General features: G+C 35.6%; 99 protein-coding genes, 5 tRNA genes and 1 riboswitch. Of the genes, 101 read left to right on the top strand and 3 right to left on the bottom strand.

What is annotated here, in order from left to right:
* The first annotated feature begins 185 nt into the window (after positions 1–185).
* The 16 genes from polA (at position 186) to Q0E20_RS00915 (ending at position 16,397) form a co-directional block, all read left to right on the top strand.
* Positions 186–2,810, top strand: a complete 2,625-nt coding sequence (polA, locus tag Q0E20_RS00990; RefSeq protein ID WP_295994984.1) for a DNA polymerase I — start codon at positions 186–188, stop codon at positions 2,808–2,810.
* A gap of 46 nt (positions 2,811–2,856) precedes the next feature.
* Positions 2,857–3,465 carry a dephospho-CoA kinase gene (gene coaE / locus Q0E20_RS00985; RefSeq protein WP_295994981.1) on the top strand — a complete coding sequence of 203 codons (609 nt, stop codon included), beginning with the start codon at positions 2,857–2,859 and terminating at the stop codon, positions 3,463–3,465.
* 64 nt (positions 3,466–3,529) lie between these two features.
* Entirely contained in the window at positions 3,530–4,084 is a 555-nt protein-coding gene (locus Q0E20_RS00980) for a lytic transglycosylase domain-containing protein (RefSeq protein WP_295994979.1), read from the top strand.
* Positions 4,068–4,760: a hypothetical protein gene (locus tag Q0E20_RS00975; protein WP_295994976.1), complete on the top strand. Its 693-nt coding sequence runs from the start codon at positions 4,068–4,070 to the stop codon at positions 4,758–4,760. Before Q0E20_RS00980 ends, Q0E20_RS00975 begins: the two co-directional genes overlap by 17 nt.
* Positions 4,761–4,947: 187 nt before the next feature.
* Positions 4,948–5,406 carry a ribosome maturation factor RimP gene (gene rimP / locus Q0E20_RS00970; RefSeq protein WP_295994975.1) on the top strand — a complete coding sequence of 153 codons (459 nt, stop codon included), beginning with the start codon at positions 4,948–4,950 and terminating at the stop codon, positions 5,404–5,406.
* Positions 5,407–5,423: 17 nt separating this feature from the next.
* Positions 5,424–6,509: a transcription termination factor NusA gene (gene nusA / locus Q0E20_RS00965; RefSeq protein WP_295994971.1), complete on the top strand. Its 1,086-nt coding sequence runs from the start codon at positions 5,424–5,426 to the stop codon at positions 6,507–6,509.
* Entirely contained in the window at positions 6,509–6,778 is a 270-nt protein-coding gene (locus Q0E20_RS00960) for an RNase P modulator RnpM (protein ID WP_295994968.1), read from the top strand. The genes nusA and Q0E20_RS00960 overlap by 1 nt, the downstream gene beginning before the upstream one ends.
* 9 nt (positions 6,779–6,787) lie before the next feature.
* A complete protein-coding gene (locus Q0E20_RS00955) occupies positions 6,788–7,093 on the top strand; it encodes a ribosomal L7Ae/L30e/S12e/Gadd45 family protein (RefSeq protein ID WP_295994964.1) in 306 nt (101 codons plus the stop codon).
* A gap of 15 nt (positions 7,094–7,108) precedes the next feature.
* The gene (gene infB, locus Q0E20_RS00950; protein WP_295994961.1) at positions 7,109–9,547 is read left to right on the top strand and encodes a translation initiation factor IF-2; all 2,439 of its coding nucleotides are present in this window, start codon (positions 7,109–7,111) and stop codon (positions 9,545–9,547) included.
* A 9-nt stretch (positions 9,548–9,556) separates the two neighbouring features.
* A complete protein-coding gene (gene rbfA, locus Q0E20_RS00945) occupies positions 9,557–9,913 on the top strand; it encodes a 30S ribosome-binding factor RbfA (RefSeq protein ID WP_295994959.1) in 357 nt (118 codons plus the stop codon).
* 20 nt (positions 9,914–9,933) lie between these two features.
* On the top strand, positions 9,934–10,878 hold the full coding sequence (locus Q0E20_RS00940; RefSeq protein WP_295994956.1) for a bifunctional oligoribonuclease/PAP phosphatase NrnA: 945 nt from the start codon (positions 9,934–9,936) through the stop codon (positions 10,876–10,878).
* Positions 10,878–11,813, top strand: coding sequence for a tRNA pseudouridine(55) synthase TruB (locus Q0E20_RS00935; protein WP_295994951.1), 936 nt, complete (start codon positions 10,878–10,880; stop codon positions 11,811–11,813). Before Q0E20_RS00940 ends, Q0E20_RS00935 begins: the two co-directional genes overlap by 1 nt.
* A 2-nt stretch (positions 11,814–11,815) precedes the next feature.
* Positions 11,816–12,745, top strand: coding sequence for a bifunctional riboflavin kinase/FAD synthetase (locus Q0E20_RS00930; RefSeq protein WP_295994948.1), 930 nt, complete (start codon positions 11,816–11,818; stop codon positions 12,743–12,745).
* 9 nt (positions 12,746–12,754) lie between these two features.
* Positions 12,755–13,519 (top strand): shikimate kinase, encoded by a 765-nt coding sequence (locus Q0E20_RS00925; protein ID WP_295994944.1) that lies wholly within the window; start codon positions 12,755–12,757, stop codon positions 13,517–13,519.
* Positions 13,519–15,672 (top strand): ATP-dependent RecD-like DNA helicase, encoded by a 2,154-nt coding sequence (locus tag Q0E20_RS00920; protein ID WP_295994941.1) that lies wholly within the window; start codon positions 13,519–13,521, stop codon positions 15,670–15,672. Before Q0E20_RS00925 ends, Q0E20_RS00920 begins: the two co-directional genes overlap by 1 nt.
* Positions 15,672–16,397: a ComF family protein gene (locus Q0E20_RS00915; RefSeq protein WP_295994939.1), complete on the top strand. Its 726-nt coding sequence runs from the start codon at positions 15,672–15,674 to the stop codon at positions 16,395–16,397. The genes Q0E20_RS00920 and Q0E20_RS00915 overlap by 1 nt, the downstream gene beginning before the upstream one ends.
* Before the next feature lie 52 nt (positions 16,398–16,449).
* On the opposite strand, the gene Q0E20_RS00910 is transcribed toward Q0E20_RS00915, so the two are convergent.
* Positions 16,450–17,052, bottom strand: a complete 603-nt coding sequence (locus Q0E20_RS00910; protein ID WP_295994936.1) for an HD-GYP domain-containing protein — start codon at positions 17,050–17,052, stop codon at positions 16,450–16,452.
* An 858-nt stretch (positions 17,053–17,910) separates the two neighbouring features.
* Between Q0E20_RS00910 and Q0E20_RS00905 the strand changes: the two genes are divergently transcribed.
* The 33 genes from Q0E20_RS00905 (at position 17,911) to Q0E20_RS00745 (ending at position 46,639) form a co-directional block, all read left to right on the top strand.
* Positions 17,911–18,717, top strand: a complete 807-nt coding sequence (locus tag Q0E20_RS00905; RefSeq protein ID WP_295994991.1) for a basic amino acid ABC transporter substrate-binding protein — start codon at positions 17,911–17,913, stop codon at positions 18,715–18,717.
* A gap of 13 nt (positions 18,718–18,730) precedes the next feature.
* The gene (locus Q0E20_RS00900; protein ID WP_295994933.1) at positions 18,731–19,381 is read left to right on the top strand and encodes an amino acid ABC transporter permease; all 651 of its coding nucleotides are present in this window, start codon (positions 18,731–18,733) and stop codon (positions 19,379–19,381) included.
* A complete protein-coding gene (locus Q0E20_RS00895) occupies positions 19,378–20,097 on the top strand; it encodes an amino acid ABC transporter ATP-binding protein (protein WP_295994930.1) in 720 nt (239 codons plus the stop codon). Before Q0E20_RS00900 ends, Q0E20_RS00895 begins: the two co-directional genes overlap by 4 nt.
* A 446-nt stretch (positions 20,098–20,543) precedes the next feature.
* A complete protein-coding gene (locus tag Q0E20_RS00890; RefSeq protein ID WP_295994927.1) occupies positions 20,544–20,741 on the top strand; it encodes a cold shock domain-containing protein in 198 nt (65 codons plus the stop codon).
* Between the two features lie 226 nt (positions 20,742–20,967).
* Positions 20,968–21,501, top strand: coding sequence for a ribosome hibernation-promoting factor, HPF/YfiA family (raiA, locus tag Q0E20_RS00885; RefSeq protein ID WP_295994925.1), 534 nt, complete (start codon positions 20,968–20,970; stop codon positions 21,499–21,501).
* 204 nt (positions 21,502–21,705) lie between these two features.
* Positions 21,706–24,141, top strand: a complete 2,436-nt coding sequence (gene secA / locus Q0E20_RS00880) for a preprotein translocase subunit SecA (RefSeq protein ID WP_295994922.1) — start codon at positions 21,706–21,708, stop codon at positions 24,139–24,141.
* A 123-nt stretch (positions 24,142–24,264) separates the two neighbouring features.
* Positions 24,265–25,372, top strand: a protein-coding gene (prfB, locus tag Q0E20_RS00875; RefSeq protein WP_295994920.1) for a peptide chain release factor 2 whose coding sequence is annotated in 2 segments (ribosomal slippage) — positions 24,265–24,321 and positions 24,323–25,372 — 1,107 coding nt in all. Because the reading frame shifts where the segments join, the coding sequence is not laid out codon by codon here.
* 8 nt (positions 25,373–25,380) lie between these two features.
* Positions 25,381–26,073, top strand: coding sequence for an LmeA family phospholipid-binding protein (locus tag Q0E20_RS00870; RefSeq protein ID WP_295994917.1), 693 nt, complete (start codon positions 25,381–25,383; stop codon positions 26,071–26,073).
* Between the two features lie 12 nt (positions 26,074–26,085).
* The gene (locus Q0E20_RS00865) at positions 26,086–28,122 is read left to right on the top strand and encodes a DUF5693 family protein (protein WP_295994916.1); all 2,037 of its coding nucleotides are present in this window, start codon (positions 26,086–26,088) and stop codon (positions 28,120–28,122) included.
* On the top strand, positions 28,115–29,209 hold the full coding sequence (csaB, locus tag Q0E20_RS00860; protein ID WP_295994914.1) for a polysaccharide pyruvyl transferase CsaB: 1,095 nt from the start codon (positions 28,115–28,117) through the stop codon (positions 29,207–29,209). Before Q0E20_RS00865 ends, csaB begins: the two co-directional genes overlap by 8 nt.
* A gap of 36 nt (positions 29,210–29,245) precedes the next feature.
* Positions 29,246–30,082 (top strand): transketolase, encoded by an 837-nt coding sequence (locus Q0E20_RS00855; protein ID WP_295994912.1) that lies wholly within the window; start codon positions 29,246–29,248, stop codon positions 30,080–30,082.
* The gene (locus Q0E20_RS00850; RefSeq protein ID WP_295994907.1) at positions 30,082–31,014 is read left to right on the top strand and encodes a transketolase family protein; all 933 of its coding nucleotides are present in this window, start codon (positions 30,082–30,084) and stop codon (positions 31,012–31,014) included. Before Q0E20_RS00855 ends, Q0E20_RS00850 begins: the two co-directional genes overlap by 1 nt.
* A gap of 11 nt (positions 31,015–31,025) precedes the next feature.
* Positions 31,026–31,712: a cell division ATP-binding protein FtsE gene (gene ftsE / locus Q0E20_RS00845; RefSeq protein ID WP_295994905.1), complete on the top strand. Its 687-nt coding sequence runs from the start codon at positions 31,026–31,028 to the stop codon at positions 31,710–31,712.
* Entirely contained in the window at positions 31,702–32,589 is an 888-nt protein-coding gene (gene ftsX, locus Q0E20_RS00840; protein ID WP_295994902.1) for a permease-like cell division protein FtsX, read from the top strand. The genes ftsE and ftsX overlap by 11 nt, the downstream gene beginning before the upstream one ends.
* A 10-nt stretch (positions 32,590–32,599) precedes the next feature.
* Positions 32,600–33,802, top strand: coding sequence for a murein hydrolase activator EnvC (locus Q0E20_RS00835; protein WP_295994899.1), 1,203 nt, complete (start codon positions 32,600–32,602; stop codon positions 33,800–33,802).
* A 1-nt stretch (position 33,803) separates the two neighbouring features.
* Positions 33,804–34,940, top strand: a complete 1,137-nt coding sequence (locus tag Q0E20_RS00830) for a S41 family peptidase (protein WP_295994894.1) — start codon at positions 33,804–33,806, stop codon at positions 34,938–34,940.
* A gap of 22 nt (positions 34,941–34,962) precedes the next feature.
* A complete protein-coding gene (gene obgE / locus Q0E20_RS00825; protein ID WP_295994891.1) occupies positions 34,963–36,234 on the top strand; it encodes a GTPase ObgE in 1,272 nt (423 codons plus the stop codon).
* An 8-nt stretch (positions 36,235–36,242) separates the two neighbouring features.
* The gene (gene yhbY, locus Q0E20_RS00820) at positions 36,243–36,527 is read left to right on the top strand and encodes a ribosome assembly RNA-binding protein YhbY (protein ID WP_295994889.1); all 285 of its coding nucleotides are present in this window, start codon (positions 36,243–36,245) and stop codon (positions 36,525–36,527) included.
* Between the two features lie 36 nt (positions 36,528–36,563).
* Entirely contained in the window at positions 36,564–37,685 is a 1,122-nt protein-coding gene (gene proB / locus Q0E20_RS00815) for a glutamate 5-kinase (RefSeq protein ID WP_295994886.1), read from the top strand.
* An 11-nt stretch (positions 37,686–37,696) separates the two neighbouring features.
* The gene (locus Q0E20_RS00810; RefSeq protein WP_295994882.1) at positions 37,697–38,950 is read left to right on the top strand and encodes a glutamate-5-semialdehyde dehydrogenase; all 1,254 of its coding nucleotides are present in this window, start codon (positions 37,697–37,699) and stop codon (positions 38,948–38,950) included.
* Positions 38,951–39,089: 139 nt separating this feature from the next.
* Positions 39,090–39,704 carry a nicotinate-nucleotide adenylyltransferase gene (gene nadD, locus Q0E20_RS00805; protein WP_295994879.1) on the top strand — a complete coding sequence of 205 codons (615 nt, stop codon included), beginning with the start codon at positions 39,090–39,092 and terminating at the stop codon, positions 39,702–39,704.
* A gap of 5 nt (positions 39,705–39,709) precedes the next feature.
* On the top strand, positions 39,710–40,297 hold the full coding sequence (yqeK, locus tag Q0E20_RS00800; RefSeq protein ID WP_295994875.1) for a bis(5'-nucleosyl)-tetraphosphatase (symmetrical) YqeK: 588 nt from the start codon (positions 39,710–39,712) through the stop codon (positions 40,295–40,297).
* A complete protein-coding gene (locus Q0E20_RS00795) occupies positions 40,284–41,408 on the top strand; it encodes an LCP family protein (protein WP_295994871.1) in 1,125 nt (374 codons plus the stop codon). The genes yqeK and Q0E20_RS00795 overlap by 14 nt, the downstream gene beginning before the upstream one ends.
* Positions 41,409–41,419: 11 nt before the next feature.
* On the top strand, positions 41,420–41,782 hold the full coding sequence (rsfS, locus tag Q0E20_RS00790; RefSeq protein ID WP_295994868.1) for a ribosome silencing factor: 363 nt from the start codon (positions 41,420–41,422) through the stop codon (positions 41,780–41,782).
* Between the two features lie 3 nt (positions 41,783–41,785).
* Positions 41,786–42,679: a S1 RNA-binding domain-containing protein gene (locus Q0E20_RS00785; protein WP_295994864.1), complete on the top strand. Its 894-nt coding sequence runs from the start codon at positions 41,786–41,788 to the stop codon at positions 42,677–42,679.
* Positions 42,680–42,682: 3 nt separating this feature from the next.
* Complete coding sequence (gene trkA, locus Q0E20_RS00780; RefSeq protein WP_295994861.1) at positions 42,683–44,023, top strand: Trk system potassium transporter TrkA; 1,341 nt, start codon at positions 42,683–42,685, stop codon at positions 44,021–44,023.
* A 7-nt stretch (positions 44,024–44,030) separates the two neighbouring features.
* Positions 44,031–45,518 carry a TrkH family potassium uptake protein gene (locus Q0E20_RS00775; RefSeq protein ID WP_295994858.1) on the top strand — a complete coding sequence of 496 codons (1,488 nt, stop codon included), beginning with the start codon at positions 44,031–44,033 and terminating at the stop codon, positions 45,516–45,518.
* A gap of 46 nt (positions 45,519–45,564) precedes the next feature.
* Complete coding sequence (locus Q0E20_RS00770; RefSeq protein ID WP_295994855.1) at positions 45,565–46,161, top strand: MBL fold metallo-hydrolase; 597 nt, start codon at positions 45,565–45,567, stop codon at positions 46,159–46,161.
* Positions 46,162–46,211: 50 nt separating this feature from the next.
* Positions 46,212–46,287 (top strand) — tRNA-Asp (locus tag Q0E20_RS00765).
* 5 nt (positions 46,288–46,292) lie between these two features.
* Positions 46,293–46,368 (top strand) — tRNA-Phe (locus Q0E20_RS00760).
* Positions 46,369–46,375: 7 nt separating this feature from the next.
* Positions 46,376–46,450: transfer RNA gene (locus Q0E20_RS00755), tRNA-Gly, on the top strand.
* A 9-nt stretch (positions 46,451–46,459) separates the two neighbouring features.
* Positions 46,460–46,534 (top strand) — tRNA-Cys (locus Q0E20_RS00750).
* A 16-nt stretch (positions 46,535–46,550) separates the two neighbouring features.
* Positions 46,551–46,639: transfer RNA gene (locus Q0E20_RS00745), tRNA-Leu, on the top strand.
* Between the two features lie 291 nt (positions 46,640–46,930).
* On the opposite strand, the gene Q0E20_RS00740 is transcribed toward Q0E20_RS00745, so the two are convergent.
* Positions 46,931–48,763, bottom strand: a complete 1,833-nt coding sequence (locus Q0E20_RS00740; RefSeq protein WP_295994852.1) for a phosphoethanolamine transferase — start codon at positions 48,761–48,763, stop codon at positions 46,931–46,933.
* Between the two features lie 168 nt (positions 48,764–48,931).
* Between Q0E20_RS00740 and Q0E20_RS00735 the strand changes: the two genes are divergently transcribed.
* The 13 genes from Q0E20_RS00735 to Q0E20_RS00675 all read left to right on the top strand — a co-directional run bounded on the left by Q0E20_RS00735 (position 48,932) and on the right by Q0E20_RS00675 (position 60,187).
* Positions 48,932–49,681: a segregation/condensation protein A gene (locus Q0E20_RS00735; RefSeq protein ID WP_366509607.1), complete on the top strand. Its 750-nt coding sequence runs from the start codon at positions 48,932–48,934 to the stop codon at positions 49,679–49,681.
* Position 49,682: 1 nt separating this feature from the next.
* Positions 49,683–50,228 (top strand): SMC-Scp complex subunit ScpB, encoded by a 546-nt coding sequence (gene scpB / locus Q0E20_RS00730; protein ID WP_295994846.1) that lies wholly within the window; start codon positions 49,683–49,685, stop codon positions 50,226–50,228.
* 54 nt (positions 50,229–50,282) lie between these two features.
* Entirely contained in the window at positions 50,283–51,008 is a 726-nt protein-coding gene (locus tag Q0E20_RS00725) for a pseudouridine synthase (RefSeq protein ID WP_295994842.1), read from the top strand.
* Positions 51,005–52,255: an NAD(P)/FAD-dependent oxidoreductase gene (locus Q0E20_RS00720; RefSeq protein WP_295994837.1), complete on the top strand. Its 1,251-nt coding sequence runs from the start codon at positions 51,005–51,007 to the stop codon at positions 52,253–52,255. The genes Q0E20_RS00725 and Q0E20_RS00720 overlap by 4 nt, the downstream gene beginning before the upstream one ends.
* A gap of 70 nt (positions 52,256–52,325) precedes the next feature.
* Positions 52,326–53,000, top strand: a complete 675-nt coding sequence (gene cmk / locus Q0E20_RS00715; RefSeq protein WP_295994987.1) for a (d)CMP kinase — start codon at positions 52,326–52,328, stop codon at positions 52,998–53,000.
* A gap of 1 nt (position 53,001) precedes the next feature.
* On the top strand, positions 53,002–53,622 hold the full coding sequence (locus Q0E20_RS00710; protein WP_295994834.1) for a 1-acyl-sn-glycerol-3-phosphate acyltransferase: 621 nt from the start codon (positions 53,002–53,004) through the stop codon (positions 53,620–53,622).
* Entirely contained in the window at positions 53,613–55,511 is a 1,899-nt protein-coding gene (locus tag Q0E20_RS00705) for a bifunctional 4-hydroxy-3-methylbut-2-enyl diphosphate reductase/30S ribosomal protein S1 (protein WP_295994831.1), read from the top strand. Before Q0E20_RS00710 ends, Q0E20_RS00705 begins: the two co-directional genes overlap by 10 nt.
* A gap of 115 nt (positions 55,512–55,626) precedes the next feature.
* Entirely contained in the window at positions 55,627–56,961 is a 1,335-nt protein-coding gene (gene der / locus Q0E20_RS00700) for a ribosome biogenesis GTPase Der (protein ID WP_295994828.1), read from the top strand.
* Between the two features lie 27 nt (positions 56,962–56,988).
* Positions 56,989–57,594, top strand: a complete 606-nt coding sequence (plsY, locus tag Q0E20_RS00695) for a glycerol-3-phosphate 1-O-acyltransferase PlsY (protein WP_295994826.1) — start codon at positions 56,989–56,991, stop codon at positions 57,592–57,594.
* Position 57,595: 1 nt separating this feature from the next.
* On the top strand, positions 57,596–58,594 hold the full coding sequence (locus Q0E20_RS00690; RefSeq protein ID WP_295994822.1) for an NAD(P)H-dependent glycerol-3-phosphate dehydrogenase: 999 nt from the start codon (positions 57,596–57,598) through the stop codon (positions 58,592–58,594).
* Between the two features lie 69 nt (positions 58,595–58,663).
* Positions 58,664–59,215 carry a 16S rRNA (guanine(966)-N(2))-methyltransferase RsmD gene (gene rsmD, locus Q0E20_RS00685; RefSeq protein WP_295994820.1) on the top strand — a complete coding sequence of 184 codons (552 nt, stop codon included), beginning with the start codon at positions 58,664–58,666 and terminating at the stop codon, positions 59,213–59,215.
* Positions 59,216–59,219: 4 nt separating this feature from the next.
* Positions 59,220–59,711, top strand: coding sequence for a pantetheine-phosphate adenylyltransferase (gene coaD / locus Q0E20_RS00680; protein WP_295994816.1), 492 nt, complete (start codon positions 59,220–59,222; stop codon positions 59,709–59,711).
* A 14-nt stretch (positions 59,712–59,725) separates the two neighbouring features.
* Positions 59,726–60,187: an ATPase gene (locus tag Q0E20_RS00675; protein ID WP_295994813.1), complete on the top strand. Its 462-nt coding sequence runs from the start codon at positions 59,726–59,728 to the stop codon at positions 60,185–60,187.
* Positions 60,188–60,270: 83 nt separating this feature from the next.
* On the opposite strand, the gene Q0E20_RS00670 is transcribed toward Q0E20_RS00675, so the two are convergent.
* Entirely contained in the window at positions 60,271–61,989 is a 1,719-nt protein-coding gene (locus tag Q0E20_RS00670; protein WP_295994811.1) for an NFACT family protein, read from the bottom strand.
* Between the two features lie 106 nt (positions 61,990–62,095).
* On the opposite strand from Q0E20_RS00670, the gene Q0E20_RS00665 reads away from it, so the two are divergent.
* The 39 genes from Q0E20_RS00665 (at position 62,096) to Q0E20_RS00475 (ending at position 103,627) form a co-directional block, all read left to right on the top strand.
* The gene (locus Q0E20_RS00665; RefSeq protein WP_295994808.1) at positions 62,096–62,977 is read left to right on the top strand and encodes a YicC/YloC family endoribonuclease; all 882 of its coding nucleotides are present in this window, start codon (positions 62,096–62,098) and stop codon (positions 62,975–62,977) included.
* Between the two features lie 12 nt (positions 62,978–62,989).
* Positions 62,990–63,259 carry an extracellular matrix/biofilm regulator RemA gene (gene remA / locus Q0E20_RS00660; protein ID WP_295994805.1) on the top strand — a complete coding sequence of 90 codons (270 nt, stop codon included), beginning with the start codon at positions 62,990–62,992 and terminating at the stop codon, positions 63,257–63,259.
* 8 nt (positions 63,260–63,267) lie between these two features.
* Positions 63,268–63,897, top strand: a complete 630-nt coding sequence (gene gmk, locus Q0E20_RS00655; RefSeq protein WP_005378959.1) for a guanylate kinase — start codon at positions 63,268–63,270, stop codon at positions 63,895–63,897.
* A gap of 4 nt (positions 63,898–63,901) precedes the next feature.
* The gene (rpoZ, locus tag Q0E20_RS00650; protein ID WP_295994802.1) at positions 63,902–64,117 is read left to right on the top strand and encodes a DNA-directed RNA polymerase subunit omega; all 216 of its coding nucleotides are present in this window, start codon (positions 63,902–63,904) and stop codon (positions 64,115–64,117) included.
* 53 nt (positions 64,118–64,170) lie between these two features.
* Positions 64,171–65,373: a bifunctional phosphopantothenoylcysteine decarboxylase/phosphopantothenate--cysteine ligase CoaBC gene (gene coaBC, locus Q0E20_RS00645; RefSeq protein ID WP_295994799.1), complete on the top strand. Its 1,203-nt coding sequence runs from the start codon at positions 64,171–64,173 to the stop codon at positions 65,371–65,373.
* A gap of 81 nt (positions 65,374–65,454) precedes the next feature.
* Positions 65,455–65,554, top strand: a riboswitch (SAM riboswitch).
* Between the two features lie 47 nt (positions 65,555–65,601).
* Positions 65,602–66,792, top strand: a complete 1,191-nt coding sequence (metK, locus tag Q0E20_RS00640) for a methionine adenosyltransferase (RefSeq protein WP_295994796.1) — start codon at positions 65,602–65,604, stop codon at positions 66,790–66,792.
* 88 nt (positions 66,793–66,880) lie between these two features.
* The gene (gene priA, locus Q0E20_RS00635) at positions 66,881–69,064 is read left to right on the top strand and encodes a primosomal protein N' (RefSeq protein WP_295994793.1); all 2,184 of its coding nucleotides are present in this window, start codon (positions 66,881–66,883) and stop codon (positions 69,062–69,064) included.
* A gap of 12 nt (positions 69,065–69,076) precedes the next feature.
* Entirely contained in the window at positions 69,077–69,565 is a 489-nt protein-coding gene (gene def, locus Q0E20_RS00630) for a peptide deformylase (protein ID WP_295994790.1), read from the top strand.
* Positions 69,558–70,565: a methionyl-tRNA formyltransferase gene (gene fmt / locus Q0E20_RS00625; RefSeq protein WP_295994786.1), complete on the top strand. Its 1,008-nt coding sequence runs from the start codon at positions 69,558–69,560 to the stop codon at positions 70,563–70,565. The genes def and fmt overlap by 8 nt, the downstream gene beginning before the upstream one ends.
* On the top strand, positions 70,522–71,346 hold the full coding sequence (locus tag Q0E20_RS00620) for a DUF116 domain-containing protein (RefSeq protein WP_366509605.1): 825 nt from the start codon (positions 70,522–70,524) through the stop codon (positions 71,344–71,346). The genes fmt and Q0E20_RS00620 overlap by 44 nt, the downstream gene beginning before the upstream one ends.
* On the top strand, positions 71,330–72,688 hold the full coding sequence (rsmB, locus tag Q0E20_RS00615; protein WP_295994779.1) for a 16S rRNA (cytosine(967)-C(5))-methyltransferase RsmB: 1,359 nt from the start codon (positions 71,330–71,332) through the stop codon (positions 72,686–72,688). The genes Q0E20_RS00620 and rsmB overlap by 17 nt, the downstream gene beginning before the upstream one ends.
* Before the next feature lie 30 nt (positions 72,689–72,718).
* A complete protein-coding gene (gene rlmN / locus Q0E20_RS00610; RefSeq protein WP_295994776.1) occupies positions 72,719–73,765 on the top strand; it encodes a 23S rRNA (adenine(2503)-C(2))-methyltransferase RlmN in 1,047 nt (348 codons plus the stop codon).
* Positions 73,758–74,459, top strand: coding sequence for a Stp1/IreP family PP2C-type Ser/Thr phosphatase (locus Q0E20_RS00605; RefSeq protein WP_295994773.1), 702 nt, complete (start codon positions 73,758–73,760; stop codon positions 74,457–74,459). Before rlmN ends, Q0E20_RS00605 begins: the two co-directional genes overlap by 8 nt.
* A 26-nt stretch (positions 74,460–74,485) precedes the next feature.
* A complete protein-coding gene (gene pknB, locus Q0E20_RS00600) occupies positions 74,486–76,411 on the top strand; it encodes a Stk1 family PASTA domain-containing Ser/Thr kinase (RefSeq protein ID WP_295994770.1) in 1,926 nt (641 codons plus the stop codon).
* 7 nt (positions 76,412–76,418) lie between these two features.
* Positions 76,419–77,282 (top strand): ribosome small subunit-dependent GTPase A, encoded by an 864-nt coding sequence (gene rsgA / locus Q0E20_RS00595; RefSeq protein WP_295994765.1) that lies wholly within the window; start codon positions 76,419–76,421, stop codon positions 77,280–77,282.
* A gap of 2 nt (positions 77,283–77,284) precedes the next feature.
* A complete protein-coding gene (gene rpe, locus Q0E20_RS00590) occupies positions 77,285–77,935 on the top strand; it encodes a ribulose-phosphate 3-epimerase (RefSeq protein ID WP_295994760.1) in 651 nt (216 codons plus the stop codon).
* 245 nt (positions 77,936–78,180) lie between these two features.
* The gene (gene rpsB, locus Q0E20_RS00585) at positions 78,181–78,897 is read left to right on the top strand and encodes a 30S ribosomal protein S2 (protein ID WP_295994757.1); all 717 of its coding nucleotides are present in this window, start codon (positions 78,181–78,183) and stop codon (positions 78,895–78,897) included.
* Positions 78,898–79,011: 114 nt separating this feature from the next.
* Positions 79,012–79,692: a translation elongation factor Ts gene (gene tsf / locus Q0E20_RS00580; RefSeq protein WP_270524306.1), complete on the top strand. Its 681-nt coding sequence runs from the start codon at positions 79,012–79,014 to the stop codon at positions 79,690–79,692.
* Between the two features lie 62 nt (positions 79,693–79,754).
* Positions 79,755–80,480: a UMP kinase gene (pyrH, locus tag Q0E20_RS00575; protein WP_295994754.1), complete on the top strand. Its 726-nt coding sequence runs from the start codon at positions 79,755–79,757 to the stop codon at positions 80,478–80,480.
* 5 nt (positions 80,481–80,485) lie between these two features.
* The gene (frr, locus tag Q0E20_RS00570; protein WP_295994752.1) at positions 80,486–81,046 is read left to right on the top strand and encodes a ribosome recycling factor; all 561 of its coding nucleotides are present in this window, start codon (positions 80,486–80,488) and stop codon (positions 81,044–81,046) included.
* Positions 81,046–81,297 (top strand): hypothetical protein, encoded by a 252-nt coding sequence (locus Q0E20_RS00565; protein ID WP_296032679.1) that lies wholly within the window; start codon positions 81,046–81,048, stop codon positions 81,295–81,297. Before frr ends, Q0E20_RS00565 begins: the two co-directional genes overlap by 1 nt.
* Positions 81,278–82,039 (top strand): isoprenyl transferase, encoded by a 762-nt coding sequence (locus tag Q0E20_RS00560; RefSeq protein WP_295994746.1) that lies wholly within the window; start codon positions 81,278–81,280, stop codon positions 82,037–82,039. The genes Q0E20_RS00565 and Q0E20_RS00560 overlap by 20 nt, the downstream gene beginning before the upstream one ends.
* Before the next feature lie 3 nt (positions 82,040–82,042).
* On the top strand, positions 82,043–82,864 hold the full coding sequence (locus tag Q0E20_RS00555; protein WP_295994743.1) for a phosphatidate cytidylyltransferase: 822 nt from the start codon (positions 82,043–82,045) through the stop codon (positions 82,862–82,864).
* 27 nt (positions 82,865–82,891) lie between these two features.
* Positions 82,892–84,043, top strand: a complete 1,152-nt coding sequence (locus Q0E20_RS00550) for a 1-deoxy-D-xylulose-5-phosphate reductoisomerase (protein ID WP_295994741.1) — start codon at positions 82,892–82,894, stop codon at positions 84,041–84,043.
* Position 84,044: 1 nt separating this feature from the next.
* Positions 84,045–85,061 carry an RIP metalloprotease RseP gene (rseP, locus tag Q0E20_RS00545; protein WP_295994739.1) on the top strand — a complete coding sequence of 339 codons (1,017 nt, stop codon included), beginning with the start codon at positions 84,045–84,047 and terminating at the stop codon, positions 85,059–85,061.
* A gap of 24 nt (positions 85,062–85,085) precedes the next feature.
* Positions 85,086–86,162 (top strand): flavodoxin-dependent (E)-4-hydroxy-3-methylbut-2-enyl-diphosphate synthase, encoded by a 1,077-nt coding sequence (gene ispG / locus Q0E20_RS00540; protein ID WP_295994737.1) that lies wholly within the window; start codon positions 85,086–85,088, stop codon positions 86,160–86,162.
* 4 nt (positions 86,163–86,166) lie between these two features.
* Positions 86,167–87,885 (top strand): proline--tRNA ligase, encoded by a 1,719-nt coding sequence (locus Q0E20_RS00535; protein WP_295994734.1) that lies wholly within the window; start codon positions 86,167–86,169, stop codon positions 87,883–87,885.
* A 177-nt stretch (positions 87,886–88,062) separates the two neighbouring features.
* A complete protein-coding gene (locus Q0E20_RS00530) occupies positions 88,063–88,887 on the top strand; it encodes a PHP domain-containing protein (protein WP_295994731.1) in 825 nt (274 codons plus the stop codon).
* 20 nt (positions 88,888–88,907) lie between these two features.
* Positions 88,908–89,786, top strand: coding sequence for an Asp23/Gls24 family envelope stress response protein (locus Q0E20_RS00525; RefSeq protein WP_295994727.1), 879 nt, complete (start codon positions 88,908–88,910; stop codon positions 89,784–89,786).
* Between the two features lie 8 nt (positions 89,787–89,794).
* Positions 89,795–91,111 (top strand): tRNA (N6-isopentenyl adenosine(37)-C2)-methylthiotransferase MiaB, encoded by a 1,317-nt coding sequence (gene miaB, locus Q0E20_RS00520; protein WP_295994725.1) that lies wholly within the window; start codon positions 89,795–89,797, stop codon positions 91,109–91,111.
* 2 nt (positions 91,112–91,113) lie between these two features.
* On the top strand, positions 91,114–93,735 hold the full coding sequence (mutS, locus tag Q0E20_RS00515) for a DNA mismatch repair protein MutS (protein ID WP_295994722.1): 2,622 nt from the start codon (positions 91,114–91,116) through the stop codon (positions 93,733–93,735).
* On the top strand, positions 93,735–95,693 hold the full coding sequence (gene mutL, locus Q0E20_RS00510; RefSeq protein WP_295994719.1) for a DNA mismatch repair endonuclease MutL: 1,959 nt from the start codon (positions 93,735–93,737) through the stop codon (positions 95,691–95,693). Before mutS ends, mutL begins: the two co-directional genes overlap by 1 nt.
* Position 95,694: 1 nt before the next feature.
* Positions 95,695–96,489 (top strand): protein-L-IsoD(D-D) O-methyltransferase, encoded by a 795-nt coding sequence (locus tag Q0E20_RS00505; protein ID WP_295994715.1) that lies wholly within the window; start codon positions 95,695–95,697, stop codon positions 96,487–96,489.
* Positions 96,486–97,409, top strand: coding sequence for a tRNA (adenosine(37)-N6)-dimethylallyltransferase MiaA (gene miaA, locus Q0E20_RS00500; protein ID WP_295994712.1), 924 nt, complete (start codon positions 96,486–96,488; stop codon positions 97,407–97,409). The genes Q0E20_RS00505 and miaA overlap by 4 nt, the downstream gene beginning before the upstream one ends.
* Before the next feature lie 17 nt (positions 97,410–97,426).
* Positions 97,427–98,665, top strand: a complete 1,239-nt coding sequence (locus Q0E20_RS00495) for a methionine gamma-lyase family protein (RefSeq protein WP_295994710.1) — start codon at positions 97,427–97,429, stop codon at positions 98,663–98,665.
* A gap of 198 nt (positions 98,666–98,863) precedes the next feature.
* Entirely contained in the window at positions 98,864–99,925 is a 1,062-nt protein-coding gene (gene mnmA, locus Q0E20_RS00490) for a tRNA 2-thiouridine(34) synthase MnmA (protein WP_295994706.1), read from the top strand.
* A 38-nt stretch (positions 99,926–99,963) separates the two neighbouring features.
* Positions 99,964–101,763, top strand: a complete 1,800-nt coding sequence (gene lepA, locus Q0E20_RS00485) for a translation elongation factor 4 (protein WP_295994703.1) — start codon at positions 99,964–99,966, stop codon at positions 101,761–101,763.
* Between the two features lies 1 nt (position 101,764).
* Complete coding sequence (hemW, locus tag Q0E20_RS00480) at positions 101,765–102,943, top strand: radical SAM family heme chaperone HemW (RefSeq protein WP_295994700.1); 1,179 nt, start codon at positions 101,765–101,767, stop codon at positions 102,941–102,943.
* An 81-nt stretch (positions 102,944–103,024) separates the two neighbouring features.
* On the top strand, positions 103,025–103,627 hold the full coding sequence (locus Q0E20_RS00475) for a nitrite/sulfite reductase (RefSeq protein WP_295994697.1): 603 nt from the start codon (positions 103,025–103,027) through the stop codon (positions 103,625–103,627).
* Positions 103,628–103,651 lie beyond the last annotated feature (24 nt).

Below are 103,651 nucleotides of genomic sequence, written 5' to 3'. Positions count from 1 at the left end.
CCCTGCGAAGGCCGCAGGCCGTAGACAGACCCGGCCGGTGGAAGCTTTAGGCCACCCGTGTTCCCATTCTTCTTAAGCAAGAATGCGTAGTACATATATTTTTACCTTCGTATAAGCGATTAAAAATCAATTTTATTACGCCTCAATATGCTATAATGAAACATATGATTAAGCGAGGTGTACACATGAAAAAATTAATGATTATAGATGGCAGCAGCCTGTTATTCCGTGCCTTTTTCGCGCTTCCTCCGTTGAAGTCTGCTCTTGGCACGCCAACTAATGCGGTATATGGTTTTTTGACGATGCTCATTAAATTATATGAGGAAATAAAACCTGACTACATTGCTGTCGCATTTGATAAAGGCCGTCACACATTCCGTACTGAAATGTATAGTGAATATAAGGGCAATCGTCCTGATGCACCAGAGGATTTACGACCTCAGTTTAGCTTGATTCAGGATGTATTAAAGGCTCTTGGCATATGCGTTATCGAAGAGGAAGGATTTGAAGGGGACGATATTCTTGGTTCTTTATCAAAGACATTTGGCTCTTCTGATTTAGCGGTAAAGATCATTACTGGTGACCGAGATAATTTACAACTTGTTACCGATTACAGTCATGTATTCTTGACGAAAAAAGGTATCTCAGACATGCTAGAGGTTACCTTAGAGAATATGGCTGAATTATATGGTTATGGCCCTGATAAGGTTATCGAAATGAAGGCGCTTATGGGTGATTCTTCCGATAATATTCCTGGCGTTCCAGGGGTTGGTGAAAAAACAGCTCTTAAATTGATTAATGAATACGGTGATTTAGAGTCTGTATACGAAAATATCGATAACATTTCTGGCAAGAAATTGAAAGAACGTCTTGTTGAAAACAAGGATTTGGCCTTCTTATCTCGTCAATTGGCTACCATTAAAACGGATATGGATTTGTCCTATACGCTCGATCAATTTGTACAGAATTTCCACCTTGGCGAAGTGAAGCCCATGTTTGAAACACTTGGTTTTACTAAATTGACACCTCGCTTGGCTAGTGTGATGGGCACAGAAGGTAGCGATGCAGAGGATTTTGGTGGCCTCTTTAGTATGGCCGAAGAGATTAAAATCGAAGATTTGTTAGATTCATCTGCTCTTACTGAGGACTTTTACAAAAATAAAACCATTGGAGTTCATATCATTACAGACGGCAAGGCACCATTCCGTACGATTACGTCTGCTTTCATTAACAATGGTGAAAGCATTATCAAGCTAGATAGTTCTCATAATGATGTATTATTACATGCATTAAATGGTGCGAAAACGATTGTAACGACACAAAGCAAGGAATTGATGGAGGTTCTTTGCCATAATGAACCGGCTCAGATTCGTTTATATGATGATGGCGTTGCTCGTATTCACGATATATCCTTGATGGCTTATCTATTGGATCCAACGCGTACCAATTACGGATATCTTTATTTAACAGAGCGTTTTAGTGTGCCATCTATTGCCACAGGTAGCGTTGATGTAGAGTGCGTTTCTATGGTAAAAGCCTTACTCGCTATGGACGAGGCGGCTGTTAAGGCATTACAAGATGAATCCTTATGGGATTTATATAACAACATTGAATTGCCGTTGATTCATACATTACTTGTGATGGAGAAAAATGGTATTTATATTGATCCAGTAAAATTAGAAGAATCAACTGTTAAATTCAAGGCAGAACTCGAAGCTGTTCAGCAAGAAATTTATGAATTGGCGGGGGAAACATTTAATATTAATTCTCCAAAACAATTGGGTATTATCCTGTTTGAAAAGATGAATCTACCTGTCATTAAAAAGACGAAAACAGGGTACTCTACAGATGCAGAAGTATTGGATATGCTTCGTCATGAAAGCCCTATTGTAGAGAAGATTTTGGCTTATCGATCAGTGTCTAAATTAGTTTCTACTTATTGCGAAGGCTTAGCGGTCCTCATTAATCCTGAAACGCATCGCATTCATACCACATTTAATCAAATGGTGACAGCTACTGGACGATTGAGCTCCTCTGATCCGAACTTGCAAAATATTCCTGTCCGTACAGAAAAGGGTCGTGAAATTAGAGCGTTATTCTATCCTGGAGAAGGCTTTGATACATTAGTGAGTGCCGATTATTCACAAATCGAGCTTCGTATTTTGGCGCATTTGTCTGGTGATGAAGCATTAATTAAGGCTTTTAATGAAGGGAAGGATATTCATAGATTTACCGCTGCCGAAGTGCTTGGCAAGTCTCAAGATGAGGTAACCAGTGAAGAACGGTCTCATGCAAAGGCAGTCAACTTTGGCATTATCTATGGTATTTCTGACTTTGGTTTATCTAGAGATCTCAGCATTACACGCCAAGAGGCAAAAAACTATATTGAATTATATTTTAGCCGATATCCAAAGGTTAAAGAATATATGGACAACATGGTACAAGAAGCTCATGAGACTGGCAAGGTTCGTACTATGTTTGGTCGTATGCGTGAGCTACCAGATATTAATAGCCGCAATTTCAATCGTCGTTCCTTTGCAGAACGGACGGCTATGAATACACCGATACAGGGGACTGCTGCGGATATTATTAAGCTCGCTATGAACAAGGTGGAATCCATTTTAGAAGAGAAGAGCTTTAAGTCCCGTTTATTATTACAGGTGCATGATGAGCTTGTATTAGAAGTCATAAACGATGAATTGGATGCTATTCAAACGTTGCTTAAGGAAACTATGGAATCCATTGTAGAATTACATGTTCCACTTATTGTTGATGTACATAATGCGGAAAACTGGGCACTTGTAAAATAGATTTTTCATATGATGTTTGGATTGGCAGAATCAATAGGAGGCACATATGTTAAAAATAGGTTTAACAGGTGGTATTGCATCTGGTAAGAGTACGGTATTAGATTTTTTTAAAAAGAAAAACGTACCATATATTGATGCTGATGTAGTAGCACGTGAAGTTGTAGAAATTGGTACACCCGGTTTAGCGGCTATTCATCAATTGTTTGGTAATACAGTACTGCGGGATGATGGTAGTTTAAACCGAGAGGCACTTGGTGCCATTGTATTTCATAATGAAACTAAGCTTTTAGAATTAAATCATTGCTTGCATGGATTAATTCGAGACCGTATTGATGATCTGGCTAATACATTTGAAAGAGAACATGAACCTGTTGTTATCTATGATATTCCTCTTTTGATTGAAGGTAAGTGGTATGAGAGACTAGATACGGTTTGGCTTGTGTATGTATCGCCAGAGGTACAAATTCAACGATTAATGGCGCGTAATGGTTACTCAAAAGAGGATGCATTAGCGCGTATTCAAAGTCAAATGTTACTAGATGATAAACGGCCCTATGCAGATGTCATCATTAATAATGATGGTACACCTGATGAATTATATATTCAGTTAGAAAAATTGTGGCATGAGAAACTACTACCGTTGTATAATAAATAATTATCAATGAAATATATGTTTGAATTGATTCAAATATATACAGTTAAGAGTAAGGGGAGGATGTATGAAACGAACTACAGCAACAGCCTTGGCTATTGTAGTATTAGGATGGTTTTATTTTAACCATTTACAAGATCCTGTAGCACGCAATGTAGCATACCCCTTTGAGTATAGAGACGTAGTTATATCGGCTGCAGAAAAGGAAGAGGTATCACCAGCTTTGGTTGCCAGTGTTATTTTGGCTGAAAGTAAATATAAGAATACGGCGGAATCAGAAACGGGGGCCCTTGGATTGATGCAGCTCATGCCGGATACGGCTCGTTGGGTAGCACAACAAATGGGGCATAGTAACTATACAGATCGCCAATTAAAAGAACCGGAAATTAATATTCAATTAGGGACATGGTACTTAGGTTATTTATTAAAAGAGTTTAATGGTGATGAGGTACAAGCCTTAGCTGCGTATAATGCGGGGCGTGGGCATGTGGAATCATGGGTGAAGGAAAAAAATTGGAATGGTATGGTAGATACAATTCCATTTCCTGAAACTCGTATGTATGTTAAAACCGTTTTGATGTATCAAGAAAGGTATGAAGCATTATATGGAGAACATTATTGAAACATGTAAGTCTTTAGATTATTCTTGGTTACCACAGACGATTGGAAACTTTAGACTTGTTATAACGGGACCTGATGAAATAGTAAAAGCTCAAGAATCTTTGGCCGCTAATAAGGCGGTATTGACCTTACCTTTATTTCATTATGAAAATGACTTAGGTTGGAAATGGTGCGCTCTGTATGATAAAGAGGTAGAGGATTATACTGTGCATGTGGTTATGCCTTTGTTCACATTTGTAGATATATCTTTTGTGCGACAAGAGTTTGAACCGTATTGGCAGGGCTTGCAAAATCGTTGCGTACAGGGGCTTTCAAAATTACTCATCAACAGTGCAGAAAATTTTACTTATACCTATATGCGTAAGGATTTACAAAACTGGGATTTTGAAGCTGTTATGCCCGCTGAGTTAGAGGGATATGTACGAGATATTACCCCTAAAAATGCAGTGCGTATGATCAATGGTTCGTATATTATAGGTGAATATCGAAAGATGGATGAATGTACAGGATTGTTACTGTACTATAATGAGTATCGCGATGAATTTTTTGCAGAATTACGGTATAAAAATTACCCAGAAATTGATCATCATCTTGATGCTAAAACTTTAGATCAATTAGAAAATGTACTATCTGAACATTTAAAAAATATCCTAAGTGAACTAAATTCACGTAGTTAAATTGTACATTTTAGTTGAATTATGCTATACTATATATGACTTTTATATAAACTTTTTTAAGAGTGGGCTATTGTTGCTCACTCTTTCGTTTATGATTGGGTGAAATTAGTCGTATAATTTTATCAAATTTTATGTTAAAAACAGCGTATATGATCAATATGTAGTATGTTATAAGGAGGCGATGGCTATGAAAAGAGAGGCTGTCGAGGAATTTGTTTCCTCTGTAGTTGAAGGCATTATAGCTGGCACAAATCTGGAATTAGTCGATGTCGACTATGTTCGAGAACGCGATTGGTATTTACGTGTGTATCTCGATAAACCGGGTGGTGTTGATTTGGATGACTGTCAAATGGTCAGTGAAAAATTAAGTGCTGTCCTCGATGAGAAAGACCCGATTGCAGAAAATTATTTGCTTGAAGTGTCATCTCCTGGTCTTGATCGAGTCCTAAAAAAGGAGAAAGATTTTATTCGCTATAATGGCCGTGATGTAGATATCCAATTGTTTAAACCGATTAATGGTAGTAAACAATATACGGGTGTGCTACAAGGTTATTCAGATACTACGATAGAATTTTTAATCAATGGTGAAAGCGAAACATTTGAGCGTACTGCCATTGCACAAATTCGATTACATCTTGATTTTTAATATATGGAGGCGTACGAGTGAGTCAAGAATTAATTCAAGCAGTTATGGTGCTGACTAAACAAAAAGGTTTTGCACCTGAGGTTATTTTTGAATCCTTAGAAGCTGCGTTATTACAAGCATATCGTAAGGAACCACATTCTAATCCAGAGGCGTATGTGGAATTGAATCGTGAAACTGGTGCCTATAAGGTGATGGCAAAAAAACAAGTTGTAGAAACCGTAGAATTACCAGAAACTGAAATCAGCTTATTAGATGCTCGCAAAATTGATAAACGCTATGAAATTGGCGATATTGTTGAGGCAGATGTAACACCTGCTAACTTTGGTCGTAGTGCAGCCCATACTGCGAAACAAATGTTGATTCAACGTTTGAAAGAAGCTGAACGTAGTGTTGTATATGAAGAATACTATAGCCGTGAAGGCGATATTATTACTGGTGTGATTACCCGTGTTGAAGGTAAAAATGTATTTATCAATCTTGGTAAAACAGAAGCCATCTTACCTCCAACAGAGCAAATCGCTACAGAAACATATCATGAAGGGGATCGCATTAAATGCTATATCGTAGAGGTTAAGAAAACTACGAAAGGTCCTCAAATCATGATTTCTCGTACTCATCCGGGGCTATTAAAACGTTTATTTGAGCTTGAAGTTCCTGAAATTTATGAAGGTGTAGTAGAGCTTAAATCTGTAGCACGTGAACCGGGTATGCGCTCTAAAATTGCTGTATATAGCCGCGATGAATCAATCGATCCAGTTGGTGCTTGTGTAGGTCCAAAAGGTCAACGTGTTCAACATATTGTAGATGAATTACATGATGAAAAAATCGATATTGTAAAATGGGATGAGGATCCTGCTATATACATTGCGAACTCATTAAGTCCTGCAAAAGTAATCTCAGTAGATGTTAGTGAAGAAGAAAAATCTTCTTATGTTGTAGTACCTGACTATCAATTGTCCTTGGCTATCGGTAAAGCTGGTCAAAATGCTCGCTTAGCAGCTAAATTGACAAATTGGAAAATTGATATTAAAAGTGAAACACAAGCTGCAGAAAATCCTTTCACAGGTTTTGCAAGTACTGAAGCAGCGGAAAGTGAAGACTAATGAAAACCAAATCTCAACCTATGCGCACTTGTGTAGGCTGTGGTGAACCAAAGAGTAAGCGTGAATTAATGCGCATTGCTCTAAGTCCAGAAGGCGTAATTAGTATCGATAGAACTGGTAAAGCGCCTGGTCGTGGTGCTTATCTTTGTGCATCTATGGATTGTTTTGAGACTGCCTATAAAGGAAAAAAGTTAGAACGGTCTTTAAAGCATGCAGTGTCTAAAGATGTGTATGAAGCATTGAAACATGATTTGGAAAGTAATGAATAGTTTTGGCATATGAGTGAAGATAAAGTTTTAAATCTCTTAGGCTTGGCACAGCGAGCGGGAAAATTGAGTTCTGGAGATTTCATTGTAGAAAAAGCGATGAAAAACAAAATACCAAAACTTGTTTTGTTAGCCACTGATTGTGCAGCCAATAATGAAAAGAAGTACATACAATTAGCAGAAATACATCATATCCCATTGCGTAAAGTCGGTAGTAAAGAATCTTTAGGTACGGCTATAGGCAAGGAAATACGTGTGGTAGTGGCCGTAGAAGATGATGGATTTGCAAAAGCGTTACTAAAAGAGATTGATCAGTAAGAAGGGGGTATGTAGATGTCCAAAAAGCGCGTACATGAAATCGCTAAGGAGTTTGGCGTTGAAAGTAAACAGGTTATTTCTATTTTGCAACAACATAATTTTAATGTAACAAAAGCTGTTAACACAGTAGATGATGAAGGTTATACTGTAGTTAAAAATCAGTTAGGTGGTAAGGTTAATAGTTCTAATACGAAGGCAGAGTCCATTCCTGCTAATCCAAGCAAACATGAGAAAGCCAGCACAACTGAAAAATCTGTGAAAATAGATAAACCAGCAAAAGAGCATAACCATAAAAAAGAATCTAAACATGATAATAAGCATGAAGATAAGAAAGCTAATGTTCGTCATGTACAGATTAATGAGCCTACTAAAAAGCAAAATAATGGTGGTAATAAACAAGATGGCCATAATCATCAAAAACAAGATCGTCCTAATGGTCAACAACAAGGTCAAAAAAATGACAATCGCCACAATAATGGTAACGCAGAAAATCGAAATCGTAATGGTCGCGTAGATAATCGAAACAACAATAGTGGTAATCAACAAAATGGTAATGATCGCCGTAACAAGAAAAACAAAAAAGGCAATAATCGACCACAATCCCTATTGTCCACTTCTATGCAAAAGAAGAAAAATAAGGTAAAACATCGTAACGAGCAATACTTGCAACACAAGGCGGAAGAAGAGCGTAAAGCACAAGAAGCTATTGCTACAGAAATAGAATTAAGTGGTCCTTTAACCGTTAAAGAATTGGCTGAAAAAATGGGCCGTGAAGTTTCTGAAATCATCAAAAAATTGATGCTTTTAGGTGTTATGGCTAGTATTAACCAAGAGGTTGACGTTGATACAGCTACTATCGTAGCTGAAGAATTTGGTGTAGCTGTAACAGAAGTTGAACCGGAAGAAGATCCTACTGATATTATTGAAATTGAAGATGCACCAGAAACTTTGAAGCCTCGCCCTCCTGTTGTAACTATTATGGGTCATGTTGACCATGGTAAAACATCTTTATTGGATGTAATTCGTCAAACCAATGTAACTGCTGGCGAAGCGGGTGGTATTACACAACATATCGGTGCGTACCAAGTTCGTTATAATGATAATAAGATCACATTCCTTGATACACCAGGCCATGAAGCTTTCACAGCAATGCGTTTACGTGGTGCAAAATCTACAGATATTGCAGTTCTTGTAGTAGCTGCTGATGATGGTGTTATGCCACAAACTATCGAAGCTATTAATCACGCTAAATCTGCAGATGTTCCTATTATCGTTGCTATTAACAAAATGGATAAACCAGGTGCTAACCCTGATCATGTAAAACAACAATTGGTGGAACATGGTTTAGTACCAGAAGAGTGGGGCGGCGATGTTATTATGGTTCCCGTATCTGCTAAGAAAAAACAAGGTATTGACGATTTACTCGAAAATATTTTGCTTGTAGCAGAAGTTATGGAACTAAAAGCAAATCCTAATCGTAAAGCATACGGCGTAGTTATTGAAGCTCAACTTGATAAAGGCCGTGGTGTTGTATGTACCGTGTTAGTACAAAAAGGTTCTCTTCGTGTAGGTGATACCGTTCTTGCTGGTACTGCGTATGGTAAAGTTCGTGCTATGACAAATGAGCGTGGTGAAAAGGTTAAAGTCGCTCGTCCATCTATGCCAGTAGAAATTTTAGGCTTCTCTGAAGTTCCACAAGCTGGTGAAATTATCAATGGTATGGATGATAATGAAGCACGTACAATTGCTGAAAAACGCATTGCAAAACAACGTGTACAAGAGTTACAAGCAACGCATAAAGTTACATTGGATGATATTTTTAATCAAATTCAACAAGGTGAGTTAAAAGATCTTAACATTATCATTAAAGCTGATGTTCAAGGTTCTGTAGAAGCATTACGTCAATCCTTAGAAGGTATTAAAAATCCGGAAGTACGTATTGTTATCGTACATGCTGCTGTAGGTGCTATTAATGAATCCGATATTATGTTGGCATCTGCTTCTAATGCAATTGTTATGGGCTTTAACGTTCGTCCAGATGCCAATGTTCGTCGTGCTGCTGAACAAGAAAAGGTAGATTTACGTACATATCGTGTTATCTATGATGCTATTAATGACGTTGAGTCTGCTATGCGAGGTATGTTGGCACCTCAATTTAAAGAGGTTGTCGTTGGTCGTGCAGAGGTGCGTCAAGTTATCTCTACACCAAAAGCTATTGTTGCCGGTTCTTATGTAACTGAAGGTCGTATTACCAACGACTCTGAAGTTCGACTAATCCGTGATGGTATTGTTGTGTTTGAAGGTAAAGTTGACTCTTTACGTCGTTTTAAAGATGAAGTAAAAGAAGTTAAAACATCCTTCGAATGCGGTATCTCCTTGGAAGGTTACCGCGACATCAAGGAAGGCGACGTAATTGAAGCGTACTTGATGGAAGAAGTTGCACCTCAAATTTAGGAGGTTACTATGAGTGATGTTCGTGTAAGAAAATTACAAGAATTCATCAAACAAGAAGTAAGTCAAATGTTGATGCGTGGGTTGAAAGATCCTCGCATCGGCTTTACGACAATTACTGATGTTCATGTAACTGGTGATTTACGTGAAGCTACGATTTATGTTTCCTTGTTTGGTTCTGATAAAGAGAAAGAAGATACTCTTATTGCATTAACGCATGCATCTGGTCATGTACGTACCGAGCTTGGCAAGGTATTAAAATTGCGCCATATTCCTACGATTGCTTTTGATAAAGATACATCTTTGGATTACAGCATGCATATTGAGTCCCTTTTGAATGAAATCAAAAAGGATGAAGAAATAAATTAAGATAAAGGATAATACAGAACATGAGTAAAATTACAATTAATCAATTACACATGGCTCTGTGTGAAGCTAATTCTATAATGCTCACAGTCCACGTACGGCCAGATGGCGATGCTATTGGATCTATGGTAGCCTTTTATGAGGCTCTAGTAGCCCAAGGTAAAACCGTGTATATGGTTGTGGATGATGTAATACCAGAAAAATATTCTTTTTTATCGTATATTGATCAAATTAAAGAGGTTTCTTACTTTGAAACACATCCTGTATCGGTTGATATGCTTATGGTATTAGATGCTAGCACGTATGAACGGATTGGCCGCGTAGGTGCACTCTTTAGTGCACCTATTTTTAATATAGATCATCATATTTCTAATTCAGAATTTGCTGATTATCTATATTTAAAACCTGATTTTGCGGCTACCGGTGAAATTATTACAGATTTGTGTGAACAATGGAATTGGCCTATTACAGAGTCTATGGGCAATGCTCTTTATATGGCGATTGCCACAGACTGTGGATTTTTTAAGTTCAGTAATACAACAGCTAATACACTTAAAATGGCTAGTCGCTGTGTAGCTGCAGGAGCTCGCCCTAATGTTATTTCTGAAACGATTGAGGCCGTCAGTGCGGCACGTCTTGAAGTAACGAAACAGGTTATGCAAACTATTGCATTTTATAAAGATAATCGAGTTGCTACTATTGAGTTATCTCCAGAGGTTATGAATATTTTAGGAGATGATACAGATGGATTTGTTGATATTATTAGAAATGTAGATACTGTTGATGTAGCCATTTTGTTGAAAGGTGAAAGTACAAATCGTACGCGCATTAGCTTACGCTCAAAGGGCACTGATGTAAATGCAATTGCCAATTGCTTTGGCGGTGGTGGCCATATACGTGCTGCAGGTTGTACCATAGAAGCGTCTATTGATGAGGCTAAAGCTCGTCTATTGGAGGTTATTAAATAATGGATGGAGTATTGCCATTTCTAAAGCCTCCTGGTATTACTAGTCATGATGCTGTTGGTATATGTCGTCGCATTTTGAAAGAAAAACGCATTGGTCATAGTGGTACATTAGACCCTATGGCTTATGGTGTCTTACCTATATTCTTGGGAAAGGCGACACGCCTTATAGAATATACAGATGGGTTTGATAAGACATATGTAGCAGAATGCAAATTTGGTACTTTTACAGACACTGAAGATAGTACTGGACAACCGGTTTTGCCTGATGAAGATATGAAATTAGCCTATGGTGTTCAATTGTTAGAGAATTCTTCTATTATTAAAGAAGGATTGATACCGCCAACGTGGGATGAGTTAACGGCTTTGTTATCTAGATTTGTTGGCACACAAGAGCAACGCCCATCTAAGTATTCAGCTATTAAAATTAATGGAATACGTGCTTATGAATATGCACGTAAGGGGATACCTGTAGAGTTACCGATGCGGACTATTACGATTTCTAATATTGAATTGGTAGCCTATGGGTTTCCATATTTTACAATTCGTATCACTTGTTCTGGTGGTACATATATTCGTTCGTTGTTACGCGATATATGTATCCAATTAGGCATACCTGGAACAATGACATCTTTAACGAGGACTAGAGTAGGGCCATTCTCTATTCAATCGTCTTATATAGCCGAAGAATTAACCTTATGTGGTGAGAAACTTGTATTGCCTACAGATATTGCAGTATCCCATCTTTTAAAAGTGGATGTAAATAGTGTACAATTAAAGATGATGGTGCAAGGTAAAGAGTTACCAATCGTTGAGGCATTTTCTCATACGGTTCCATTTGAAAAGTATAGGGCTTATGGACCAAATGGTTTTATAGGTATACTAAGACGAACTAAAGACTCACTTAAGGTGGATAAAAATATTTTTATTGAAGGATAAGTATGAAACATTTACACTCGTTTGATGAATTACGTCAAATTAATCGTAAAATTGTATACGCATTAGGTACATTCGATGGTGTACACTGTGGTCATCAGCGGGTCATTAGTAATGCTATAGCAGAGGCTCGAGCGCATGATGCTGTCACGGTTGTTGTTACTTTCAGTGAACATCCTTTGACTATATTATGTCCAGAAGCTGTTCCTAAACGCGTGTTATCTTCTGATATTATGGATGAGATTTTAGAATCTTTAAAGGTGGATTATATTCTACGCCTTCCTATGAATTTAGATATATTTAACATGTCTCCGGATGAGTTTTTGGATGCACTTTGCTACAATATTGATGTTGTAGGCATTGTAATTGGTACTAATTTTACATTTGGCGCCAAAGGTGTTGGAAATCCTAAGTTAATGCGTGAACGTTTGTGTGAAAAAGGTATTCATATTATTGTTGAACCTTTATTATCTACAAAAGAAGGCCCAATTTGTAGTACTAATATTCGTAAAGCTATAGAAGAAGGCCATATGGAACAAGCGACTGCTTGGCTTGGACGGCCATACCAGTTTAGAGGTATCGTTATAAAAGGCGATCAACGAGGTCGTACATTAGGATTTCCTACGATAAACTTTTTGTTACCTAATGAGATGGCGATTCCACCAGATGGTGTATATGCTAATCGGGTTTGTATAGATGGAATATGGTATGATGGTGTTGGAAATATAGGGGATAATCCAACTTTTAAAAATCAATATCATCGATGTGAAGTACATGTATTTGATTTTGACCAAGACGTATATGGTAAGGAAGTAACTGTTCAATTTATATCTTATATACGTGGTGAGGTTAAATTTAATAATTTACAAGAATTGATTGACCAAATGAAAATCGATGAGGAAACAGCAATTCGGATTTTACGGAATAACCCATAAGGGGGAGCTATGGATATTAAAGATGCACGCAAGCAAATTGATACGATTGATACACAGTTAGTAGAGTTATTTACACAACGATTATCTATCATTAAATCTATTGGTAAGTTTAAAGATGAACATCATTTACCTCTTATAGATGAAGATCGTGATTATGAGATTATTTCTAGTCTTAAGGCTGAATGTGAGGATTCACGTATGTTGACCTATATTGAATCCTATATGAAAGATGTCATTTCTATTAGTAATGAGTTTTTAAAGGAACATATGCACAAACATATTTTCTTAATTGGCATGCCAGGTGCGGGTAAAACTACAGTTGGTAAAATGCTTGCTAAAGAACTCGGCCGAGATTTTTATGATTTGGATCAAACGATTCAAGATAAAGTAGGTAAAAGTGTACAAAATATCTTTATCTATGACGGTAAAGATGCTTTTAGTGAATATGAATATGAAACAATTAAAGAATTAATTCATAACAAACCATCTGTTATTGCTACAGGTGGTGGGACTGTGACATCTGAAAAAATTGTAAATCTTATGAGAAATAATGGTTTAGTTGTATTTGTAAATCGTGATGTTAACCATATTCTTGATGATTTGGATTTAGAAATTCGCCCACTCGTGAAAGAAAGCATTGAATATATTTTTAATGTTTACGAGGAACGATATCCTTTGTATGAACGGGTTGCTCATATTAAGATTGGTAATGAAGGTAGCATTACTGACGCTGTTCAAGAGATTATCGAAGCATTACCTAATACGGAGAAATAATGGAAGTATTACGAGGATTTGTATACCGAATTATATATCAGAACACACAGAACACGTATTGTGTATTTCTTGTGAAAGATTATAATGAGGAATACATTACTTGTACTGGTCGTTTTGAAGCCCCAAAAGAAGGGGAAGATATTGAAATTAAAGGACGCTATGTAGAGCATCAAAAGTATGGTATTCAGTTCGATGCATCTAGTATAGAAAAACTCAAACCCGATAATATGGGGGCTGCCAAACAATATTTAATAAATTTAGGTATAAAGGGCTTAGGGGAAAAGTCTGTAGATAAAATCTGTGATTATTTTGGTCTTCGATTACTAGATGTATTGCGTGAAGAACGGCCTGCAGAAATTAAAGACGTACCAGGTTTACGCAAAGGCGTTAAAGAGGAATTGTATAATACATTACTTGGTGAAGGTATATTATCCGATTTGAACCATTTCTTTGAATCTCATCAGATTTCTTCTAAATGGTCTCGCACTGTGTACACTTATTATGGTGCATCCTCTATAGGTGTCATACAAGATAATCCTTATAATTTATTGCGTATTGCGCCAGATATGTTGTTTAATACAGCTGATACATTAGCAATGAATTTAGATATTGAGGCCGATGATGAACGACGTTTAGAAGCCGGTGTAAATTGGATATTGGGGAATTTAGATAACCAAGGTCATACGTGTTTACCTGTAGATGAATTGATAGGGCGTACCTATGACTTACTGAATGTAGATGCAGATTTAATTGCTAATCATATTGACTCATTAATTTCTCAAGCTATCCTGTATAGTACCTATTATGATGATATACTTTATGTGTATCCGCCTGAAATGTATGTATCTGAAGTAGAAAGTGTACATTATACACGTGATTTTTTAGTTGAAGCTGATCCTATATCACTAGATATTCCAGATTTTATTGAACGTTTTGAAGTAGATAATCATATTACCTTTGGTTCTGAACAGAAAGAAGCCATAGAATTATCATTTTTTGAAAAATTTTCACTTATTACTGGTGGACCTGGTACGGGTAAAACTACGATTATTAAAGCCTTAGTTAAAGGTTTTCAATTAGGTGGATTGGGTCGAATTATTCTTTGTGCTCCAACGGGACGCGCAGCAAAGCGCTTAACAGAGGCCACTGAGTTTGAAGCTACTACTATACATCGTTTGCTCATGCCTGTAGCTGGCAGTGATTCTTATGATTTTACTAAAAATGAAGATGATCCTCTTGATATAGATGTTATCATAATAGATGAAGCATCTATGCTCAATGTACGATTATTTTATTCTCTAATGTCAGCAATTCCTCGTGAGGCTCATGTCATTATTGTAGGCGATGTTGATCAGCTGCCTCCTATAGGTGCTGGATTTGTATTGAAAGATTTACTTGATAGTGATATGGTTCCTTATACGCGGTTACAACATATTTATCGCCAAAGTTCTGGTAATAGTATTGTTGATAGTGCGTATGCTATTAATCGTGGTGAGATGCCAAATCTTGCTACGCCTAGTGATGAATTTACGTTTATACCCGTTAACTCTCTTGATGATATGATGAAAGCCATCATTGATGTGTATAAACGGGAAAAAGAATTTGTCGATGATGAACTTGATATTCAAATTATTTCGCCTATGCGTAGAGGTAAGGCTGGCAGTACAAGTATATCTCAATATGTACAGCAATCAGTGAATCCTCCAGATAGTTATAAAAGTGAAGTGCGTGTCAATGGAATTACATTCCGTGTTGGTGATAAGGTAATTCAAGTTCTTAACAATTATGAATTAGAGGTTTTTAATGGTGAAATTGGCGTTATTTATGCCATTACTAAATCTGATATTTGCATTCGATTTATTCACAAAGAGGTACGCCTATCTATTGATGAAGCTCATATGATTATGCCTGCGTATGCTATAACGGTTCATAAGAGTCAAGGTAGTGAATATGGTGTTGTTATCATTCCATTTGTGCCAATGTATGGTGGAATGTTGCAACGGAACTTACTCTATACTGCCGTTACAAGAGCTAAACGTAAGGTTATTATGATTGGTACAAAGAGCTCTGTAGAACGGGCGGTTAAAACAGTTAATGGTGAAGAACGATATACATTATTTAAAGAACGTTTACAAGGAAGATGTGATGGATAATGAATCTATTTGATTTTTTATTTCCTCCTATTTGCCCTCATTGTGGTACTCATGTACAACAACAAGGGGATTGGTGTGATGCTTGTATTGAAGAAGTTTTACATGTAAGACAAGTGCCATCTAAATTACTATCCTCGTTAGATTCTGCTTGGATTTTAGCTGACTATCGAGGTGGTATTAAATCCATGATATATGACGTTAAGTTTAATGAAAAAAAGGAGCAGTCCAAAGGGGCTGCTCCTTTTTTAGCATCGTACAACTTGAGGATGCACGAGTATAGGCCTCATTATGTGATTCCTATACCATCAAGTATAGAAAAAAAGAAGGTTAGAGGATATAATCAGGTAGATCTATTTTTTTATGATTGGGTGTTATCATTTTCAAATTCTAATTGTATTAATAGTAGAAAAAAAGATAGTAGTGTCAATGGACTTATGGACTGTCATAATGAAAATGAGGTTTGTTATAAATGGTTTGATTGTTTATATAAAATGGATACCCATAAAGAAATGTGGAGATTATCTGGTAGTGAACGGCATAGTACAATCGATAAGGCATTTATGTGGAAGAACACTTGCGATCCCTCATTGTTATATGATAAGCGGATTTTACTAGTTGATGATATATTTACAACGGGAGCTACTTTAGAGTCAGCAGCACGTATATTAAGAAGGTATCACCCTAACTATATTGAAGCATTGACATTAGCTAGTGGTAGTTTTTAAAAATAAAAGGCTGTAATAGATTTTAGTTCTATTACAGCCTTAATTATGTTGTTTAACCTAGTACATCGATAAATGCTTTTACAACATCTGGATCAAAGAGGGAACCAGATGCGCTAAACAATTCTTCTTTTGCTTTAGCTTTTGTTTTTGCCCAAAATTCAGTGGATGGATTCACAGTGGAATCATAGTAATCCGCAACAGCAATGATACGTGCCCCGAGTGGAATGTTGGCGCCGCGTAAATGTTTTGGATATCCTGAGCCGTCCCATTTTTCATGATGGTAACGAATATAAGACAAAATTTGTTGACAACATGGATAGTTTTCAATCATATTAGCTCCACTAGCAGCATGTTGTTTATATTTTGACATTTCTTGCTTATTTAAATATGGTGCTTTTTGAATCATCGCATTAGGAATCATTAAAAGACCTACATCATGTAATAGTGCAGCATGACGGATTTGTTCAATTTCATTTAAAGGTAATCCCATTTTAGCGGCAATACTAACTGCGTAGTTAGATACTTGTATAGAATGTGTGTACAAGTGATAGCTTTTCATTTGTATCATTTGTAATAGTTGAGCACTAATAGCCTCTAAACTATCTTTCTCCAGTTCATACAAACCAGATGGTTGCATCAATGATAACATAAACATAATAAACCCCTCTACTATACAAATCTGTAAAGTACCAACCCCAAGGTGCTTTACATCGTACAACTTATAGTCCGTTCTTCTTTAACAGTATTCGTATTATACAATAAATTTTATTCTTTGTGTATCGGTATAATGTTTGCTTTTTTAACATGTATTCATATTTGGCATAATTAAAACTGTTGACAAAAAAGAAATGCTTTAAAAATGGGATGTGAAATTTTGGCTTTAAGAATTATCATAAAAAAATGAAGAAATATTTTATATTCCTATTCCTATTTTCTATACATTAAAATTAGGACTTGCTTTTTCTATTTTTATCAAAATAGTATTTACTGATATATATGTTTGCTTTTACGTGCGTAATAAAGATATAGACATACATATAATGAATCATCTATAATATGAAAATACGGGTCTGTGGTTGAAAGTCGAGGCCAGTCGCAGGCAAAACGATCCACATAAGCAGTTTAAGAGACTGTGAGCATGGTGCGGCTTAGATGTAAGTCCTGCCGGTTAACCGAGAGAAGTAGTAGTGGGGAGTCATGGACTTATGAGCGAACCTTCCAGCAGGCGAGTGTGGGGGCAAAGACCAGGTCAGCCGTATACAGGCACATGAGGCTTTTCTCATGTGCTTTTTTGTTGCTTATACACTTGTATAAACAAAATTCAAGATAAGTGTGATAATTAAGCCATTATTCATATACAATAATTGTATAATAATTCATATATTGCATAAAAATAAATGTAGAAATCATTAATATCAATAATTTATTTATTGTTATATACATTTATATTGACATAATTATTCCACATATATATACTATATAAATAAACTTAGTTATATGTGAGGTTACTATGATGTTTAATAAAAAAGTAAAAAAATTAGTTTTAGGTAGCTTAATGGTCGTTATGACGGCATCGTTGATTGGTGGTTGTGGATCTTCTTCAACAACTACATCAAACAAACTTATTGTTGGAACTAATGCAACATTTGTTCCTTTTGAATTTAAAGATGATAAAACACAAGACTACGCTGGTTTTGATATTGATTTGATTCGTGCCATTGGTAAACGTATTAATAAAGATGTAGAACTTAAAAATGTTGCCTTTGATGCATTAATTCCGGCATTAAATACTCATGATATTGATGTCGCTGCTTCAGGTATGACAATTACGAAAGCACGTAGTGAAAAAGTATTATTTTCTTCTCCATACTATGAAAATGCGTTAGCTATTGTTTATAAAAGTAATGATACTATTCATTCATTAGATGATTTAAAAAATAAAAAAATTGCTGCTCAAATGGGAACAACTGGTGCTGATTTAGCTCATAAAATTGAAGGCGCTGCAGTAAAAGAATTTGACCACAGTAATGAAGCCTTGCTTGAACTAAAAAATGGTGGTGTTGATGCGACTGTTATTGATTTGCCTGTTGCTCAATATTACAGTACAAAACATCCTGATGAACATATTCAAATTTTGGCATATCCAAATACTAAAGAATATCTAGGATTGGCATTTAATAAAGATAATAAAGCATTAGAAGAAGAAATTAATAAGGCTATTGCTGATATGAAGGCTGATGGTGAATTTAATTCATTATATAAAAAATGGTTTAATGTAGATGCACCAGCAGATATGCCTGTTGTTATTGATTTTAAATAATAGGGAGTTGTAGATGGACTGGAATGTCATAACGAGTAATTTACCATTATTACTATATGGGGCTTTAATGACTATTAAGATTACAGCTGTTGCTGTAAGCTGTGGTTTTATTATAGGCTTAATTATTTCTTTAGCTAGAATGTCTAATTTTGTAGTTATTCGTATACTGGCTAAATGCTACGTCGATGTAATTCGTGGTACACCTATGTTAGTACAAATTTTTATGATTTACTTTGCATTACCACAAATTATTGGTATGAGAATTGATCCTTATGTAGCAGCTGTTGCTGCATGTAGTATCAATTCTGGTGCATATGTATCTGAAATATTTCGCGCAGGTATTCAATCTGTTGATAGAGGGCAAATGGAAGCAGGTCGTTCTTTAGGATTGTCTTGGTGGCAAACGATGCGTCATATTATTATTCCTCAAGCTTTCAAAGCGTCTATCCCTCCTTTAGGAAATGAATTTATTGCGATGTTGAAAGATTCTTCTTTGGTTTCTGTTATTGGATTTGAAGAATTAATGCGTCGTGGTCAATTAATTATAGCTAAGACTTATGCAGCTACTGAAATTTGGGGAACGGTTGCCATTATTTACCTATGTATGACAATACCGATTTCTCGATTGGTTGCTTACCTTGAAAGGAAATATAACGTAAAATGATTGAATTAAAAGACGTGCGAAAATCTTTTGGCAAAAATGAAGTGTTAAAAGGTATTAATTTATGCATTGAAAAAGGTGAAGTTGTTGTAATTATTGGTCCTTCTGGCTCCGGTAAAAGTACAGTTTTGCGGACGATGAATTATTTAGAAGCACCAACTAGTGGACATGTAATTGTTGATGGAATGGATTTGTCTGATAAGAATAAATTGAATGAAATTCGTACGGAAGTAGGCATGGTGTTCCAAAATTTTAATTTGTTCCCTCATATGACTGTTTTAGACAATTTGACATTAGCTCAAATTAAAGTAAGAAAGACTGATAAAAAAGAAGCAGAACAGGTAGCAATGAAGTTGTTGGAACGCGTTGGACTATCTGATAAAGCCCATATGTATCCGGACTCACTATCCGGTGGACAAAAACAACGTGTTGCTATTGCTCGAGCATTAGCAATGAAGCCGAAGGTTATGCTTTTTGATGAACCTACATCAGCTCTAGATCCTGAAATGGTAAGAGAAGTTTTAGATGTTATGAAATCATTAGCTGATGAAGGTATGACAATGGTTATTGTTACACATGAAATGGGCTTTGCTAAAGAAGTAGCTGATAGGGTATTATTTGTAGATGGTGGTCAGATTTTAGAAGACGGTACACCAAAACAAGTTTTTGATGAACCTACTAGTGAAAGAACTAAATTATTTTTATCTAAAATTTTATAATGTCTTAGTAAAGTACTCACGATTATATACTTTTGTAATTGTGAGTACTTTTTGGTATTAATGTTGCTATAAGAATGTTAAGGCAGATAATAAGGTAGAATATAAAGTGCTACTATATATGTTAATTCGTATTAATAGATATAAGATATAAATATTTGTGATATTTAGAGAGTTTATACAGACAATACTAAAAAAATAGCTTTTGTTTTTTATATATTTAAATAATAATGAGATAAATATAAGTTTTAAATGCCATAGACTATATAAAATAAAACATATAATTAAAAGATAATATCGAATAATCCAAATAATTTCTTAATGCTAAATATGTATAATAATTTATGTTAAATCGATGAGTCGTAGTTTGATATTTTATACATGCTATGATATGATACAAATATAAAGCAAGACAGTAAGATAAATATATTTTTAGGAGGATATTACCAATGTTAGGTAAAGTAAAATGGTTTAGTGCAGAAAAAGGTTATGGATTTATTGAGCGAGAAGATGGTAGTGATGTATTTGTACACTTCTCTGCAATTCAAGATGAAGGATTTAAATCTCTTTCAGAAGGTCAAAGTGTAACATTTGATATAGTTGATGGTAATCGTGGACCACAAGCTGCAAATGTTGTAAAAGCATAAGTTCATACAGCGTTAAATTAAAGCAACCAAATATTTCAACAGACTTTATTGTTGGGAGGTTTGGTTGTTTTATAATATGTACACATATTTCTATATAAAATATAAATTTTTTTCTAAAAAAGAGGAGTTTTATATATGTATGTAGAAATACTAACTAAGACACCAGAAATAGAGTGGTAACAAGGTTCTAACATCTGGTTGTTGATTTTTAGAAAGGGTGTTGAATATGAAAGTAGTAATTAGAGGTAAAAACATTGAAGTAACAGCAGCTCTTCGTGAGTATATTGAAAAAAGACTGGGTAAATTAACTCGTTACTTTGATGATGAATTAGATGCACAAGCAGTGTTATCTGTCGTGCGTGATAAAGCGACTATCGAAATTACATGTTTCGTTGATAAAATAGTACTTCGTGGCGTAGAAACTAATGCTGATATGTATGCTGCAATCGATTTAGTCATAGATAAAATCGTTCGTCAAATTCATAAACATAAAACTCGTTTAGCAAAACGATTCAAACGTCAAGAAGCGTTCCATCCAGATGTAGTAGCTTTAGATAAACCTGTAGAAGAAGAAAAAATTGAAGTAGTAAAACGTAAACATTTTGCTGTTCGCCCTATGGATGTAGAAGAAGCAATTTTACAAATGAATTTAATTGGTCATGATTTCTTTATGTTCTTTAATGCGGAAACAGAAACAATGAATGTCGTATATCGGAGACATGATGGTTTCTATGGTTTAATTGAGCCTGAATTGAAATAATATGATTGATTAACAATCTAAATCCTCTGCAATTTAATTGAAATTTAATTGAATTGTATCATATACATGATGGATGCCCTATTGGGCATCCATTTATATATTTATATCGATAGAAAAGCCTTGAATTCTTTGACTATTCAAGGCTTTTTCGTTATAATGAATTAGATATAATAATGTAAGATATCCCGAAGAGGAGTGATTTGTTTGTTCGGCTTTTTACAAAGTCTTATAGGAAATAATAGCGCAAAAGAAGTAAAAAAAATGCGCAAGATTGTAGATCATATTAATGATTTAGAACCTAATTATGTAAAATTAAGTGACGCTAATCTTGTTAGTAAAACAGATGAGTTTAAACGTCGCCTACAAAAGGGAGAAACGTTAGACGATATTTTACCAGAAGCATTTGCAGTATGTCGTGAGGCATCAAAACGTGTACTTGGGATGCGTCACTTTGATGTGCAAATGTTAGGTGGTATTTGCTTACATAGAGGTAATATCGCTGAAATGCGTACAGGCGAAGGTAAAACTTTAGTTGCAACCTTAGCTGTATATTTAAATGCTTTATCTGGTAAAGGCGTTCATGTTGTTACCGTTAATGATTACTTGGCTACACGTGACAGTGAGCAAATGGGCCGATTATATAATTTTTTAGGCTTGTCTACTGGACTAATCGTTGCTAATCTTGATTATAATCAACGTAAAGAAGCTTATGCTGCAGATGTAACGTATGGTACTAACAATGAATTTGGATTTGATTATCTACGGGATAACATGGTATCCGATGTATCTCAAATGGTACAACGTCCTTTGAATTATGCTATTGTCGATGAAGTTGACTCCATTTTGATTGATGAAGCGAGAACCCCACTCATTATTTCTGGTCCTGGTAGTCGATCTACTGATAACTACTATAAATTGGCACAAGTGGTTCCTCATCTAGTAAAAGATGAAGACTATACAATTGATGAAAAACAAAAAACCATTGCACCTACGGAAGCTGGTATTACAAAAGTGGAAAAAATGTTAGGCATTGATAATCTATATGATGCTGACAACATTGAACTTAATCATTTACTTGGTGCATCTTTACGTGCTTATGCTATGATGCATCGCGATACGGATTATGTAGTCAAAGATGGCGAAGTTGTAATTGTTGATGAATTTACAGGTCGTTTGATGTTTGGACGTCGTTATTCAGATGGCTTACACCAAGCTATTGAAGCTAAAGAAGGCCTTAAGGTTGAACGTGAAAGTCAAACATTAGCATCTATTACTTTCCAGAACTATTTCCGTATGTATGAAAAGTTGTCTGGTATGACTGGTACTGCTAAAACAGAAGAAAAGGAATTTAATGATATCTATGGTTTGGAAGTTATTCCTATTCCTCCAAATCGTCCTTTGATTCGTGTGGATTTACCTGATCTTATTTTTAAATCTAAAGCAGCTAAATACCGTGCTGTTGTACGAAATGCTGTAGAACGTCATCAAACAGGACAACCAATTTTAATTGGTACTACATCTATTACTCAATCCGAAGAACTTTCAGATATGTTATTACGCGCTGGTGTGCCTCATAAGGTATTGAACGCAAAACATCATGAACAAGAAGCGGAAATCGTTGCTAATGCTGGTCAAATGGGCATGGTTACTATTGCTACAAACATGGCTGGCCGTGGTACAGATATTACATTAGGTGAAGGTGTTCCTGAACTAGGTGGTTTAGCTATTTTAGGTACCGAACGTCATGAAAGCCGTCGTATTGATAACCAATTACGTGGCCGTGCTGGTCGACAAGGTGATCCAGGTTCATCCCAATTTTTCCTATCTTTGGAAGATGATTTGATGCGTATCTTTGGTGCAGATAATATTTCTGGCATTATGAATAAATTAGGAATGGAAGAAGATGAACCAATTGAACATTCCTTAATTACAAAATCTATCGAACGTGCTCAAAAGAAAGTTGAAGATCACAACTACAATATTCGTAAATATATCTTGGAATATGATGATGTTATGAATCAACAACGTGAAGTGCTCTATGAACAACGCCGTCGTATCTTAAGAAATGAATCTTTAAGAGATACTATTAATGAGATGATTGACAAGCTTGTAACAGAAGCTGTTGATAGATATGCTGATGAAAAATTATATCCAGAAGAATGGGATTATGATGGTCTTCATAAGCATTTGAGCCAATATTTCTTGACTTCTGAAATTATGTCTACAGAAGAAATGGAAGAATATACACGTCAAGAATTGGATGAACGTTTACATGAAATTGCACATAGTGAATATCAAGATCGTGTTGATCTTTTAGGTGATGCGATGTTTAGCCAACTTGAAAAAGCAATTATGCTACGTGTTGTAGATAGTAAATGGATGGAACATTTGGATAATATGGATATGCTTCGTGAAGGTATTGGTCTTCGTGCATATGGTCAAAAAAATCCATTAGTGGAATATAAATTTGAAGCTTATGATATGTTCCAACACATGATTGACACAATTCAAGATGAAACAATCATGGCTTTATACAAAATTCGTGCACAATTGATTCAGGAAATTGAACAACCAGTAGATCACTTAGAAGGTGCACAATCCCATCATGAAGATGTGTTGGAGCCACAAAACATAGATTAACATTTGTGAATGGCACGTTGCTCAATGGGAAGAATACCTTCTGGGCAACGGCCATTTTTCATTTTAAAAGATAGTTAATTATTACAATATATGTAGTAACAACATAAAGGTGGTGAACATAAATTGTTAGAAGATTTAAAGCCAATTATATCTGGTTTAGAGGAACGAATTTATGGAATGAGGGATTCACTTTAACATTGCTCAGAAAGAAGAGCGAATCTTTACTCTTGATGTACAGATGAGTGATCCCACATTTTGGGATAATCCAGATAAAGCTCGTGAGATTTCTCAAGAGGCCACACAATTAAAAAATTCTGTAGAGGGATATAAGCAATTAGTATCTGATATTGATGATGCCAGTGTTATGTTAGATATGGCCATAGAAGAAGAAGATTCCTCTATGGAAATTGAAATCAAACAATTTTTAAACGATATTCAAGAAACCGTAGAAAAGCAGGAAGTATTATTATTACTTGGCGGGGAATATGATAAAAACAATGCAATTTTAACTTTTCATGCTGGGGCTGGTGGTACGGAGGCACAAGATTGGTGCTCCATGTTAATTCGTATGTATTTACGATGGGCAGAGAAAACTGGATTTTCTGTAGAGCTAATGGATGAACAACCTGGTGATGAAGCTGGTATAAAAAGTGCGACATTTCTTATTAAAGGGGAAAATGCGTTTGGCTATTTAAAATCGGAAAAGGGTGTTCATAGACTTGTGCGTATTTCACCATTTGATGCTGCTGCTCGTCGGCATACATCATTTGCTGCTGTTGATGTAATGCCTGAAATTGATGATACAGTTGAAATAAATATCGATATGAAAGATGTTCAAGTTGATACATATCGTGCAAGTGGTGCTGGTGGACAACATATTAATAAAACTGATTCTGCAGTTCGTATGACCCATAAACCGACTGGTATAGTAGTACAATGTCAATCTCAGCGTTCTCAAATGCAAAATAGAGAACAAGCACTCCGTTTATTACGAGCAAAATTATTTGAACTAGAACTTGAAAAACAAGCCGAACTTAAAGAGCAGATTGGTGGAACCTATCAAGCTATTGAGTGGGGAAGTCAAATTAGGTCTTATGTTTTTCATCCTTATAATATGGTTAAAGATCATCGTACATCGGTTGAAACTGGCAATGTACAAGCTGTTATGGATGGTAATATAGACCAGTTTATTGAGGGCTATTTAAAGAAAGAAGCTAATTTAACCGTGTAGGAGCCATTATGAAGAAATTTTTATTATTCATAGTCTTACTTATTATTATTTGTTTAGTGGGAGCTCAATTTGTAGTACCTAAATATGTAGAGTCTCTTGTAGAAAGTGAGATAAACAAATCTCTTCAGCCGACGAATCAAACAGTTGTCATTGAGTCTACTCCGGCTTTTAAACTTGTTTATGGACAGGCAGATAAAGTCGCAGGAACTTTGGAAAATGTTCAACTGGGTAAGTTAAACTTTTCAAGTTTTCATTATGAAGCGAATAATCTTGTTATTAATCCAGTTTCACTTATTATTTCTCATGAAGTTGATGTACTTAGTCTAGGACCATCTTATGTGGAGGGGATTGTTCTAGAAGATGATTTAAAGAAATTTTTAATTCAAAATACAGAAGGATTACAAGATGCAAATGTCCGCATTAACAATGATCGTATTACCTTAACTGGAACCATTAATATAATGGGGTCTTTAAAAGGTCAAGCAAGCTTAGAGGGCTCATTACAACTTAAGGATAATGTTTTATCTTTTGCACCAAGTCGATTTACTGTAAGTGGATTAACAATTTCTGGTATTACTTCACAACAATTACAACCAATTTCAATTTATGATTTTAATAACTTCCCTGTTCCAGTAAAGGCAGAGTCTGTTACCGTTGAAAAAGGTGAAATTCACATTAAAATTAGACCTGTAATCGATTAGAAAGGAATTATCGTGCATACTGTTAAGAAAACTAAGCACTCACTAGTTCTTATACTATGTATTATAGTAGGACTTATTTCATCACTCTATTTGGTAATGGAGCGAAATACTATTGAAAAGTCACAAAATCATATTGAAAACATTGTAGATTATGATGCTGTGCTTCGTGCCAATGCTTTTGAAAAGCGTAATCAAAAAGATGCTTTTGATGCCTTAAAAGAAGCAGGTATAACTGCATTTGCAATTTATGATAGAACATTAGAAAAAGCAAACGATGCTGGTGAAATTAAATTGCTATCTTCACAAGATATGTCTGGTATTCGTATCAATGGTAGCTCAATTAAACCAGGAGCTACATATATTGCTCTTATCCCTGGAAAAGAAGGATATTATAAAGAGATACGAGAAGACTTATATCATCGTATTGGCAAAGATAAAGTTAAAGAGCTTAATACTAATATTGGTCCTGTCTTAGAGTTACAAGGAGCAACCGCAGATAGTTATGCAAAAATGAATTTGGGGATTTCTCGAATTCAAGCTTTAGAGGTTGCTAATCGAGGATTTAATGTCATCGTAAGACCTACTAATTATCGAAATGTAACATCTGATGATATTAAATATGTATTTAGCAGATTAGATGGAGTTCCTCATGTAACAGGTATTATATTTGCTGGTAAGGAAGCTTTAGGTGCTCCTAACCATATTGATGAAACCTTGGAAGCCATGAATAATCTTCATATTCCATTGGTTGGTATTGAAGCAGTCAATCAATTGCAGTATGAACCGCAATTGGGATTCTTAGAGATGGCAGCTAAGAAAAATTATAGTGTTGGTCGTGTCTATACTATTTCAAAAGATGAACTGAAGAAAATCACACCAGAAGAAGCTGCTCAACGATTTTATATTAGTGATATTGAACGTAATATTCGTTTTAATTTATTCCCAATGTATGAAGTTGGGCAAAATAATGAAACTGTTTTACAAACAACTATTAATTATGTTCATAGTACAACTGATAAATTAAGTACTAAAGGTTATGAATTTGGTCCCGCTGATATTTACCCTTCATACACACCTAACCCATTATTAATTGTGTTAACTTTGATTGGTAGTATTGCATTATTTGTATACGTTGGACAAATGTTTATAAATATATCTCAGCATAAACAGTTAGTGTTATTTTTTGCTCTATCACTTGTGTCTATCGTAGGGTTTATTGTAACTAGTGGAACATTATTAGTTCAAATTTGGGCGTTGTCTGCTGCAATTATGGCACCGGTTGGTGCTATGGTGATTCTTATGGAAGAATGGCGTAGATCTGATGGTATACGACCTGTAGGTGCTTGGAAGTCCACCCTATTAGCTTTACTTTATTTAGTAATAGCCACTTTATTTGCTGCTATCGGTGGTATGTATATTGCAGCTTTGTTAGGTAATACTAAATTCTTTATGGAATTTGAAATTTTTAGAGGTGTTAAACTTACCTTTGTATTACCAATTATTCTTGTTATGATAGCTTATTTACAACGTTTTCCATTGTGGAAAGGTCGTATGATTAATTCTGGGTCAGAAGCTAAATCTTTCATTAAAGAGTTTCTTACTACAGATATTAAAATGTATGTATTTTTTGTAATTGCAGCTATTGGTGCAGCAGGATGGATTTTTGTAGGTCGTAGTGGACATACGGCGGGTGTACCTGTTCCTACATTTGAATTGGTATTACGTAGATTTTTAGAAAATACTTTATATGCTAGACCACGGGAAAAAGAATTTATGATTGGGCATCCTTTATTGATGCTAGCAACATTTGCATTCTTACGTAAATGGCCTATGGTTATCCATTTTGTATTAACAATAGGTGGTGTTATTGGTATTGCCTCTATGGTTGAAACATTCTGCCATATTAGAACACCTGTATTTATGTCTATTATGCGTGGTTATGATGGATTATTACTTGGTTGTGTCATTGGTATAGCGCTTATTCTGGCAGTTCGTTTAGTTGTCTATATTTCTCAATGGGCTATAAATCGGGAGGACTGTCATGAGTAATATCGTCATTTCAGGTTACTATGGTTTTGGTAATGCAGGCGATGAAGCTATGCTTTCCGCCATTATCGATGCTATTCGTGATGTAGAAAACGATGTACATATTACGGTTATTTCTGGTAATCCTCAAGAGACTAGTAGAAAACATAATATTAAGGCTGTTGGAACGTTTGCTGCTTTTGGTATTTTTAATGCCATACGCAATGCGGATCTTGTAATTAGTGGTGGGGGCAGCTTGTTACAGGATGCCACTAGTATTCGAAATACCTATTATTATTTGAGTATTATGGGGCTTGCTAAATTATTAGGTAAGCCTGTTATGTTGTATTCTCAAGGTATTGGTCCATTATATCGTAAATCTACGAAACGGGCAGTTCGATTTATGTTGAAATATGTAGATGGAATTACTGTCCGTGATTCCATCTCTAAGAATGAGTTACATGCTCTTGGCATAGATGATGTAGAGGTTACAGCTGATGCTGTATTAGCTATGCACAAGGCTGATTTAGATATTGGTGCTAATATTTTAACTAAATATAACTGTACCCCTATTGAAAGTGGGAGAAAACGTGTTGGTATTGCTGTTCGAAGTTGGAAAGATAATACGGTTTATCGGCAAAGTTTAGCTGATGTGTTGACGCGCCTTTGTATAGAGCAAAATACTGAAATTGTATTTATACCTATGTCGCATCCTGATGATACAAATGAAGCAAAGTGTATTGCTTCGCTTATGAAGGTAAAATCAATTGTATTAGAAGGGCCATTTACAACAGAGGAGCAGTTATCATTATCAGGTAATGTAGATTTGATGATTGGTATACGGTTACATGCTCTTGTATTTAGTTCTTTAATGGGAAAACCAGTAATTGGAATTTCCTATGACCCTAAAATTACAAGTTTTTTACATATGATTGAACAAGAGCCCATTGGAACAATGTCAGATTTAGATTCTAATATTCTTTATACAAGATGTATAGAATTGTTACATTCTACGGAAGGTTATCAACATTCTTTTAATCGTATTCAAAAATTGCGTAAAGTATCGAAACGCAATGCTGAATTTGCTATTTCACTTTTAGATAAGTATTAACTATACATTGGATATTATCCGGAAAGAGAGGTCTTTATGACTACATTGAGTCAAGATCAAAAACAATTAGTACAAGAAAAAGCTAAAGCGATTCGCGTTAGCATCGTACAGTCTGTTACAGCAGCTAAATCAGGTCATCCAGGCGGATCCTTATCTATTGCTGATGTGATGTCTCTCTTATATTTTGTAGAAATGAATGTAGATCCAGTTAATCCTAAGAAAAAAGACCGAGATCGTTTTGTTTTATCTAAAGGTCATGCTGCACCAGCACTTTATGCAACATTGGCAGAAAAAGGATATTTTCCAAAATCAGAGTTGTTAAACTTGCGCAAAATTAATCATTTTCTTCAAGGCCATCCGGATATGAAGCATACACCAGGTGTTGATATGTCTACTGGTTCTTTAGGCCAAGGTATTTCAGCAGCATGTGGTATGGCGTTAGCTGGTAAGGTTGATAATGCTGATTACCGTGTATATTCCATTCTAGGTGATGGTGAGCTTGAAGAAGGACAAGTGTGGGAAGCAGCAATGTTTGCAGGACATTACAAATTAAATAATTTAACTGCTTTTGTAGATTATAATGGCTTACAAATTGATGGCAATATTGAAAATGTTATGTCTCCATTGCCAATTCCTGATAAATTTAAAGCTTTCAAATGGAATGTTATCGAAGTAAATGGTCACAATATTGATGAATTACATCAAGCTATTGAAGATGCGAAAGCTTTTACTGACGGTCCTACTTGTATCGTTATGCATACAGTAAAAGGTAAAGGTGTAACAGAGATGGAAGGTCAAGCTGGTTGGCATGGCAAAGCACCAAGTGAAGAACAAGGTACGATATTCGTAAATGAAATCATGGGGGTACAATAATGGGTAAAGCAACACGTGAAGCGTATGGTAATGCGCTAGCAAAAATTGGTAAAGAAAATTCTAATATTATTGTTCTTGATGCTGATTTATCAAAATCTACAAAAACGGATACATTTAAAAAAGAGTGTCCAGAACGTTTCTTTAATGTAGGTATTGCTGAACAAAATCTAATCTCTGTAGGTGCGGGCTTAGCTGCAGCAGGTAAGATTCCATTTGTATCTTCCTTTGCTATGTTTGCAACTGGTCGTGCATTTGAACAAATCCGTAATGCTGTATGCTATCCAAAACTTAATGTGAAAGTATGTGCTACACATGCGGGTATTACTGTAGGTGAAGATGGTGCGACACATCAAAGCCTAGAAGATATTGCATGTATGCGTGTTTTACCTAATATGACTGTTATTGTTCCTGCAGATGAAAAAGAAACGGAATCGGTTATTAGATGGGCTGCTGATTATAATGGTCCGGTTTATGTACGTCTTGGACGTGCTAGTGTTGAAGATGTAACTGCAGATGGATATACTTTCACACCTGGTAAATCTAATCAATTAAAAGATGGCTCTGATGTGACCATCATCGCTTGTGGTGCTTTGGTTGGCCCTGCAGTTGAAGCAGCTAAAAAGTTAGAAGCTGATCAAATTTCTGCTCGTGTTATTAATATGGCTTCTATTAAGCCAATTGATACTAAAGCCATTATTAAAGCAGCTGAAGAAACAGGTGCTATTGTAACCGCTGAAGAACATAATATTTTAGGTGGATTAGGATCTGCTGTTTCTGAAGTTGTTGTTGCACATAAACCTGTTCCGATTGAATTCGTTGGTGTTAAAGATACATTTGGGGAAAGTGGTACACCAAAAGAATTAATGGAAAAATACGGTTTAACAGCTGAAGATATTGTAAAAGCTGTTAAAAAAGTGGTGACACGTAAATAAAAGGGGAACCAATGATAGAATTTAAGAATGTTAGTAAAGTATATGACAACGGATCTACCGCACTTGATAATGTGTGTATTACTGTTAATGATGGTGAGTTTGTATTGATTTGTGGTCATAGTGGGGCTGGTAAATCTACGTTGTTTAAATTATTAACTCATGAAGTTACACCAGATACTGGTGCTGTAATAGTTGATGAATTTGATGTTACTAAAATGAAACGTAGTAAGATACCAAAATTGCGTCGTAAATTAGGTGTAGTATTTCAAGATTTCCGATTATTACCTAATAAAAGCGTAGCTGAAAATATTTCTTTTGCATTAGAAGTTATAGAAGAGAAACCTAAGGTAATTAAAGAAAAGGTTGCTCATGTTCTTGAATTAGTTGGATTATCTGATAAGGCGAATGATTTACCAGAAGATTTATCTGGTGGTGAACAACAACGTGTAGCTATTGCTCGGGCTATTGTTAATCGTCCTTCTGTATTAATTGCAGATGAACCAACGGGGAACCTTGATCCTAATACAAGTAAAGGCATTGTGGATTTGTTCAAACATATCAATAATTTTGGCACTACCGTAATTATGGTTACCCATAATATGGATATTGTTACCTATTTAAATAAGCGAGTTATCGAATTAAAAGATGGTCGTGTTCTTAGTGATAATATGAGAGGTGCAGAATTTAATGAAGCCTAGAACAATGAAATATTTCTTTAAGGAAGCCTTAAAGTCTATGAAACGCAATGGTCTTATGACATTAGCGTCTATATCCACGGTAGCATTATCTTTATTTATGCTTGGTGTATTTTTATGTGGTGTTATCAATCTTAATAACATGGCATCTAGTTTAGAAAATCAAGTTCAATTAAGTGTATACTTAAAAGATGGGCTTACGACGGAACAAATTATGGCTGTTGGTAAACAAGTAAAGGCAATTCCTAATCTTAAGCACTTAGAATTTGTTAATAAAGAACAAGCTATGAAAGAATTTAAGGAACGTTTAGGTGATCAGCAACAACTAGTTAATGCCTTAGGTGGTGTAAACCCATTGCCAAACTCTTATGTTCTTACTTTTGAAAATCCTGAAGATGTTAAATCTACAGCTAAATTGGTTACTACATTCCAAGGTGTAGAAAGTACACATTATGGTCAAGATATTATTGAGGAATTGTTCCGAATTACACAAATTATTCGAATTGGTGGTATCGTACTCATCGGTTTCTTGGCAGCAGCTACATTGTTTATTATTTCCAATACGATTCGTTTAACTGTATTTGCTCGTCGCAAAGAGATTGCGATTATGAAATATGTAGGCGCTACAAATAGCTTTATTCGTTGGCCATTTGTTATCGAAGGCATGCTATTGGGCTTTGTAGGCTCCATTATTGCCGTTTTATGTGTGGGTGAGTTCTATCATTTTATTACCATGGAAGTATCTGATTCACTCGCATTCTTCCCATTAGTTCCTATGTTCCCATTCTTCTATCAATTAGTAGCATGCTTAATTGGTGGTGGGATTGTTGTAGGTATTATTGGTAGTACCATTTCATTGAAACAATATATGAAAGTATAGTAGAGGGATTATGAGACAGTATAGATTTAAAACTCGTCTCGTAGCAGCCCTTCTTTCGGGAGTGGTATTATGCGGGACACCAGCCTATATTATGGCTGAAGATGAAGATTTAACAAATCAATTAGATTCGATTCAACAACAGGTTAATCAGCAAAATGCTGCAAAAGCAGATGCGGAAACAGTGATTGGTAGCGTTTCTGAACAGTTGCGTCAAATTGAAGAGCAACTTCGTCAAGCGACTGCTGAGTTAGGTACGATTAAAGAACAGCGCGTATCTGTAGAAAATGATATTACACTTAATGAACGTCAATTGGCGGAAGCTCAAAAACGTTTAGAAGGTCGAGAAACTGTATTTTATAAACGTGTTCGAGATATTTATATTAATGGACGTCTTAGTTATATTGATGTAGTTATTGGTTCTAAGGATTTTAGTGATTTTGCTAATCGATTAGAAGTTTTAAAACGAATTATTGATTCAGATATTACATTAATTAATGAAATAAAGAAAGAGAGAGCTGAAATTGAAGCTCATAAACAAAAATTAGAAACAGATCGAGCAAAACTTGTTGAATTAGAAAAAGCAGCTTTAGCAAAGCAAGCTGAAATTGAACAGAAAAAAGCAGAACGTAATGTAGTTCTTCAAAAGGCTCAAAATGATAGAGCTACTGCAATGCAAGCAATTGAAGAACTTAATGCTTCTTCTGCTCAAGTAAGTGCTATGTTAAAAGAACGACAAGCTGCACGTGCTGCAGCGGCTGCAGCAGCGGCAGCCGCTGCTCAAACCTCTGCTGGACAAGGGCAAGGTGCATCAGATAATTGGGTACAAGGTACAGGACAACTTGGCTGGCCTGTTAGTGGTGAAATTACTTCCCCTTATGGCTATCGGGTTCATCCAATTTGGGGGACTACAATTTATCATTCTGGTATAGATATTGGTGTTGATGAAGGTACACCTGTTCATGCTGCTGATGGTGGTGTCGTAGTCTGGTCTGGATGGATGGGCGGCTACGGTTATGCTGTCGTTATTGATCATGGTAATGGGCTTTCAACACTATATGGTCATAACTCTGAGCTCGCTGTAGATGAAGGTCAATCTGTTGCGAAGGGTCAAGTTATTTCTTATGCTGGTAGTACGGGCAATAGTACAGGACCTCATGTTCACTTTGAAGTTCGTGTAAACGGGGATCCGGTAGATCCTATGGGTTATTTATAGAATGAATAATAATTTTAAAAGAATTAGTTTAGCATTAGTTAAATATATATTTGCGTCCATCATTATGTTGTGGCTCGTATTTTGGTATATTTCTGGATCTGCAATGGGATTACCTCGATTTGTAGTGACTTATTATATTGCAACCCAGAAATTTATGACTCCTATTAGTAAAGCAACATTATTTGATGGAATGTTAAAAGGTTTAGTTACTTCCTTGGGCGAACCTCATAGTGTCTATTTAGATAAGGATGACTTTGAATCTATGAAGGAGCATACTTCTGGCACATATGCAGGTGTCGGTATGGTTCTTGGGCATGGAGCAAAGGGCTTAGAAGCTGTATCTGTTATTGATGATATGCCGGCTTATAAAGCAGGCATTAAAAGTGGTGATCATATTGTATCTATTGATGGTGTAGATACTAATTCTATGTCTATTGAAGATGCAGCATCAAAAATTCGTGGTGAAGCTGGAAGCAATGTAACGATTGTTGTTGAACGAGATAATCAATTATTAACGTTTAACGTTACTAGAGAAGAAATCGTATTACCTACTGTAAAAAGTAAAATGCTATCCGACCACATTGGATATATTCGCATCAGTCAGTTTGCTGAACATACAGCAGGAGATTTTAAAACTCAATATGAACAGCTTCTTTCTCAAGGCATGACTTCGTTAGTTTTAGACTTACGCGATAACCCTGGTGGATTACTTAATAGTGCGCAAGATATTGCTAGTATTATTATGCCAGAAGGGACGTTAGTTTCTTTCACTACACGAGATGGAAATACAAAGAAATATGTATCTGAAGGAAAGAACCCTGCATTACCTATGATAGTACTAATTAATAAAGGTTCTGCTAGTGCATCTGAAATTATTGCAGGTGCTATTCAAGATAGAAAATTAGGTACTATTGTGGGAACTAATAGTTATGGTAAAGGGACTGTTCAAAGCGTATATCCAAATTTAGAGGATGAAGGAATTAAAGTGACTATAGCTAAATACCATACACCTAATGATCGTGTTATAGATGGAACTGGCATTCAACCAGATGTGGTTCTTGATTTACCGAAAGGGATCGCACCATCTAGCGATATTACAGATATTCAAATTCAAAAAGCAATAGAACTATTAAAATAGTTTTGCAGAAAAGGATGTAATTATGTTTATAGATCGCGCTCGTGTTTTTGTAAAAGCGGGTGATGGCGGAGACGGTATGTCTAGTTTTCGTCGAGAGAAATATGTTCCTAATGGCGGACCAAGCGGTGGAGATGGTGGTCAAGGGGCAGATGTTATTCTACAAGCTGATAAAAATATTAATACTCTTGTAGATTTTCGTTATAAACGCCAATTTAAAGCGCCGAAAGGTGGTAATGGTGAAAGTGCTAATAAACATGGTCGTGGTGCAGAAGATTTAATTATTCCTGTTCCATTGGGCACTGTTGTTAAGGACGAAGAATCAGGTAAGGTGTTCTGTGACCTAGTTCACGATGGTGATACTTTTATTATTGCAAAAGGTGGTCGTGGGGGGCGTGGTAATGCACGCTTTCTTTCTAGTTCCAATAGAGCACCAACCTTTGCTGAAAAAGGTGAGCCAGGGGAAGAGCGTTGGTTACAATTAGAACTAAAGGTATTGGCTGATGTTGGATTGCTAGGCTATCCAAGTGTTGGTAAATCCAGTATTTTACGTAAGGTGTCCAAAGCTCAACCAGAAGTAGCAGCTTATCATTTTACCACTTTAACACCTGTTTTAGGGGTTGTCACTATTTCTGGTGATCGTAGTTTTGTCTTAGCTGATATTCCAGGTCTCATTGAAGGGGCCAGTGAAGGTGTAGGACTTGGTCATAATTTCTTGCGCCATGTAGAACGTACGAACATTCTCATTCATGTTTTAGATGTATCTGGAATGGAAGGACGTGACCCTAAAAAAGATTTTGATGCCATTAATGACGAGTTACGTAAGTATTCAGAAAAGTTAGCTAATAAGAAACAAATTGTAGCGCTTAATAAGATTGATCTTGTTTTTGATGATGAAACAATTCCTAATATAAAATCTTATTTTGAAGATAAAGGTTATGAAGTTCTCTTAATTAATGCACTAAGCGGTGAAGGTTTACCTGAATTAATGGAACGAGCTTATTATTATGTAGAAAATTATGAGCCGGAAGTAGAAGCTACTGACGATACAGTTATGTATGAAGCTAAACCAGATACGGAGTTTGTTATTACACGTGGAGATGATGCTGCTTTCTATATTACGGGTAAGCGTATTGAACGTCTTGTGGCAATGACCAATCTTGATGATGATCAATCTTTACGTCGATTCCAACGTATTTGGCGTTTTATGGAATTGGATAATAAATTACGTGAAAAAGGATGTCAAGAAGGCGATGAAGTTGTTATTGGTGAACAACGATTTACGTTCAGAGACTAGGAGTTACAATGACAGGAAAACAAAAACGGTATTTACGTTCATTAGCTGCTACGATGCCAGCTGTTGTGCAAATAGGAAAAAATGGTCTTGAGAATAGCGTGATTGATAGTGCTAGAGCCGCATTAATGGCACGTGAATTAATTAAGGTAAAATTGCTTAATAATAGTCCAGAAGATAAAGCGATTTTTCAAGAATTAGCAGATATGCTTGGTGCTGAGTTAGTACAAGTCATTGGTTTCAATGGTGTTTTATACAAGGCAAAAAAAGAACCTAAAATTATATTACCTAAATAATTGTTATAACCTTTTTCCCTTATAGGAGATGATTGTATGAGAGATGCCATTAAGAATGCTAAACGCATTGTTGTAAAAGTGGGAAGCAGTACATTATGTTACCCAAATGGTCATTTAAATTTAGAACGGATTGAACATTTGGTCCGCCAATTATCAGATCTTGCCAACCAAGGGAAAGAGGTTATTCTTGTTTCCTCAGGGGCTACAGGTGCAGGCCTTGCACCATTGGGATTTAAAGAAAAGCCACGAGATCTTGTATTGCGTCAAGCATCTGCTGCAGTAGGCCAAGGTGTACTTATTCATATGTATGAACGCATGTTTCGGGAGTATGGTAGAACCGTAGCTCAAATATTATTGACGAAGGAAGATAGTACTTCTCGGCATAGTTATTTAAATTTAAGAAATACATTACATGCATTATTACAATTACACGTCATTCCAATTATTAATGAAAATGATGTAGTAGCTATTGAAGAATATAAAATAGGGGATAATGATACATTATCGGCAACTGTAGCAGGTATCGTAGAGGCTGATGTGCTTATTATTTTATCTGATATTGATGGTTTATATACGGCTAATCCAGCTACAGATTCTACGGCTACTTTAATCCATGAAGTGTCTATAATTACAGATGAAACTTATAAAATTGCTGGCGGTGCAGGTTCAAGTATGGGAACTGGAGGAATGTATACTAAAATTAAGGCTGCTCATATGGCCACTAATTCAGGTATACACATGATTATTGCTAGTGGTGAATCGAATAATTCCTTACGGAAAGTTTGTAAGGGGGAGAACATAGGTACATTATTTATTGCAAATAATCAAGGTGTGTCTCAAAAGCATCATTGGGTAGCTTATGGTAAGCGCCTAAGTGGGAGTATCACTATTGATGAAGGATGTACAAAAGCTGTATTACATCATGGGGCTAGTATTTTACCTGCTGGTATTATTGAAGTAGATGGCTCTTTTGAACCAGGTGATACAGTATCAATTATTTCTAAGGGGAAAGAGCTTGCTAGAGGATTAGTAAATTATAGTTCTTCCGATCTACTTAAGATTAAAGGTCATAATACGCAAGATATAGCTCGTATATTGGAAATTGATACGACATATGATGAGGTTATTCACAGAAATAATCTTGTAATTATTCATTGATGAGGTGTAGTATGATTTCATATGAAAGTACATTTAGAGAAATGGGTAAATCTGCACGAGCAGCATCTATTGTTTTACAGCAATTATCAGAGAAACGCATCAATGAAGTATTATGTGCTATGGCTGATGCGTTAGTTCAACATAGTGAACAAATTTTAACAGAAAATCACATGGATATGGATTCTGCTAGAGGCGTGGTACCTGATACTATGTTGGATAGATTACTACTATCTAAAGAACGCATTACGCAAATGGCAGAAGGTGTTCGTCAAGTTAGTCTATTACCATCACCGGTAGGGACCATATTAGAAACTATTAATAGGCCTAATGGACTTCACATTGAAAAGCGAGCGGTACCTTTTGGTGTTATCGGTATCATTTTTGAAGCACGTCCTAATGTAACCGTTGATGCTGGAGCATTATGTTTTAAAACCGCTAATGCTACTATCCTTCGCGGTGGTAAGGAAGCATTCCGAACAAATCGAGTCATCGTATCTATTTTACAAGATGTATTAGAAGCCTATGACTTACCAAGAGCAGCAATTCAGTTAGTAGAAGTATTAAATCGTGAAGCTGTAAGTGTATTGCTGCAACAACGTCGTTATATAGATGTAGTGATTCCACGGGGCGGTGCAGGATTAATACAACGCGTTGTACGTGATAGCATGATACCAGTTATAGAAACAGGATGTGGTATTTGTCATACCTATGTTGATGCTGAAGCTAACATTGATATGGCTGTTGATATAGCCGTGAATGCAAAGGTACAACGGCCTTCTGTATGTAATTCTATGGAGACTCTATTGGTTCATAAATCTATTGCTCATGAGTTTCTGTTGGCATTAGAACATAAATTAGAGTCTCATCATGTAACGATTCATGGTACACCTGAGGTACTACAAATTATAGATGGCATTGCTATTAATGATATATCTTTTGAAACTGAATACAATGATTTTGATTTAAATGTAGCTATTGTATCGTCTGTGGATGAGGCTATTTCACATATTAATCGATTTACAACACATCATTCTGAGGCGATTGTAACAGATAATATGAAAACAGCTCAGCATTTTATGAATCTTATCGATTGTTCTACTGTATATCATAATGCGTCTACACGTTTTACAGATGGTTTTGAATTTGGATTTGGTGCTGAAATTGGCATTAGTACACAGAAACTTCATGCTCGTGGACCAATGGGATTACAAGCATTAACATCCTATAAATATTTTGTATTTGGTACAGGACAAATTCGCTCGTGATGCGTTTATATTATTTGATACGAGCCTATTATCGTTATGTTCAGAGTCCAAAAGGGCGTTATGAGTGGGTATCGTATGTAAAAGCATTAGCATTATTCATTTTGATTTGTATTATAGTCATAAAGGGTGTGACTTATATATGGTAGAGAAACGGCGGATTGGTATTATAGGTGGAACTTTTAATCCCATCCACTTGGGACATCTAATGATTGCAGAGGTGGCAAGAGAAACGTTTCATTTAGAAAAGGTTATATTTGTACCTGCCAGAATTCCCCCTCATAAGCATAATGATGTTATTGATGCTAATCATCGGTATGCCATGACGGCTGCTGCGGTGGCAGATAATCCATATTTTGAAATTTCTGATGTGGAAATGCGTCGTAATGGCCCATCCTATACAATAGATACAATTCACTATTTTAAAAAAATATATGGTGATTCTGTCTCTTTTTACTTTATAGCTGGTACAGATACAATACGAGATTTGCCTAACTGGAAATTTATTAATGAATTATTAGAACATTGTCACTTTATTGGAGCTATGAGACCTGATGGTTCTCAGGTTGTAGATACAACATTGGAATTATTAGGACCTAAAGCTAAAGATAGAATTCACTTAATGAATGTGCCTGAAATGAAGTTATCTGCTACTTACTTACGAGCGCGACTGAGACAGGGGTTGACTGTTAGATATATGTTGCCTAAATGTGTAGTTAATTATATTGAAGAATATGATATTTATCGGAAGGAATAATTAAGGTGGATATACAACAAATTGAAACCGACTTATCTAATAAATTAAGTAAGAAACGATTTATACATACCTTAGGTGTTGTAGAGTCAGCTATTTATTTAGCAAAAAAGTATGGAGCTAATGTAGAAGAAGCCCATATGGCAGCATTATTACATGATTGTGCTAAAGAATTACCTTTATTGGAAATGCAAGATTTAGTGGCTGATTTATCTTGTGATGCTGACATCTTACATAATGGTGCTTTATTACATGGTGTAGCAGGCATGGTATTAGCGAATACTCGCTATGGTATTACTAATCGAGAAGTATTGGAAGCAATTCGTGTTCATACAACTGGAAAAATTGGCATGTCTAAATTAGATAAAATTGTTTTTTTAGCTGATTATATTGAGCCAAATCGTAATTTTCCTGGTGTAAATGATATTCGAGTTGCTGCTGAAAAATCTCTTGATGCCGGTGTATTATGTGGATTTGATATGACGCTTCGTCATTTAATTGATAGTAAAGATACTATTTATCCTCTTACTATTGTTAGCCGCAATGATCTTATACATCATATGAAAAAAGGAGGTGCTTACAATGGACGAACTTGAAAAGGCGCGAGCTCGTCGTCGTAAAAGACGTCGAGAGCGTCAATCAAAGAAAAATCAAACACAATGGGCTCGTTTAATCATTGTATTTGTATTAGCACTTGCCGTTGTTTGTGGTATAGGTTGGGGGATGTATAGTGGAATAAGCTATGTATATCATCGTGTAACTCATACTGATGCTGTAAGTGAAATTGAGGATTCTAGTGAACCAAAACATACTGATACGATTAATGTTGAGCAAAAAGCATTAGATAAGCCTGTATATGTATTGGTTATAGGTCGAGATAACAATAATCCTAGTCAAGCTGATTCACTATTTCTTATGTCTATTAATATGAATACAAGTACAATGGATATAATAGGTATTCCTAGTAATAGTAAAATTGAAAGTAGAGATCAAAAAACTGCATCTATGTTAAATCAAATGTATGCAGAAGGGAATATCGAATTAACCAAAGCAGTAGTAGAAGATATGTTTCATATTAGTATTCCTTATTATGTTGTTGTTGATGAGTCTTCTTTCAAAAAAACAAGTGAGATTTTGGGAAGTCAACAGTTCTATGTAGAAAAAAATATGGAACATGTTGATTCTGAAACTGGTAGTAAAGATATAGATTTACGTAGAGGTTATCAAAACTTAGACAGTGATAATGCATTAGCATATTTACGATATACAGATGAGCATAATGATAATTTTAGTCGCGTTCAACGGCAAGAACGATTTTTAAAATTATGGGTTGATCGAGAACAAGATACGTGGTTTATTACCAAAGCATGGCATATTTGGCGTTTATGGAATCATTATGAAAGTAATATCTCTACTTGGGATGCTATTAAATTAATGCGTTCCATAGGACAAATGGAAAAAGATCATATTCATTTTTATATTTTACCTGGTGAAAAAGAAAAAATTAATGATATTGTGTATTGGCATGTAAATCCAACAGAAGCGCAGCGTTTAGTTGGTATTACGATGGGAACATTGGCTCCAGAGGATTTAAGTCAATTTATTTCAACGCCTGAAACAAAAAAAGCCCCTGTTGCTATCGAATCAGATCAAAGCACACGCGTAAAACCAACAGAACCAGGTTCAGAACCGGAGAAGAAAGAATAATAGGAGCTATAATGAAACAAAAAGAAGAAATTAAACAACATGTTTTAGCGCTTGCACAAGCAGCTTATGATAAGAAAGGTCATGATATTGAAATACTTGATTTAGAAGGTGTTTCTATGTTAGGTGATTATTTTATGATTGTAAGCGCCAATAATATTAAACAATCTCAAAGTATTGCTGATGAAATTGAGGATATAGCAGCAGAACATAGCATGACGGTTCTCCATCGTGAAGGATATCGCGAAGGTGAATGGGTGTTATTGGATTTTGGTGATATTATTTGTCATGTATTTGGTAACGATGAAATTCGTGAATTTTATGGATTAGAATCCTTATGGAATGATGCTGGACGTGTTCCATTTGAGGGAGAATAATATATGGCTAGCGAATTGTTGGAAAATACCATTGCTATTTTGCGTGTTTTACGTACTAGTGATCATGGTGCATTTCTTGATGGTCAAACGGGAAATACAAACGATGATATTTTGCTTCATAAAGATCAACAAACTTCGTCCGTTTCTATAGGTGATGATGTAGAGGTATTTTTATATCGGGATCCTAAGGGGCGTTTGACGGCATCTATGCGACTGCCTGCTATGAAGGTTGGTCAAATTGGTTATGTTGAGGTTATTAATGTAACTAATTTTGGTTGTTTTGTAGAGGTTGGTACAGAACGTGGGATTTTTATGCCTCATGCTGAAATGCGTGGTAGACCACAAGTAGGGGAAAAGGTGTGGGTAAAACTATATACAGATAAATCTGGTCGCATGGCGGTTTCTATGGACGTTGATGATGAAATGAGGCGTGCTTCTAAAGCGGCCACTGATGCTGTTGTTGGACAACAAGTAAGTGGTGCGATTTATAATTTGACTAGTGATGGAGCCTTCTTTATTACTCCTGAGCGATGGATTGCTTTTTTGCATCGTTCAGAAATGACACGAAAGTTAAATGTTGGCGAAATGGTAGAAGCCCGTGTTACTTTCAAACGGGATGATGGTCGTATTAATGTTTCTATGCGTCCTATCAAGGAAAAAGCATTAATATCCGATGGTCAAATTATCATGGAATATCTATTACAAAGGGGCGGTAAAATGCCTTATAGTGATGAGTCATCATCTATGTTGATCAAAGACAAATTTAATATCAGTAAGGCTGCATTTAAGCGTGCTATAGGGCATTTAATGAAAGCCCGACTTGTAGTGCAAGAAGATGGGTGGACTCTATTGACAGAAATAGGCAAACAATGGAAATCTCATCAACAAGAGGACTAAACTATGAAAATTATTGTAGTAGGTGCTGGTAAGGTTGGGTATTCTTTATGTGAAAGATTGGTACAGGATGACCATGATGTTTACCTTATAGATCGTTCTCAGGAGCGCATTCATAATCTTGAAAATATATTGGATGTTAGCCTGGTGTGTGGCAATGGTAGTGATATTCAGCTATTGAATGAAATTGATTTATCAGATGTAGGTATGTTTATAGCTGTTACTGATTCTGATGAAGTAAATATGTTATCTTGTGCGGTAGCTAAAATAGCTGGTGTTCCTTCTACAGTGGCACGAGTAAGAGACACTAATATTATTGATCATATGGATGATAATATGAAGAAACGTTTAGGTGTTGATTTATTTATTAACCCAGAGATGGTAACAGCTCAAGAACTACTTCATATTATTGAAACACCTTCAGCCCTTGATGTAGAAGAATTCGGACAAGGTGCTGTACGTTTAATGGAATTTAAAATTAATAGTACATTTCCTCTCATTAATAAACAATTAAAAGAGCTAAGTTTTCCAGAAGGCGTATTACTAGTTGGTATTTTACGCTTAGGTGAAATGATTATACCTCATGGTGAAAGCATATTATTACCAAATGATAGTGTTTTCTTTTTAGGTTTAAAAGATGGTATTAATGAAGTTGAACAAGAGTGGTTTTCTAATCATGCGACCTTTCACAAACGGGCCGTTATTGTAGGGGCTGGTTTATTAGGTCGAAATCTGGCTATTTTGTTAGAACAAGCTGGATTTACTGTTAAGGTTATTGAAAAAGATATTGAGCGTTGTGAAGCTTTGGCTGCACAAGTGGATAAAGCTATTGTTATCAATGGGGATGGTACGGATTTTGACTTACTAGAAGCTGAAGAAGTTGCTGATAATGATGTTATTATCGTTTTAACTGATGATGATAAATTAAATCTTTTAGTTGCCTTAGTTGGTAAACATATGGGGATACCTAAAACTGTCGTTCGTGTAGGACGCCCTGAATATATTATGCTCATGGAACAAGTCGGTATAGATATTGTATTTTCACCACGATTAATGACGGCAGGTCAAATATTACGATTTGTTCGGAGTGGTGAAGGCGTTGTTTCTATATCTACTTTTGAAGGTGGTAAGGCTGAATCTATAGAAATTATTATTACAGAGCAATCTCCAGTAGCAGGTAAACAACTTAAAGATATTCGACTTCCAGGTAAAGCCTTAGTTGGTGTTATACTTCGCGGTGCCGAAGCTATTGTTCCTCGTGGCAATACAGAACTTTTAGTGGGAGATCATATTGTATTATTCTCATTACCAGAATCAGTTACAAAATTATTAAACTATTTAACATAGGGGTTATATGCGTATACAAATTGTTATGTCTTTAGTAGGCAAATTACTTTATATTTTTGGAGCTTTTCTTATTATTCCATTTATATATAGTATTATATTTGAAACTGCATATTGGTCTTTTGGTTTTACAGCTATATTGTCTGTATTACTTGGCATTTTTCTCGTTATAGGTGGCACTAAAAGTAAGACTTTTAGTTTACGAGATGGGTTTCTTGTTGTGGGTGCAACATGGATACTAACAGTATTATTAGGGGCGATACCTTTCGTTATATCTGGTGTATTAGTTAATCCAATTGATGCGATTTTTGAAGCTATGTCGGGGATTACGGCTACTGGTGCTACGGTTATTTCTGATGTTGACAGTATACCTAAGTCTTTTATTCTTTGGCGCGGATTAATGCATTGGATTGGCGGTATGGGAATCATTGTGTTAATCTTATCGTTTTTACGAAATTTAGGTGCTGATGCTGCTCATTTTTTTAATGCAGAGGCTTCTGTACCCAAACCTGGTGTAGTATTACCACGCATACAATCAATTGCATCAAAATTGTGGACATTATATGTAGTATTTACAATAATATGTTTTATCATGCTTTGCTTGGGTGGTATAGACCCTTTTGATGCTTTAAATTATGCTTTTTCTATTATTGCAACTGGTGGATTGACGCCGACTACAGCTGGTACTTTTTTGTATGGACAAAATACATATATTTGTATTGTGTTTATTCTATTTATGGCTATAGCAGGTGGCAACTTTGCTGTTTATTATAATGTAATTCAAAAAGGATTTTCTGCTTTATTTTCTGATTTTGAAACACGTATGTATTGGCTTGTATTAGCTATTGGTATTTTTATCACTTTTATTTCTCTATATTTTCAATCAAATGCATCGGATATAGGTCAAGCGTTTCAAGATTCTGCTTTCACGTTAGTATCCATTCAAACAGGAAGTGGTTTTGCCGTATCCGATTATGATTTATGGCCTGCTGCAGCTCAAATGATGTTGTTTATATCTAGTTTTTTTGGTGGGTGTAGTGGTTCAACTACAGGCGGGGTTAAGATTATCCGTCTTATCATTCTAATTAAAAGTAGTATTATATATTTAAGAAAAGCCATACATCCAGATATGGTTCAAGTTGTACGTATTAATGGAAAACCATTGCCAGACAAATGGGTACGTATGACTCAACAATTTATATTTTTATACTTAATGATTTACGTTATATCTGTATTTCTTATGTCATGTTTTGGTTTATCTACAGGTGATGCATTACAGATTGTAACTGCATTTCAAAGTAATGTAGGGTTAGCTTTTGGTGGTTATGGTCCAACTGACTCTTTTGCATTATTGCCTTTAGGTGCTAAGGGTGTGGCCATTGTAGATATGTTGTTAGGGCGTCTGGAATTGTTTACGATTTTGGTTATGCTTCATCCACAATTTTGGGAAGGGTACTTTATAAAAAAAGACACTACAAAACGATATAGAATTTTATAGGAGTCTATATGACTTACTGGATTTATTAAGGGGAAAGGGCTGTATAATGGAGATTATAAAACGTCCATTAGGATTATATAAGGCGAATTGTTATATATTAAAAAAAGATAATCAATCCTTAATAATCGATCCAGGGTTTCATAGTCAGCATATAATTGAGATGGTGGGGGATTCTACGCCACTAGCGGTTTTATTAACTCATGGCCATTGTGATCATGTATCAGCTCTTGATGAGATTTGTGAGTATTATAAAATCCCTGCATATCTACATGAAAACGATCATGAATTATTACAATTGATTCGACGTCGACCAAGTGTGTACAAGAAAAAAATGTATACTCAATGTCTTCCTTTAGTAGAAGGAAGACTAGATATTGGACTTTTTCATCTTCAGGTGTATCATACTCCTGGACATAGTGCTGGATCTGTATGCTATGAAACAGAAGGTCATCTATTTACAGGTGATACGATTTTTAAACAAAATGTAGGGAATAGTGATAATTATAATGGTAATGCTGAAGATTTACGTAATAGCTTATATAAAATATTGGCATTAGATGATTCATTATTAGTAGAACCTGGACATAGGGATAGCACTATTTTAAGAGATGAAAAAATCTTCATCATGAATTTTTACATATAGTGTTGACAAAAATCCAGATAACAGATATACTAAGCAAGTACTTTGGATACGGCCCCGTGGTGTAGCGGTTAACATGTCGCCCTGTCACGGCGAAGATCGTCAGTTCAAATCTGATCGGGGTCGCCATTCATGCCTCGGTAGCTCAGTCGGTAGAGCAACGGACTGAAAATCCGTGTGTCGACAGTTCGATTCTGTCCTGAGGCACCATGTACATGCGGGAATAGCTCAGCGGTAGAGCACCGCCTTGCCAAGGCGGGGGTCGCGAGTTCGAATCTCGTTTCCCGCTCCAACTTTATATGGCGGCATAGCCAAGCGGTAAGGCAGAGGTCTGCAAAACCTTTATTCCCCAGTTCGATTCTGGGTGCCGCCTCCATAAAATCGTTACCCATGCCGGGGTGGCGGAACAGGCAGACGCAACGGACTTAAAATCCGTCGGTTAGAAATAACCGTACCGGTTCGATTCCGGTCCTCGGCACCATTAAGACTAACTTCGGTTAGTCTTTTTTTGTATATAAATTCTAACTTTATAATCGAGTAGGTATATATTGCGAACAAACAGAATCTATTAATTAGCGAATGGCTTTGTGGCGTTTGTTGTCGCTATGATGGTACATTTACCAGAACACTTGTAAATGGGGTTGGAGTTACGTCAGAGCTTTTATTGCAACATGATATACAGATTTATACAGAAAAGACTATACAGGAGCTTATAAAGCAAAATAGCGGTGATTGATATATATCAATCACCGCTATTTTGCTTTACGTTATATTATTGCCCTGCATTAACTGGATCATTTGTTAATGGCTGTTCACCTAATAGTGTAGTTAGATTGTGTAAATTAAATCGATAAGCACTATTACTGAAGTCTCGTGTTTTATCATAACGACTGTTTGGAGCATGCATAAGACCAACTAAAGTATCATACAATAAATCATTTGTAAAATATTGATGTTCATGATTATTGAGCGCAGATACAGTTTGTGGATATGCTGCACGATATTGAGGAGATAAGTACATCCAGAATGGAATGTGAGTCATCACAAAATCAAAAGTGTCTGGATTGTGAGATTTATCAACACTTTCACCATGATCAGAGAAGTATACCATGGCTTGAAGATTTAAATTATCTTTACCATAGGTGTAGATTTGCTGTAATAGCCAGTCAGTGTAAAGTTGGCTATTGGCATAGGCTTCAATACCTTCTGGATTAGGGCCTTTTTTCCATTTGCTAAATTCGTGTGGATATCGGTCATTATAATAAATATGACTACCCATAATATGAATTACTATAAAATTATTTTTACTTGAGTCAACTGTTTTTAACAATGGCAATAATGCTTCATCATATAAATCTGAAAAGCCATAAGATTCATGAGCCCATTTTGTTGTATCTGCAGTTTTAGCCATCAAGGAAATAGCTGTATCATATTCGCCAAAAACGCCTTGATTACTAAACCAAGATGTGGTGTAGCCTGCTTTTTTTGCTACATCCAAAATATTAGCAGAATCTAGGAATGGTCGATCATCGTATTGATTGCGCTCTGAAAGGGCACGTTCTAAAGTCGGTACAGTTTGCACGTAGGAAGAGTATGCATGATTAAAGAAGATAAAATCTTTATTGTGATCTCGCATATCCTCTTGCCAAGGTGTGTCATCGTATTGGAATGCTGGATTATAAACCTTCATATAATCACGTGAGCTAGATTCACCAATAACGAGAATGATAGTTCCAGGTGTTTTAGTAGGTGTTGTTTCTTTTGTATCTAAATTAAATGAATCAAATACAAGATGATGATTATCGTTATATTGCTGCATTTCTTTAACATAATTACCGGCAGCTGTCCAGTTAGCTATGATACATGTTTGAGGAAATAAAAAAAATGGTATATAAACAATAAATGCTACCATAGATGCAATAAGTACACCTAATCGTAAAGGTCGTGTTGTATTTAAATCGACGACTCGCTTCATACCTAAATTGCACCAATATAAGAAAAGTGTCCATAAAATAAGGCCTATAACGATGACAATAAGACCAGGAATGCCAGCCGCATTTTTTAAGAAGCCAAAAGCTTCTTCAGGATTTGTCATATATACTGCTAAAAGGCTCGCTGGTGTTAAACAGTGCCAAGTAGTCATATAATATCCAATTTGTAACAAGGGGATAAGACTAAGAAACGATGAAAATAATGCTAATATAGCTGAAGTTATCTTCTGTAGCCGTCCTGTTTGTGTTACTAAGTATTGAATACCTGAAAGTCCCATAAATAGAAGTAAACCAAATAAAAAATCATTGGCAAATTCATAAAAATAAAGAGGTTTTACATAGGACCAGTGAAATAGTAGTGGAAATGTGAGACCCCAAAGTATACCTACAAGACCATATCCTAAAAAAGCACGATGAAATACAGTACAGCTCATAAAGTATTGAAATAAAAACATTCCAACCATTGTTGGCACTGCAAGGATCGTAATATCCTCTACATCAAGTCCTAAGGTAATAGGTTCGTAAATAAAAAATAGTGCAATATAAAGCACTATGCCAATAATTCCGAATCGCAAAATAGGATTTCGGATCAATGATTTCATTGATGCTGACATAATAAATCCTTTCTAAAGGAGCTTACAATAAATATATATTTTTTCTTCACATTATAAGATAGCAGAGAATACTAAAAAATACAATTATATATGCTGTACGTAGAAGAAATCTTTAATTTAGGATATAATTATATGGTTAAAAGTAATATCATTGAGGAATGGGGATTCATGGGGGATTATAATTATAAATTGGATGTATTCGAGGGCCCACTCGACTTACTCTTGCATTTAATTGAAAAACATAAGATTGAAATCACGGATATCCCAATTGTTGAAATTACAAGTCAATATTTAGAATACATTGATAATTGGAATCATTTTGATATTCACTATAGTAGTGAATTCCTTGTGATGGCATCTACATTATTACAGATTAAATCTAGAATGTTATTACCAAAGTCGGAACCAGAACCTGATGAAAGCGAAGATCCACGAGACGAATTAGTAGCTAAGTTAGTTGAGTTTAAAAAGATAAAAGATTTCACTCGTATTTTAATGGAAAAAGCTTCTATTGAATCAAATGTTTTTAGCCGTCCAGAAGAAATGAGTGTGTTAGGGGTAGATAGTTTTTATAATTTAGAATTATCTAAATTATATGATATTTTCTATTCTGTGTTACATAAGCGTAAAGAAACAGAACCAGAAGAGAAGGTTCGTCAAGTAACTGTAGAAAAAGATACATATAGCTTAGAGGATATGATTATCTCCTTGGCCAGTCGTGCTCGTCGTGGAGAGCGGTTAGCCTTTCGTGAATTACTTGTTACTATTGAAACTAGGAGCGGTATGGTAACAATTTTTATGGCCGTACTAGAGTTATTAAAACAACAAGAATTGTCTATGTTTTATGAACATGATGATATAATTTTTATAGCACCTGTTATTGCGTTAGAAGATGATGAAGAAGTAGAGGAGGAATAGCATGGACGTATCAGATTTGGAGGCGGTACTGTTTTCTGCGGTTAAACCTATTTCTATAGATGTTATACAGGATATTTTTGAGCTTTCAAAACAAGAAGCGTTGGAATATGTGGATGCATTATCTTCAGAATTAGAATCTCATAAACGCGGTATACGTGTGCGCATTTCCGCAGCTGGTATTGAGTTGGTGAGTGCGCCGGAGTCGGCCCTTTATATTGGGCATATACGAAGAAAAGAAGATAAATTATCTAATGCAGCTATGGAGACACTAGCGGTTATTGCATACAAACAACCGATTACAAAAGCGGAAATTGAAGAGGTACGCGGTGTTAATAGTGATAAGGTGATTAAACAATTATTGTTTCGTGGTTTGATTGCTGAATTAGGCCATAAGGACACTGTAGGCCGTCCTATTTTGTATGGTACGACTGATGAGTTTTTACGAAGTACCGGGGTCACTTCTATCGATGATTTACATAAAGAGTTGGATACTGTAGAGACTAGTGATGTGATGAGTGTACCAGTAGATCTTGTAGAAAACGAATAAACAATATTGCCTCCTTACAAAATAGGTAAGAGAATATATAGAAAAGGATATATAATGGAACGATTACAAAAATTTATTGCCAGCTGTGGTGTGGCATCTCGTCGTAAGGCGGAAGAATTAATCACGTCAGGTAAGGTACGTGTCAATGGTTGTAAAGTGACAGAATTAGGTATCAAGGTAGATCCTATGAAAGATAAGGTCATGGTAGAAGGTCAATTATTATCTGTTGAGAAACCTGTCTATTATTTAATGAATAAACCGAAAGGTGTCATTACATCTGTTACAGATCCACAAGGGCGGGAAACTGTAATGAATTATATTAAAAATGAAAAACGACGTATTTATCCTATTGGACGACTTGATTTACATACAGAAGGTTTATTACTTTTAACAAATGATGGAGAATTAGCTCAGAATCTTACACATCCATCTAAAGGCGTTGAAAAAACGTATGAAGTCCGTATTAAGGGACGTGTAAATGATGCAGATTTACAGGTTATCGCTAATGGTGTACCTCTTGAAGATGGAGTGACGGCCCCTGCTACACTCGTAGATTTAGGCTTTGATGATCATAATGGAGTTCACGAAGTGGAAATTACTATTCATGAAGGCCGTAATCGACAAGTACGTCGTATGTTTGAACATTTTGGATACCGAATTCATAATTTAAAACGTATTGCGTATGCTGGACTAACCTTAAGTGGTGTTAAGCGCGGTGGTGTTCGTCAATTAACACAGCGAGAAATAAATTCTCTTAAAGGGCTAGGAGCTTCTAAATGAAGCGCGTCGTAGTTATCGGTGGTGGCGCAGCAGGTCTGATGGCAGCTGTCATCGCAGGGAGAGAAGGAGCGAAGGTAACGCTTTTAGAAAAAATGAACTTCGTAGGTAAGAAAATGGGTATTACAGGCAAGGGGCGTTGTAATATTACGAACGCTTCAAATATGTCTGAATTTATAAAAAACACTCCTGGTAATGGTAAGTTTTTATATGGTGCTTATGAGCGCTTTACAAATGAAGATTTGTTACAGTTATTACATGATGCTGGTTTAGAAACGAAAGTAGAGCGAGGCGGTCGTGTATTTCCTGCTTCAGATTCTGCATTAGATGTACGAAATACTTTTATGAAGCTTATGAAACACTACGGTGTAGATGTTCATCTTGAGGAACCAGTTAAGAAAATTTTGGTTGCTGACGGTGTTGTTACTGGTGTTGTGACTGATAAAGAAACCTATCACGCTAATGCCGTGGTCATTGCTACAGGAGGTAAGTCATATCCAGCTACTGGTTCTACTGGTGATGGATATATACTGGCAGCTGAAGTAGGACATAAGATTACTGACATTCGACCTTCTTTGGTACCGATTGTAACAGAAGAATCGTGGGTAAAAGATCTAATGGGGCTTAGCCTACGGAATGTTGAATTATCTGTAGTAGCTAAAAATAAGGTACAAGCAAAAATGTTTGGGGAAATGATGTTTACCCATTTTGGCATTACAGGGCCTATCGTCTTGTCACTTAGTCATACGGTGGGTAAGTTAATGCGGAAGAAAAATATCGGTGTTATAGGTTTAGATATCAATTTAAAACCCGCATTGTCTCCAGAGACATTAGATAAGCGATTACAAAAAGATTTTGACCTTTATTCTAAAAAACAATTACTTAACGGTATGAAAGATTTGTTACCAAGTCGATTGATTCCATTGATTATTGAATTGGCCGGTATTGCCCCTCAAAAACCTATTAATCAGATTTCAAAGGAAGAACGTCAACAACTTGGTTATATGTTGCAACACATGCCTTTAACAGTGAAAGGTTTGCGTCCTGTAGAAGAGGCTATTGTTACAGCTGGTGGCATCTCTCTTAAAGAGTTTAATCCTAAAACAATGGAATCTAAGTTAGTAGAAGGCTTATATGGTGCTGGTGAAGTATTAGATATTGATGCCTTTACAGGTGGGTATAATTTACAAGCTGCTTTTTCCACTGGATATGTAGCGGCTATGCATATCACTCACCCTGAAGCGTTTTAATAAGGTCATGTAACGCTGTATGATTGAATAGTATAATTAAATAAATTTTATGAAAGTGATACAGGGAATTATGAATACACATAAAATTGCCGTCGCTGTAGATGGCCCAGCAGGCGCTGGAAAATCGTCTATTTCTAAAATAGTAGCAAAGAAGCTTGGTTATTTATACATTGATACAGGCGCTATGTACCGTTCTGTTACATGGGCTGTATTGTATAATCATATTGATGTAAATAATCAAAAGGCAGTGGAAGCATTATTACCGGAATTAGACCTGACTATGGAGGCAAGTGATGATTTGTGTAAGGTTTTTATTGCTGGAAGAGATGTAACTGACTTTATCAGAACGCCACAAGTGAACAATGCTGTTTCTATAGTGGCTTCTTATAAAGGGGTACGTCAATATTTAGTTGAACGACAACGGATTATGGCTGAGGCCGGTGGTGTTATACTAGATGGCCGTGATATTGCTTCTGTTGTATTGCCTAATGCAGAGCTCAAAATTTATTTAACAGCTTCTGTTGAAGCTCGTGCTATGCGTCGCTATTTAGAAGTAAAAGGTACATCTAATGAGCAAACGCTAGAAGATATTAAAGATAGCGTTATGCAACGTGATGATATGGATAAGAACCGCAAAGAATCACCATTGATTCAAGTAGAAGATGCTGTATTGGTTGATTCTAGTGATATGACATTTGATGAAACTGTGGAACATATATTACATCTAGTACAGGAGCGAATTTAAAATGAACAAATTTTCTACATGGCTTTGGCGCACAGCCTTTTGGTTGCGCTATAAGGTTGGCTATGGATTAAAGGTATATGGACGCGATAATTTTCCGATGGATGGACCTGTTATCGTAGTACCAAATCATTTAAGTAATAATGATCCTTGTATAGCGGGTTATTCGTTGCCACGGCACGTTCATTTCATGGCAAAACAGGAATTGTTTGTAAATCCAATTTCAAGATTTTTCTGTACGTGGCTTGGTGCATTTCCTTTAAACCGTGGAGCTATAGATAAGATAGCAATTCGTCATGCTTTGGGATTGTTAAAGAATAATAAAGTATTAGGGATTTTTGCAGAAGGTAATCGTCAAAAAAATGGTAAATTAGGACGCTTTCACGATGGGGCTGCATCCATTGCATTGCGTACAGGAATTGGTATTACCCCAGTTGCCATTATCGGCTCTCATAATATGAAGAGAAACCAAGTTGCTTGTATCATTGGTAAACAGGTACCAGTTAGTAAAGCTAAACCGACACCTGAGGCTATTAAAGAGGTTAATGATCGCGTAAAGGGTGAAATTCAACGCATGATTGATTCCTATCATGAAAATCGTATAGAGGAGACGTTATGGAAATAATTTTGGCTGAAAATCATGGTTTTTGCTATGGTGTAAAACGAGCTGTTGAAATGGCCAATGAAGCTGCTGATAGTAATAATAAAAGCTATACACTGGGCCCTATTATTCATAACCCACAAGTAGTTGGTCGTTTAGAAAGTAAGGGGGTCAGCCCGATTCAAGAGGTATCGGATATTGATGAAGGAACTATGATTATTCGATCTCATGGTGTGGGTCCTGCAATTTACGAAGAAGCTGAAGAGAAAGGCTTAAACATCTTGGATGCCACTTGTCCACATGTAAAAAAAGCTCAACAAGATGCGAAATCTGTTATCGAAGATGGTATGACACTAATCATATTAGGCGAAAAGAACCATCCTGAGGTTAAAAGCATCAATTTGTGGGCAAATAACAAAGGAATAATCATAGAAGATGAAGAATCCGCCAGAAATCTACAAGTTGTTGAAAAAATGGGCGTAGTTGTTCAAACGACCTTTTCACAATTTAAATTTAACAGTATAATAGAGATATTAGAGAAAAAATCTAAAAATCTTAAGATTTTCAAAACGATATGCAATGCAACTCAGGAACGTCAAAATTCTGCCGTTGAATTAGCTCGTAACGTAGATCTTATGATTGTGATAGGTGGTAAGAACAGCGGTAATACGAACCGATTGGCAGAGGTTTGTCGAGACGTTGGATGTACAACATATCACATTGAAACTTCTACTGAATTACAACTGGAATGGTTTAACCGAGTACAGACGGTAGGAGTAACAGCAGGAGCATCGACTCCCGACTGGATTATTAAGGAGGTCATTGAGACAATGAAAGATTTTGCAGAATTATTAGCAGCAGAAGGTCAAGAAGAATTTAAGAAAGGAAACGTTGTAGAAGGTCAAGTAGTACAAGTTGAAGATGAACGCGCATGGGTATCTTTTGGCTACAAAACTGAAGCAATTTTGAATAGAACTGAAATTTCTTATCCAGCACCAAACTCTGCCAAAGATGTGTTGAAAAATGGTGATGAAATTAAAGCAGTTATCATGAACCACATCAAAGAAGATAATCCTATTTATCTTTCCATGACTCGTTTGGCTAAAGATGAAGATTGGCAATATGTTATCGAAGCTCAAGAAAAAGACGAACCTATCGTATGTAAAGGTATCGATGCTATCCCAGCTGGCTTGGTGGTAACAGTAAAATCCCTTCGTGGTTTCATTCCATTGTCCCAAGGTGATGTGCATTTCGTAAAATCTTTGGACAACTTGGTTGGTACTGAATTCGAAGCAAAAGTTCTTGAAATCGATGAAAAGAAAAACCGTTTGGTTCTTTCTCGTCGTGCAGTACTTGAAGTGGAACGTCAAGCAAAATTAGCTGAAGCATTGAAAAATATCAACGTTGGTGAAAACTATAAAGGTATCGTTCGTAAAATCATGCCTTATGGTGCATTCGTAGATATCGGTGGTATCGAAGGTTTACTTCATATTTCCGACATTTCTTGGCAAAAAATTAAAAAAGTGGAAGATGTTCTTTCCGTTGGCCAAGAAATCGAAGTTAAATTACAATCCTTCGACCCTGAAAGCAACAAATTATCCTTGTCCTTGAAAGCTTTAACTAAGAGCCCATGGGATGTTGCTGAAGAAACTTTACATGTTGGTGATGTAATCACTGGTAAAGTTGTTCGTTTGGTAGCTTACGGTGCATTTGTAGCTGTTAACGATGATATTCAAGGTTTACTTCACATCTCTCAAATTACAAAACAACGTAATGCGAAAGTTGAAGATTACTTGAACCGTGGTCAAGAAGTTGAAGTTAAAATCATTTCTCTTAACAAAGATGAAAAGAAATTGGGCTTGGCTTTGACTGAGTTGATGGAAGCAAAAGAAACAGAAGAAGACGCTGAATAATTCAGAATCTTTTAGTGAGGCTAATCAAGGTTTTCCTTGATTAGCCTTTTTGCGTACAATCCCTTTAATATGATAAAATGAAGTGATGTATATAAATTATAAAAGAGGTGAAAGTATGGCAAAACCATTAGTGGCCGTAGTAGGTCGTCCAAATGTAGGTAAATCTACATTATTTAATGCCATTGTTAATAAACGAATTTCTATTGTAGAGGATATACCGGGTGTTACACGAGATAGAATTTACTTTGACGCTGAATGGTTAAATCGAGAATTTACAATGATTGATACGGGTGGCATTGAGTTTGTAACTGAGAATAGTCATGTTATTCCTAAAATGATGCGTCTACAAGCGGAACTAGCTATTGAAGAAGCTGATGTAATTTTATTTGTAGTTGATGGTAAGCAAGGTATTGTTCCAGCTGATGAAGAAGTAGCTAATATTTTACGTACTAGTGGTAAACCAGTAGTTTTGGTTGTTAATAAAATTGACAGTGTAAATCAAGAACCTAATATTTATGAGTTTTATAATTTAGGCCTTGGTGATCCTATTGGCATCTCTGCAAAGAATTTAATGAACTTAGGTGATTTATTAGATGATACTGTAAAACATTTTCCACCTGTAGGAACCAATATAGATGAAGAAGAAACTATTCATGTGGCTATTATTGGTCGTCCTAATGTAGGTAAATCTTCTTTGACCAATGCTTTGCTAGGGCAAGATCGCGTGATTGTTTCTGATGTAGCTGGTACAACTCGTGATTCTATTGATACACATTGGACACATGGTGATCAAAAATTTGTGCTTATTGATACAGCAGGTATGAGACGTAAATCTAAAATTGACGAAGCTGTTGAACGATATAGTATTGTTCGATCCCTTCGTTCCGTTGATCGATCAGATATTGTAGTTCTTGTTTTAGATGGTGTTGATGGTGTTACTGAACAAGATAAAAAGATTGCCGGATATGCTTATGAAGCCGGAAAAGGTGTTATTATTGTAGTCAATAAATGGGATCTTGTAGAAAAAGATGATAAAACTACATTGAGATATACAGAAGATATTTACGACGAATTGGGATTCTTGCAATTTGCACCAATTTTATTTGCTTCTGCATTGACAAAGCAACGTATTCATCGTTTAGCAGATATGCTTAAGTTTGTATCCGAACAACAATATCGTCGTGTTTCTACTGGTACATTAAATCAGTTATTACAAGATGCTCAAACTGTAAATCCTGTTCCATCTCGTAATGGTAGAATTCCTAAGATTTACTATATGACACAAGCTAGTGTTAAACCGCCAACATTTATTCTCTTTGTAAATGAACCAGAATTAATTCATTTTTCGTATATGCGCTTTTTAGAAAATCGCTTGCGTGAAAGTTTTGGCTTCGAAGGTACTCCAATTCGATTAATTCTTCGCGGTAAAAAACGAGAAGATGAAGAATAATAAGAACAAAGGGGAAGGGTGAAAGTTGTGAATGATTTTATTCCTATTATAGGATATGCGTTATTAGCTTATGTAATTGGTTCTATCCCTAGCGGACTTATTATTGGTAAAATATTTTTTAATACAGATGTACGCCTATATGGATCTAAGAATATAGGTGCCACTAATACGTATCGTGTTATTGGCTTGAAGGCTGCTCTTCCGGTATTTTTTTGTGATGCATTAAAAGGTGCATTAGGGGTACTTTTATTTTTAAATTTAAACCCAATGTATATGATTTTAGGTGGAATTTTAGCCATGATTGGGCATAATTGGTCCCTATTTCTTGGGTTTAAAGGTGGCCGTGGAGTGGCAACTGGTTTAGGAGTACTCATTGCATTATCTCCAATAGTTGCAATTATTTGCTTTGCTATTTGGGGTGTCATTGTATATTTTACTAAATTAGTCTCTTTAGGTTCTATTATAGCTGCTGCTCTTGTTCCTGTATTAATGTATGTAATGGGCGAATCCTGGTGGTTTGTAGGATTTGGTGCGATAGCTGCATTGTTTGTTATTATACGTCATCGAGAAAATATTTCTCGTTTACTAGCGGGCAAAGAATTAAAAGTAGAGCGTGTCAAAAAAGGAGAATAAAATGAAAGTTTGCATCATTGGATCTGGTAGTTGGGGGACCGCTCTTGCTATTAAATCTGTAGTGGCTGGAAATGATACAACCTTATATTGCAGACGTTCAGAATTTAAGGACGAACTTATCAAGTACAGAGAGAATAAGTCATATTTAGCCGGTGTCACATTACCTGAGGAACTAATCATTAGTTCTGATTTAAAATCATCTGTTAAGCAAGCTGATATGATACTTATTGTTACACCATCTATTCATGTCCGTACAGCGCTACAGAATTTAAAAGAATACGCTCATAAAGATCAAATATATGTGTTGTGTTCTAAAGGTGTAGAACGGGAAAGTGGCAAATTATTGACAACAGTTATGAAAGAAGAATTATATTCTATTGGGTGTCATTTAACTGTTTTATCTGGTCCGAATCATGCCGAGGAAATCGGTAGAAATTTACCTGCTGCTGCTGTGGTAGGTACAACTTCTATGGAGATAGGTAAAAAAGTGCAACAAGCATTACATAGTAAGGAATTTCGTATATATACTAGCGATGATTATGTTGGTGTTGAATTAGCTGGGGCTACAAAAAATGTAATTGCTTTAGCAGCCGGTATTGTTGATGGATTATCTCTTGGTGATAATTGTAAGGCCTTGCTATTAACTCGTGGATTACATGAAATGACTAGATTCGGATTAGCTTTAGGTGCAAGAAAAGAGACTTATGCTGGATTAGCAGGTATGGGTGATTTAATTGCTACCTGTATGAGTTTGTATAGTCGCAATCGTGCTGCTGGTCAACAGTTAGCAGCTGGTAAGACCATGGACTATATTATGAATCATACTAATATGGTTGTAGAAGGTTTTTTTGCAACATCGATTATTCGTGATATGGCTATAAAACATCATGTAGAAATGCCTATTACGCAATCACTATATGAAGTTTTATATGAAGAAAAGTCACCTCAATTAGCGTTGCAAGAGTTGATGGGACGAGGTAGTAAAAACGAAGTGTCATAATTGTAAAAGATACTTTTATTTTACGTATTTATATACTATAATTAATGAGTATAATCTAGTGAGGATTGTATGAGAATTATTGGAGGCACTGCAAAAGGACATTCTATCAAGGCTCCGAAAGGAATGGATACTCGTCCTACTTTGGATCGTGTTCGTGAAAGTATTTTTAATGTATTAGCGCATCGTGGTATATATGGTGCTCGTGTATTAGATTTATTTTCTGGTACTGGAGCTGTTGCTATAGAAGCACTCAGTCGTGGAGCGGAGTCAGCAATTGCTGTTGATTTTAAAACTGGTAAGTTAATTAGTGAAAATGCGATACATTGTCGTGTTGACAATCGAATTCAAATTGTACCAAAGAAACTTTCTCAGTTGAAACATTTTATAGAAAATCAGCAGTTTGATTATATTTTTTCTGATCCACCTTATAAAAATGGCTTTATACAAGAGACTATTGATTTTGTTGTGGCATATGACGTATTAGCTGATGATGGTGTTTTAGTATTAGAACATCACAAAGATGAGTTTTTCTCTATGCCACCTGAATGGGAATGTATAAAGGAACAAAAATTTGGTTACACCCTTGTTTCATATTTTGTGAAACATAGTGAAAGGAGTTAGACCTTTGCGGATAGGAGTTTGCCCAGGAAGTTTTGATCCTGTTACAAATGGTCATGTTGACATATTTGAGCGTGGTAGTCGTTTAGTTGACAAGTTAATTATTGCTGTGAGTTCAAATCCTAATAAGAATTCTTTATTTACGATGGAAGAACGCGTTGATATGATACGCAATGCTGTTAAGCATATTCCAAATGTAGAGATTGATTGTACTGGTGGATTACTCAATGAATATGTTAAATCCAAGAATGCTACAATTATCATTCGGGGGCTCAGAGCACTAAGCGATTTTGAATATGAATTTCAACGTGCTTTATTTGCAAAATACTTGGATGATGATATTGAAACAGTGTTTATCATGACTAATAATAAATATTCTTTTGTGAGCTCAACAGGGATTCGTGAGTTAGCTAAATTTGGTGGTAAATTAGATGGACTTGTTCCTGACGATGTAAAGATAAAATTAGAAAAACGTTTTAACATCGATGGTAATAAATAATAGGAGTGAATTGTATGAAAACAGAAAAATTACTTGAAGATTTAGAGGTTCTTATTGAATCTAGCAGCCGTATTCCTATGACTACAAAACGCATGGTTGAAGAAGATGAAATTATGCGTATTATCGATGCAATTCAAGAATCTTTACCACTTGAGCTCGATGAATCTCGTCGTATTGTAGCTGAAAAAGATAAAGTATTAGCTGATGCTCAACGTCAAGCTGAAACATTAATTGATCAAGCTAAAGATTATATTGCTAAATTAACTGCTGAAAGTGAACTAGTAAAACAAGCACAAGAACAAGCTAATCAAATTATCAATGCTGCAAATCAATCTTCTGAAGAGTTAAAATCTAGTTCTATTCAATATGCTGGTGATGTATTGAAATACGTAGAAAACAATTTAGAAAAAACTTTAGAAAGTCTTCGTCAAAATAGAGAAAGCTTGCAACAAAGTGAACAAAAAACTGAAAATTAATAATAGGTAATATATTGCAATCAGATACGATAGTGCTAACTATTGTATAGAAAACCCCCGATAGGTATCTATCGGGGGTTTATTCATTCTTCATACATAGGTGGTTTTTCAGGTTTAACAATCATTGTTTGATGAGTATTAAAAATCACAAATCCTAAAGGTGATTTAGGTGGTTTTTTGATATTTTTAATATATGTATAATCTACAGGAACCTTTGATGAATGACGGGCTTTACTAAAATAAGCAGCATATTTTGCTACTTGTGAAATTAGCATATCATCAGGTTCATTATTCGTACGCAAAATAAGATGTGAGCCTTGAATATCTTGCGTATGAAACCACAAATCATTTGGTTTTGCAAAGCGATGAGTTAAGTATTCATTTTGCTGGTTATTTCGGCCAATATAAATATCGCCTTCAGAAATTTTAAAATGAATATAATTGGATTTTCCTAATTTATAGGAAAGAGGTTTTTTAGATTTTTTTATAATGCCTGCATCCATACATTCATGTCTAATCTCTTCTAAAGACTCTCTAGTTGTTGCAAGAGATAGGCTATATAGGATAGTTCTATAATATTCTAATTTAATAGTACTCTGGTCTAGTTGATATTGACCGCTAATAATACGATTTTTTAGCTTTGTATACATTTTGTAATACCATTGTCCGTTTTCAACAATGGTTAACTCCGGCTTTAATGGAATTGTTACAGTTTCTGCTGATTCTGAAAGTAAATTCTGTACATCAATGGATGATTGGTAGTGTACTTGTAAATGACCATTAATCATCAAAAGATCACCGTATAATTTATAGGTTTCCATCTTTTTAGTATCATCTAGTTCATCTTTGATTTTTTTGTGGCGTAATTCTTCTTTTTTTATGGCATTTGAAATAATACGTTCTAATTCTTTATCAGCTGTATGTATTGAACCCGTGGTAATAATAGAATGTTCTATTGCTCTTGAGATGGTTGGATACGTTTCTATTAATGTATAATTTGTTTCCATAGAAAATGGCACATATATTTTTTTACCATTTTCATTTTTATAGATATATAATTGATGAGCATTTAATAATTTTTCCTTTAAATTTTGTAGAGCTCCTGATAATCTATGAACTATATCATCTGATAAAGTATTAAATTCTTCTGTGCCATCTAAATTAGAGATTGTTAAGACATAGTCTAATAAAGATTTACCAAATCCATTAAAGACAGAACGGATAGTATTGGTGACAGTACCTGACCCAAAGGAAGTGAGCAGACTTATTATTTCTTCTTCATTAAAATCTAGTAAGGATACACGATTAGAATTGGGTGGTAATTCGTATGTCATCTTAGGACCAACAGAGCGTTCTCGGTTCATTAAGGGAGATACATGAATAATAGATTCTAGAATCATGTCATTTTGCACAAAAATACAGTTAGAATATTTTCCCATGAGTTCGATATATATTGATGTAGAAGTGATGGAGCCATCCATTTCAAGCTTATCAATATGGACACAGAGAATTCGATCTCCGTTAATTTGTTCTACTGAGGTAATACGACTGCCTTCTATATGTTTACGTAGAAACATACATAATGAGCTAGGCTCTTTGGGTAAATCTTGGATAGGATTGCATATATATATTGCTGGATTAGCACCTACAGTTATCATAAGATTTATATCTTGATTAGCGTTACGTACTTTAAAAAGTAGGGAGTGTTTATCAACTTGATATAGTTTTTGTATTTGTCCATTCTGTAGGCTCTCGTTTAACTCTCTTGCCAATACAGACATGGTTAGTCCGTCTAAATTCATGATGATCCTTTCATCTGGTAATTCACAATGTATAGTTAGTATATCATAGATAATTAATAGATATCTTTAAAATTCGTGATACAATATAAAAAAAGGAGGTTCTTCTATGAATAGTATGACCGGATTTGGACGATCAACACTCATAGCTGATGGCTTACAGTGTACAATTGAGATAAAGTCTGTTAATTCTAGATTTTTAGACCTTAATATACGCAGTCCCAAACAAGTAAACTCTGTAGAATACAGTATTCGAAAATGTATTCAAAAGTCTTTACATCGTGGCAAGGTGGATGTGTTCGTTACGTTGCAAGATGTAGATGATAGAGAAAAACAATTTCTAATTAATAGTTCTTTAAAGAATCAAATACAAAACGTATTGGTTGCAGAAGGGTTTTATGAGTCTGTTCAAGAGGTACCTTTAGCCGCAGTAATGTCTATATCAAATGATTGGATTCAAATCAAAGATGATGAAATACATGAAGAATCTCTTGATTCTTTAATTACAGAAACTACTATGGACGCCCTTGGTGCATTGATATATATGCGAAAATCTGAAGGCGTACAGATTCAGAAAGATTTACTAGAGCGGCTTTTACAAATGGCGGCCATTATTGATGATATATATAATCATAAAGACGATGCTGTTTTAGCTTATAAAGAAAATTTGCGAAATAAAATGCTTGATTATGTAGGAAATTTAGATATTACTATTAGTGAAGATCGTTTACTACAAGAAATAGCGATTATGGCTGATAAAACCGATATTACTGAAGAGATTGTCCGATTTAGGTCACATGTGGTACAATTAACAAATACACTAAAGAAGGATGAACCTATTGGTCGTAAGTTAGATTTTATTATTCAAGAGATGAATCGAGAAGTTAATACGATTGGCTCAAAAGCTTTAGATATAAGCTTAACGGACCATGTGGTACAATTGAAATGTGAATTAGAAAAAGTTAGAGAACAAGTACAGAATATTGAGTAAGGAGGTCTGTTTATGAGTATCCAATTACTGAATATTGGTTTTGGTAATATGGTTTCTGCTAATCGAGTTATCGCTATTATTAGCCCTGAGTCAGCACCTATTAAACGGATGGTTCAAGATGCAAGAGATAAGAGTCTTCTCATAGATGCAACTTATGGACGAAAAACTCGTGCTGTACTCGTTATGGACAGTGGTCAAATAGTATTGTCAGCTATTCAACCTGAAACAGTAGCACATCGTATTGTGCAACATGAAGTAGATGAGGATACTGTAGAAGATTAGGAGTTATTATGGCAGATCGAGGTTTATTAATCGTCATTTCAGGCCCATCTGGTGCAGGTAAAGGAACTATTTGTTCCAATATACGTGGTGAAATGCCTAATCTTGTATATTCTGTATCTATGACTACACGAGAACCACGGGTCGGTGAAAAAGAAGGAATTAATTATTTCTTTCGTACAAAAGAAGAATTTGAATCATTATTGTCAGAAGATGCTTTTTTAGAGTATGCTAAAGTGTATGATAATTATTATGGTACACCAAAACAGCATGTGATGAATTTATTGGATGAAGGTAAAAGTGTGCTTCTTGAAATTGATATTCAAGGGGCTATGCAAGTTAAAGAGCGATTTAGTGATGCTGTATTTATATATATTGTACCGCCATCTTTAACTGAATTATCTGAACGTCTTCATAATCGAGGCACTGATGCAAAAGAAGTTATTGATAAACGGTTATCATTGGCTTGTTCTGAATTAGCATTAGCTCATCGCTATGATTATATTGTTGTCAATGATGATTTAGAGGATGCGTCTTTAAAGGTTGCGTCTATTTTGCGTGCTGAAGCTTGTAAAATTAGCCGCAATAAGGAGCAAATTCAATATATTTATAAGCAATATCAAGAGTCTAAGGAGAAGTGATAATATGATGGTAAAACCTCCATTGAAAACATTGGAAAAACGTGTGGATAGCAAATATACATTGGTGACATTAGCAGCTAAGCGTGCTCGCGAATTGACTGATGGTGAAGAATGTCTTGCTACGGATATTCATAATACGGATAAACCTGTATCTTTGGCATTTTATGAAATTGCTGAAGGCGAAGTAACCTATAAACGCACTAAAGAAGGTATTAAATAATTTTACTCAGAATTCCTTGTACTGCTGTACAAGGAATTTTTAAAAGGAGAATTATGAAAGGCAAACATATTATCGTAGGTGTATCGGCAGGTATTGCTGCATATAAAGCTATTGAAGTGGTGAGTCGTTTACGAAAGGCTGGCGCAGAAGTTAAAGTTGTGATGACTAAGAATGCCACCCATATTGCGACACCTATGACATTTGGTGAAATTAGTGGGTATCCTGTAGCTGTTGATATGTGGGAGGAAATTCACGATTGGAATGTAGAACATATTGCTCTCGCGACTTGGGCAGATGCTTATATTGTGGTACCAGCTACAGCTAATATAATTGGTAAAATTCGTGCAGGCATTGCCGATGACATGCTTACAACTACAGTTATGGCAACGCCAGCACCTAAATTTTTATGCCCTGCCATGAATACAGAGATGTTTAATAATCCTATTGTACAGAAAAATTTAAAGGATTTATCATCATTGGGGTATCATATTATGCAACCCGATGCTGGTTGGCTAGCTTGTGGTGTAACAGGTGTGGGTAGACTGCCATCACCAGAAGACATTGTTAATTGGTTGACAGAAGAATTACATTCTCTCGATGGCACTGGTAAATTAGTTGGTAAGACTGTTCTTGTTACCGCTGGTGGAACACAAGAAAATATCGACCCTGTTAGATATATAGGTAATCGATCTAGTGGAAAGATGGGATATGCTATTGCTGCAGCAGCAGTTAGGGAAAAGGCTCGCGTGATTCTAGTGAGTGCCCCTACATCCCTAGAGATTCCTAAAGGTGTTGAATATGTATCTGTAGATTCTGCAAAATCTATGCAGGAAGCTGTTAATTCCTTTTTTGAATCAACCGATGTGGTGATTATGGCTGCTGCTGTTTCAGATTTTAGGGTGGCTAATAAAGCTCTACAAAAAATCAAAAAAATGGAATCTATGACTTTAGAGCTAGTAAAGAATCCAGATATACTTAAAGGGCTAGGAGAGCATAAAACCCATCAATTACTAATTGGTTTTGCGGCAGAAACAGAACATGTTGTCGATTACGGTATGGATAAAGTACGTCGCAAAAACCTTGATATGTTAGTAGCCAATGATGTAAGTAAATCAAATGCTGGGTTTAATGTAGACACGAATGAAGGTTATTTTTTATTTCCTAATAAAGAGCCCAAGATAATGCCAAATATGCAAAAATCAGAGTTGGCTAAATTTATTATTGAAGAGGTGATTGATTTATTACCATCGATATAATTATTGAGATAGTACAATGTTTTTTGAAAATTATATAGCTTGATTTTTATTTTAAAATGGTTTACAATTAAAACGTAAATTAACTCATCAAGAGTAGTGGAGGGAAAGGCCCGTTGAAGCTACAGCAACCCTTTTTAAAAGAAGGTGCTAATTCCAACAGTCTAAGACTGATAGATGGGTCTCCCTCATGAGAGACCATGAGGGATTTTTTTATTATAGGAGGCAAAAATGGCTGAAAAACATATGTTTTTTACTTCTGAATCCGTTACGGAAGGCCATCCAGATAAAATAGCTGATCAAATTTCTGATGCTGTTTTGGATGCGATTATTGAAAAAGATCCAAATGCTCGTGTAGCTTGTGAAACACTTGTGACTACAGGTTTAGTCCATGTAGTAGGGGAAATCTCTACTAATACATATGTTGATATTCCACGGGTAGTACGTGATACAATTCGTGAAATTGGTTATACTCGTGCAAAGTATGGTTTTGATTGTGATACTTGTGGCGTTTTAGTATCTATTGATGAACAATCTGCTGATATCGCTATGGGTGTAGATGAAGCATTAGAATCTAAAGATGGCAATAGCGAAATCAATGATAAAATTGGTGCTGGCGACCAAGGCATGATGTTTGGTTATGCAACTAATGAAACGCCTGAATATATGCCTATGCCAATTTCTTTAGCTCATCGTTTATCTCGTCGTTTGGCAGAAGTTCGTAAAAATGGTACATTAGCATATCTTCGTCCTGATGGTAAAACACAAGTTACTGTAGAATATGTTGATAGTCAACCTAAACGTATTGATACAATCGTTATTTCTACACAACATAGCCCAGAAGTTACACAAGAACAAATTAAGAATGATTTGAAGCGCTATGTTATTGATGCAGCACTTCCTGCAGATTTTATTGATGAAAAGACAAAAATCTTTATCAATCCAACAGGTCGCTTTGTTATCGGCGGTCCTCATGGTGATGCAGGCTTAACAGGACGTAAAATTATTGTTGATACATATGGTGGTATGGCACGTCATGGTGGCGGTGCTTTCTCCGGTAAAGATCCTTCTAAAGTAGACCGTTCCGCAGCATATGCAGCGCGTTATGTAGCTAAAAATGTTGTTGCTGCAGGCCTTGCTGATAAATGTGAAGTTCAAGTAGCTTATGCGATTGGTGTTGCAAAACCTGTATCTATTTTAGTTGATACATTTGGTACTGCTAAGATTGCAGAAGAAAAAATACAAGAATTAGTAAGTAAACATTTCGACTTGCGTCCAGCAGGTATCATTGAAATGCTTGATTTGTTAAAACCTCATTATCGTAAGACGGCTGCGTATGGTCACTTTGGTAGAACTGATGTTGATCTTCCATGGGAACGTACTGATAAAGCTGATGTTTTACGTCACGAAGCTGGCTTATAATAGTAAAGACTTAGTAGACTTGTCTACTAAGTCTTTTTTTATCTCCTTTAGTATATGATATAATAATTAGATTAAAGGAGGTGAACTAATGCGCGTAGCAAGTATTATTATTAATAGACCTGCTAAACAATTATATAAACCATTAAGCTATTTGTTACCAGAGAAATTTGGTGAGGTAAAAGCAGGAACTCGTGTATTAGTTCCTTTAGGCGGTAGTCGTGAAGAGGGCATCCTTATTGGCTATGAAGATCTATTAGAAAAACCTGGATTTACCTTGCGTTCTATTATAGATATTCTTGATAGTGATCCTTGGTTTACTCAGGAAATGATGAATACGGCACAGAAAATTAGTCGTTATTTTTTGTGTTCTTTTGGAGATGCATTACGTTTGTTTACTGTCCATAAAACATTAAAATCATATGATGCACCAAAAGAAGAATGGCTTGTTGTAACTTCTGAGTTTACTATTGATCAATTGAGTCCTAAAAAACGAAAACAACGTGAGTTGGCTAATTATCTCATTGAGGTAGGCGGGGCTCCTAAATCATTATTAAGAGCTAAAGGCTATTCTTATATGGTCATTAAACAGATCAGTGAAGAAGATGGCATACATATTGAAGAACGATTTAAGGATACAAAAACTTCTTTTACCGAATTATTGAGCGGAGAAGAAACGATTCCGTTGACTGAGGCACAACATACTGTATATGCACCGATTAAACAAACGATAGATTTAGAAACATATGAAACATTCCTTTTACATGGTGTAACTGGTAGTGGTAAAACGCAAATTTATCTAAAAGCAGCTGCCCGTTGTATAGGAAAAGGTAAAACTGCCATTATTCTTGTCCCCGAAATTATATTAACAGATCAGATTGTTCGTCGTTTTGTGTCTACATTTGGTGATGAAGTTGTTGTATTCCATAGTAAATTAACTATTAGTGAACGAAACAATAATTGGGAACGGATACGAAGAAAAGATAGTCATATCATTATTGGTGCTCGTTCTGCTGTTTTTGCACCTGCTGAAGATATTGGACTTATTGTCTTAGATGAAGAACATGATACTTCTTATAAACAGGAAGATATGATTCGATATAATGCTAAAAATGTAGCGTTGTGGCGTGGAATAGCTCATGATTGTCCTGTTATTTTAGGATCTGCTACACCTTCTATAACGTCGTATTACAAGGCTTTACAAGGTCAATATAAGTTATTAGAGTTGCCAATCCGTATTTTTGATCAACCTATGCCACATGTGCAAATTGTAGATATGAAAGAAGAAATGATTCGTGGTAACTATTCGGTGTTCTCTGATGCTATGACACATCTTATTGAGCGTACATTAGCAGATGGCAATCAAATGATTATTCTGTTAAATCGTCGTGGCTACAGCACTTTTGTCATGTGTCGTGATTGTGGTGAAACGATTATGTGTCCTCATTGTGAGGTTGCCATGGTGTACCATCAAGCTGGTGAAGAGTTGCGGTGTCATTATTGTGAGCATCACGAACCCATTCCTTCTGTATGCCCAAAGTGTCATAGTAAAAAAATTAAATTCTTTGGCTCTGGCACACAAAAAGTTGAAGAGGAATTGCGCCGACATTTTAAAGGCGCTCGTATTGCGCGTTTAGATCAAGATGTAACTAAGCATAAAGATATGGGCGAAGAAATTCTTCAGGATTTTGGTCAGCATAAATATGATATTTTATTGGGAACTCAAATGGTTTCAAAAGGACATGATTTTAAGGATGTAACAGCTGTAGGTATATTGACGGCTGATTCTGTCTTAAATATACCTGTTTATTCAGCATCTGAGCGAGCATTTGACCTATTAACGCAAACATCAGGCCGAGCGGGTCGTGGTGATAAAGTTGGCAGTGTTGTTATACAAACATATAATCCTTTAAATTATGCTATAATAAAGAGTAAGGCTCATGATTATTTTGGCTTTTACAATGAAGAAATAGAAAATCGTAAGGACTTAGGTTATCCACCATTTCGTGAAATGATTTATATGGTTATAAGACATGCGAAGGAAGAGACGGCTGAATCGATAGCTCAAAAAATTGTGGATGACTTGGAAACAAATTTTAAATCACAATCGATTGATATTAATGGTCCTTATGAAGCAGGCATAAAAAAGATTCGCGATATGTATCGTTTATCGATTATGATTCGTGGAAAAAATTTAGAGGCTGTAAAAGATTATATATATAATTCTTGGATTTTTACACAAGAAGGGCTACTCATCGATGTAGACCCTATTTAATAAGAGGAGTATATGGCAGTACTTGAAGTAGTAAAAGCTGGTCATCCAGTATTAAAAGAAGTTGCAGAACCCGTAGAACATGTAAATAAAAAAATGCGTGCGTTTATAGACGATATGGCCGATACGATGTATAAAACGGAAGGCGTTGGATTGGCAGCACCGCAGGTTAATGTTTCAAAACGTATCATAGTAGTAGATGATCATGCTGGTAGCGGCTTAATAGCTCTTATCAATCCAGAAATCATTCATGGTGAAGGATCCCAAATAGGTCTAGAAGGATGTTTAAGTGTTCCAGGTTATTTTGGGGATGTAGAACGATTTGAAAAGGTTACTGTAAAAGGTATTGACCCTCATAATAAAAAAGTTATGATTAAAGCTGAAGGTTTTTTGGCAAGAATTTTTCAACATGAAATTGATCATTTAGAAGGTCATTTATTTATTGAAAAAGCTTCAAATTTACGCCGTATTTCAGATCATCCGGAGGAAAAGGAAATTGTCTAACAATAATCCATTACGTATTGTCTTTATGGGCACACCAGATTTTTCTGTTCCTACATTACGCGCATTAGTTGAGGCGGGTCATTCTATAGTTGGTGTATATTGTCAACCTGATAAACAAAAAGGGCGTGGTAAGCAGATTCAAATGCCGCCTGTTAAAAAGGCCGCATTAGCTTTGGATTTGCCAGTATACCAACCCGTAACATTGCGTGATGATACAGTTCAAGAGGAACTAACTAATCTTGCACCAGATGTTATTGTCGTAATTGCATATGGTAAAATTTTACCACCATGGCTTATTCGGTTGCCTAAATATGGGTGTATTAACATTCATGCATCTATATTGCCAAAATATAGAGGAGCAGCACCTATCCATTATGCTATTTTAAATGGTGATACTAAAACAGGTGTTACTATTATGCATATGGATGATGGTCTAGATACAGGAGATATTATCGATATTGCAGAAATTGATATACTTCCACATGAAACGACAGGTACGTTATTTGAACGTATTGCTGAATTAGGGGCACGCACTATTTCTCCAGTATTAGATAAATGGGTGAAAGGTGACATTAAGGCAATACCTCAAGATGATAATTTAGCAAGCCAAACTTCTAAAATTACAAAAGAAATGGGACTCATTGATTGGCATCAACCGGCATATAAAATTGTCAATTTAATTCGTGGTCTAAATCCAGCACCTGGTTGTTATTCCTTTTTACAGGGAAAACGGTTAAAGATTTGGTCTGCTCAAATGATTGACATTAAATCTGTAAACAATAAGATAGTTACAGTTGTAATAAATAATCATGAGGTTACTGTAGAACTTGCACCGGCTGGAACTATTGTACACACAGCAAAAGGACTTGTAGTATCTACTGGTGAACAAGGTTTTATTCTTCTTACAGAGGTTCAACCAGAAAATAAAAAACGCATTAGTGCCCAAGATTTTATTAATGGTCACCAAATCAAAGGTGGTATTGCATTTGACGAAGTGTAATGTATCTTACAAAACATATCCTTTATATTTAAAATTATCTGCCTTATCCTGTTTAGTCCTTTCAATAATCATTGGCTTTTCAATGTATATAGTATGGCCGGGATTAGAACGAATATCATATAGTTTAGCGCTTGTTAGTGAAAGTATAGGTGGAGTCTTAATCCTGGGTATTTGGTTACTTTGGATTGTTCTAGCTATTGCCTCTTTAGGTGTTAGATATATACATCCTATAGTTTTACGAATTGCTAATCGATTTATTTATTTACTGTTCCCTTTATCATTAGGAATAGGGAAGACTTTCATAAGAATACAAAAAGATGAATTACGTCAGTCTATGATTGATTTAATTAATCATTTAGTGGTTATGAATTTATACAAGGTGCCTCCAGAACGAATTCTATTGTTAACACCTCATTGTTTACAGGAAAATACCTGTATTCATAAGGTGACACATGATGTATACAACTGCAAGCAATGTGGTCTTTGTCAGGTAGGAGGATTATTGAAAATTGCAAAGGAATATGGTTGCCAATTTATTGTTGTCACTGGTGGTACATTAGCGCGTATGAAGGTTAAGGAGGCAAAACCTAAAGCTATTATTGCTATAGCTTGTGAACGTGATCTTGCTAGTGGTATGGCTGATGTATTTCCTATTCCTGTTATTGGCGTATTAAATGAACGTCCTAATGGACCTTGTTGTAATACAACTGTTAATATTAACAAGGTGCGAGATGCTGTAGAGTTACTGATTGATAAGGATAGCTATGAACGAAATTGCTAAAAATGGACAAAAACAAAATATACGATTATTGGCAGTAAAGGCATTATCTGATGTTAATCGTAAAGGTGCTTATGCTAATATAACTTTGCAGGAGTATATTTCGAAACATAATCTTTCTGATTTAGATCGACGTTTTTTTACCGAGCTTGTATATGGTGTGGTACGTAGACGTAATTATTTAGATGCAATAATTGTACACTTTGCAAAACGCCCTATTAAGAAACTGTCCTCTATGGTCGTAGAGATTTTACGTCTAGGTATTTATCAGATTGTATATATGGATAAGGTACCGGAAAGTGCAGCAGTTAATGAATCAGTTAAATTAGCGAAGAAATTAACACGAGGTTTATCTGGTTTCGTAAATGCTATATTAAGATCTGTTATACGAGAACAAGATAATATTGGTATTGAAGATTTAGCAGATAATGATATAGAGGCCATTTCTTTTATTTACAATATTCCTCTTTGGCTTATTAATTTATGGATAAGTGAGTTTGGTCGTGATAAAACAGAAGATTTATGTGCATGGTTTAATGAACAGCCTAAATTGACAGCGCGTATAAACACGATTCTTATTGATATTCCACAGTGCTTAACTTTATTAAGTAAACAAGGATGGGATGTCACACAGGACAGTAATTATGAGGATATTATTTATATTAATAGCCATCGTGGTAGTCTAGAAAAATCAGAGGCCGTTATGAATGGTTATATTACATTCATGGATAAGGCATCTATGTTGGTAGCACGTCTCGTAAATCCTCAACCTGGTGAATGTATATTAGATTGCTGTGCTGCACCAGGTGGTAAATCCATGTACATGGCTGCATTAATGAATAATGTAGGTTCATTAATGAGTTGTGATATACATGAACATAAGATTGAACTTATGAATTCAAATGCTGAACGATTAGGTGTTTCTATTATGCATACAAAAGTGCAGGATGCCACAAAATTACCAGATTCATGGAATTCGTATTTTGATCGAGTGCTCGTAGATGCACCTTGCTCTGGGTTAGGAATACTTCAAAAAAAACTGGATATGCGTTGGCGCAAACAGGAATCAATACTTTTAGAATTACCATCGTTACAGTTATCAATTTTAGAACGTGCTGCTATGACTGTTAAGGAAAAAGGCTATTTAATATATTCTACATGTACGTTAAATTATAAAGAAAACGAAGAGGTAGTAGAGTTATTTTTGCAGAAACATAAAGAGTTTTCTATTATTCCTGTGGAGAAAGATTTCCCACTTAAGTCAAATAGTGGTATGATTACAACATATCCACCAACAGATGATATGGATGGGTTCTTTATGGTTAAAATGCAACGTATTTCTTAACTAAGTTATTAGCTTTGAATGGGAGAACTCATGATTGAATTGTTGGGTAAATCGTTAGTTGAATTACAAGCGTTATTTGAGGAATATAAAATTCAAAAATTTCGTGCAAAACAATTAATTGATTACATATATCATCGTCATATTTTTGTTTTTCAGGATATGACACAATTCCCTAAGACCTTAAGAGATTGGTTGGATACTAATTGCATAATATCGATTCCTAAAGTGGTAACTCAATCTGTATCACCAGATGGAAAAACACGAAAATTATTATTAGAACTTGCGGATCATAGTAGGATTGAAGCCGTTTTAATGGAACAACATTATGGTAATTCTGTATGTGTTTCTTCTCAAGTTGGATGTGCTATGGGCTGTGTTTTTTGTGCATCTACACAGGGCGGATTATTCAGAGATTTATCAGTTTCTGAAATTGTGGGGCAAGTTGTTCTCTTTAGTGCTTTAAAACAGGAAGATATTCATTCTTTAGTAGTGATGGGTGCTGGTGAACCATTACAAAACTTTGATAATGTATTACAAGCGTTAAAATGTATTCACGACCCTTTGATATTCGATATTAGTTATAGAAAAATGACTATTTCTACTTGTGGTTGGGTTCCTAATATTTATAAATTGGCAGATGAAGACCTTCCGATTACATTAGCGTTATCTTTACATGCCACGACAGATGAAACACGTCGTAAGATTATGCCTGTTGGATCTCATTATAAATTAGACGAGGTTTTAGATGCTGTAAAATATTATTATGAGAAAACACAGAGACGTATAACGTTTGAATATATTTTAATAGATTCAATTAATGTATCATTAGAGGAAGCTCATGAGTTAGGAAAAATAGGTAAGGTATTTCCTAATTGTCATGTCAATCTGATTCCTGTAAATGGTAATGAACATATTAATTTGTATAAACCTTCTAGTAAACATATGAACATATTTAAGGATATTGTCGCTTCTTATGGTGTTTCTGTTACAATTCGTAAAGAAATGGGCGATGCTATCCAAGCCGCATGTGGACAATTAAAAGTTGCCCACGGTCGGAAAGAGGAGATTCATGAATAATATCGTAGGTTTAAGTAAAATTGGATTAGTCAGAAAGCAGAACGAAGATCGCTTTTTTATTAGTGATAATATTTGTGCTGTTACGGATGGCATGGGTGGTTATAGAGGCGGAGAAATCGCTAGTACCTATGCTGTTGATGAAATAAAAGAATATCTACAATCTACTTCTACCATTAATGAAACGTCTTTAGTCGATGCTATATTACATGCGAATACACGTATAGTTAATCGTGTAGCTCGAGAGGAACGTCTTAGTGGAATGGGAACTACTGCTGTTGTAGTCGCTAAGGTAGACGATAATCTACTTTGGGCTAGTGTCGGTGATAGTAGACTCTATATTTATAGAAATGATAAATTGACTCAGATCACCACGGATCACTCTATGGTTCAACAGTTATTAGATGCTGGTGAAATTACAAAAGAAGAGATGATTGTACATCCTCAACGTAATTTATTAACTAGAGCTGTCGGTGTTGAAGAAGATTTACATGTCGATAGTGGTACAGTACCAGTAAAATCCGGAGATAGAATTCTATTATGCACAGATGGATTATCTGGGTATATCAGTGATGAAAGAATACAACAAGTATTACATGATACTAATGATAATACAGAGGTATTAAATACATTGATTACTGATGTATATGATGCTGGTGCCGGTGATAATGTTACCATTATAGTAGGAACTATCTAATCTAGATATGGAGAGTTATAAATATTATGAAGATTAAAGATACATTATTGGATAATCGCTATCGTATCCTGACCAAGATTGGTGTTGGTGGAATGGCCGATGTCTATAAAGGTGAAGATACTTTATTAGGGCGTCCAGTAGCTATAAAAATTTTACATTCAAATTTTGCTAGTGACGATGAATTTGTAAGTCGCTTTAAACGAGAAGCTCAAGCTGCAGGTAAGTTGAATCATCCTAATATTGTTAATATGTATGATGTAGGTTATGATCAAGGTATGCATTACATCATCATGGAGTATGTAGACGGAGAAACACTTAAAGAATATATTACTCGTCACAATCGATTATCTATAGACGAAGCTGTTAAGATTACTATTGCTATTGGTGAAGGTTTAGAGCATGCCCATGCAATGGGAATTGTTCATTGTGATATTAAACCTCATAATGTAATTATTACCAATACAGGTCGTGTGAAGGTTACTGATTTTGGTATTGCTCGTGCTATGAATACTACTAATACCGTAATGTACACTAACTCTATAATGGGGTCTGCTCATTATCTTTCACCAGAACAAGCTAGTGGAAAACCAGTAGATGGAAATACAGATATTTATTCACTAGGTGTCGTTTTATATGAAATGTTAACTGGAAAGGTTCCTTTCGAAGGGGAAACACCAATTGCAGTAGCATTAAAGCATGTACGAGAAAAAGTAATTCCACCTACAAGATATAATCCTTCTATTCCACCATTGTTAGAAGCTGTTGTAATGAAAGCTTTAGCTAAAAATCCTGCTGATCGATTTGATTCGATATCTGAAATGATGGGAGATTTACGCTTATCTCAAGGCTTTACAATGGGAAAAACACAACGACATGAACCATATGATTTTGCAACACAAATGATTCCGGCAGTAGATCCAGATACATTAGATGATTTCAGTGATATTGATGATTCTATGCCTAATGAGGGAAAAAAGAAATCTATGCTTAGTAAGATTGCATCTATACCACAAAAATATATAGTTCTTGGTGCTGCCATTATTTTCTTGATTGCATTTTTAGGTGCATTTTTGAGTTATGGTAATTTTTGGAGCAATACAACTGTTGATGTACCAAATGTCGTAGGTAAACAAGTTTCTGTGGCAAAAAATATTTTGGAAGATAAACATTTACGTGTTTCTACTAGTGAGGTAACTAATACTGATGTTCCAGCAGGACAAGTAATTTCTCAAAGTCCAGGAGCAGGGGAAAAAGTTAAGGAACAGCGTACTATACATTTAGTCGTATCTAAAGGTGTTGGTGATATTACAGTTCCTGATCTTTCTGGTTTGACTGTAGAACAAGCACGTCAACGGTTAAAAGATTTAGGCTTAGTTGTAGGTAAAATTACACAAGGGTCTGTTGAAGGTAAGCCTGATAATGTTATTGTTGCACAAAGCCCTTCTGGTGATTCTAAGGTATCTAAAGGTACTACGGTTGATTTAGTTGTTAATAAAGCGCAAGCTAAAAAAGTTAAAATGCCGAATCTCGTTGGTATGTCCTTAAAAGATGCTCGTCAAGTTTTGAGTTCTAATAATATTGGAGTTAATCAGATAGCAGGTTCAGTAGATGATAAATCAATCGTTACAGAACAAAGCATAAAAGCTGGTGAAGAGGTTTCTGAAGGTAGTAGCCTTGATTTATCCACTGAATTAAAGGGTGAGTCTTCTCAAAAAGATGATTCTAAGCAAAGCTCATCAAATCGAACTAAAGGTACTGTAGATATAACAGTACCATCGGGTTCTAAAAATCAAGAAGTAAAAATTGTAGTAAAAGATGATGAGGGTTCTTCTGTTATTTATGATAATACCAATAAACCAGGAGATCGTATCGTAAAAAATGTATCCGGTGTTGGCAATGTTAGAATACAGGTATATTTAAATGGTGCTTTAGTTCAAGATACGGCGTTGTAGAGGACGTATGAGTACAGGTATTGTAATTAAAAATATGAATGGTTACTTTTACATTCAAGATGAATTAGGAACTATTCATGAATGTAAGGTGCGCGGACGTATAAAAAAATCAAAATATAGTTTACTTGTTGGTGACCGAGTTGAATTTTCAGAAGATGGCTTTGTTGAAGTTATCTTACCTCGTTACAACTCAATGGTGCGTCCAGCTGTCGCTAACATTGATCAAGTTATCCTTGTAGTTGCTGCTCATAATCCAGATATTAATGAATTATTACTTGATAAGATGTTAGTAATGATTGAACATGCTGATATTCCGGTGATTTTATGTATAAATAAATATGATGTTAGTGACGTATCTACAGATGCGTTAATCGATAAATATAAAGCGATTGGGTATCATGTTATTACTACATCTGCTACAAATCATATTGGTATTGATAATTTACGTAATCTATTGCTACATAAGGTAACTGCTTTTGCAGGTCCTTCTGGTGTTGGTAAAAGTAGCCTCTTAAATGCAGTGGATAAAAAATTTGCATTTCAAACTGGTGAAATTAGCGATAAGATTAAACGGGGGAAGCATACAACACGTCATGCGTCATTGTTTAGCTTAAATACTGATTCATTTATTATGGATACACCGGGATTTAGTTCTATTGAATTCACTGATATTACATTAGAACGATTACCTACACTATTTCCTGAATTTTCTGATTATTTAGTGGATTGTAAATTTAATCCTTGTTATCACGAGCATGAACCAATTTGTGGAATTAAGAATGCTTTATTAAATCATAAAATTTATGAAAGTCGATATGATGCGTATACCATCATTCGTAAAGATATACAGAACCAAAGAAAGAGGTTTTAAAAATGATTAAAATAGCTCCATCTATGTTATCCGCAGATTTTTCAATATTGCGTGATGAAATAAAAAGTGTTGAACTTGCAGGTGCTGATTATCTTCATATTGATGTTATGGATGGACATTTTGTTCCGAATCTTACATTTGGTGCACCTATTGTAAAAGCTATTCGACCATATACAATATTGCCATTTGATGTACACTTAATGGTTACTAATCCTGCTGATTATGTTGATGAGTATGCAAAAATTGGTGTAGAGTATTTTACATTTCATCAAGAAGCTGTACCTCATATGCATCGATTAATACAACAGATTAAATCAGCGGGGATGAAGGCAGGGGTAGCGCTTAACCCAGGAACACCTGTTTCGATGTTAGAAGATGTAGCTGGAGATTTAGATATAATTTTAATTATGTCTGTTAATCCCGGCTTTGGTGGACAATCTTTTATTCCGCGGTCTGTAGAAAAAGTAAAACAAGCGAAATGTTTATTAAATTCTGTTGGTAATACTAATGCTTTAATAGAAGTTGATGGTGGTATTAACGATATTACATGTATTCCAATTAAAGAAGCAGGTGCAACTATTTTAGTTGCTGGTTCAGCAGTGTTTGGTGCTTCTGATAGAGCGAAGATGATTGAGTCAATACGTAATAACTAATATATAATAAGAAATATATCCATATAAGGTTATAGAATCATAAATTTTTTATTCAAATATATGTTAGGATACAAAGAGTCAGTATTTCTTTTAGAATTACTGACTCTTTACTTGCTTTTAAAATATTTTTTTGTTAAAATTATCAAGTATGAAAAATATGCACGTCGGTGGACTTCGGTACTGTGCCTAATTTTGGGTGACCCGAGGGATGAAGCGGCGGAGGTTAACTAACAGGAGGTGCCACTATGGCAGTAGTATCAATGAAACAATTATTAGAGGCTGGTGTACACTTTGGTCATCAGACTAGAAGATGGAACCCTAAAATGGCGAAATTCATCTTCACTGAACGCAATGGTATTTATATCATTGACTTGTCTAAAACAGTTAAAAAAGTAGAAGAAGCTTATAATTTCTTACGTGAAGTTGCTTCCCAAGGCGAAGTAATCTTGTTTGTAGGTACTAAAAAACAAGCTCAAGAAGCTATTAAAGAAGAAGCTATCCGTGCTAACATGTTCTTTGTTAACGAACGTTGGTTGGGTGGTATGTTGACTAACTTCAAAACAATTGAAACTCGTATTAAACGTTTAAAACAATTGGAAGCTATGGCTGAAGATGGTACTTTCGAAGTATTGCCTAAAAAAGAAGTTATTGGTCTTCGTCATGAAATGGAAAAATTGGAAAAATACCTTGGCGGTATCAAAGATATGCCTAAAATGCCAGGCGCTCTTTTCGTAGTTGATCCTAAAAAAGAAAAAATCGCTATTGCAGAAGCTAAAAAATTGGGTATTCCAGTTGTTGCAACAGTTGACACTAACTGTGACCCAGATGAAGTTGAATTCCCAATTCCAGCAAATGATGACGCTATCCGCGCTGTAAAATTGTTAGCAGGTAAAATGGCTGATGCTGTTCTTGAAGGTCGTCAAGGCGAATCTTTAGAAGACGGTGCTGAAGCTGCAGAATAATTCTGTTAGACTGTTTAATCATTTTTGATTAGCATTTGAAAGATAAATCTATAACATATATAATTAGGGTAAGGACTATATCCTTACCTTAATTAGTACTAGGAGGAACAAATAATGGCAATTACTGCTGCTATGGTAAAAGAATTGCGCGACATGACTGGCGCAGGTATGATGGATGCAAAAAAAGCATTGGTTGAAACTGACGGTAATATCGATAAAGCGGTTGACCTTCTTCGTGAAAAAGGTTTGGCTGCTGCAGCTAAAAAAGCTGGTCGTATTGCAGCTGAAGGCGTAGTACAATCTTACATTCATGCTGGTGGTCGTATCGGTGTTTTAGTTGAAGTTAACTGCGAAACTGACTTCGTTGCTAAAACTGATGATTTCCAAAACTTGGCACGCGATATTGCAATGCAAATCGCAGCTGTTAATCCTACATACTTAAATCGTGAAGAGGTTCCTGCTGAAGTAATCGAACATGAAAAACAAGTATTGTTGGAACAAGCTAAAGCAGAAGCTGAAGAAGACGTTAAAGCAGGTCGTAAACCAAAACCTGAAGCTGTTTTGGAAAAAATGGTTAATGGCCGTATTGAAAAATTCTATAAAGAAAATTGCCTATTAGAACAAGCGTTCATTAAAGATGGTGACAAAACAGTTACTGATATCATTAATGAAAATATTGCAAAAATCGGTGAAAACATCAACGTACGTCGTTTTGTTCGCTACGGTTTAGGCGAAGGCATTGAAAAACGCCAAGATGACTTCGTAGCAGAAGTAATGGCATCTGTTGGTAAATAATTAATACATAATAAGAGAACACCGTAACGTGTTCTCTTATTTTGCAATAGAGGAGTATACAAATGGCAAAAAGACACTTTAAACGTATTGTTTTGAAGTTGAGTGGTGAAGCGTTGGCAGGAGATCAAGGTTTTGGTATTAATCCTGATGTAGTAGAAAAGTTTGCACAAGAAATTGCGGCTTTGGCAAAAACCACTGATTTAGAAATCGCTATTGTTGTTGGTGGCGGTAACCTATGGAGAGGGTTGGCTGGTAGTAATCAAGGTATGGATCGTGCTACAGCTGATTATATGGGCATGTTGGCAACAGTAATGAACTCCTTAGCATTGCAAGATGCATTAGAACAAGCTGGTGTTGATACTCGTGTTCAAACCGCTATTGAAATGCAAGAAATTGCAGAGCCTTATATTCGTCGTCGTGCGATTCGTCATTTAGAAAAGAAACGCATTGTTATCTTTGGTGCTGGTCTTGGTAAACCTTATTTTTCCACTGATACAACAGCTGCATTGCGCGCTGCAGAGATAGAAGCTGATGCAATTTTAATGGCTAAAAAGTTTGCTGATGGTGTATATGATTCTGATCCGAAAACAAATCCTAATGCCGTTAAATTTGATGAATTAACATATAATGACATAATTACAAAAGAATTGAAAGTAATGGATTCTACATCCACTACGTTATGTAAAGATAATAATATCCCTATTATTGTATTCAGCATGGATATTCCTGGTAATATCACAAAAGCTGCAAAAGGTGAAGAAGTAGGGACTATAGTTCGTGGAGAATAATTACTATGGAATTAAAAGAATTAATGCAACAACAAGAAGACCGTATGAATAAGTCAATTGAGTCTTTGAAACATGAATTTGCTTCTATTCGTACTGGTCGTGCAAGTACTGCATTACTTGATAAGGTGATGGTTGACTATTATGGATCTCCAACTCCTATTAATCAAGTTGCTAATATTTCAGTTCCAGAACCTAGAATGATTTTAATTGCGCCATGGGATAAATCTATGATTGGTGCTATTGAAAAAGCTATTTTACAATCTGACTTAGGCTTAAATCCAGGTAATGATGGTACGGCTATTCGTTTGACAATTCCTCAATTAACGGAAGAACGTCGTAAAGAAATTGTTAAAGTGGTTCATAAAAAAGCTGAAGATGCAAAAGTAGCAGTTCGCAATATTCGTCGTGATGCTAATGATGCATTGAAGAAAGAAGAAAAAGCTAAAACTATAACTGAAGATGATGCTAAAGAGGGTTTAGATCAAATTCAAAAATTAACGGATAAAAAGATTAAACAAATAGATGAATTAAAAGCCGTTAAAGAAAAGGACGTATTAGAAGTATAATGACTCGTTCTAGCAGTCTTATAGGAATGCCTTGGCAGCTTGCAAAGTTTCAATTGCAGGCTGCCCATATTCCTTTTAAGGTAATAATTGGCGATAATTACAATCGCTTTTTTGATGTAGCCTCTGAAGGCTATTATGTCGCAAGAATCACTGAATCTGATAATATGCTTCATATTATTCTGTATAGACCAATGGTGGCTAGTGATTTTGGACATACTCTGGGGGTAATGTATGCTGAGGAAACTATTTAAACGACATACCTCATCTACTGTTAATATAGATGAACACAATGTACCTCGTCATGTGGCTATTATCATGGATGGCAATGGACGTTGGGCTAAGCGTCGTGGCATGCCTCGGTCAATGGGACATCGAGCAGGTGCTGATGTATTAAAAGAAATTGTTATTGCTGCTGATGAAATTGGTGTTAAAGCTTTAACAGTATATGGATTTTCAACGGAAAATTGGAAAAGGCCTGAGCAAGAGGTTTCTCTTTTAATGGCATTGATTAAAGAATACTTACAAAAAAACGTTCAGTTTATGCACGAACATAATGTTCGCATACGTTTTATTGGATATATTCAAGGACTTTCAGAAGAATTACAAACGATTATTTCTGATTCTGAAGCATTAACTAAGAATAATACAGGCCTAACCTTACAATTAGCTATTAATTATGGTGGGCGTGATGAGATAGTACGGACTGTACAAAATCTAGCACAATCTGTGTTAGATGGCAAACTTACGGTTCAAGATATCACTGAACAATATGTTAGCAATCATTTGTATACGCAAGAGTTTAGTGATGTAGATTTATTAATACGTCCTAGTAAAGATTACCGTATTAGTAACTTTCTTTTATGGCAATTAGCGTATGCTGAATTTTGGTTTACAGATTTACATTGGCCAGATTTTACAAAAGAAACATTATTAGAAGCTATAGCAGCCTATCAAAAACGAGAACGTCGTTTTGGTGGCTTGCAAGAGGAATAATCGATGCTTAAAACACGTGTTATCACTGCAGTTATTGGGTTTATCATTGCACTAGGTGCTATTACACTAGGTGGTTTAACATATGATATACTCATTACATTATTAGCACTTATTGGATGGCGAGAATTTATATTACTAAGTAAGGCTAAACATGTTCGTGTACCCGTATTATGGGGATACCTTTCAATTATCACTATCATGATTTCTTTGTGGTTTGGCAGTTATACAGTAAGTATGGCTTGCTTTGTATTTGCCATTATTTTTAACTATCTAATGTGTACATTTGGTGAACATACATATTCTATGAGTAGCGTTTCCTATAGCTTGTTTGGCCTGCTATATATAGTAATGGGACTAGGATCATTATTATTGATACGTCATGACTGGCTATATAGTTCATTAACGATGCCTGTTGTTGGTGAAAGTTGGGGCGTAGTTATGCTATGGCTATTATTGTTTTCAACATGGGCAAGTGATACCTTTGCGTACTTTGCAGGCCGTGCCTTTGGTAAACGTAAAATTGTACCATCTATTAGTCCTAATAAAACGTTAGAAGGCTTTATTGGTGGTTTTATTGGCTGTGTTGTAACTGGTATTGTTTATGCAATAATTAGCAATATACCAATCTATTTAGGTGCTTATGTCGGTATCATTTGTGGTGTATTAGCACCTTTAGGTGATTTATTTGAATCAAAATTAAAACGATTGTGTAATGTTAAAGATTCAGGTACTTTATTACCAGGGCATGGTGGAGTATTAGATCGTTTTGATAGTTTGCTGTTTACGGCACCAGTTACTTTATTATTAATTTTGTGTTTTGCATAATTAACATAAGCAGAAAAGAAGGCTTTTATGAAGTATGTAAGTATATTAGGAAGCACTGGCTCTATTGGTACCCAAACATTAGATGTTATAAGGCAACATCCCAATCAATTTAAGGCAGTTGCCTTAGTAGCGAATAAAAATATTGATTTATTAGAAAGTCAAATTAATGAATTTCGACCTCTTATTGCTGGCGTTGTAGATGAGAAAGCTTATACTATTCTTAAAGAGCGTTACAAAGGTCCAACTAAACTCATTGGTAGTAAAGAGGCTCTGATAGCTGCATCTACCATTCAAGAAGCTACAATGGTCATTACAGCTATAGTTGGTGCTGTTGGGATTGAGCCAACTGTAAAAGCGATTAAGGCTCAAAAAACTATTGGTCTTGCCAATAAGGAAACATTAGTAGCCGGTGGTCCTTTAATTACTTCTCTTGCCAAGGCATATAATGTTCCTATTTTACCTATAGATAGTGAACATAGTGCTATTTTTCAATGCTTAGAAGGACAAAATAAATCGAATGTAGATTCATTAATTCTAACTGCTTCTGGTGGACCTCTTCGTACTTGGTCTAGTGAACGTATTGCTTCTGCAACAGCAGAGGATTGTTTAAAGCATCCAACTTGGAACATGGGAAGCAAAATCACGATTGATTCTGCTTCTTTATTCAATAAAGGGTTAGAAGTCATTGAAGCACATTGGTTATTTGATTTTGATTTTGATCATATTGATGTTGTGGTTCACCCTCAAAGTATTATCCACTCTATGATTCGATTGAATGATGGTGCTATTCTTGCCCAAATGGGGAATCCTGATATGAGAGAACCTATTCAATATGCTTTAACATATCCTAAACGTATGTCTCTTAATATGAAACATTTAGATTTTAAAGAATTACTTACTCTTGAGTTTATGCCTCCTAGAGTTGATGATTTTCCTGCATTAAATTTAGCTTATAAAGTTGGTAAAATTGGTGGTTTTAAACCAGCAGTATTTAATGCTGCTAATGAGACTGCTGTATATGCATTTTTAGATGGAAAAATTGTATTTAGTGATATCTATAAAATCGTTACTGCTGTTTTGGCATCTATGGAAACAGATGATGAATTTACTCTTGATAATTTATTAGCTATCGATCAATGGGCTCGAATAAAAGCTTTAGAATTTATAAATAGGAGATAGTATGATTACGGCTTTAGCCACAATATTTGTATTTGGTCTAATTGTGTTTATTCATGAATTAGGTCATTTTATAACAGCAAAATTATCGGGCATGCGTGTCGATGAATTTGCTATTGGATTTGGTCCCATTTTGCTAAAAAAACAATATGGAGAAACCTTATATTCTGTTCGTTGTATTCCTTTAGGTGGTTTTAATCGCATTGCAGGTATGACACCTGATGAGCCTTTAGATGATGGTTCATTCTATACAAAACCAGCCTATAAAAAACTAATTGTTATCTCTGCTGGTGCTCTTTTTAATTTTTTGTTAGCTATAGTGATTTATTTTGGTCTAAATGCTACGGTCGGTACAATGGTTTCCACTGATAAACCTATAATTGGCAGTGTTATTACAGGTGGTGCTGCCGACTTAGGCAAATTGCAAGGCGGAGATATTATACTTTCTATTGATAATCAGCCTATCTCTAAGTGGTCAGAGATTTCTGAACGGTTGAAAGGTACGGCTAATCATGGTGTTACTGTTGTAGTAAATCGCGATGGTGAAACAGTTGAAACAACAGTAATTCCAAAGATGGAAAAGGATACACCAAAGTTAGGTATCTATCAATCTTATGAAACAGTACCTCATAGTATTGGGGATTCTTTTATACTAGCTATTCAAAAAACAGGATATATTATTGTAGCTATGGTAGATGGACTTCGTGAGATGGTTGTAGGTACTGAACAAGCTGAAGTATCTGGTCCAGTTGGTATTTCACATATGGCAGGTTCCATAGCGCAACAAGGCTTTGCTCCTTTATTAAGTTTTGCTGCATTGCTTAGTATTAACTTGGGTGTCATTAATCTGTTACCATTACCTGTTTTAGATGGTGGACATCTTATTATTATATTGATAGAGGCAATTACAAGACGTAAATTACCTCCTAAAGCTTTAATGTATATTCAAATAATTGGTATAGCTTTATTAGTAACAATATTTGTGTATGCCACTGCTAAAGATATATTACAATTACTATAAGTTAGTCATAGTAAGGAGTTATATATGATTACTAGAAAACCAACCAATGGTATCTATGTAGGCAATGTAAAAATTGGCGACTATGCACCTGTTAGTATTCAATCTATGATTACTACTGATCCTGTACATACGGAAAAGGCGATAACTGAAATCAATCGATTAGCTGATGCTGGTTGTGAATTAGTTCGTGTTGCAGTTCCTACAATGGAATCTGCAAAAGCATTAAAAGCGGTACGTGCAGGGATTACCATTCCTCTTATAGCAGATATTCACTTTGATTATAAATTAGCCTTAGAAGCCATTGATAATAATGTAGATGGTCTTAGAATTAATCCAGGCAATATCGGTGGAGAGGAAAAGGTTTTGGCCGTTATTGAAAAGGCTAAACCTAAGCAAATTCCAATTCGTATTGGTGTCAATGCTGGTTCCCTACCACAATATATATTAGACGCTTATGGAGGTCATCCAACAGCTGATGGAATGGTTGAAACCGCATTGGAACACGTGCGTATTTTAGAGAAATTGGACTATAAACAGATGAAGATTTCTATTAAAGCTACCGAAGTTCCACTTATGGTAGAGGCTTATAGAAAACTTTCAGATAAAATACCTTATCCATTACATTTAGGTGTAACTGAGGCAGGTACCATTAAACAAGGTACAATTAAATCGGCTATGGGGATTGGTGCATTACTATTAGATGGTATTGGTGATACATTGCGCGTATCCTTAACAGGTGATCCTATTCATGAAATTGAGGTGGGTAAAAGTATACTAAGCAATTTAGGTCTTAGAAACTTTGGAGCTACCATGATTTCATGTCCTACATGCGGTCGTTGCCAGGTTAATTTATTTGAAATGGCAAGCATTGTAGAAGAACGTTTATCATCCATTTCCGCACCTATTAAAGTTGCCGTAATGGGATGTGTCGTTAATGGACCTGGTGAAGCCAGGGAGGCTGATTTTGGTATTGCCGGTGGTAAAGGTCAAGGTATCGTATTCAGAAAAGGGGAAGTTTTAAAAACTGTACCTGAATCTGAACTAGTAGACACATTATTTAAAGAAATAGATCAATATTTAGAAACAATTGATAAGGAGTAATTGTATGTTAGCCAGTAAATTATATGCCCCAACATTGCGGGAAGTTCCATCTGATGCAGATGTGGTAAGTCAACAGCTTATGTTGCGCGCAGGTTTTATGCGTAAGGTTGCTAATGGTTTATATAGTTTTTTACCTTTGGGCTGGCGAAGCATCAAAAAAATTGAAGCTATTATTCGCGAAGAAATGGACCGTTCTAGTGCACAAGAGATTATGATGCCTATTTTGCAACCAGCAGAGATTTGGAAAGAATCTGGTCGTTGGAATGCGTATGGTGCCGAAATGATGCGTATTAATGACCGCCATGATGTAGAGTACTGCTTAGGACCAACTCATGAAGAAATGATTACAACATTGGTAAAAAATGAAATTAATTCATATCGTCAATTACCAGTTAATCTGTATCAAATTCAAAGTAAATTCCGTGATGAACGTCGCCCACGATATGGTTTAATGCGTAGCCGCGAATTTATCATGAAGGATGGTTACTCCTTTGATATTGATGATACAGCGGCAGATGTATCTTACAAAAATATGTATGATGCATATAGTCGTATTTTTACTCGTTGCGGTCTTACTTTTAGACCTGTAGAAGCAGATAGCGGTGCTATTGGTGGTAGCAATACTCATGAATTTATGGCTATTGCTGAAGCCGGTGAAGCCGATATCATTCATTGTTCCGCTTGTGACTATGCAGCGAATATTGAAATCGGTAAACCTGGCATTATGAAGCAAGCAGAAGAAGCTTTAAAAGAATTAGAAGTAGTAGATACACCTCATGCATCTACTATTGAAGCTGTTGCAGAAATGCTCAATTTACCTTTGGAAAAAACTATTAAAGCAGTAGTATATGCTATTGAAGATAAAGTAATTCTAGCTATGGTTCGTGGTGATCATGATGTGAATGAAGTGGCTGTTCAACATGCTGTTAATGGTTCTGTAGAGCCTGAAATGGCAACACCTGAACAATTGGAAAAGGTTGGATTGACAGCTGGCTTTATTAGTCCTGTAGGTCTTAAACAAACGGACGATTTTATTATTGTTGTAGATGAATCCGTTATGGAAACCTATAATGTTTGTGGTGGTGCTAATAAAGAAGATGCTCATTACATTAATATCAATCCTAAACGTGATTTTAATACAGATGATATCATCGTAGCTCCTATTCGTTTGATTACTAAAGATGATGTGTGTCCTGAATGCCATAGTCCTTTAGAATACAGTAAAGGTATCGAAGTAGGCCAAGTATTTAAGTTAGGCACTAAATATTCTGAAAGTTTACAAGCTACATACCTTGATCAAAATGGTCGTCCTAATGCAATGGTTATGGGCTGTTATGGTATCGGCGTTAGTCGTACATTAGCTGCAGCTATTGAGCAATATCATGATGATAATGGTATTATTTGGCCTCGTGCTATAGCCCCATTCGAAGTAGTTATTGTTCCTATCAACGCAAAAGATGAAGCTCTAATGTCAACAAGCAAATCTATTTACGATATATTGTTAAACAATAAAGTAGATGTATTATTAGATGATCGTAAAGATCGGGCTGGTGTTAAGTTTAAAGATGCTGATCTTATTGGCTATCCATTACGTATTACAGTAAGTAAAAATACGTTGGAGAGCAATGAGGTTGAAATCCGCATTCGTAAAACAGGTGAGGCTATTAATTGTCCAATCGATGAAGTATCTAATAAGGTACAAGAATTATTGAGTCAATTATAATTAAATTGCGATTCTAGTGAAAGTTCATTGGAATCGCAATTTTTATATGTATACGTATGTAAATATATTAAATTTTTAAAATGAAAAGTTATAGTTAATACCTTATAAAACCTTGAATAAACAAGCGGAATAAGTCATAATAAAATGATAGAGTAATGTAATAATTGGGAGGTAATTATGCGTGTAGATTTTCATATGCATTCTACATTTTCTGACGGTGTAGAAACACCAGAACAGCTATTACGACACGCTAGTGAAGCTGATTTGAAGATGATTGCATTAACTGATCACGATGAAATTGCTGGTATAGATACAATGTTACAAAATAATAGTTCTATTCAAATTATTACAGGTTGTGAGTTCAGTGGTCACTATAAGGGCAAAGATATTCATATCTTAGGGTATGGATTTAATCATCATGATAAAGACTTGAAAAAATTTATTGAATTTTTCAAAGAAAAACGTGAATCAAGAATAAAAGAAATTATTAGTCGATGTATTGCTTATGGCTATGATATTTCTTTTTCTGAATTACAAAATTTATATCCAAATACTAAGTCCTATGGCAGACCACATGTTGCTAGATTATTAATAGACCATGGCTATGCCAAAGATGTACAAGATGTATTTGATGGTATATTAAATTCAAAAAGCCCTTGTTATATACCTAAAGTAAAATTAGAAGTACCAGAAATATTAGATATTATTCATAATGCAAATGGACTAGCTGTATTAGCACATCCCAAATTAGTCCGTAATGATGAGTATGTTGCGGAACTATTAAACTATAGTTTTGATGGTGTAGAAGTATATCATTCTAAACATGATTATGATGATGAAATAAAATATTTAACCATGGCAAAAGAACGAAATTTATTTGTTACAGGTGGATCTGATTATCATGGAATACCTAATCGATACCCTTATCATTTAGGTGAATATGTTGTAGATAGTAATCTAATAAATCAATTTATTGAACGCATACGTTGTATATCAGCGTAATTATAGATGTGAGGTGTACTATGGAAGTTATTGCTTTTGTAGGTAGTAGTGGGACCGGTAAAAGCCATCGGGCTCTCGTACTAGCTCATGAAAATAGTGTGGAATGCATTATTGATGATGGTATCTTAATTCATGATAATAAAATTGTAGCCGGCTTTTCTGCCAAAAAAGAATCTAGCCGATTAAAAGCTGTTCGACGTGCTATATTTCAAGACCCTGTTCAGGTTAAAGAGGTTCGTAGTCAATTAGATGCGATTAATCCTAATCGATTGATGATTATCGGTACATCCGATAATATGGTTAAAAAAATTACAAAGGCATTGGGGATTCAAGAACCAGATCGATATATTCGCATTGAAGATGTGGCAACGCCTAAAGAAATTGAAAAAGCACAGTATGCTCGTTTAAAGGAAGGTAAGCATATCATTCCTGTTCCCACCATGGAATTAAAACCTCACTTTAAAGGATATCTTATCGATCCAATTAAGACGATTTGGCGTCGCCGTACATTGCGTAAACAAGACCCCGATAAGATTGGTCAAATCGGTTCGGAAGGTTTTGAACGTTCTGTAGTGAGACCATCATTCAGTTATTATGGACGTTTGACCTTTGATGATGAGGTAATTATTAAATTAATAAGAAATGGTTTGAAAAAAGTAGCTGGCGTTGATGCATCATCAGATATAGCTTTTAAAAAGAGTTCAAAAGGGCAAAATGGTTTAATGTTAGATATGTCCGTTGTAATCGAACATGGATATCCTGTTAAACCACTTATGCAACAAGTACAAAAATCTGTACGTAATGAATTAGAATATATTACTGGGATGTCTGTAGAACGAATGTCCATTAAAGTCAAAAATATTATAGAAACAAAACGGAAGATTATAAAACATATTTAGGAGATAGAATGAAGTCATATTATATATATACCTATGGTTGTCAAATGAATACTGCTGATTCTGAGCGTCTTTCACATCAACTTGAAACAGTAGGTTATATACCCACCGATGATGTAGAGTCAGCGGATTTAATCTTGTTAAATACTTGTGCAGTGCGTGAAACTGCAGAAACTAAAGTATTTGGTCGTATCGGTGAATTAAAACATTTAAAGAAAAAAAATAAAAATTTGATTATCGCTATTACAGGTTGTATGGCACAAAAAAATCAAGCTGAAATGTTTAAACGAGCACCTCATATTGATATTGTGCTAGGGACTCATAATATTCAACATATTAATGAAATGATTGCTGAGGTTCAACGTACTCATAAACATCAAATCAATGTTGATATGGATAATACAGTACTTCCAGAGTTACAGGCAAAACCTAATGGTACTTTCTTTGCCTGGGTTCCTATTATGAATGGTTGTAATAAATTTTGTACGTATTGTATCGTCCCTCATGTACGAGGTCGTGAAATTAGTCGCCCCGTAGAAGCAATCGTGAAAGAAGTAACAGAACTTGGTGCAAAAGGGTTTAAGGAAATTACTTTATTAGGTCAAAATGTAAATTCCTATGGCTTAGATTTTAAAGATGGTACTGATTTTGGAACATTAGTAGATGCACTTGATCATATTCCTGGCATTGAACGTATTCGTTACATGACTAGTCATCCTCAAGATATGACGAAATCAATGATTGATGCTTTGGGGCGCTCTAGTAATATCGTTACTCATTTACATTTACCAATTCAATCTGGTTCTGACAGAATTTTAAAGAAGATGAATCGTCACTATACGGTGGAACATTATAAAGAGTTACTATCGTACTGTAGAGAGAAAATAAAAAATGTAGTTGTCACAACTGATATTATCGTAGGATTTCCTGGGGAGACTGAGGAAGATTTTGAACAAACACTTCAATTATTAAAAGATGTTCGCTATGATATGGCCTATACTTTTATTTACTCTAAACGTTCTGGCACACCTGCTGCTACTATGGAAGAGCAAGTTCCAGATGAAGTAAAACGTGTTCGTCTACAACAATTGATGGATATACAAAATGAAATTTCTTTAGAGTTAAATAAAACTATGGAAGGCCACGTATTTGATATTATTGTAGAAGGTCCAAGTGCTAAAGATAAAACCATGTGGTTTGGTCGTACGTCAGGGAATAAAATGGTACTATTCCCAAAAGATGAATCGTTAACTATCGGTGATACTGTACCAGCCTATATTGATAAAGCACAAACATGGGTTTGCTACGGTACCATTCAAAAGGGGTAAGAATGGCAAAAAAAGTAACACCAATGATGGAACAATATTTAGATATTAAATCGCGACATAGTGATGAGCTTTTATTTTTCCGACTTGGTGATTTTTATGAATTATTTAATGAAGATGCACTAATTGCATCTCGAGAATTGAATATTACCTTAACAGGTAGACCAACAGGCAACGAGGAACGAACACCTATGTGTGGCGTTCCTTTTCATGCTGCTGAAAGTTACATAGAGACTTTGGTTAAAAAGGGATATAAGGTCGCTATTTGTGAACAATTAGAGGATCCTAAAGCGGTAAAAGGTATCGTTAAAAGGGATGTTATCCAAGTCATCACACCGGGAACGGTAATGACAGAAAATGGTAATGATGCACGGAGTAATAACTTTTTAGCTTTGTTCTATTTAGTTAAAGAGGACTGGATTCTTGTATTTTCAGATGTATCTACAGGAGAGGTTATTTGGGATCGTGTACCACAAGATAATATTAGTCAAATATATGATTCTCTTAGCATGTATAGACCTGCAGAAATCATTGTACCTGAAGGCACTATTTTGCCACAATCGATAGTAGACTTTATACATAATCAATTTAATAATGTAGTATTGTCTCCTTTTGATTCCTTTAAAGATAAAGATTGTGCATGTAAATTAGCAAATAATCACTTTCAAGATATGGGACTTATGGAAGAAGATGTATTAGCTGCATTAGGATTTATGCTCTTATATTTACAAGATGTTATTAAGACTGAAATTTCTCATATTAATTACGTTCATCAGATGGATGTAGGTAATCGTTTGATTTTAGATACATCTTCGTTGCGTCACCTTGAGATTACTCATAATTTACGAGATGGTGGTGTAAAGGGAACTTTACTTGATATATTAGATCGTACATTGACACCCATGGGCGCACGTTTATTAAAACAATGGTTAGAATGCCCTCTTACAGATATACCAACTATTCAACGTCGTCAAGCTGCTGTTGCTGAGCTTATTTCTCGCAATGCTGAACGCTGCGAAATACAAAATTATTTAGATTGTATTTATGATTTTGAACGTATCGTAGGTCGTATTGAAACTGGATCCGTATCACCTCGAGACTTTACATCACTTCGAGAATCCTTGCAAGTATTACCTAATATTAAGAAGCTTCTTAAAGAGTTTTCTGGATTATCATTAACGTCTATTAATGGCCGTATTGATAATCACGCGGATATATATGATCTATTGAATCGAGCTATTGCAGAGCAACCAGCATTAACATTAAAAGATGGGCGTGTCATTCGAGATGGTTATAACGAAGAATTAGACGAACTTCGTTCATTAGCTACTAATAGTGAAGTTTGGCTTCAAAAATTAGAGGATAAAGCTAGAGAAGAAACTGGGCTTAAACTAAAAACGAAATATAATAAGGTTTTTGGATATTTCTTTGAAGTAAGTAAAGCTCAAATTGATAAGGTACCGGCCTATTTTATTCGGAAACAAACCACGGTCAATGCAGAGCGTTATATTACACCTGATTTAAAAGAGTTTGAAATTAAAATTCTTAGTGCAAAGGAAAAAATTATTTCATTAGAGCAACAACTTTATCAAGATTTACGTAATCAAATTAAAGGGGTTATTAAAAAGGTTCAAGAGACAGCAAGATCTTTAGCAGAACTTGATGTACTTGCATCGTTAGCGACCGTTGCATATGAGTCTAATTACATTTGCCCTAATATTGTGATGAATGGGCAAATTAATATTCGCGATGGACGTCATCCGGTGATAGAAAAATTCTTAAAAAGAGAGGTTTTTGTCCCTAATGATGTAGTACTCAATCATGATGATGAAGAATTTATGCTTATAACTGGACCTAATATGGCTGGTAAATCCACATATATGAGACAGGTAGCAATTCTTATGATTATGGCTCAAATAGGCTCCTTTATTCCTGCGAGGGAGGCCACTATTTCTCCTGTAGATCGCGTATTTACACGTGTAGGTGCGAGCGATGATATTTCTACAGGTCAAAGTACATTTATGGTAGAGATGAAAGAGGTTGCGTATATTCTTGAAAATGCTACCTCTAAGAGTTTGATTATCCTTGATGAAATAGGACGTGGTACAAGTACCTTTGATGGTTTAAGTATTGCACAAGCAGTGGTAGAACATATTTGTAAATATATCCATGCAAAAACATTGTTTGCTACACATTACCATGAATTGATTCCTTTAGAAGAGGTATATCCAAGATTAAAAAATTATACGGTAGCTGTTAAGGAAAAAGGGAAAGATATTGCCTTTTTGCGTCGCATCATTAGAGGTGGTGCCGATAGGAGCTATGGTATTCACGTAGCAAAATTAGCAGGTTTACCGGCTCAAGTATTGAAACGAGCGGAAGTGATTCTTGAATCCTTAGAGGAACAAAATACTGACACTGATGATTTAAATAATCGCGTTATAACATCAGATTCTGTTGTTAAGTATACAAAACCATCTATCGAACAAGATGATTTTAGCAATTTATTCACCCATTCTGTTGTGGATTCCTTGTTAGCTATAGATGTGAATACGATGACACCTATAGAGGCGCTAAATGCAATTCATCAGTTACAAGCAGAGGCGCGTAATGGAGGCGGTAAATAATGGCAACCATACATGTTTTGGATGAAACCACAATCAATAAAATAGCGGCTGGTGAGGTTGTAGAACGCCCCGCATCAGTTGTAAAAGAACTGATTGAAAACTCTATTGATGCTGGTGCTACATCGATTGAAGTGGAAATTGGTGAAGGTGGTAGTGCATATATGCGCATTACTGATAATGGCAAGGGGATGACAGAAGAAGATGCCCGCCTTGCAGTTTTGCGCCATGCTACCTCTAAGATTCAAAATGTAGAGGATTTATTCGATATTGCATCTTTAGGGTTTAGGGGAGAGGCCTTGGCGAGTATCGCCTCTGTTTCTCATTTTGTTTTGACTACTAGAACTGTAGACCAAGAACTTGGTACACGTATCCTCATCGATGGAGGAACCTTTACTGATTGTATTCCTTATGGTGCAGCACCTGGTACGACAATTGAAGTGAAGGAATTATTTTTTAATACACCAGCTCGTCGTAAATTTCTTAAAACTGAACGAACTGAATCATCTAAAATTCAAGACATTGTTGGTAAATTGGCATTAAGTAATCCGCATATTGCTTTTAAATTAACTATTGATGATCGTGTAGCCATTATTACACCAGGATCTGGCTCAATACAAGATACAGTGGCTGCATTATACGGTTATAAGACCAAGAATGATATATTTTCTATCGCTTATGAAAGTGAACATATCTATATCGAAGGTGTTGTATCAAAACCAACATTGTTAAAAAGCACGCGTATTTGGCAGACGATTATTGTCAATAATCGAGTTATATCAGATAAAACAATTTTGAAAGCCATCGATAATGCGTACCATGCATTATTACCAAAATCTGGATATCCATTGGTTTTACTACATATAACTGTACCGGCTAGTATGGTGGATATCAATGTACATCCTCGGAAGAGTGAAGTTAAATTCGAAGATGATAAAATCATATTTAAAGCCGTTTATCATGCAATTCTAAATGCCTTAAATAACCCTCTTCATGAACGGTATGAACGTGAATCATCATCGTTTACTCAACCTTTAGAAACTGAATCACAAGGTAGTGGCTATAACTCGTACCAAGCTCCACAAGTTTTGAGTGATCATAATGATACGGCTGAACATATTGCTACAGCTATTGACTATGATAAGGTTTTTGGCGGACGGCGCACTAAGGGATATGAGATATTACGTCAGGATACACGCGATTTTGTAGATGCCTTAAAAGAAAAAGGGTTTATACCACCAGCTCCAAAAGCGACGTATGAACAGGAAACATTTGAGGAATCCTCATTTACATCAGTTCCTACAGCTTATACTAGCTATACGACGGAAGACAAAGAGAAATTCCATCAAATACAAGAACAGCATATAGAAGATGAGTCTAGAGATATACAAAAATCAGGCTTTTTACCAATGGGCCAGGTTGCATCCTGTTATATATTAGCCAAAAAAGGTGATGATTTATATATTATAGATCAGCATGCAGCACACGAACGTGTCCGTTATGATCGTTTGTGTAAATCTTCGGAAGCTATACCAATGCAAAGCCTGCTTGTACCGACTTATAGCAATGCCACAGAGGATGAAATGAATCTTGTTGAGAATGAACAGGACGCTTTGTTGGATTTAGGCTTTGAAGTAGAGCTGGGCGGTCCTAATCAAATCAAATTAGTTGGTGCACCTGTAGATCTAGTAGAAAGTAAAGCTCAGGAAATTTTATCTTATGTATTTACTTTTTTGCATGACCATGAACAGCCCACCAAAGCCCAATTGCGTCATGAAATGCTAGCTTATGCATCGTGTAGGGGAGCCATTAAATCTGGACACAATCTTAATATGTACCAAATGACAACACTTATTGAAGATTTATTCCATACAGATAAACCTTATGTGTGCCCTCATGGACGTCCAACAATTATTAAATTTACACCTGATGAATTGGGTAAGTTATTCTTAAGGTCTTAATATGATTATTACTACTTCACAAAAAGCATCCTTATCGGTGAAAGAAGAAACAAAAGAACTAGCTGATTCATTAAATCTTGCATATAGAGAGCGTCATAAGAAGCCTATTTCTGAGTTATTGCTATCGGATATGCCTGTTGCTGTTATCTCTAAGAATCAATTGACAATTTATTTTAACGAGAACCAGGAACATAGGTTTCATTTATCTATGGCCCAATTGCGTATTTTACGTTTACAAAGGGGCGAAGATGACCACCTCGTAAAAGCTGTAGGTTCGCTTATAGATGAATCATCTGATGCATTTTCTATAATCGACTGTACCCTAGGTCTAGGCAGTGATAGTATCATCATGTCCTATGCATTTCCTAATGCTCATATAATAGGGGTAGAAGCATCATTTCCTATATGGTTATCTACATGGTTTGGGTTGAAGTCCTTTACACATGAAGATATTTCTGTAACTAATGCATTACGGCGTATTGATGCTCGTTATGATAATTTTGAAAGCTATTTACAGGCGTTGCCTAATCATAGTGTAGATATACTATATTTTGACCCTATGTTTGAAGTACCTATTGAGGAAAGCCCACAATTTAAACCATTACGTGGACATACTTCGGAAGGTAAAATTACAAAATCTATAATAAAAGAGGCTAAGCGTGTTAGCCGATTAGGATTTATTATTAAAGAACGTCCTTTTAGCTCTATATTTCAGGATTTTTCACCATCTAAATGGGTGGGGGGAAAATATAGTCGAATTGGTTATGGTGTATACAGTAACAAGGAGTTACAATGAAAAAATTAGTAACAATTGTAGGTCCTACTGCTGTAGGAAAGACTGATCTAACATTAGCATTAGCAAAACGGTATAACGGTGAAGTAATTTCTGGAGATGCGTATCAGGTATATAAACATTTAGATATTGGTACTGCTAAGCCTACCTTTGATGAATTGGACACTATTCCACATCATCTTATAAATATTTTAGAACCGAACGATGATTACAGTGTTTCTATTTTTCAACAACAAGCTCAATCATTAATAGATCAATTAAATGATAACCATGTTTTGCCAATCTTATCTGGTGGGACTGGTTTATATGTTCAATCTTTATTAGAGAACTATAATTTTAATGATATAAAACCTAATACAGCGCTAAGAAACGAATTAGATGAATTATATGCTAAATATGGCTTAGATGGTTTACGTCAATATGCTCAGAATTTAGCTGAAAAAGGTGGAGTAGAAATTAGATATACCGATAAACATCGTTTGTACCGCGCTATTGAGTTAATGACTGCTGGTGATTATGAGTCATTAACTAGACAAACTAAAGAGGGATTATCATATAGAGGCCCAGTTATTGGATTACAGCGAGAGCGAAGTGATTTATATAATCGAATCAATCGTCGCGTAGAAATTATGTTTGAAAAAGGTCTAGTGGATGAAGTTAAACAATTACTAAAAAATGGAGTAAATTCAAATTGTCAGGCTTTTAAAGGTATTGGCTATAAAGAGGTTGTTCAGTATTTAGAAGGATTAATCAGTTATGACGCATGTGTAGATTTAATTCAGAAAAATACGCGTCACTTTGCAAAACGGCAGATTACCTGGTATAAACGTATGCCGTACATAGAATGGATTACCATAGATTCACACACAACAGAAGCCGAAATTTATGGTATGGCTTGTAATATAATTGACTCAAGTTTTTAATAGATAAAGGATAGAGAATGACATTAGAAGAAATACGTAGTAAAGCCCTTGAAATGGCGGAACCACAATTCAAAAAATTTGAACCTATTGCATTAGCAAATACGAAAAAGGTATTAGAAGCATTTAAAGAGTGTCAAGTATCTGATTATCATTTTACAGGCACAACTGGTTATGGTTATAACGATGTAGGCCGTGAAAAATTAGATGAAGTATTTGCCTATGTATTCAAAGGCGAAAAGGCTCTCGTACGCCCACATTTTGTATCGGGTACTCACGCATTAGCCACTACACTGATGGCTATTATGGGAAATGGCTCTAAAGGAACTGAATTTATTTATGCCGTTGGAGCTCCTTATGATACAATGCAGTCCGTGATTGGTAGTACTCGTCCAGTAAGAGGGTCTTTGGTAGAAAAAGGATTTACCTATACAGAAGTACCGCTTAACAATAATACCTATGATTTGGACGCTATAGGACAGGCTGTAAATTCCAATACACGTGCTGTGGTTATCCAACGTTCTCGTGGGTATAGTACGCGTGAGCCATTGTCGATTGTGGATATTAAAGCGATCGTTGATGTTGTGAAAGCTAAGAATTCGGAAACCATTTGCTTTGTAGATAATTGCTACGGTGAATTTACAGAGCTTCAAGAGCCATTAGAGGTCGGTGCTGATATCATGGCAGGTTCTCTCATCAAAAATGCTGGCGGTGGTTTAGCACCAACCGGTGGCTATATCGTGGGCCGTGAGGATTTAGTTGAAGATGCATCATATCAATTGACGGCTCCAGGGCTTGGTGATCATATGGGTTCCTATGCTCCTGGCTATCGTCTATTCTTCCAAGGCTTATTTATGGCTCCTCATGTAGTACTACAAGCGTTAAAAGGGGCTGTATATACGGCTGCAGTTGGTGAAATATTGGGTTACGATGTATTTCCTAAGGTAGATGCGAATCGGTATGATTTAATTCAAGCCATTAATCTTAAAAACGGCGAAGAAATGGAACACTTCTGTGTGGGGATGCAAGCATATTCTCCTGTTGATGCTCATGTACATCCTATTCCTGGTGATATGCCTGGGTACGAAGATAAAATCATCATGGCAGGTGGTACTTTTGTGCAAGGCTCATCCATTGAATTAAGTGCTGATGGTCCTGTTCGCCTTCCGTATACAATTTTTATGCAAGGAGGCCTCGTATTCGAACATTCTATGCTCGGTATTTTAGGTGCTGCAGAGGAATTATTAAAACATAAATAAAATTTAGAATCTCTTTCTTTAATAGAAAGAGGTTCTTTCGTTTCAAATCTTTTCAATATACCTAATTCTAGGCTATAATATAAATTGCTATAATTTCATAGCAATACTACTCGGACTTTTACACCGAATTAGTGTTTTACACGTCAGGCTTTCACCCTGATTAGTTTTATGATCAAGCGATCATTAAAAGGAGAAAGTATGGAAAAAGTTATCGCTGTAGCTATGAGTGGTGGTGTGGACAGTTCTTTGACTGCTGCAATGCTACAAAAACAAGGCTATAAAGTATTTGGTATTACCCTATGGCTGTGGGTGAGTGGCACGCCTTATGATGAGGTTCCTCTTGCTGTAACAGATGCTAAGAAGATGTGTGATTTTCTTGGTATTGAGCATCATGTTATCGATGCGCGCGATGTGTTCTACGAGAATGTAGTAGATTACTTCGTAAAAGAATATGCCTATGGTCGTACACCAAATCCTTGTGTATTTTGTAACAAGAACATCAAATTTGATTTGATGCTCAATCGTGCTCTTGAACTTGGGGCCACACATATGGTAACAGGTCATTATGCACAAGTTAATTTTAATGAAGAAACAGGTTTATATGAATTGCATAAAGGTGTTGACCCTACAAAGGATCAAAGTTATGTTATGTACAATATGAACCAACGTATTTTGAGTCACCTAATGTTCCCATTGGGTGGGCAATGTAAGACTGAAACACGTAAATTAGCTGCTGAATATAATTTGCCAGTAGCGAAAAAACCGGATAGTGTAGATATTTGTTTTTTGCCGCATGGTAACTACCAAAAACTCGTGGTAGAAGAAATGAAGGCTACCCCAAAATCTGGCAATATTGTTACAGAGGCTGGTGAAGTATTAGGAAAACATAACGGTTTATTTAATTACACCATCGGTCAACGCAAAGGTCTAGGCATTGCCTATAAACACCCTTTATATGTTATTGGCTTTAATGGTGAACGCAATGAAGTTATTGTAGGGCCTAATGAACGACTTTTTACAAATCGTATGATTTGTAAGTTTTATAATTTTCTAGATGGTACAATTCATAAAGAATTGAAGGCGGAAGGTAAAATTCGATACGCAGCCAATCCTTCACCTTGTACAGCACGTATTTTAGACGATGATACGATGGAGGTTATTTTTGATGAACCACAACGGGCTATTACACCAGGTCAGTCCGTAGCCTTTTATAATGGCACTCAATTATTAGGAGGTGCTGTTATCGATCGCGTATGTTAGAAAGGAGAATACAAGTTCCTTGAACTTGTTCACATAGTATGTCAACGAAAAAGATTAGAAACTTCTGTATTATAGCTCATATCGACCATGGTAAATCTACCATCGCTGATAGATTAATTGAATATACTGGTACTCTACAAAAACGAGAAATGGAAGCTCAAGTATTGGATTCCATGGATCTTGAACGGGAACGTGGTATTACTATTAAAGCGCAATCTGTTCGTATCTTATATAAAGCTCAAGATGGTGAAGAATATATCTTGAACCTTATTGATACACCAGGCCATGTGGATTTCAGCTATGAAGTATCTCGTTCTCTTGCAGCTTGTGAAGGGGCATTGCTTGTGGTAGATGCGGCACAAGGTGTAGAAGCTCAAACGTTGGCGAATGTGTATCTCGCTTTAGAACATGATCTTGAAATCATTCCTGTTATTAACAAAATTGATTTGCCTTCCGCAGATCCTGATCGAGTTAAACAAGAAATTGAGGATATCATTGGTTTAGATGCATCAGAAGCAGTTTTATGTTCTGCTAAATCTGGTATTGGTATCCCAGATATTTTGGAAGCCATTGTAAATAAGGTACCTGCACCACCAGATAAATCTGATGAACCAACACGGGCATTGATTTTTGATAGCCGCTTTGATGCTTATAAAGGTGCTATTGCCTATGTACGCGTAAAAGAAGGTACTATTAAAGCGAAAGATACTATTCGCATGATGCATGATAAAAAAGATTTTGATGTAACAGAACTTGGTATCTTTACTCCCAATCTTGTACCTGTTCAGGAATTACCATGTGGCTCTGTTGGCTGTATTGCTGCTAGCATTAAGAATGTAGCTGACTGTCACGTAGGTGATACGGTAACATTAGCTGATAATCCTGCACCTGAACCATTACCAGGTTACCGTAAGGCTGTATCTATGGTATATTGTGGTCTCTACCCTACCGAGTCTAAAGACTACGAAAATCTTCGTGATGCATTAGAAAAATTACAGCTTAATGATGCTGCCTTAGAATATGAAGCAGAAACATCCTTGGCTCTCGGCTTTGGTTTCCGTTGTGGTTTCTTAGGCTTACTACATATGGATGTTATTCAAGAGCGCTTAGAGCGTGAATATAATCTAACACTTATCACTACGGCTCCATCTGTTAACTACAAGGTATATAAAACAAATGGGGAAATGCTAGAAGTGGATAATCCTGCTAAGTTACCACCTCCAACGGAAATCGATTATATTGAAGAACCATATGTTAAGGCTACAACCATTGTACCTAAGGATTTTGTTGGTACTATTATGGAATTATCGCAAGATAAACGTGGCGAATATCAATCCATGGAATACTTGGATGAGTCGCGTGTATCCGTTGTATATCACTTACCATTGAGCGAAATCATTTATGATTACTTTGATAAATTAAAATCTGCTACAAAGGGGTATGCATCTCTTGATTATGAATTGATTGGTTATAAACAATCTCCAATGGTTAAGATGGATATCTTGTTAAATGGAGAACCTGTAGATGCATTATCTATCATCGTTCATAAGGATCGCGCTGCTACACGTGGCCGTGCATTAGCTGAGAAATTAAAAGAATTAATTCCTCGTCAAATGTTTGAAATTCCTATTCAAGCAGCTGTTGGAACCAAAATTGTAGCTCGGGAAACTGTAAAAGCTTGGCGTAAGGATGTATTAGCAAAATGTTACGGCGGTGATATTTCTCGTAAACGTAAATTGCTAGAAAAACAAAAAGCTGGTAAGAAACGTATGAAAGCAGTTGGTTCTGTAGAAATTCCACAAGAAGCATTTATGGCAATTTTAAAGGTAGAAGATTAATATGGAAACAAATTGTAATGATTTGTTTGTACAGCGGGATATGGGGATTTACATCCATATCCCGTTTTGCAAACAAAAATGTATATATTGTGACTTTCCTGCATATCAAAATTTAGAGGAATACTACGATACTTATTTATATGCTTTAGTTCAAGAAATGATTATGTTTGGTGATACATATTCTAATTCTCGTACTAAACTTGTAGATACTGTATATTTAGGTGGTGGTACACCTACAGAATTGTCCTTATTACAATTGGAACAAATTTTGAATACAGTTAAAAATACCTATAATATATCTCCTGATTGTCAATTTACTATCGAATCAAATCCTGGAGAAGTAGATAAATCTTATTTAAAGGAGTTGTATAAATTAGGATTTTCTCGTATCAGTTTTGGTGTTCAAACATTTGATGACACTTCTCTATTACGTTTACATCGAAGTCATAATTCTAAAGCGGCTATTGATGTTGTTCAATGGGCATTTGATGTAGGATTTCAAGATATTAATATTGATTTAATATATGGATTACCGAATCAAACATTTGATGAAATTAATAAAAATTTAGATATTGTTAGTACATTACCTATTAATCATATTTCTACCTATAGTTTACAAGTAGAACGGGGAACACGATTATATCATTTAGTTAATAAAGGACTCATTTCTTTACCTGATGAATCAACAGAGGATACGATGTATGAAATGATGATACAAGGGGTTCAAGATTTAGGATTTGAACGTTATGAAATATCAAATTTTGCAAAAGATAAGTCCTATAGTAAACATAATCTAAAATATTGGCAATATTGTGATTATTTAGGTTTTGGTGTTGGTGCTCATTCATTTTTTGATGGAGTAAGAAGAGCTAATAATCGCAATGTCATGCCTTATGCTAGAAAAATAGACTGCTTTGAATTTCCCGTTATTGAAGAGGAAATTATAGACTCCAAGAGATCTAGAGAAGATTATTGTTTTTTAAACTTACGAACCAAGTGGGGAATCAATACAGTCGATTTTGTTAACAGATTTAATGTACGATTAGAATATATTTATGGCTCTATTTTAGATGATCTAATTGAAAAGAATTTAATTATAAAAGATGGCAACTTATATTATCTTACGCCAGAAGGTGCTAAACACGGCAATTATGTGTTCAGTCAATTTATAAATGAGTAAGATTTTTCACAGTTTCTCAATAACTAACATGTTAGGATAAATAGGATGATGATGAATAAGCATGCTTATTGAGGAGGAAAGATGAAGACATCTGTAATATTACATGGTTTGCATAATCAATTTTCATTAGAGCAAATGAAAGCATGCATCGGTCTAGCTGAAAAATATGGTGGTTCTTTTAGACATGTAGTGACGGGGATACAAATTACTGGCATTGAAAAGGATGATAAGGAAGCACTTATATCAGAATTACCTGATGGTGTAACAACTGTTATTCATAGAGGTGTCAATTCATTGATTGCTTGTGTGGGCAAAGGTAAATGTAAAAATGGTCAAATGGAAACCGATGAATTAGCAGACTATATAGAACGTAAACATTACGGTCGTAAAACAAGTCACAAATGTAAAATAGGTATTAGTGGTTGTGGTCGTAACTGTCCTGATGCTATGGTCAAAGATATCGCTTTTATCGGTACATCTCAAGGCTTTATGCTCGCCGTAGGTGGTAATACCGGTATGCGCCCTGAAGCAGGGAAAATTTTAATGCGTAAATTATCGGTTGAACAAGCAAAGAAGGCTGCCGATATATTAATCGATTGGTATGCAGAACATGGAAAACCAAAAGAACGAATGGGACAATTATTAGATCGTCTTGGAAATCCGCTAGAAAATATAAATTTATGATAAAAATAGCTCTTAGTAAAAAGT

The sequence above is a fragment of the uncultured Veillonella sp. genome (assembly GCF_934230905.1).
In the GTDB taxonomy this organism is placed as follows: domain Bacteria; phylum Bacillota; class Negativicutes; order Veillonellales; family Veillonellaceae; genus Veillonella.
This window is presented reverse-complemented; position numbering and strand designations above follow the sequence as displayed.

Coding starts and splice junctions, on each gene's coding strand:
- polA (WP_295994984.1), top strand. CDS start 186: ATGAAAAAATTAATGATTATAGATGGCAGCAGCCTGTTATTCCGTGCC.
- coaE (WP_295994981.1), top strand. CDS start 2,857: ATGTTAAAAATAGGTTTAACAGGTGGTATTGCATCTGGTAAGAGTACG.
- Q0E20_RS00980 (WP_295994979.1), top strand. CDS start 3,530: ATGAAACGAACTACAGCAACAGCCTTGGCTATTGTAGTATTAGGATGG.
- Q0E20_RS00975 (WP_295994976.1), top strand. CDS start 4,068: ATGGAGAACATTATTGAAACATGTAAGTCTTTAGATTATTCTTGGTTA.
- rimP (WP_295994975.1), top strand. CDS start 4,948: ATGAAAAGAGAGGCTGTCGAGGAATTTGTTTCCTCTGTAGTTGAAGGC.
- Q0E20_RS00960 (WP_295994968.1), top strand. CDS start 6,509: ATGAAAACCAAATCTCAACCTATGCGCACTTGTGTAGGCTGTGGTGAA.
- Q0E20_RS00955 (WP_295994964.1), top strand. CDS start 6,788: ATGAGTGAAGATAAAGTTTTAAATCTCTTAGGCTTGGCACAGCGAGCG.
- infB (WP_295994961.1), top strand. CDS start 7,109: ATGTCCAAAAAGCGCGTACATGAAATCGCTAAGGAGTTTGGCGTTGAA.
- rbfA (WP_295994959.1), top strand. CDS start 9,557: ATGAGTGATGTTCGTGTAAGAAAATTACAAGAATTCATCAAACAAGAA.
- Q0E20_RS00940 (WP_295994956.1), top strand. CDS start 9,934: ATGAGTAAAATTACAATTAATCAATTACACATGGCTCTGTGTGAAGCT.
- Q0E20_RS00935 (WP_295994951.1), top strand. CDS start 10,878: ATGGATGGAGTATTGCCATTTCTAAAGCCTCCTGGTATTACTAGTCAT.
- Q0E20_RS00930 (WP_295994948.1), top strand. CDS start 11,816: ATGAAACATTTACACTCGTTTGATGAATTACGTCAAATTAATCGTAAA.
- Q0E20_RS00925 (WP_295994944.1), top strand. CDS start 12,755: ATGGATATTAAAGATGCACGCAAGCAAATTGATACGATTGATACACAG.
- Q0E20_RS00920 (WP_295994941.1), top strand. CDS start 13,519: ATGGAAGTATTACGAGGATTTGTATACCGAATTATATATCAGAACACA.
- Q0E20_RS00915 (WP_295994939.1), top strand. CDS start 15,672: ATGAATCTATTTGATTTTTTATTTCCTCCTATTTGCCCTCATTGTGGT.
- Q0E20_RS00910 (WP_295994936.1), bottom strand. CDS start 17,052: ATGTTTATGTTATCATTGATGCAACCATCTGGTTTGTATGAACTGGAG.
- Q0E20_RS00905 (WP_295994991.1), top strand. CDS start 17,911: ATGTTTAATAAAAAAGTAAAAAAATTAGTTTTAGGTAGCTTAATGGTC.
- Q0E20_RS00900 (WP_295994933.1), top strand. CDS start 18,731: ATGGACTGGAATGTCATAACGAGTAATTTACCATTATTACTATATGGG.
- Q0E20_RS00895 (WP_295994930.1), top strand. CDS start 19,378: ATGATTGAATTAAAAGACGTGCGAAAATCTTTTGGCAAAAATGAAGTG.
- Q0E20_RS00890 (WP_295994927.1), top strand. CDS start 20,544: ATGTTAGGTAAAGTAAAATGGTTTAGTGCAGAAAAAGGTTATGGATTT.
- raiA (WP_295994925.1), top strand. CDS start 20,968: ATGAAAGTAGTAATTAGAGGTAAAAACATTGAAGTAACAGCAGCTCTT.
- Q0E20_RS00870 (WP_295994917.1), top strand. CDS start 25,381: ATGAAGAAATTTTTATTATTCATAGTCTTACTTATTATTATTTGTTTA.
- csaB (WP_295994914.1), top strand. CDS start 28,115: ATGAGTAATATCGTCATTTCAGGTTACTATGGTTTTGGTAATGCAGGC.
- Q0E20_RS00855 (WP_295994912.1), top strand. CDS start 29,246: ATGACTACATTGAGTCAAGATCAAAAACAATTAGTACAAGAAAAAGCT.
- Q0E20_RS00850 (WP_295994907.1), top strand. CDS start 30,082: ATGGGTAAAGCAACACGTGAAGCGTATGGTAATGCGCTAGCAAAAATT.
- ftsE (WP_295994905.1), top strand. CDS start 31,026: ATGATAGAATTTAAGAATGTTAGTAAAGTATATGACAACGGATCTACC.
- ftsX (WP_295994902.1), top strand. CDS start 31,702: ATGAAGCCTAGAACAATGAAATATTTCTTTAAGGAAGCCTTAAAGTCT.
- Q0E20_RS00835 (WP_295994899.1), top strand. CDS start 32,600: ATGAGACAGTATAGATTTAAAACTCGTCTCGTAGCAGCCCTTCTTTCG.
- Q0E20_RS00830 (WP_295994894.1), top strand. CDS start 33,804: ATGAATAATAATTTTAAAAGAATTAGTTTAGCATTAGTTAAATATATA.
- obgE (WP_295994891.1), top strand. CDS start 34,963: ATGTTTATAGATCGCGCTCGTGTTTTTGTAAAAGCGGGTGATGGCGGA.
- yhbY (WP_295994889.1), top strand. CDS start 36,243: ATGACAGGAAAACAAAAACGGTATTTACGTTCATTAGCTGCTACGATG.
- proB (WP_295994886.1), top strand. CDS start 36,564: ATGAGAGATGCCATTAAGAATGCTAAACGCATTGTTGTAAAAGTGGGA.
- Q0E20_RS00810 (WP_295994882.1), top strand. CDS start 37,697: ATGATTTCATATGAAAGTACATTTAGAGAAATGGGTAAATCTGCACGA.
- nadD (WP_295994879.1), top strand. CDS start 39,090: ATGGTAGAGAAACGGCGGATTGGTATTATAGGTGGAACTTTTAATCCC.
- Q0E20_RS00795 (WP_295994871.1), top strand. CDS start 40,284: ATGGACGAACTTGAAAAGGCGCGAGCTCGTCGTCGTAAAAGACGTCGA.
- rsfS (WP_295994868.1), top strand. CDS start 41,420: ATGAAACAAAAAGAAGAAATTAAACAACATGTTTTAGCGCTTGCACAA.
- Q0E20_RS00785 (WP_295994864.1), top strand. CDS start 41,786: ATGGCTAGCGAATTGTTGGAAAATACCATTGCTATTTTGCGTGTTTTA.
- trkA (WP_295994861.1), top strand. CDS start 42,683: ATGAAAATTATTGTAGTAGGTGCTGGTAAGGTTGGGTATTCTTTATGT.
- Q0E20_RS00775 (WP_295994858.1), top strand. CDS start 44,031: ATGCGTATACAAATTGTTATGTCTTTAGTAGGCAAATTACTTTATATT.
- Q0E20_RS00770 (WP_295994855.1), top strand. CDS start 45,565: ATGGAGATTATAAAACGTCCATTAGGATTATATAAGGCGAATTGTTAT.
- Q0E20_RS00740 (WP_295994852.1), bottom strand. CDS start 48,763: ATGTCAGCATCAATGAAATCATTGATCCGAAATCCTATTTTGCGATTC.
- Q0E20_RS00735 (WP_366509607.1), top strand. CDS start 48,932: ATGGGGGATTATAATTATAAATTGGATGTATTCGAGGGCCCACTCGAC.
- scpB (WP_295994846.1), top strand. CDS start 49,683: ATGGACGTATCAGATTTGGAGGCGGTACTGTTTTCTGCGGTTAAACCT.
- Q0E20_RS00725 (WP_295994842.1), top strand. CDS start 50,283: ATGGAACGATTACAAAAATTTATTGCCAGCTGTGGTGTGGCATCTCGT.
- Q0E20_RS00720 (WP_295994837.1), top strand. CDS start 51,005: ATGAAGCGCGTCGTAGTTATCGGTGGTGGCGCAGCAGGTCTGATGGCA.
- cmk (WP_295994987.1), top strand. CDS start 52,326: ATGAATACACATAAAATTGCCGTCGCTGTAGATGGCCCAGCAGGCGCT.
- Q0E20_RS00710 (WP_295994834.1), top strand. CDS start 53,002: ATGAACAAATTTTCTACATGGCTTTGGCGCACAGCCTTTTGGTTGCGC.
- Q0E20_RS00705 (WP_295994831.1), top strand. CDS start 53,613: ATGGAAATAATTTTGGCTGAAAATCATGGTTTTTGCTATGGTGTAAAA.
- der (WP_295994828.1), top strand. CDS start 55,627: ATGGCAAAACCATTAGTGGCCGTAGTAGGTCGTCCAAATGTAGGTAAA.
- Q0E20_RS00690 (WP_295994822.1), top strand. CDS start 57,596: ATGAAAGTTTGCATCATTGGATCTGGTAGTTGGGGGACCGCTCTTGCT.
- rsmD (WP_295994820.1), top strand. CDS start 58,664: ATGAGAATTATTGGAGGCACTGCAAAAGGACATTCTATCAAGGCTCCG.
- Q0E20_RS00675 (WP_295994813.1), top strand. CDS start 59,726: ATGAAAACAGAAAAATTACTTGAAGATTTAGAGGTTCTTATTGAATCT.
- Q0E20_RS00670 (WP_295994811.1), bottom strand. CDS start 61,989: ATGAATTTAGACGGACTAACCATGTCTGTATTGGCAAGAGAGTTAAAC.
- Q0E20_RS00665 (WP_295994808.1), top strand. CDS start 62,096: ATGAATAGTATGACCGGATTTGGACGATCAACACTCATAGCTGATGGC.
- remA (WP_295994805.1), top strand. CDS start 62,990: ATGAGTATCCAATTACTGAATATTGGTTTTGGTAATATGGTTTCTGCT.
- gmk (WP_005378959.1), top strand. CDS start 63,268: ATGGCAGATCGAGGTTTATTAATCGTCATTTCAGGCCCATCTGGTGCA.
- rpoZ (WP_295994802.1), top strand. CDS start 63,902: ATGATGGTAAAACCTCCATTGAAAACATTGGAAAAACGTGTGGATAGC.
- coaBC (WP_295994799.1), top strand. CDS start 64,171: ATGAAAGGCAAACATATTATCGTAGGTGTATCGGCAGGTATTGCTGCA.
- metK (WP_295994796.1), top strand. CDS start 65,602: ATGGCTGAAAAACATATGTTTTTTACTTCTGAATCCGTTACGGAAGGC.
- priA (WP_295994793.1), top strand. CDS start 66,881: ATGCGCGTAGCAAGTATTATTATTAATAGACCTGCTAAACAATTATAT.
- def (WP_295994790.1), top strand. CDS start 69,077: ATGGCAGTACTTGAAGTAGTAAAAGCTGGTCATCCAGTATTAAAAGAA.
- Q0E20_RS00620 (WP_366509605.1), top strand. CDS start 70,522: ATGGTCACCAAATCAAAGGTGGTATTGCATTTGACGAAGTGTAATGTA.
- rsmB (WP_295994779.1), top strand. CDS start 71,330: ATGAACGAAATTGCTAAAAATGGACAAAAACAAAATATACGATTATTG.
- rlmN (WP_295994776.1), top strand. CDS start 72,719: ATGATTGAATTGTTGGGTAAATCGTTAGTTGAATTACAAGCGTTATTT.
- Q0E20_RS00605 (WP_295994773.1), top strand. CDS start 73,758: ATGAATAATATCGTAGGTTTAAGTAAAATTGGATTAGTCAGAAAGCAG.
- pknB (WP_295994770.1), top strand. CDS start 74,486: ATGAAGATTAAAGATACATTATTGGATAATCGCTATCGTATCCTGACC.
- rsgA (WP_295994765.1), top strand. CDS start 76,419: ATGAGTACAGGTATTGTAATTAAAAATATGAATGGTTACTTTTACATT.
- rpe (WP_295994760.1), top strand. CDS start 77,285: ATGATTAAAATAGCTCCATCTATGTTATCCGCAGATTTTTCAATATTG.
- rpsB (WP_295994757.1), top strand. CDS start 78,181: ATGGCAGTAGTATCAATGAAACAATTATTAGAGGCTGGTGTACACTTT.
- tsf (WP_270524306.1), top strand. CDS start 79,012: ATGGCAATTACTGCTGCTATGGTAAAAGAATTGCGCGACATGACTGGC.
- pyrH (WP_295994754.1), top strand. CDS start 79,755: ATGGCAAAAAGACACTTTAAACGTATTGTTTTGAAGTTGAGTGGTGAA.
- frr (WP_295994752.1), top strand. CDS start 80,486: ATGGAATTAAAAGAATTAATGCAACAACAAGAAGACCGTATGAATAAG.
- Q0E20_RS00565 (WP_296032679.1), top strand. CDS start 81,046: ATGACTCGTTCTAGCAGTCTTATAGGAATGCCTTGGCAGCTTGCAAAG.
- Q0E20_RS00560 (WP_295994746.1), top strand. CDS start 81,278: ATGCTGAGGAAACTATTTAAACGACATACCTCATCTACTGTTAATATA.
- Q0E20_RS00555 (WP_295994743.1), top strand. CDS start 82,043: ATGCTTAAAACACGTGTTATCACTGCAGTTATTGGGTTTATCATTGCA.
- Q0E20_RS00550 (WP_295994741.1), top strand. CDS start 82,892: ATGAAGTATGTAAGTATATTAGGAAGCACTGGCTCTATTGGTACCCAA.
- rseP (WP_295994739.1), top strand. CDS start 84,045: ATGATTACGGCTTTAGCCACAATATTTGTATTTGGTCTAATTGTGTTT.
- ispG (WP_295994737.1), top strand. CDS start 85,086: ATGATTACTAGAAAACCAACCAATGGTATCTATGTAGGCAATGTAAAA.
- Q0E20_RS00535 (WP_295994734.1), top strand. CDS start 86,167: ATGTTAGCCAGTAAATTATATGCCCCAACATTGCGGGAAGTTCCATCT.
- Q0E20_RS00530 (WP_295994731.1), top strand. CDS start 88,063: ATGCGTGTAGATTTTCATATGCATTCTACATTTTCTGACGGTGTAGAA.
- Q0E20_RS00525 (WP_295994727.1), top strand. CDS start 88,908: ATGGAAGTTATTGCTTTTGTAGGTAGTAGTGGGACCGGTAAAAGCCAT.
- miaB (WP_295994725.1), top strand. CDS start 89,795: ATGAAGTCATATTATATATATACCTATGGTTGTCAAATGAATACTGCT.
- mutS (WP_295994722.1), top strand. CDS start 91,114: ATGGCAAAAAAAGTAACACCAATGATGGAACAATATTTAGATATTAAA.
- mutL (WP_295994719.1), top strand. CDS start 93,735: ATGGCAACCATACATGTTTTGGATGAAACCACAATCAATAAAATAGCG.
- Q0E20_RS00505 (WP_295994715.1), top strand. CDS start 95,695: ATGATTATTACTACTTCACAAAAAGCATCCTTATCGGTGAAAGAAGAA.
- miaA (WP_295994712.1), top strand. CDS start 96,486: ATGAAAAAATTAGTAACAATTGTAGGTCCTACTGCTGTAGGAAAGACT.
- Q0E20_RS00495 (WP_295994710.1), top strand. CDS start 97,427: ATGACATTAGAAGAAATACGTAGTAAAGCCCTTGAAATGGCGGAACCA.
- mnmA (WP_295994706.1), top strand. CDS start 98,864: ATGGAAAAAGTTATCGCTGTAGCTATGAGTGGTGGTGTGGACAGTTCT.
- lepA (WP_295994703.1), top strand. CDS start 99,964: ATGTCAACGAAAAAGATTAGAAACTTCTGTATTATAGCTCATATCGAC.
- hemW (WP_295994700.1), top strand. CDS start 101,765: ATGGAAACAAATTGTAATGATTTGTTTGTACAGCGGGATATGGGGATT.
- Q0E20_RS00475 (WP_295994697.1), top strand. CDS start 103,025: ATGAAGACATCTGTAATATTACATGGTTTGCATAATCAATTTTCATTA.